Raw genomic sequence first — 114,999 nt, 5'->3', positions numbered from 1 at the left:
CTGATTTAGTAGCGACGATCGTAGCGTTATTAATTTGAGTTGTTATTACGTTACTTAACGCATTGGCGGATGCTAGAGGTAAGTTAGGATTTACGACATATTGGTACGTTGTATTACTTTGGTTCGGGATTGGATTTGGACTAGGGATGGAATTTACTATTACTTGAAATGAGATTGTTGTATTTGTATTGGGGTTTATTGGATCAATTGCTACGCCATTTGCTGGATTTACATTAGGGAGTGTAGTACCATTTACTGTTACACTATTAGGAATAAACGATGTTCCGTTGGGAATTACATCTGTAAATATTACATTTGATGCAAGTGTGTTTCCATTATTCGTTAAAGTAGTCGTGTACGTAATAATATCATTTACGTTAGCAAACTGTTTATCTGCAGATTTTGCAGCGGTAATCGAAGCGTTATTAATTGTTGTTTGTACTGTGTTAGAAGCCACCATTTGAAGTACAACTGGTTTGGATGGATCGTACGTGTACTGGAATGTTGTGCCTGATTGATTCGTAATCGGATTTGCACTAGGAATAGTTGGTACAAAAACCTGGAATGCAATGGTTCGTGATGAATTCGCTCCTATCGTACCGATAAAAATGCCGTTAGCAGGATTTGCATTGGCTATAGGGACATTGTTAATCGTTACAGTATTAGGAATGAACAGGGTACCCGCTGGAATGATATCTGTAAACGTTACATTAGAAGCAGGGATATTACCGTTATTTGTTAAAATGGTTGCATATAATATGACATCACCAACATCAGCGAAGTTTGTGCTCGTTAGCTTCGTAGCAACAATATTAGCAGTATTAATTTGTGTAGTTACTATATTGCTAGTAGCGTTTCTAACAACAGCAGGTAAACTTGGATCAGCGATAAAGCTATATTGAAGTGCAGCGCTGTTTTGAACTGGATTTGGTGAAGGTATTCCATTTGCACTAATTTGGAAGACAATTGTTGTAATTCCACCTGCTGGAATTGTACCAACTTGAAGACCGGTACTTGGATCTGCGCCTAGCTGTAAAGCACCACCTATAAAAATACTATTCGGTATGAGAGTAGTGCCAGGAGGCAGTATGTCGGTAACGACTACATTATTTGCTGGAGTATTTCCCAGGTTAGCTAAGGCAATTGTATATGTGATTGGTTGCCCGACATCGGCGATAGTTAAATCTACCTGCTTGACAATAACTACATTTGCTAAGTTAATTTGTGTACTTACAGTGTTACTTAAAGATGTTTCTATAGTTGGTGGATCGCCCGGATTTAAAATAAAGCTATACTGTGTACTAGACGAATTGATTGTTGGGTTTTGTGCTGGTAAAGAGATAACAGTTACTTGATAAGAGACGGTAAGTGAGCCGTTAGCAGGAATGGAGGGTAGCGGAACACCGATATTTGGATCTGCGTTATTTTGGAGCACACCATTAATAAGGAAAGTGTTTGGGATAAAGGTAGTGCCATCTGGATTTGTATCTACGAAAGTTGGACTATCAGCAGAAACACTTCCTGCATTCGTTAAGCTAACAGTATAAGTTAATATATCCCCAACGGTAGCGAACGCTCGATCCACTGTTTTTGTCGAAATGACATTTGCGTCATTTACTTGAGTAAATGTAGTAGTAGAAGTTGTATTTGTACTTACAGGTGAAGCGTTTGGATCAACAATAAAGTTATAGGAAATGGAAGCGCTATTTGAAATAGGGTTAGGATTTGGAATGCTAGTTATTAATACTTGGAATGAAGCTGTAATTGTTGTGCTAGCATTGATACTACCAATATTGATGCTAGTTGGTGTAACGCCCGGCTGAGTAACACCGTTAATCATAACACTGTTTGGTACAAAGGCAGTACCATTCGCAATAGAATCAGATAGTAATACATTGTTCGCAGCAACGTTTCCATCGTTTGTAAGAGCAAAGGTGTAAGTTAATACATCTCCAACTTCCGCAAACGTTTGACTTACAGATTTATTAGCATGAAGATTTGCTAGTCTAATTGTTGATGTAACAGAATTAGAATTTGCAGTTTTTGAAGTTGGTGGCAGGCTTGGATTTACAGTGTAAATATAAGAGGCGAAAGCGTTATTAATGATAGGGTTTTGTGCAGTAATATTGATGACTGTTACTTGGAAGGATAAAGTGAAAGTAGCTCCGCCAGAAATTGTGCCGATAGGTAAAGCAACGAGAGAATCTACATTTTGCAAAACTCCGTTGAGCGTTACAGAACCTAATGTTAATATCGTTCCATTTGGAAGTGGATCTGTTAGTTGAACGTTATTGGCGGCCGTATTTCCACTGTTTGTAATAAGGATTGTATAACTTATCGTTTCGCCAATTGTGGCAAATTGTTTATTTGTAGACTTTGTTAATGTTAAATTCGCATTGTTAATTTGAGTAGTAACGACGTTAGAAGAAATGTTTTTCATAATGGGTGATTGGCTAGGGTTAACGGTGTACTGATAAGAAGCGCTTGATCCGTTAGATACGGCATTTGACACGGGTATTGTGTTTACTACTACTTGAAATGAAACACTTTTGGTTGTGCCAGTTGGGATGGATCCTATGTTCACACCATTAGCGGGATTAGCGCCAACTTGTGTCGAGCCATCTATTGTTAAACTGTTTAGGACAAAAGTTGTTCCTGTAGGAATGACATCTGTAAAAATAACATTGTTCGCATTCGTATTACCTGTACCTGTAAAGGCAACAGTGTAAGTCAGTGTATCGCCAATATCTGCATAGTTTTTATCTACTGCTTTCGTCATTGTTACAGTAGCATTATTCACTTGCGTGGAGACAATATTCGTCGTGTCAGTCCCGCTTACTGCCGGCTGGTTTGGTACAGGAATGTATTGATATGTTGTTGTACCACTATTTAATATTGGATTTGTTTGTGGGATAGAAGGAACGAATACTTGAAAGGAAATAGTAGTAGTAGAATTTGCAGCAATAGATCCAATTGATATACCATTAGCGGGATTTGCTCCAGCTTGAGTAACTCCGTTAACAGTTACACTCCCTGGAATGAAAGTAGTCCCGCTAGGAATCGGATCTGTATATATAACATTAGTTGCAGCGATATTTCCTATATTAGCTAAGGCAATACTGTAAGTTAATGTTTCACCAATATCGGTAAAAAGTTTGTTAACTGATTTTGTACCATTAATATCTGCGAGGTTAATTTGTGTTCCTGCAGAGTTACTTGTTGCAAGACCGTTAAAAGTCGTTCCTCCGGCAATCGGTGTATATTGAAATGTAATATTAGCAGTGTTAGAGATAGGATTTTGACTTGGAAGAGAAACGACAGTCGCTTGGAAAGCTACTGTACGAGAAGAGCCATTATTAATTGTCCCCAGAGATATACCGGCGACCGGATTTGCGTTTGTTTGTGGTACGTTATCTATTGTTACGCTTCCAGGTATAAAGGAAGTACCGTTAGGGAGAACATCTGTAAAAGTAACGTTATTTGCAGGAAGAAGTCCGGTGTTAGGAACAGTAACTGTATAGGTTAGAATATCTCCAATTGTAGCGACACTTTTATTCACGCTTTTAGTTGCTTGTATATTAGGTGAGTTTATATTGATTTGTAAACCGACTGTATTTAACATATATGCATCCCCGTTAGTAGTTAAACGAATTGCGGCAGATACTTGGGAATTTGTTAAATAAGGAGAAATATCAATGGAAGTAATGTCCCATCCTTGTCTTCCAGCGGAGATATTTGTACTTGTAGAGGCACTCTGGTTTCGCGTTCCAAATGTACCAGTTGTATCTAAGTTCCCTGCAGCATTATTAATTTGAGAACCGAAGAAATTATTAACAGCATTATTTGGCCCAGATAATGCATTTAATGAACTGAAATTTGGTCCAAATAAAGCTTGATCCCCAGTTAAATCAGCATCCCCTTCAGTAGAACTTAAAAATAATCTCCCGCTTACAGGTCCCCCGGCAGGTGTTAAAAACCCTGAGACAGATACATCTGCACTACCGGTTTCTACAGAAACACGGTTACCAGCTACGTAAATTGTTAAATTTCTTGCGGGTAAGGAACCGTTTTGATAAGCGACAATAAGCGTCCATCCTGCAGAATTAATGGCTCCATTAGAAGCGTCTAAAGGATCTACAAGTCCAGGAACAGAACCTGTTGTATAAGATCCAGATCCAGCAGCTTGAACGAGTGACGTTACATCCGCTGATCGTGTATAAAATCCAAATGTGACAGATCCAGAAACGAATGTTTGATTTGAAGCTGTAACAGCTGAAGGGGTAATCGAGTATGTTGACACAGGTGTTGTAAAAGAAACGGGGTTTCCTAATACACTCGTAATGTTTTGATCACGAGATAAATAGTTTCCACCCCAAACGAGTTCTGCATAAAGAATAGCGCTACCAGCAGGGATATTTAAAAGAGCGGTAGAACTATTTTGTGTATAGTTTAACGTTGTACCTGCAGGAAAAGTAGTTACTTGTAAAGCAGTATTCGTAGTTACGAATGCACCAATTGCCCCGATTGTACCAGCACGATTTAGATTGCTAATTTTACTTAAACCTAGTGTGTTTCCTGTAATAGCGAGTGCGCCGTTAGTGGTGGTAGAAAATCGATTCGTAATGGGCATGTTGTCACCTCATTTACAATATAGTCTTGGTCAAAATAGGATATGTGTGTGACTGGTAAAGGGAAACATGTACAAGTTGATTCATGCAGAATGGTTCAAACGTCTAAAGAAGAGGATGGGGAATGATTGAATTGAAAATGAGAGTGGAGCGTCTGAGGAAAGAAGATACAGAGGATATTGTTACATTATCTTCATATATTGGATGGGATTATAACAGAGAAGAAGTTGAAACGATTTTTAACTCAGGTATTGTATACGGCGTATGGAATGAGAGAAAAAAACTTATTGCAAGCGCTGCAATTATACTATACGGGGAGACATTAGCTTCAATTGGAATGGTAATTGTACATCCAGATTATAAAGGAAGAGGGATTGGAAAGATAATAACGGATTCATGTGTTAAAAGCGTATCAACTCAAACCCCAATTATGCTTATTGCCACGGATGAGGGGAAAATTTTATATGAAAAACTAGGATTCAGGGCTGTTAGTTATGTTTCTAAATACATATGTAACTCGTACAATGCGAATTACCATTGTGTAGGAAATGAAGAGTATATTGTGAATTATGAAGAACGTGATTTAGAAGATATAATACAAATAGATAAAGATGCATTTGGAACAAATAGAGAAGAGTTTTTAAAGTATCGAATTATACAAAGTGAACAATGTATTGTTACAAAGGATGCACAACAGAATGTATTAGGATACGGTATAAGTATACAAACGCCAGAAAATAAAATAATAGGACCAATTGTTGCTAAAAATGATGCGATGGCAATGAGAATGGTACATTATTTAGCAAAAGGGCATAATGGGAAATTAAGAATGGATGTACCAGAAGGAAAGAAAGATTTCATGAAAGAATTAGAGATTATCGGTTCTAAAAAGGTTAATACACCACCAATTATGATGAAAAATAGCGATAAATTATTAAAAAGGAATAATGAGCTATATAGTATTGCGGCACAAATTTTTGGATAAAAAAGAATCCTTCTGAATGAAGGATTCTTTTTCGTTAATCACGATATTGGTCGTGAGTTGGCTGAAAGAGATCTTCCTCGATATCTCTCACCATAGAAAAATGATCAACATTATAATGACCGTGTAGAGTTTTATTATGATGACCAATAATTTGCTCTGCAGACAATACGTCAGAATCAGTTGTGGAATGACCATTTTTAATTAATGTAACGTCAAATCCTTGTACAGTAGCTGTTCTAACTGCGGTGTCAATGCAATGTTCTGTTTTACATCCCCCTATAACAATATGATTAATTTTTTCTTCTTTTAAAAGTTCAAGTAAAGAAGTGCCATAGAATGAGTTTGTTGCTGCTTTATTAATAAGGATTGCAGACTGAGGTACTTTAATTTGATTATGTACTTCAAATCCTTCTCCGCTACCAGAAGCAACATCGATATCTCTTACGAAAACAGTAAGGGCATTTGCATCTATTGCTTTCTGTACGGCTGTATTTAGTGTAGATAATAGCTCGGTTTTACGAAAAACTTCATTTTCTTGTTCATTTCCATCAATTAATTCTTGCTGAGCATCGATAATTAATAGTGCTTGTTTCATTCGATATCCCCTTTAATATAAAATAAATTCCACTTTACATATTCTTTTATATTGTAAGGAACTCCTTTTTTTTCTAAGAAGTAGACGATAGATTTACAAAGTTGTCAAATAAATTTCATTCTCATAGAGTATAAAAACATGTATGATAGGAAGTGGAGAATTTTTGAGTAGGTGGGAATATCATGCAAACAGTAGAAGATTATCTTTCATTCTTACATACGAAAGGATTTAAATTATCAGAGGAAGCACAAGGATTTATTATGTTCGGACAAGGATATACTGGTGCATCTGATGGGATTGTGAACGTAGCAATAGAAGCGACGATTAAACATCAATTACAGTTTGATGGGAGTTATTTTGTTGCATTATTAGAACGATTGAAAGAAGAAGAAATTACAGATAAAAAAAGCGCTAAGGCTTTTATGCGGAAGTTACAAGCGTAACTTCACGCAGCCTGCGCTTCTTTTTTTGTTTTGGAAGGTAGCTCAACAAAAACCATGCCTAGGAAAATACATAAACAACCGATAATGGCAGAAATAGAAAGTTGTTCGTTTGCAACTAGAACGCCTGTTAATGCAGCAAAAACGGGCTCCATTGCGAAAATAATTGCTACTCTTGTTGGAGAAGTATGTTTTTGTGCAGATGTTTGAATGAAAAAAGCAATGGATGTCGCAAATAGGGAAGTTAGAAATAGAGCGAATAAAAAGGATTGATTTGTCCATAGTGAAACTGAAAATAATTTTTCCCAATCTTCAAACAAAAAAGCGCAAATAGAAGAAAATATACCGACAGCTAATACTTGAGAGGTGCTTAGTAATAAAGGTGATATTTTCTTAGAAAAGAAACCGTTAACAAGAATATGGGCAGCAAAAGCAACTGCACAACCGAGAACGAGTATATCTCCAATGTTTAATTGAAAAGAATCACCAGCCGTTAATAAGTATAAACCTGCTGTTGCTACAGCAATGCCCATTACGATAAAAATGGTAGCTTTTTGTTTTAAAAAGATAAAAGACAAAATTGGTACCATAACGATACTAAGCCCTGTTAAGAAACCAGCTTTTGAAGAAGTTGTATAAAGTAAGCCGGATGTTTGTAATACATAGCCAATACATAAAAAGAATCCAACAATTAATCCAGCGAAGCTACTCTGTTTTATATCTTGTTTTGAAGCTCCTTTTGAGAAAATCATTTGAACGAATAATAAAATAATTCCAGCGAATAAAAAGCGAATACCATTAAAAGTAAATGGACCAACGAAAGACATAGCATTTTGAACGACAACAAACGTAGCTCCCCAAATAAAAGAGACAAATAATAAAGCAAGAGGAGCAATCCAATCTTTTTTCACACTCATACCCCCGTTAATTTTGTAAGATAGCTTTTCTAGCTAATTCATCAGCAACTTTATTTTGACTACTTGGAATCCACTTAATAAAAAAGAGATCGAAACTTTTTATGTACTGCAGTGCTTCCTCTAATAGTGGTGCGAATATTTTGTTTTTTGCGTATTCTTTTTCGACAGCTCGCTCGACAAGCTGCGAATCGGTACGAAAAGAGACAATGTTATAATTATGCTCTGTGCAATATTTTAATGCCGCAAGTAAAGCGTGGTATTCTGCTTCATGATTGGACATTGTCCCAAGGGGCAATGATAATTGTACAGCTGGTTGCACGCCTTTAATAAACACTCCAGCACCAGAAGGACCAGGATTTCCTTTTGATGCACCATCAATATATACTTCAATCAAAATGAGAAACCTCCAAATTATAAGATGATCCCCTACTTATATGTTTCTTTGAAGTAGGGGATAGAGTACTTTAGCCGATTGTAATACTATAACGACATGTAAATGTTTCATTCGCTTGTAAAGATTGAATTCCTTTTTTTTCCTTGAAATCTTTTGCCGGATTTACTTCATCAGCAATCCCGTACCAAGGTTCAATACATAAGAAAGGTGCGTTCTCGCCTGGTGTCCATACACCGACAAATGGGAATCCGTCAAATTCTACTTTTACAAATTTATTATGTTTATGAGAACGAATAGAGATTTCATCCGTATTCATATTTTCAAAAATAAGTGCATCATTTTTGAAAAAATCGTATGTAAGTGGTAATTCATTGGTATTTTCAGCGATTAATTGCTTTTTACTTGAAAGATAAGGTCCTTCTAATACGCTTGTTTCTAAGCGTTCAGAACCATTAAATGATAAATGATAATCTGTAAATGATTCGCCCTCTAATAAGGGGAAGTTGAAACCAGGATGTGCTCCGATTGAGAAGAACATCTCTTTTGAAGTAGGGTTATTTACTTCATATGTTACATGAACGATTTGTCCATCTAGCTCATAAGAAACGAGTAATTCGAATTCGTATGGGTATTTTTTTAATGTTTCTTCATTACTAGTAACAATATAAGTAATATTCGTTTCACTTTGTTCTTTTACAGAGAATGTAAGATCACGAGCAAAGCCGTGTTGTGTTAAAGAATATGGTTTACCATCTACGTAGTATGTATTATCTACTAATCGGCCGACAATTGGGAATAAAATTGGTGCGCGGCGCCCCCAATAAGTAGAATCGCCTTGCCATAAGTATTCAGTGTTATCTTCTTTTAAGCGAACGCTTTGTAATTCTGCACCTTTGTCAGAAATGGAAACGATCACTTTTTCATTTTGAATTGTTGCTGTCATGAAGTGAAACCTCCTAAATCTTTCATATGTTTTATTATACGTTGTCCAAAAGAAAAAAGGTAGTAAATGATAGGAATCTATTGACGAAAGAGTGCCTATTGCGTAAAATATAATCTTGTTGCTTAAAAACGAATAACGTGGTTCGAAACCATCCCACGTAAAAAAACTAAGGAGATTTTGTCATGAATATAAGAACATTAGTCGGTAATGGTATTTTAGCGGCATTATATATTGCTGTTTCTATGCTTATTCAGCCATTTGGCTTTACGAGTGTACAGTTTCGTATTTCAGAGATGTTTAATCATCTCGTTGTATTCAATAAGAAAGCAATTTACGGGATTGTATTAGGTGTATTTTTAACGAATCTCTTTTTCTCACCTATGATCGCTTATGATTTAGTATTTGGAGTAGGGCAATCCATTCTTGCATTACTTGCAACTATTATTTCTATGCGCTTCATTAAAGGTGTTTGGGCTCGTATGATTTTTAATACAGTTATTTTTACAGTCACAATGTTTATGATTGCAATTGAACTTCATCTTGCGTTTGATCTGCCATTTTTATTGACATGGCTAACTTGTGCAGTTGGTGAATTTGTTGTAATGGCAATTGGTATGCCTGTAATGTACTGGATTAATAAGCGAGTGCAATTTGAAAGATTTATGCAATAGATGAAAGAGCTGTCCTTACTTAGGATGGCTCTTTTTGTATGTGATTAAATTGTATATAATACTGTGACTCCTGATAAAATATAATAAAATAAAGTGAAACTTTAATCAGTGGGGGGACCCCACTGATTATTAGCCCACACCAATCGGGCATTTACGGACAGTTGATCTTCCGCCTAACTTCTTTGCTTTCGTTAAATTTTAAGGTGGGAGTCTTACTGACCGCAAATAGCGGGATAAATATAAGAAGTCTTATAAAAGGGGAATCTAGTATGAAATATAAAATACATTGGTTGTATAAAACGAAGCGTGGTTTACAAACTGAATTAACAACAGATTATATGAACATAGAAGAAGTGCTTCAATTTGCGGAGGATTTTGAGAAAACAGGTAGGGTGAAAGAACTTTTATTTTTCGATGAAATGGACGCGGAATGGTCATTAAAAGAAATGAAAAAACTGAGTAAGCAAGTGGAGGAAGATCCGCAAGAAATTCAAGTTTATTTTGATGGTGGTTATGATGTACAGACGAAAGAAGCTGGGGTTGGTATATGTGTATACTATAAAAAAGGAAATACAAATTACCGAATTCGTCGCAATGCATACATAGAAGGTATATATGATAATAACGAAGCGGAGTATGCAGCATTATTATACGGGATGAATACACTCGAGGAATTAGGAATTAAATATGAAGCAGTTACACTTCGTGGAGATTCTCAAGTTGTACTGCAGCAATTAGCTGGTGAATGGCCTTGCTATGATGAACATTTAAATCATTACTTAGATCAAATTGAACAAAAAGCGAAGCAAATGAAATTAAAACTTATTTGTGAACCGATATCTAGAAAACAAAATAAAGAGGCACATCAATTAGCAGCGCAAGCATTAGAAGGGACGACAATTGATAGTCATAAAGAAATAACCGAATAGAGAGGTGCACACGTGAAGAAGAAGCAACTCATTACAGAGGTAAATGACTTATTAGAAACGTATTGCGGAGGGTGTTTCCTGCAGGAACATAATCGGAAAAATCATAGTAAATACTATGCCCATTCTTTTTGTATACGGCAATGTACGGTTGGAGAGAAGTTGAAAAAGTATGGGGAGCAATTGTCATAAAAAAACATCCAGAGAATTTTCTCTGGATGTTTTTTAGTGCTTCGCTTCATGTAATTGATGCTCGCATTTACTTAATTTTTTTTCTTCATTCATTAGAAATGGCTCATCTAAATCCGTTGCAACGGATTTCATGATTTCAAGCTGAGAACGAGCCGATTCTACTGCAGTAGTGGCATGCTCTAATGTGTCTGGATCCATTGAAATTGTTGCAGAACCTACCATTTTTTGTGCAGTTTCTACACGGAATTTTACCTCTTCAAAATCATTTACATGTGACCCCATTGTTATTGCCTCCTTTGTATTTTGCGCATTTCACATAGTTTTTGCTCTGGAAAACGGAAATATACAAAGGAATAACAAAGGAGGTTACCAAGTAAGGTAACCTCCTGTCATATGTGGGATTAAAGTTTTGCTACGTTAGCAGCTTGAGGTCCACGGTTTCCTTCAGTAATGTCGAAAGATACTTCTTGACCTTCCTCTAAAGCTTTGTAGCCGTCGCTTTGAATAGCAGAGAAATGTACGAATACATCTTCAGAGCCTTCCATTTCGATAAATCCAAAACCTTTTTCATTGTTAAACCATTTTACTTTTCCTTGCATGTCACAATTCCTCCTAAAAACGATTCCTTTTTTCATTTAGTGAAATTCATTAAAAAATAATAAAAATAAAAAATGCTATATTCTCGAATATTCTGCTAAATGATTAATTTAAATATACATGAATTGGTAGAATTTAGTCAAGTAAGCGTTTTTAAAATTTTGTATTTTGAATTAATTTTTTCTCGAATTTTTAAAAAGGTATAGGACAAGCCGAGTATGTAATATTCTTAAGTGAATGCTGTACATAATGAGGTGAAAGAATGGATGAGTCTTATTTATTAGATAATGAAGGGATGAAAAATAGAGTCGACATACCGAATTGGGTTGCAAAAGAATTTCATGATTTTTCGAGTGTCGTGTTAGAACCAACCTTCCCGTGTTATTTCGGTTTAACAGCTTTGAAGAAGAATGAACTTCGTTATTCATTTCTCTCTCATAATGATTGGAGTCATTTGCCCAATACAATGTTAACTTTTTTGGAGCTAATGAAAGAGCGGCCGATTGTAAGAAGAGGATTTTTTCTTTTTGTGGAACCGGAATGTGAAGAAAAATCAATCGAATATTATCGAGATTATTTTTGGAAAGTACTACAATATTTGCATGAACAAGATAATCAATTATGGCCAAAGCAAATCCCGAAAAATCCAGACCATCATTTATGGGAATTTTCATTTGGTGGTGAACCAATATTTGCATTTGGGAATGCGCCAGCTTATAAACAGCGAAAGACTAGGCATTTAGGAAATTCTCTCGTTATTGGATTCCAGCCACGAACTATTTTCGATGGATTAGAAGGAGATCGTCCTAAAGGGGCGTATTCAAGACAAATGGTCCGTGAACGAGTTGAAAAGTGGGATCAGTTGCCGAAGCACCCTAACATTAGTCACTACGGCGATCCTAATCATCGTGAATGGAAACAATATTTCATAGGGGATGATATTGAGCCGATTAAAGGTAAATGTCCTTTTCATCATAGAGTAGAGAAATAAGAGCCATCAACTGGATGGCTCTTTTGCATATTTTGGATAAAAAAGGGTATTGTATTAGTGAATAATTTTTATGAAAGCTAGTCTATTTTCTTTATTTGCATCATTATTTAATAGTAAAAGAGGTAGAAAGGATAGAGCGATGTTTGGAGCAATTATACAACAAATAGTATTAGGTATTTCATTAGCTGCACCTGTAGGTCCGATTAATATTGAAATGTTAAAACGAGGAATTGAACGTGGATTTTGGCATGCGTGGATTGTTGGAATCGGAGGAATGACTGCTGATATTTTGTTTATGCTGCTTATTTATTTTGGTTTATCTTCTGTGTTTATGTATACATATGTACAAGCTTTTATGTATTGCGCTGGTTTTTTCTTGTTGTTTTATTTAGGGTTTCAAAGTGTAAAACAAGGAATTTCTCACTCTAATATGGAATATAAACAAGAAGAGATAGGTGGACTTAAACAATCTTTTATGGCAGGATTTCTAATTGCGATATCCAATCCATTAAATCTCGTTTTTTGGTTTGGTATATATGGAAGTACACTTAGCTCGTTGCTTACAAAGGTAACGAAACAAGAAGCTTTTTTGTACAGTCTTTGTATTATTGTTGGTATTATTTTGTGGAATTTAAATATTGCTTTTTCTGTACATTTTGGAAGAACTTTATTAAAGAAAAAAGCACTTGGCTATATTACAGCCGGAGCAGGTATTATTTTAGTAGGATATTCTATCCATTTTGCATACAAAGCTTTACAGTTGTTCATATAAGATTGAAGGGGAGATTTTTATGTATCGAACCACTATTGACGGAAAAGAAATTATCATCACTTTAGCACCAAAAATCCGAAAAGAAATTACTGATAGGAATCCACTATATGAAGCGGTATTTAAAAATGCAGCAAGGTTACTGCAAACGAAACAACCAACGTTTGCGGTAAATCATGAAGTATTTGGTCTCATTATTGGAGAAGTACAAAGAGGAGAAGTAACAGTGTTTGCAGTAGAACACATTATTCCGAAGCAAAATATATTTGGTCCGAACACTTTTTTCTCGACAATAGAACAGCAGGCAAATTTGTAAAGTGAATAGAATAAGAATGAAATAGAAAAAAATGGTCGTAACGATATGTTGCGGCTGTTTTTGTGGAAAAGGGGGAAGTAAGATGAAAAGAGTGGTGAAAGAGTTTTTTTTACAACATGATATTGTTATTATGTATAGTGTTCTATTAATTTTTATTATTATTTTAAAAATGCAATTTTTCACATGGATTGGTATGTTAGCGTGTATGTTTGGGATTGTTTTTTATACGTTTAACGAATATATGACACACCGTTTTTTATTCCATTTAAAGCCGCCTAAAAACGCATTTTTATTAAAAATGTTAAGAAGATTACATTATGATCATCACGTATATCCAGATGATTTAAAACTTTTATTTTTGCCTGTATGGTTTAGTATACCTAGCTTTACTATATATTTACTTATAACGTATGGTATTACAAAAAGTGTTACTGTTACACTTTCATTCGGAATCGGAATGATTATCATGCTCCTCGTTTATGAATGGAAACATTATATTGCACATAAACCGATTCGTCCCTTCACTAAGTTTGGAAGATGGCTAAAAAAACAGCACATATTACACCATTATAAAAATGAAAAGTTTTGGTTCGGAGTTTCAAATCCAGTATTCGATTTTATATTTAGAACACTTAAAGATGGAAAAGACGTTGAATTAAGTGAAACAGCTCGTAATTTAGAAAAGGAGACAAAGAAAGAAGTAGTGCGATAAGCACTACTTCTTTCTTCTATTTTAATGGGAATAAAAGTTTAATCGAATCAATCAAATTTTATGTTAAAAAAGTATATTGAAAATTTAGGAGAAAATGACGAAAAATGTCTATCGAAAAATCTTTGCAGGAATGTATAGATTGTCTAAAATGGAAATAAGTTTCTGAATATTTATAAAATTTAGTCTTTAGGTATGCAAGGAGGAATTGTATTTTAAGTTAAGAGAGGGGACCAGAGAATGAAACGAGATGATACGTCAGCACGTAAGTTAAAAAATGAGGTGAATTATACAGAAGTTGTTCAGTCTGAAGAGTTTCAATTGTTATTAGATACGAAAAAGAAGTTTATCATTCCGATGAGTATTTTCTTTTTAAGTTTTTTTATAGCACTACCTATTTTAACATCGTATTCAAAGGTGCTTAATACACCGGCGTTTGGTGATGTGACATGGGCATGGGTATTTGCTTTTGCGCAATTTATTATGACATGGTCATTATGTATGATTTACAGCAAGAAAGCCGAATCCTTTGATGAAATTTCGCAAAAAATTCTGCAAGATATGCAAAAAGGGAGGGGCTGAATTTGAATACTACTGCGTTTGCACTATTTTTAATTATTGTTCTTGGTACGCTCGTCATAACCTATTTTGCATCAAAAAAAACGAAAAATGCGAGTGAATTTTATACGGCTGGAGGGGGATTAACTGGCTGGCAAAATGGTCTGGCTATTGCTGGGGATTACATGTCTGCTGCGTCATTTCTTGGTATAGCCGGAGCGATAGCGTTAACTGGGTTTGATGGGTTCTTTTATAGTATCGGCTTTTTAGTTGCTTATTTAGTTGTTCTATATCTTGTCGCAGAACCGCTTAGAAATTTAGGGAAGTACACGTTAGCAGATATGATTGCGGCACGTTTTGATGCGAAAAAAGTTCGTGGTATAGCAGCGCTTAATACGATGACGATTTCAATTTTTTATATGATTGCACAATTAGTTGGTGCGGGTGCACTTATTAAACTATTATTAGGTATTGAATATACAACATCTGTATTAATCGTAGGTACACTTATGACTGTGTATGTTATTTTTGGAGGAATGACAGCTACGAGCTGGGTTCAAATTGTAAAGGCTGTACTACTTATGGCAGGGACATTTATTATTTCTGTTATCGTTTTCTCCAAATTTAATTTCAGTGTGACTGAAATGTTCGCTCACATGAAAACAGCTACTCCATTAAAAGATTCGTTTTTAAATCCAGGAGTAAAGTATAAGGATGGTCTTGATACACTTTCTTTAAATTTAGGACTAGTCCTTGGTACAGCGGGATTACCACATATTCTTGTCCGCTTTTTTACAGTACGTGATGCAAAAACTGCACGTCAATCTGTTGTATATGCGACGTGGTTAATTGGCGCGTTTTATATTATGACAATTTTCTTAGGGTTTGGAGCAGCAGCGTTTGTAGGAAATGAGGCGATTATTAAAGCAAACCCTGCTGGTAATATGGCAGCACCTTTATTAGCAAAAGCATTAGGCGGAGATTTCTTATTTGCTTTCGTATCAGCAATTGCTTTTGCAACTATTTTAGCTGTAGTAGCAGGACTTGTGTTAACAGCAGCATCAGCATTCGCGCATGATTTTTATAATGAGATTATCCGTAAAGGAAAATCAACGGAAAAAGAGCAAGTGTCAATGGCTCGTTATGCGTCTATTGGAGTAGCGATAGTATCTATTATACTTGCTTTATTTGCTCAAACATTAAACGTAGCATTTTTAGTATCACTAGCATTTGCGGTTGCAGCGAGTGCAAATTTACCGGTTATATTATTTACAATCTATTGGAAGCGTTTTAATACAACAGGAGCAATTTCTGGTATGATTGTTGGTCTTGTATCAGCGATTGTTCTTGTAGCGTTAAGTCCAAATGTTTGGAACCCAGTAGCTGGAAAAGCTATTTTTGTTGGAGAAGCGATATTCCCATATACGACACCTGGAATTATTTCGATCCCGCTCGGGTTTCTTGCAGCATATTTAGGAACTGTTTTCTCTAGTAAGAAAGAAGATGCAGCGAAATTTGATGAAATTCTTGTGAAATCTAATACTGGTCATGGTATTAGTGATGCATCTTCGCATTAAAAAAGAGGAGCTTTTCGAAATATAAGAAAAGCTCCTCTTTCTTTTGACATTTTCTTATAAATATTACTTTAATTTTGGTAGGATTTGTCTTGTGTTTGTGGAATGAAAATAGGCAGGGAGAAATTTAACTCATCATGGCACCAGCGCAGCTTTGTGAAAAATAAGTTGTTATGGAAGGTGGAAGAAATGATGAAGACAAAACAAACCGATGAATTATTAGCAAAAGATGAGCAATATGTGTGGCACGGAATGCGTCCCTTTAGTCCAAGTAGTACAATGGTAGGGGCAAAAGCAGAAGGGTGCTGGGTTGAAGATATACAAGGAAAAAGATACTTAGATGGTATGAGTGGTCTTTGGTGTGTAAATAGCGGATATGGAAGAAAAGAGCTTGCAGAGGCAGCTTATAAGCAATTGCAAACATTATCATATTTTCCGATGTCACAATCACATGAACCAGCAATTAAGCTCGCTGAAAAGTTAAACGAGTGGCTTGGTGGAGAGTATGTTATTTTCTTCTCTAATAGTGGATCAGAAGCGAATGAAACCGCTTTTAAAATAGCAAGACAATATTATGCTCAAAAAGGTGAACCGCATCGTTACAAATTTATGTCACGTTATCGTGGTTATCACGGAAACACAATGGCAACGATGGCGGCAACTGGCCAAGCACAACGTAGATATCAATATGAGCCATTTGCTTCAGGTTTTTTACACGTAACGCCTCCAGATTGTTACCGCATGCCAGAAGTGGAATCGCAAGATATTTATGATGTAGAGTGTGTGAAAGAAGTAGATCGTGTTATGACATGGGAATTAAGTGAAACGATAGCAGCATTTATTATGGAGCCAATTATTACAGGCGGAGGTATTTTAATGCCACCACAAGACTATATGAAAGCAATTCACGAAACATGTCAAAAACACGGAGCACTACTTATAAGTGATGAAGTTATTTGTGGTTTCGGGCGTACAGGAAAAGCATTTGGGTTTATGAACTATGACGTTAAGCCTGATATCGTTACGATGGCAAAAGGTATTACGAGCGCATATTTACCATTATCAGCAACAGCTGTAAAAAAAGAAATTTATGAGGCATTTAAAGGAACAGGAGAATATGAATTCTTCCGCCATATTAATACATTTGGTGGAAATCCAGCGGCTTGTGCATTAGCGCTTAAAAACTTAGAGATTATGGAAAATGAAAATTTAATTGAGCGCTCTGCACAAATGGGTTCGCTTTTATTAAATCAATTAAAAGAAGAAATCGGAGAACATCCACTTGTTGGAAATATTAGAGGGAAAGGGCTATTAGTTGGAATCGAACTAGTAAATGATAAAGCGACGAAAGAACCAATTGATAATGACAAAATTGCAAGTGTTGTAAATGCTTGTAAAGAAAAAGGGCTTATTATTGGGCGTAACGGAATGACAACGGCAGGGTATAATAACGTATTAACATTAGCGCCACCGCTTGTTATTTCAGGTGAAGAAATTGCTTTTATTGTCGGAACGTTGAAGACAGCGATGGAACGTATTTAATAAATAGAACGAGAGGAGCGAGCTGTAATATAAGGCTCGCTTTTGTTTACAAGGAGGAGATTTTAATGGAGAAATATGATCCTAACAAACATTATCACATTGGTTATTATGAAGACGGATATGATTTAGAAGTGACAGCGTACAAAAGAATAAATGAGGCAGTTTGGGATGCATATATTCCACACTATGAGGTAGATGATTTTTACAAAAAAGTGGAGGAAATGAAGCTAGGTGAATATATAGATGATTATGGCATTAAGGTGTATTCATTTAGTAATGATATCGATGATGAAGAAGCGCGAACTATGTTTGAAAACTGGTTAAAAATGAATGGAATTGTTTAAAGATAAAATGAAAAAGGAGATTGCTATCTTATAAGAGAGCAATCTCCTTTTATTATATGAAACTTATTTACTTGCTTTCATTGCTTTATCTTTTGCACCAAAAGTGTATTTTAACATTGGTGGTGTAATCATCGTTGTTAAAATAACTACGATAACGATTGCTGTAAAGTAATCTTGTGCTAATAGGCCAGAAGAAAGTCCTGTTCCTGCGATGATAAGTGCAACTTCACCACGAGAAACCATACCAGCACCGATAATTGCAGAAGACTTTGCATCAAATCCAGTGATTCGTGCACCGAATCCACAACCGATTAGTTTTGTGAATACAGCGATAACTGTTAATGCTAAGATGAACCAAATTTGATCGCCAATACCGTCAAATGTAATATTCATACCGATACTAACAAAGAATACTGGAACGAACATAGCGTAAGCAATTGGTTCTACTTTCTTTTCTACTTCATGTTTGTAGTTCGTTTGAGAAATAGCGATACCAGCTGCGAAAGCACCGATAATACCAGCAATTCCTAATAGTTCGCCGAAGTATGCGAATGAGAAACAGATGATAAGCGCAGCACTAACGATAGACTCAGATACGCGAAGCGGTGATAACCAACGCATGATTGCTGGAACACCTTTCCAACCAATTAAAATGATAGAAGCAAAGAATACTACTTTCTTCAAGATAATCATTGTTAAGTTAACGTCATCTGTGCCTAAGAAGCTCATTGCAAATGCTAATAAAATAACAACAAGAATGTCATCAAATACAGCGGCTCCAAGCATCGTCGTACTTTCACGTGTTTTCATTTTACCTAAATCACGAAGTGTTTGAACGGAAATACTAACACTTGTTGCACATAGAAGTAATCCTAAAAAGACAGCATTCCCTTGTTCCATACCGACAACAAGACCGGCAACGTAACCACCTACGAATGGAAGAACGATACCTCCAAGTGCAACAGCTAAAGAAGAATTACGATTTGCGTTTAATTCTTCTAAATCTGTTTCAAGTCCTGCCATAAACATTAAAAGAATAACTCCGACATTACTTAATTGTGTTAGAAGCTCTGAATTTTCAATCCATCCGAATATAGCTGGACCGATAACGATACCAACGATTAATTTACCGAGTACAGAAGGTTGACCTAATCTAACACTAAGGTCACCAGCGAGCTTTGTACTTAATAAAATAAGTGCAATCTGAAAGAAAAATTCGAATTCCATTTGATCCTCTCCTCATCATTTTTTATTTTTATCATACGATTTCTCGGAATTTGCCTAATGATAATATGTAAAGATCCATTAAACAAAGGGTCTATTTACGAGTTCTTTTGAACTTGTAATTTGAACCTGTAATTAATATATAATAAAATTTATTAAAAATCAATGAAAAAATAGCAGATTTTCATGAGAGGATTCGTTTTAGAAACGGGGGATATAGATATATAATAGGAAGTAATAAAGTTTACATATAATGAATGGAGAAAGAAAAATGTTATTAAATCAACGTTTTACAATTGGGGAAATGGCGAAAATGCATAATATAGCGGAATCTACATTACGTTATTATGATGAAAAAGGGATTTTTCATCCGTCAATTGTTGACCCTCAAACCAATTATCGTTATTACACAATTGATCAGTTTTCACTATTAGATACGATTAAATTTTTACGCCAATTGAACATCCCGTTAAAGGAAATAAAGAAATATATTGATGAACGAAATCCATCTTATGCGCTGAATTTACTTGAAAAACAACAAGAAATGATGCTGAAAAAACAAAGAGAAATCGAGTATGCTTTGGCAAAAATGGAACATAAAATCCATTTAATGAAGAAAGCGACGAAATCTGAAGCAAATCAAATTATTTATAAAAAGATACCGAAACGAAAAATTACAGCAATTGCAGTTGCACCAAATACAACGGATGATATGTTTGAATATTATATCCATTCGTTGCAAAAAAATATGAAGCAAATTGATAATAGTTTATTTTCAGGTGATATCGGTGTAACAGTTTCAAAAAAAGCATTAATGCAAAATGAGTTTCAAGCATATAACAGTGTGTTTATTTTATTGGATTACATGCCTTTTGAAGCGCATACTTCAGATGAAATAAAAGAAGGGATATTTGCCTGTTCTTATCACCATGGACCATATGAAGAAACAGACGCAACGTATACGGAATTATTAAAGCACATTGATAACGAAGGATATGAAGTGTGGGGAGATGCACTGGAACTTGCATTAATTGATTGGTCCGTAACAGAAAATCCGAAGGAGCAAGTAACGGAAATTCAAATACCTGTTGTTAAAAAATAGGCTTATATATTTTTCGATTCTCTATTGACCTTCAAGTAACTTGAAGGTTTAAACTGTGAACAGAGCATTGAAAAAGGAGCATTTATATGATGGAAACAACAGAAAAATTAAGAGAAAAACCAATTAAAAGTTTATTTATTACGTATTTAATACCAGCTGTTCTTGGGATGGTATTAATGTCGGTTAATATTGTGATTGATGCAGTCATGATTAGTAGAGGAGTTGGAGCGAACGGTTTAGCCGGAGTAAACGTAGCTATTCCAGCATTTTCAATTTTCTTCTCTATTTCATTATGGATTGGAATGGGCGGAGCAACGCTATATTCCATTGCACTAGGTGAAAATAAACTGGAAAGAGCAAGGTCTATCTTTACTCAATCTATGACAGTAGCAGTTGTTATCGTTGGCGTTTTAGCGGCTATTTGCTTATGGAGAATAGAAGATTTAGCATATTTATTTGGTGCGAATGAAGTGATTTTACCATACGCATTAGACTATTTACAGGTGTTATTAACATTTGGAATGATATACGTTTTAGAAAATATTTTAAGTACATTTATACGAAATGACGGAAATCCTAATTTAGCAATGGCAGGTCTTGTTGTAACGGCTGTATTAAATATAGTGTTCGACTATATTTTTATTTTCATCTTTGGATGGGGTGTAACTGGTGCTGCTTCAGCTACTATTCTTTCAGCGGCAATTGGTTTCCTTGTATTATTAACTCACTTCTTTAGAAAAAGTAGTATTTTAAAATGGACGAAATTCCATTTTGAATGGGATACGGTTAAACAAATTATGGTGATCGGTTTCCCAAGTTTTACAGCAGAAAGTACAGTTGCAATCGTAACGATCGGTTTTAACATTGCGTTCGTTCAATATGCAGGAGAACTAGGTGTAGCTTCATATGCGATGGTGAATAGTATTCATGCAATGACATTGCTATTATTCTTCGGTGTTGGTGCAGCGTTACAACCAATCGCTAGTTTCCATTACGGTGCAAACTTATCAGAAAGATTGCGTGAAGGATTGCAGTTTGCTGTAAAAATTGCGCTTGTACTCGGAGGTATTGCAATTGTTGTCGGTTTATTCTTCGGGAAATATATTATAGGTTTATTTAATGTTCAATCGCCAGAACTACTGGAGTTAACGTTAACAGGTATTAGTTTATTCTTTATTCAATATGTATTTTTAGGCTATAACATTGTATATGGAGAGTACTTCCAATCAGTGCGACAAACGAAAAAATCAGTACTTATAATAATGAGCCGAGGTTTATTATTTGTTATCCCATTGTTATGGATTATGCCAAAAGTATTTGGTATAAACGGAATTTGGCTCGTTATGCCAGTAGCGGAAGTATTGACAGCAATTATCGTATTTACGATGAATCGTATGAAACATCCTGTTCCGTTAAACATGGTGAGAGAGAAAAAAGCAATATAGTGAAGAAAATCCCCTTGAACAAGTAAGGGGATTTTTTTTCATTCTTTTAAACTAATCGCAAAAGATCCATCTGTCTCCTGCACAGAAGCGAAAGCCACATTTTTAATATTTGTAACGCCTTTCTCCATTAACTCTGCATGTAACCACTTTTCATTTTTATGGATTAATTTTAAGTTATCGTATTGAATTTGTGAATCAACGATAAGAGCAATTGGTAAGCCTGCATACTTAACATTTATATTCATATCTTTTGGAGTCAGAGGCACAAGTTCTCTTTTTGGTAAAATACTAATAGCGCCATTCGCTTCTAATATCGCATACTCGATTTCATGAACACTTGGATATCCTGCGACGCGAAGGTTAGAAAGCAATTCAGGGATCGGATATCTACTTTTTTGTAAGTTCTCAAAAATAATATCACCATGTTTAATTAAAATAATGGGGTGTCCGAGAATAAAACGATTTAGTTTGTTGAGTAGGCTTAATTTTGTAAGAAGCAAATGCAAACATGTAATAACGACCATACCGAGAAATGCTTGTAAAGCACCAGCGACTGGTATGGCTTGAAAAGCTAAATAAGATAAAAAGATAATAGCCCCAAAATCATGAGGAGTTAGTTGTGCTAATGCAGATTTACCAAGTAGCTTAAGTGATAGTAAAAATAAGATGAAAAAGAATGATACGTTACATAAAAAGAGAAGCAATAGGGACACTCCTTCGTGCGAAGTTGTACTTACTATTCCCGAAATTAATAGAAATATTACCTTTTGGAGGATAAATTAGGCTTAATTGGAATTCGTCTGTATACAAACGAATAAATGGATATTATGATAAAGGAAGTAAAGGGAATAGGGGTATATGGATATGAGAAAGAAGAAAATAATCAAGTATATTTTAGTTGTTATAATGATTTGCGCCGTATATGCGGGGTTTTTACAATATAACATTTATAAGCATGGGCATATGCATGCAATTGATGATGCGGATTATATAATTGTACTAGGATCGAAAGTAAATGGAACAAAACCTTCTTATTCATTGCAATATCGTATTGATAAAGCAGCTGAGTATTTAAAATTACATGATAAAACAATTGCTATTGTATCTGGAGGCCAAGGAAAAGGTGAAGATATTACAGAAGCATTAGCGATGAAACAAGGATTAATGAAACAAAATATTGCAGAAGACCGCATTATAATGGAAGATAAGTCGACGAGCACAGATGAAAATATTAAATTCTCAAAGCCGTTAATTCCAGCCAATATGAAAAAAGGTATGATCGTAACAAACGATTTCCATATGTTTAGAGCGAAAAAAATAGCTGCAAAACAAGGTTTGCAATTAGAAGGGCTTCCGGCCAAAACACCGAAGCCAATTATCATTCCATCGAATGTACGAGAATATTTAGCGATTACGCAATATTGGTTTATGAATCGAATATAGTTAAAGTAATCCCGCCCAAAATTTGAGGCGGGATTTATTTCGAGGAAAATCTTACAAAAATGTCATGTTCATGAAAGGTAAAGCGATAGTTTCTGGAAAGGTTTCCTGACATAATGAAGGTAATAAAAAACTTTAGAGGTGAATCGTATGAAAGGAAATAATATTTTATCCTCGCTATGTTATTTTAGTATCTTTTTTGCACCATTTTTACTACCAATTATCGTTTACTTCGTTGCGGAAGATGAAGTAAAATATCATGCGAAAAAAGCATTTTGGTCACATGTTTTCCCATATGCAATTTTATTTGGAGGGTTAGCTTTATCAGGAGTATACGGTTTAAGTTTCAATCAGTCTGAGAGCATTGGAATTGGGATGGTTATAACGTATGCAGTGTTTATTCTTGTAGGGATTTACTACTTCATTTGGAATATTGTTAAAGGTATTAAAGTATTGAAAGCAGCTTAACGTTGTCGTTATGTGTGTAAAGTCGATATAATTTCATTTACCATATTAATATGTATTTAAAAAAGAGCAACTCACAATGAACTGCACCCCAATTGTTAGACACAGTCTAACAATTGGAGGTGCAGTTCATAAAGGAGTGCTCTTTTTTTGCTTATAAGTTGTGAATAATGAAAAAGATATGTTAATTTTTTATTATGAAGAGAAAAAAGGAGTGGTTTTTATGAATGAGATGATACATAAAATGGAGCAACACGTTTCAGTTCGTAAATATAAAGAAGAACCAATTTCAAAAGAGATAGTAGAAAGAATGGTGCAAGCTGCGCAGCATGCAGCTTCCTCACATTTTGTACAGGCGTATTCTCTTATATATGTAACAGATCAGGAACTAAAGGCTAAACTAGCTGAATTATCCGGGAATCGTCATGTGAAAGACTGCGCAGCATTCTTTGTATGCTGTGCGGATTTAAAACGTCTAGAAACTGCATGTGAGAAACATGGAACAGAGATTAAACATGAGGGAGTAGAGGACTTTATTGTAGCAACAGTAGATGCCTCATTATTTGCACAAAACTTAGCACTTGCAGCTGAATCATTAGGATACGGCATTTGTTATATTGGCGGAATTCGTAATAACCCGAAAGAAGTGAGTGAATTGCTTCATTTACCGGATAAAGTATATCCGGTATTCGGAATGACAGTGGGCGTACCAAATGAAGATCATGGAGTTAAGCCACGTTTACCGGTAGCGGCCATTCTTCATGAAAATGGATACGATGAAAAGAAATATGATGAATTATTAAACGAATATGATGAAACGATGAGTGCGTATTACAAAGAAAGATCGTCAAATCAAAAAAACGTAACATGGACGGAATCAATGAGCTCATTTATGTCCAAAGAGAAAAGAATGCATATGAAAGAGTTTTTAAATGAAAAAGGATTAAATAAGAAATAAGTAAAAAGGCAAACCTGGAATGCGGGTTTGTCTTTTTTTGAGGAGAAATGTATTTTTTTGCTATCATATACATAGAAATAAAGATTAATAAATTTTTACAAAAATGATAGAAAATGAGAATAAAATGCCAATAGTAAGTAAAAGCAGCTGCTAAAGGGGAACTGAGGAAGGAAGATGTTTATGATTTTCGATTCTGAAGAGGATTTAATTATAGCTATGAAAAAACGCGATTAAGATGCTTTGAAAGAAGTAATTGATCAATATGGAAAATTAATTTTGTACATTATTCATAAATCATTAAGTACCCCTATTGAAAAACAATATGTGGATGATTGTTATAATGATGTATTTACTATCATTTGGTTTAATATCGAACAATTTGATATAGAAAAGGGAAACTTAAAATCTTGGATGATTGGTATTACTAAATTAAAGGCATTGGAATATAAAAAGAAAGTATATAAAGAGAATAAAATCGATAAAGACGTAGAAATAGATACAAGTATCCATGATAGGTATGAAATAGAACAAGAAGAAGAGATTATGGAACTCGTACAAGATTTAAATACAAAGGATCGGTATATCTTTTTAAAGAGGTATATTGATGGGTATTCCATTGACGATATTGCGAAAGAATTAAAAGTAACGGCTGACTATATATACAATCGAATTTCTCGTGGAAAGAAAAAACTTCAAAAACTATGGAAAGGGAGTGTGTAATATGGATAAAAGATTATTATCGATGTTAAATGAGCTCCAATATTCAGAAGAAGAAATTATACGTTTAGAGAAAGAAGCGAATGATTCTATAAATATAGATAAGTATTATGTAAGAAATGGAGAACTATTAAAAAAATTAACTGTACAAATGTTAGAAGAATCAATTCGCAACGAATTACAAGCTGATGAAGAAATCGAGAAGGAACTGTTAGTAGACGAAGGATGTATGGTAAATAGTAAAGTCATACCGAATATATTATAAGCAGGAGCTACCTTTTATTATTATATCGTTTTAACGAATAAAAGAGTGATAATGAAAGGGTTAGATTGCTATTTTAAAAAGACAAATGAACATAGTATGCCAATAGAGGATATACAATCCATTTCGCAACATAAAAAAATGAAAAATGTCTTTGAGATTAAATATAATAACAATTATATACAATTTGGAAGTGTTGCGTATGCACATGAAATTGCAATGATTATTATGGAGTTAAAAAAACGCGGAGTAAAAGTAGGAAAGTATACAGATTTAGAAAAAGGTTGGATGATTTTCTTTAGTGTATTTGTAATAGCAATGGGTAGCCTTCTAGCTTTACCATATTTAATATAAAAATAAAAAGCGGCATAATAGCCGCTTTTTATCGTTTAATTAGTATTAAAAGGATCTTGTAGTTTTCAAATGATCTACTTATGAAAGAATTACTAGTGGATTAGTACTTGTAAACTGAAAATAAAGTTATTTTATTTTTGGAGTGAAATACTGCACCGTACTTAAAAATACAACAATAATTTCGTTTGAACCTATCTATTATTGTGCACTATCTAAAGCATTCTCTATAACAAGTTCAAACTTTCAATAAGAAGATAAACCCCCGTACAACTTAAAAGGATGTACGTAAATATTTTAAAAATCCGTTGATTAAGCCATTTGAAAATAATTTGACCTATATACAAACCTAGAAATACGATTGGAATAGCATAAAAACTTGATTCCCAAATTGTTTTGTTTGTGCCAGTAAAGAGTATTTGAGTTAGTAGACTAATGAAATATATAAATAGATAAAAAGCTAAAGTAGTTGCTCTCAACTTCTCTTTTTTCTTATCAGTTCCTGTAAAGTAAAGTAACAGGGGTGGTCCTGGCATACCGATACTGGTCGTTAAAAGCCCTGATAATCCACCAACTATAAAATCTCTAAATGGTGTTGATTTAACCTTAAAGTTGCATATTAGCATCAATGTTAATAGTAAGAGCAGGATGCTAATTGCTAATTTAAAAGCGTTTATATTAATGGAAATGAAGAGTAAAATACCAAAAGGTACACCAACTATACTTCCAATAGTTAACCTTTTCAGTAGAATAAAATCAATGTCCATTCTTATTTTCCAAATGAGTGATATTGAAATAACTAATGATAAAATAATATTAATTTGTATAGCTTCTTGTGGTAAGAATAACATTAGTAAAAAAGGTGTTGCCATTATGGAAAAGCCAAAACCTGTACTTGTTTGCAAAACAGAAGCCACCAATATAATACATATGAAACTTAATGTAATCTCCAAAATAGCCCTCCTATTTAATCAAATACACTAAATATTTTAATACCATGAAAATCGAATTTAGCTATTTTGAGCCTTTAGCATAAGTGCAATGTTTCACAATCTTACTTTTATTTTAACATAAATACTTAGTTTCTTCTCAAATAGCATTCACGTATAGGGCCCATTAACGAATATGGTTGACATTTTCAAATAATTGTATTGTTACGCAGCGCTAATAAATGAGATCAAATAAAATTTGGTGAAGAATCTATTGATTATCAATAGATTCTTCACCAAGCTCACCGCGATAAAACAAGAAAAGCCATATAAAACTAACAAAAATACAGCATATAGCTAACAAGCTACCAATCACTTGAGGAGAAAGGATTTCTAAAAACCATCCTGTAATAAACATAGATAACTGAATAAGCGATCCGTAGATGGAATAATGAAATGAAAAAACTTTACCAATCATGTTTTCTTGCGTATACGTTTGTAGTAATGTCGTATCAAGTGGAACGATGATACCTCCTGCTATACGCATACAGAGTAATGTAATGATACCGATAATAAGTTGATCGGATAGAATAAATCCGAGAAAGAAAATTCCTTGTAGTAAATAGGCCCAACCAAATGCTCTTTTCATTTTGTCTTCATTTTTAGACATATAAAGATTAACGAGGAGACTGCCAATCATAAGTCCAGCCCCTTGAACCGCATATAAAATACCAATGTTAGTGTGGAAGATTCTTTCGGCATAGATTGTTAGAAGTAACTGATAGGCACCTCCAATAATGCCCCATGAAATGCCGACAAGAATTAATGTTAAAATAATTTTGCTTTGTAATATGTATGTATAACCATCTTTTATATCAGTGAAAAACGCTTTTTTCTTGCTAAAAGTGTCACGAGAAGGGATCTTTATTTTATAAATAATATAGGCTGAAATAAAGTATGATAGGCTATTAATAAAGAAGGCAATCTCGATACTTAAAGATTGTGCAATGAGCCCACCTAAAGAAGCTCCCATAATAGACATAAAACCATTGATTGTACTAGAAAGAGAGTTAGCGGTTACGAAATGCTTTTGATGTACGATATTTTTTAGAGTGGATTGCTTAGCAGGCTCGAATAAGCAAGAGAGTACTGATAAGCATATGTTAGAAACGAAAATAATTTCAATTTTGTAGAATGCTAATAAATAAGTGAGGACGATAATTCCTCGTAAACTATCGGTAAAAATCATAATTTTCTTTTTTGAAAAACGGTCTACAATTCCGCCTATGAATGGGCTCAGAAGAAGTTGAGGTAACCCTTTGCTCATAAAGGTGAGTGCTAACATAAATGAAGATTCTGTTATGCTATAGACGAGTGTTAATAAAGCGACAGTATGAAACCAATCCCCAAGTACACTTAATGTTTGACCATAAAATAGTTTTTTAAAGTTTTTATTTGTTCTAAGAAGTGTGGAATAAGAAACTGATTGCACTGACATAAAAATTAATCCCTATCTATTGGCGATGTTTGTACATGCTTTTTCCATTCACTTAAATACATTTTCTCTGCTTTAGGTAGTCCAACAGGTAATTGTGCAATGAATTCTAAACTATTTCCATCAGGATCGTTAAAATATACGGAGGCGTGTGCTAATTCTGGAAAAACGATTGGCTCAATTGGCTCCATTCCAAAGTCTTTTCGCGCTGGAATTCCTTTCTGTTTGAGCCAGTGTATTGCGTTTTCTAAATCGTGTAAGCTTACTTGGAAAGCGATATGTCGTAAGGATGGATGATAATTGACTTTGTATTCTTTTCCTTCCCAAAGACCAATCCAACTTTCATTTTCTACAATCCAAAAGAAGGCGATATCGTTGTCTCTTTTATATAATTTTAACCCCAGTGATTCATAAAAAGGTATCGAATTTTCTAAATTACAGACAGGTAAATGTGCTTCATAAAGACCCTTAATCATTGTAATCCTCCTTAGTAAAAATGTTTCTTATTCCATAGTAAACGATTTCTTGTTAGTTGAAATCACAAAAAAGATGGACATAAATTCATACGAAAGTATGAAAAAACAGCTCAAATATGAGCTGTTTTCGTATAGTTTTTAGTTAACCTATTTCATTCATTTAGAGTTTAGCGAAAAGGATACGTATTATATTTAAAACCCTCCGCCGCCACCCCAACAGCTACATCCGATAATGATTAGAAGGATGAATAGCACGATGAGTAAAGCAAATCCACCGCCGAAACCAGCGCAACTACCACCAAAGCTCATGTTTTTTCCTCCTTTTTAGGAAATTAATCTATATAACTAATGGATTACTTTATAAGATATGTTTTTATTTAGAAAAGGAGCAAGTCTTACTTCTAATTAGACAAGAGCCTGTGATTGGATTTAAATATGATATTTACTTTGTTTCATAGCGCTTTTTTAAAAATGGTAAAACAATATGGAAGTGTATAATAGGTGAATGTATTGCAAATGAAAGGGGTATGTAACTTACAATTACATTAAAATTTCTTTTCATAAATATAAAATTTGTAAAAAAAGCCATTTTTTTATTTTTTTATGAGTGGAAATGTACTATAATTTTACAAGTAATATTATGGGAAAAGGGAGTTTTAGTATAGAGATGGAGATGGGACAATTACACAATAAAATAGAACACAAAAAGAAAGAGTTAATTCAACTTGTTGCTAGGCATGGATTAGATCATGATAAAGTTTTGTTATTTAGTCGAGATTTAGATATACTAATTAATAAGTTTATGAATATAAAAGGCAAAGTATGTAAGTAATTAATCTTTAATTTTTTATATTAGGATTATTTACTGATAAAGGAGAGAACAGTTATTGGAACATTTACAAGAAGAGTTGTATAAACAAATAAAAGAAGAAAAAGGTGCAGTTACTATATTTTTAAAGAGCGGAGTAAGAATAGTAGGGGAAGTAGTTGGAGTAGATAGATTTACAGTATTAATATTAGTAGATGGAAAACAACAACTTATTTATAAGCAGGCAATATCAACAATTATGAAATAAGACACTCATTTTGAGTGTCTTATTTCATAATTAAATGGTTATTGTTTACATGCTTCAACGTCAATGCCAGCAGCTAGTAATTTTTTTTCTCCGTCTTGTTCAATGATTTTTTGTAATCTAGATAAGAAAGAGTCAAAATCTGTATGTTTACCAACTTGGAAAGTCATTTTATGCTCAATTGGTAGCCAAGTATCAATATCAGCTTCGTTATGCTGAATTTTTACTTCAAGTTTATCAAGTGCATTAGCAACTTTTGCTTCATACGTTTCTTTCGCTTCGAACTCCATCCATAAATCGTATAATTCCACGCCGAGAGGACCTTCTAGTGTACGTTTAATATTTAAAATGGCCTCTAGCTCATTTTTCTGTTTTTGTAATTGTAATTCACGGCTATTCATCGTATCAAAGGCAGGAATATCACCAGCTTCTGCTTCGACAAGGTCATGAATAATAACCATTTTAAGTAATTTTTCTATATTTACTTTTTGATCCAAATAAGGCTCAACTAAGATAGCCATTAGGGACATACGCCACGTATGTTCAGCAACACTTTCTTGACGTCCGTTAGAAAGCCAACTATGTCGCATTTCATATTTTAGTTTTTCTGCTAATGCAATGACTTGTAAAATGTTATGTTCCATCGTGATCCTCCTCATATTTCCATACTATAATTCTAATATAGAAATGAAATGTGTCAATTTAATGAGTATATTGAGATAAATAGATGATACGCGTATAATGATTGTTATATGTGAAAACGCATTATTAAAATAAAAAAATGTTTTACGAAAACGAAAAAGGAAGGGCAGGAATATGGGAGACGAAAATCAAGGATTAGCTAGACCACAAAGGAAAAAAAGGAAGTTTGATATTTCTAGCCCCTTTGGCATTGTAGTAGGTTTCGTTATTTTAATTGCAGCGATCATGCTTGGCGGTGGTGGAATAAAAGCTTTTAAAAATTTCTTAGATGTTTCATCTATTTTGATCGTTATAGGGGGAACAACAGCGACAATTATTGTGGCATATAGATTTGGAGAAATAAAAAAATATACGAAAAGTATTTTTACTGTTTTACATAGAAGAGAGGAAAATCTAGAACAGTTAACGGATTTGTTCGTTGATTTTTCAAAGAAGTCTAAAAAACATGGTTTACTCTCGTTAGAAGTTGATGGAGAGCAAGTAGACAATCCTTTTATTCAAAAGGGGATTCGTTTAATGTTAAGTGGATATGATGAAGCAGAATTAAAAGAAGTATTAATGAGAGATGTTGAAACAGAAGTATATGAGTTAAGAAAAGGAGCAACATTATTAGATAAGATTGGTGATTTCGCTCCAGCGTGGGGTATGATAGGAACTTTAATTGGTCTTATTATTATGCTTCAAAACTTGCAAGATACATCGCAAATTGGTACAGGAATGGCAGTTGCTATGTTGACGACATTGTATGGATCTGTTATTGCAAACATGATTGCAATACCGTTATCTGAAAAAGTGTATCGTGGCATTGAAGATTTGTATACAGAGAAGAAGTTTGTAATAGAAGCAATCACAGAGCTTTACCGAGGACAAATTCCTTCTAAGTTAAAGTTAAAACTTGATACATACGTATATGAAACGAAGATAAAAAAAGAAAAACGAGCAGCCTAATATTTCAAGGAGTGGTATGGTGATGATAAAACGACCGCAAAAAGGATCGCCTCGTTGGATGACGACTTTTACTGATTTAACGATGTTGTTATTGACTTTTTTTGTACTATTAGTTGCTACATCAAAACAAGATACAGTAAAATTATCGAAGATGCTTGAAAAGTTTAGTGATGCAGAACAAGTGGATGCGAAAGTAATGGAAGGTACAATACCAGATATTTCACATGAAAAAAATGATGAAAAAGCAGTTTCAAAAAAACGAATGGATGAATTGTATAAAAAGTTAAAAGCATATGTAGATAATAATGGTGTTAGTCAAGTGAATGTATATCGAGAAGATACAGGTGTTAGCATCGTTATAGTAGATAACTTAATATTCGATACAGGCGATGCGAATGTTAAGCCGGAAGCAAAAGAAGTAATTAGTCAATTAGTAGGGTTCTTTCAATCGGTACCAAACCCAATTGTTGTAGAAGGACATACAGATAGTAGACCGATTCATAATGAAAAATTTCCTTCCAACTGGGAATTATCTTCAGCACGAGCAGCTAATATGATTCACCACTTAATTGAAGTGTATAATGTAGATGATAAACGATTAGCAGCGGTAGGATATGCGGACACAAAACCAGTAGCATCAAATGATTCACCGCAAAATTGGGAGAAAAACCGGCGCGTTGTAATATATATTAAAGAATAATATATTTCCATTTTATTAATAAAATAATAAAAATACAGAAATTCTTTTAAAAAAATATTAAATTTTCTCGTTTTATTTTGTATAATGAGTGAGAATGATAAGGTAAAATATTAAGATATATTTATACATAGAGGGAGAGAACCAAAAAGAATGGCACATAAAATTTTAGTTGTAGACGATGCGATGTTTATGCGAACAATGATTAAAAACTTATTAAAAAGTAATTCAGAATTTGAAGTTATCGGTGAAGCAGAGAATGGGGTAGAAGCGATTCAAAAGTATAAAGAACTTCAACCTGATATTGTAACACTAGATATTACTATGCCAGAAATGGACGGACTTGAAGCATTAAAAGAAATTATGAAAATTGATTCGAGTGCAAAGGTTGTTATTTGTTCTGCAATGGGACAACAAGGTATGGTATTAGATGCAATTAAAGGCGGGGCAAAAGACTTTATTGTAAAGCCATTCCAAGCCGATCGTGTTATCGAAGCTTTAACAAAAGTAGCAAATAGCTAATATAGAAGGGGTGCCACAAAGAATCAAATCAATGATAGCGGATAGACGTGTGGCCCCTTTTTTTCTCGTTATAAAACACTAAATTGTTATACATAAATGAAATGTTTGTTAGACAGGTAGGGGATTAAAATGCAAACAGATCTATTAAATATATTTTTTGAAGAAGCAGAAGAACATTTACAGTCGCTAAATGAAAATGTGCTAAATTTAGAACAGAATCCTGCCGATATGGGTGTTGTAGGGGAAATATTCCGCTCAGCTCATACATTTAAAGGTATGTCTGCGAGTATGGAATTTGCGGAAATGGCAGATTTAACTCATAAGATGGAAAATGTTTTAGACGAAATCCGTCATGGAAATATGATGGTGAATGCTAATATTATTGATGTTATTTTTGAGTGCATTGATAATTTAGAAAAGATGGTTACAGATGTGCAGCAGGGCGGAATGGGTAATATTGATGTTGTATCTACAAAGCATAAATTAGAAGCATTATTAAATGGGAATGTAGAAGTTTCTATGGAACAAGTAGAGCAAAGTAGTATAAACAATGATGATACAGTTTCACATGAAGTATATATAACCGTCGAACAACAAGCCATTTTAAAAGCAGTACGTGCCATTATGTGTATTGAAGCATTACAAAATGTAGGGGATATACAAAAAACGGTTCCAAGCATTGAAGAAATCGAAGCGGATGCTTTTGGATTTGAGTTTACAGTATATATGGATACTGATCGTAGTGTTGAAGAATTGAAACAGGTGGTGCTTCACGTTTCTGAAATTGAGAAAGTAGAAGTGAAGCAAGGAAATATAGCTGAAGAAGGAATCGTACAATCTATTGCAGCAACGCAGCTGGATCCATCTCTAGAGGCACGAACTCCAACAGCTAGTACTACACCGGCTAAAAGTAATACAAAAACGAAAAATGCTAAAGTAGAGAATCGTTCTATTCGTGTTCAGTTAGAAAAAATCGAAAGATTAATGAATATGTTTGAAGAAAGTGTAATTGAGCGTGGACGAATTGATGAATTAGCAGAAACGATTCAAAATAAAGAGTTAATCGAGCATTTAAATAGATTAGGGGATATTTCAAAAGATATCCAAAATGTATTGTTAAATATGCGTATGGTACCGATTGAAACGGTCTTCAATCGTTTTCCGCGTATGGTACGTATGTTAGCGAAAGATTTAGGTAAAAAAATCGATTTACAAATTAAAGGTGAAGATACTGAAGTTGATAAAATTGTTATTGACGAAATTGGTGATCCACTCGTTCATTTAATTCGTAATGCAATTGATCATGGTATTGAAACTGTCGAAAACCGACGTGATGCCGGGAAAAATGAGACAGGTACTATTAAATTAGAGGCGTTTCATAGTGGAAATCATGTCGTAATTCAAATTACTGATGATGGAAATGGTATTCATAAAGGAAAAGTATTAGAAAAAGCGATAAAAAATGGTGTTGTAACGGAATCAGAGGCAAATAAATTAACGGATCGTGAAGTGTTTGATCTTATCTTCCAACCGGGATTTAGTACAGCGGAAGTTGTATCTGACCTTTCTGGACGTGGGGTTGGATTAGATGTTGTTAAACATACGATTCATAGTTTAGGTGGGCATTTAATTATTGATTCTGAAGAAGGAAAAGGAAGTACATTCAGAATTGAACTTCCTTTAACATTGTCTATTATTCAATCAATGCTTGTTCAAACAAATGATAAGCGTTATGCCTTGCCTCTTGGCAATATTGCTGAAGCCATTCGAATTAAGAAAGAAGACATACAATCGTTACAAGGGAAAGACGTTTTAAACTATCGCAATCAAATTATTGAAGTGAAACATTTAAGTACTGTATTTGGTGAAAAAACAGTAGATGAGGCGTTCGCATCATATGATAGTCAAATGGTTCCTGTGTTAATTGTTCGTAATACACATCGTAGCTATGGACTTATCGTAAACACAATTATCGGTCAAAGAGAAATAGTCTTAAAGTCATTAGGTGATTTCTTTGCAGAGAGCTCTAACTATTTCTCTGGTGCGACAATTCTCGGTGATGGACGAGTGGTCCTCATTTTAAACCCAGAAGGTTTATAATAGGAATGAAGGAAGCTCCCCACTTGTATACAATTGGGGAGCTTTTTGGGTAGAACTAATAATATAAGTATATGAAAACCGTCGTTTACACATATTGTGGAAATAAATACATGTTCACAATTCGGATGATAAGTTTGGTAAAATATAACGAGTGTAATAGAGAGTTTAAATCATTTGATAGAAAAACAAAAATGAGGAGGCAGGAAAAATGCCTGAGCAACACACAAAAGGGGATACTGGCACAATTGTGCTAGAAAAAGAATATGAACATTTAACGCCTCAAGAATGCGATATTCTTGGTGAGATTGCTAATATATCATTTGGTTCAGCTTCGACTGTATTATCAACAATTTTAAATAGGCAAGTAAGTATTACTGCTCCTCAAGTAGAATTGGTAGATTTATATGATACAAGTGATGTTGAAATTCCACATGTTGTATTAAATATCCATTTCACAAAAGGATTAGATATGGAAAATCTTCTTGTCTTAAAGCAAGATGTTGCTTTATCTATTGCTGATTTAATGATGATGGGAACAGGTGAAGTTGAAGAGGGAAAAGAGCTTGGTGAATTAGAGCTAAGTGCAGTACAAGAAGCTATGAATCAAATGATGGGATTCGCAGCAACATCTATGTCAGAATTCTTCCAAGATACGGTAGACATGTCTCCGCCAACAATTAAAGTTGTGCAACTTACAGAAGAGATGGAGAAGATTTCTGGTATTAATGGGAATAATATGGTTGTTAAAGTATCGTTTGAATTAAAAATAGATAATCTTGTGAATTCTCAGCTTGTACAGGTTGTTTCAGTTGAACATGCGAAGCGAATGATAAATAAATTGTTACAATTATCTGGTGGTGTGGAAGAAGAGATAGATGAGCCGGCGGAAGTGCAGGAAACTGAGATTTTAGAAGAGCATGTAGAAAAAGAGCAATTAACACAAGAAGAGAAAGATGTGCTTGGTGAAATTGCGAATATTTCAATCGGTTCGGCTTCAACAGTACTATCGACGCTTTTAAATCAGCCTGTCACTATTAGTACACCAAATGTAGAGGCGATTAATGTTCGTCATTATGAAGGAGTACCGGTTCCGTTTGTTATTTTAAATGTCGATTTTGTTGAAGGACTAAAAAATGAGAATGTATTCGTATTTACGAAAGATGTTGCTTTAACAATGGTAGATTTAATGATGATGGGAACGGGTGAAATTGATCCGGAGAAAGAACTAAGTGAATTAGAGTTAAGTGGCATTAAAGAAATTATGAACCAAATGATGGGGCATGCTGCAACAGCGATGTCAGAAATGTTTAAAGAAAAAATGGATATGACACCACCAGACGTTAAATTTGTTTCTTTAAAAGAAGAAATGGAATATTTGGGAGAGTCGATGGCAGTTGACGAACTCGTTCAAATTACTTTTAATCTTGAAATTGGTGATCTCCTTCAATCAAAGATGTATCAAATACTACCGATATCAGAAGCGAAAGAAATGGTTAGAAGACTTCTATATCCGATGGTGGAAGAGCAAGAAGAAATAGTTGAGGAAGTTGTTGAAGAGGAAGAAATTCCTGCACCAGTCGTACAGCCAATTGAATATAAAGAAGTCAAGCAAGTTGAGCCAGTATATATGGATACATCTATTCTACAAAATGTAGAAATGAATGTTAAATTTGTATTTGGAAGTACAGTGAGAACAATTCAAGATATTTTAAGTCTACAAGAAAATGAAGCGGTCGTACTTGATGAAGATATTGATGAACCGATTCAAATTTATGTGAACGATGTATTAGTGGCGTATGGAGAACTTGTAAATGTAGATGGGTTTTTCGGAATAAAAGTGACGAAATCGCTATAAGGCGTCAAAATAGGAGTTTGAACAAATAGATGAAAAACGTAAAGTTTTTTCTAGTTAGTTGGCTATTTTTACATATATGTATATTTTTACCAACGCAAGGACAGGCAGAAGAAAAAAGTGTACAAGATCAAAATATAAGCGAAATGAATGACCAAGAGGGAAAAAATAAAGAAGTTCAGGAACAGCCGGAACAAGTGGAAATGCCCTCGGTTGAAGATGAAAAAAAAGCAGTAGAAAATGAGCAAGGGAAAGAAAAAAAAGAAGAAAGAACGATAGAAACAGACCGAGGGGTTATTACAGTTAATAAGCAGGAGCTAAAGGTTGGCGAAGAAGTGCGGATTGCTGTAGAATCAAATGAAAAAAACATTCAAAGTGTAAAAGGCATATTACAATTACAAAAAAATGGTGAGCAGTACAGACAAGAGAGAATAATATCTTTTGAGTATGAAGAAGAAACGAAGCGATGGATCGCTAATTATAAGGCCGGAATATATGATTTACAAGGTGATTGGAACCTTAGGCTCGTTGAAAGCTATAAAGAAGATGAGAAGGAAGAAGTAATAGAGAACGAATTAAATGTCCCGCTCATTCGTATAAACAATGAAGCACCAACTATAGATAAAGAATTGCCAAAGTTAGAGAAAGTTAGTATTGATGAGGCAAAAGGGAACTTAATTGAACGGAAAAAGGGAGAATCCGTTCATATACGAGTACAAACGGTAGATATAGAATCGGTTGTTAAAGAAGTGCGCGTTATATTAAAAGGAAAAGAAGACGGTAACGATATTACTTTTTTATTAGACTATAATAAACGTGACATGGATTGGCAGAAAATATTTGAAATAACAGAAGCTTTACCTGTTGGGCCGCATCAACTTATTGTGGAAGTAACAGATGGGGCAGGTAACAAACTTGTGACAGAGAGTGAATATATCGTTTCTATCATCGAACAAAAAGTGAAAGATGATGAAAAGATAGAAGAGCAAGAGAATCAAAATGAAGTAGAAGATAAGAAAGAAATTGAGAAGAAGGAAGATCCGAAAATAGAGATGCCGCTTCCAGAAGAAAAACTTCCAGTTGTTCAAATTCGAAAGCAAGAAGAGAAAGTGAACTCTTATATAAAAGAGCCGTTGAAAGAAAAAGAGGAAATCAACTACGTTATAAAAGAGTCGTTAACAGACAACAAGGAAGTAAATAATGTGAAGGTTCATAAAGAGAAAAAAAGCGGAAATGACAATCAAGTCGTTTCTAAAAAGAAAGAGAAAATAGAAGAACAACAAGAAAAGAAAGAGGAAAAAAGTGAGCAGGGAGTACAGGCTTCTAATGTGTTTGCTGTTATGTCAGGATTATTTGTACTGTTTTTAGTTTTAAAGAGTAATAAAGAATGGGGCTAATAATTTGATAGTAGTGGAGGCGCTTAAATGGAAATTAAACGTACGACAATTCAAAATAAGACGCTACAACCATTAAAACAGCCTGCAGCTATTTCAGAACATGAAATTCAGAAAGAACGAAAGCGGAGTAACCTTGTGTTTACTGGGCAGCCCAAAATCATTTCGAAAAACAATGAAATAGGGATTTTGCTTGCAAGTTTAGGTGATGGAAAGATTGTAAAAGAAATGCTTTCTAAGGAAATGGATACGGTGTTGCAGTTGTTTTCAAAGCTACATATGTTGTCTGAGGAAGGAAAGCAATCGGAAAAAATATATGAACAAATTGTTAAAAGTTTGCAGGGGCTTATTAAACAAGCTCATATAAAGGGAGTTCCGTTATTAGACGGAACGTATGATTTCGCTGAAGTGCAGCTTTCGTTTGGAAGAAAAGTGCATATTCCGTTACTTGATGTAAGTGCGCTCATTTCTAGAGTGGAACAAGATACATCAGAAGGAAATACGAATTTAATGATAACAGTTATTACAGCTTACATGACAAAATTGTCTAACGAAACAATTTTAATTAGCGGTACGGATCGTATTTCTAAAGAACGTGATGTGAGTGTGTGGAGAGCACTTGCAGAAATGAATATGACGCAATTATCTCATGCGTTGAAACATACGATTCAAGAGCATAAATGGTCTGTTACAGCTCTATTTCTCTTTATATGGGTTATAGGTATCATATTGATTCGTATTATATAATAAAAAAAGGTCGTCATTTCAATTATGACGACCTTTTTCTATATTTTTTCGTAGAAGAATGTATCAAAACGCTGAAGGTTGTAGCGTTCGGGTGTTAAAATTTGTTCTGTGCTACCAACGAATAGTACGCCGCCTTTTCGTAAAGAACGACTAAACTTTTCATAAAGCTTTATTCTTGCTTCTTCTGTAAAGTAAATCATTACATTTCGACAAATGATTAAATCGTAGTTCGTATCAAATGTCTGCATTAATAAATCATGTTGTTTAAATGTAACTTGCTGTTTAATATTTTGATGCAATATATATGTATCATCTTCTTTTGTGAAATGACGTTGTTTTAAATCATTAGGTAATTCTTTCAAAGAGCGTTCCGTATATTGACCACGTTTCGCAGTTTCTAAAACATGAAAATCAAGATCCGTTGCTTGAATGTCATAGCGAAACGGAGCTAGATGCTTCGATAATATTAAAGAAAGTGTATATGGTTCTTCACCGGCAGCGCAAGCAGCACTCCAAATTTTTAATTTACCGTTATTTTGTTCAAGTAGCTTTGGTAGAGCTTTCGTCTCTAACGTTTGCCAGCGCTCTTTATTTCTGAAAAACTCTGATACGTTAATTGTAATATAGTCAATAAAACTTAAAAATAACGTTTGATCGGTGCGTAAATTATTTAAAAAATTTGTGTAATTTTCAAAACCTTTTCTCGAAATGAAAGCGTCGATTCTTCGGCGCATTCTATCTTGCTTATAGGAAGCGATATCCATATTAAAGTGCTGTTTAAAACTTACGACAAATTGATTATAATCTTGTTCAGTTATCATATTTACAATAGGCACAATAACGATATTGTGCCTCCCCCTTTACATCATACGAATTTTTTGTTCAAAGCTTTTTTTCAGCTGCTTTTCATGTAAGCCTGGTAAATCATAAATAACAGCATCAATTCCTGCTTCTTTTGCAACGTCAACGGGAATGACAGACGTATGTTTATCTCCGTTATAAAAACAGAGAACTAAATCGGTATCTTCGATAATTTGCTTTACAAAAAACATATAATCTGATCGATAAATGGAGTCGGAAGGATGATCAAAAGCAATATACTCTGCTCCGTGTTTTTTTAAATAATCAACGACTTCTTGAAATTCGTCTGTTAATACATGTAACGGTTGCAGTGTGTAAAGGCATAAATTTTGAGCGAGCCTTTCATTTTCAATGAAAAAACGAAGAACTTCATTTTCAATAGATTTATAACATAATATGTAAATTTTATGTTTGTGAGCATAGTCAATTAAAAATTTTTTTATTTCTTCCTGATCTAATGCTGTTAATTGATTTGAACCACAAAGAAAAATATTCATAGATTTGTGCCACCTCATGCTAAATTGTAACATATCTTCTATAAAAAATAACTGCAAAATATCATTGTACAGAGTATAATTATAAATAACTGGATTTTACGATTAAGTTTGGAAGGAAATAAAAAAATAAATAGGTGATATATATGCTGCGTTCTATCTCCCATAATCCAATTTTATCGCATATACCGCCTGCTACTCAAATGCCGAAAGAAGCAAATGTCAGGACAGGACTTGCTTTTTCGGATAATTTGCATGCAGATCCGAAAAAAGATAAATTGTTAGAACAAATGGAAGCACTTGTTGATAACATTGGAGAAATTAAAGAGAAAATCGAATTAGAGTTAACGCTCGATAATGTAATGGAATACAAAAATACTGTAAAATCATTTTTGAATTTTTACGTTGATAACGTATTGCAGTATAAAGATGTTATGTCTCGTCATCCGCGTTACGGATATTCGCAGAAAATGACGATCGTAAAACAAGCTGAAATGGGATTAACTGAGTTAGAAGATGTTATGAATTTAATTAATACGAAAACAGGGCATTTAGAAATGTTAAATCAAATTGGAGAAATTCATGGTTTGATTGTAAATTTAGTCTTGTAAAGGAAAGGAAGCTATATGTACATACAATTATATGAAAAGCTCGTTATTATTCAAAAGGCATATGAAAATATTCAAACGCTTGGGGAACAAATATATGAGAATTTAAAAAATAAAAATGTAAATGCAGTTCAAAAGTTGCAAGTAGAGCAATTGCAGTACATAGAAGGTGTTAAAGGATTATCGCGATCTTTTGAGGAAATGGTTGTTCAGCTTTGTAAAGAAAAACAAGTTGAACCGCTGCGTATGCGTTCGCTATTTTCGTATTTTTCACAGGAAGAAAATGAAAAAATGGAAGAATTACAAAAAAGTTTAAATGAATTAGAAGAAAATGTAAAAATGATTCTTTTGAAAAATCAATATTACTTAAACGTACTATTAAAAACTACAGAAAGTATTGTGGATTCCGTTTCTGAATACAATTTGGAGAAAAACAATAATTCGCAAATCTTTATGAATGAACTATTGTAAAGGAGAAGTGAAGCATTATGAGATTATCTGATTATAATACGCCGTTATCTGGTATGCTAGCGGCCCAAATGGGATTACAAACGACAAAACAAAACTTATCTAACATTCATACGCCGGGTTATGTTCGTCAAATGGTAAATTACGGATCTGTTGGAGCAAGTAACGGTCATACGCCTGAACAGAGAATCGGTTATGGTGTACAAACATTAGGAGTTGACCGTATTACAGATGAAGTGAAAACGAAGCAATTTAATGATCAGTTGTCACAGTTCTCTTACTACGCATATATGAATTCTACTTTATCACGAGTAGAGTCTATGGTAGGAACGACAGGGAAAAATTCATTATCTAGTTTAATGGATGGATTCTTCAATGCTTTTCGTGAAGTTGCAAAAAATCCAGAACAACCAAACTACTACGATACATTAGTTTCTGAAACTGGGAAGTTCACAAGTCAGATAAATCGTCTTGCGAAAAACTTAGATACAGCAGAAGCACAGACGACAGAAGATATTGAAGCACATGTGAATGAATTTAATCGTCTTGGTGCTAGTTTAGCAGAGGCGAATAAAAAAATTGGACAAGCAGGGACACAAGTACCTAATCAACTATTAGACGAACGTGATCGCATCGTTACAGAGATGTCTAAGTATGCCAATATTGAAGTATCTTATGAATCTATGAATCCTAATATCGCGAGTGTTAGAATGAATGGTGTTTTAACAGTAAATGGACAAGATACATATCCACTTCAATTAAATAAAGAAAAAGAACCAATGTCTGTTGCGATTTATGGATCGGATATTCCTTTAACAGGTGGAGCCATTCAATCAGCAATAGATACGAAAGGGAAGATTGCTAGTTATAAGAAAAACCTTGAAGAATTAATGAGTTCTGTAAAAGGTCAAGTGAATACAGTGATGGGAAAAGATTTCTTCGTTGGAGATCATGCGAAAGATATTCAGTTAAACCCTGAATTCGCAAAAGATGTTTCGAAAATGAAAATCTCTGCTGAAACAGCAAATAAACTAGCAGGAATTACAGAGGGAGATTATAAAGAAGGTCTTTCTTATAAACAAGCATTAGACCAATTTATAGTTGGTGTAGCTTCTGATAAAAGTGCAGTGAATGCTTATCAAAATATTCATAAAGATTTATTAGAAGGTATTCAACAAGAAAAAATGAGTATTGAAGGCGTAAATATGGAAGAAGAAATGGTTAATTTAATGGCTTTCCAAAAATATTTTGTCGCAAACTCTAAAGCTATTACGACGATGAATGAAGTGTTTGATAGTTTGTTTTCGATTATTAGATAATGAGTAATAAAAGCGAACCCATCTTTCTTTTATGGTTGGAGAGAGGACCCGCGAAGGGTAGAGACGGTCAGTGCCTATTAGTGGCCCAATCGATGTGAGACCAGAGATATGAGATGGTTGAAGGGTAAGTTAGCTAAGAGGAAAGCCATGTTTAGTGAATGCATCGCCCTCGTGTTAAATAAAAATGACAAAGCTCTCTTTTATGAGGAAAGAGAGTATCCGTCGTAGTGTAGAAGCAGAGAGCCGTATATAGTTGTGGTTGCTTCACCGCACTAATTCAAATATAGATAAAGGAGAAGGTAAAGATGAGAGTATCTACATTTCAAAATGCAAACTGGGCAAAGAATCAGATGATGGATTTGAATGTGCAACAGCACTATCATCGAAATCAAGTAACTTCAGGTAAGAAAAATCTTTTTATGAGCGAAGACCCACTTGCGGCAAGTAAATCATTTGCGATTCAGCATTCGTTAGCAAATATTGAACAAATGCAAAAAGATTTAGCGGATTCGAAAAATGTATTAACACAAACTGAAAATACATTACAAGGTGTTTTTAAATCTTTAACAAGAGCGGATCAATTAACAGTACAAGCGCTAAATGGGACGAATAGTGAAAAAGAATTGAAGGCAATCGGTGCAGAGATTGATCAAATTTTAAAACAAGTTGTATATTTAGCGAATACGAAAGAGCAAGGCCGTTATATTTTCGGTGGGGATAGTGCTGAACAAGCTCCATTTACAGAAGATGGTACGTATCAAGGTGGAAAAAATGATGTGAACTGGCAACTAAATGACGGTTATCAATTAAAAGCATTTCGTAACGGAGAAGAATTATTATCCCCAGTTATAAAAACGTTAAAACAGATGAGTGAAGCACTGAATAACGGTGATCAAAAAGCTTTGCAACCGTTATTAGGAGAAAATAAGAAAAACTTAGATAGCGTCATTAACCGTACAACTGAAGTGGGTTCAACTATGAACACGATGGAGACGTTTAAAACAATTTTAAGCGAGCAAAATTTAGCGCTTCAAGAAAATCGTAAAGAAATTGAAGATGTTGATTTAGCGGTAGCAATTTCTGACCTAGCTTATATTAATGCAACTTATGAAGCAACGCTTAAAGCAGTTAGTACGATGAGTAAAACGAGCATTTTAGATTACATGTAAACAATAAGGAGTGAGAAATATGGCAGGGACGTTAACAGGTATTGGTGGTAGACAACAGATTTGGAACCTCGGAAATAATATGATCGATACTTCTAACTTTGTAGAATTAGAAATGCAAGCGTTAGATATGAGAAAAACACCATATACTAATGAAAAGAACCAACTTTCACAAGATAAACTATTATACACAAGTTTAAAATCAGAATTTAGTTCTTTTACACAGACTTTTAAAAACTTAGCAGCTTTTAAAGGAAATGAGAAAAAGGTAACAACATCACAAGACGGTTATATTAATGTAAAAGCTGATGGTGGAGCGATTGCAGGAACTTTTAATATGACGATTACACAGCTTGCACAACGTCATCAAATAGCCTCTAATAAGATTGCTGATATAAATGCGAAGCTTCCTAAAGATGAAACATTACAACTAGGCGGTAAAGAACTAAAAGTAACAACTGATATGACATATAAAGATTTAATTAACAAAATTAATGACGGAGATTATGGTGTATCGGCTTATACACTTGGAGATAAAATCTTTATGTCCTCGAAAAAAGAAGGAACAGATGGAGAAATTAATTTTAAGGGGAACACATCTACACTGTTTCAAGATATTGGTTTAGCTAAGGCGGATGGGACAGCAGTCAATACAATTAATGAAGCGCAAAATGCCAAATATAGTATTAATGGTATTGAAGCTGAAAGTTTTACCAATACAATTGAAGCTCTTCCGGGCGTGAAAATTGAATTGGTAAAAGTAACTGAGCCGAAAGCAGAAGGAACACCAGATGCAGGTACAACAACAGATCCAAAAGCAAAAGGTATAGATCTGAAGTTTACAGTAAGTGACTCAAACGTAACAGACGCATCAAATATTATTAAAAAAATGGTAGCTGATTATAATAAAGCTGTTTCTACAATAGATATTTTTGCTGGAAAAGGTGGAGCCTTCCAAGGTCAAGCCATTATGCAAAGTGTACGTCAAGCGATGAATAACGTCGTAACATTTTCTCAAGACGGTAATTATTTATTCTCATTTGGTATCCAATTAAAGCAAGACGGGACGATGGAAGTTAATGATGAAAAATTAACACAAGCGTTAAAAGACAAGCCGGATGCAGCGAAGCAATTTTTCTTTGGTTCTAACGGTTTAGGGAAGATGATGGAAGAACCACTTGATAAACTATTTGGTGATAAAGGTGTAGTCGGAGAGCGTGTAAAAAACATTGATTCACGTGTAAGTGATTTAGATAAAAAGATTAAAGATATTGAAACACAAAATCTGCAAAAACAAGATGAGATTGTGAAGAAGTATCAAAAGCTAGAAAGTACATTAGCGGCGCTAGATAGCCAACTAAAAACAATTAAAGCAATGACAAAACAAAAAAGTGATGATTAATGAAAGTTGAGGAAGTGATCGTATGCAAGCATGGCAACGCTATATGCAAAATGATATTATGACAAGTAATCCAATTAAAAATACAATTTTTATTTATGAAAGATGTATCGTTGAGTTTCGTAATTTAGAAGAGCTTTTAAATACTTTTAAACTACAAGAAGGAGATGCGCTTCTTGAAAAATTAGAACGTATTTTTGAAGAGTTAAAGCTTCAATTAAATCCTGAGATTACGAAAGATTTATATGATAGTCTATTCGGTTTATACGATTGGATTAGCATTCAAATTCAGACGATGAAAGTAACGCGTGAAGCAAAAGACATGGATGCGATTGTACAAGTGTTACAAGATTTAATAGACGGTTACCGCGGAGCACTCGAAAATGAACAATGATATTTATCGAGCGTTTGTCGGCTGTTTTAATGAAATCGGTGAATTGCAAGTGTCAGATGAAGAATTTGCTGAGAAAAGTGCTATGTTAAATCGCTGGATGATGACCTTGGATGAAAAGACGCGCGCAGATGTTGCAGCGGAAGTGAGTCCATTAATAATTAAGGCAGCACAGCATATTCGAGATAAGCAAAAGATTTTGGAAGAAATGATTATGACAAATGATGGACGAATGAAAGCGAATTCGTTTTACGGTAAATTTTAATGGGGAAATATGGAAATGGATACCACTTTTAAAAGGGGATCCATTCCATTGTTTGAATAAGGCGTTCCGCTGATTGAGGTTTCACTTTATGACTGTAATAAAAAGAATGGTAATAATCCAAACAATGAAAAATAAGATGTCTTTATTTTATGGAGAGAAGTGTATGGAGGCTCTTTTTTTATTGTTTATATATCAAAATGTTACATGGATTACTACGCGTATACAGTTTTTTATATTCTTTTTTATATTTTTGTATTTTTCTAAAGACAACAATGGAAAAATGGAATAAAATATGTAAGGGTACAAAATAGATAATATTTTAATAAATAAATACATATAGGAAAATGAATAATAAAGTGAAACTTCCATCAGTGGATGATCATGCGCTAAACGAGCATGATGGAAAAGGAAGGGTGTGGAATATGCCAGATTTAGTTAGTGATGTAAGTCATTATATGAACTATTTAGTAACGAAGCGAAATACCGTTTCTAGTAATATTGCAAATGCGAATACACCTGGCTATAAAGCACAAGATGTAACATTTGCTGAGCAAATGAATATGAGCAGTGCATTATATAAAAAAAATGCTGCGGATTTAAAGAGTAATCCAGATTTATATCAAACGAATGTAATGCACTTACCGACAGCAAATACGAAAAATACATACGCAAAGATTCAAACGAAATCAATGCAAACGAATAAAGATGGAAACAGTGTTGATGTAACGACAGAAATGCTAGATTTAATGAAAACAAACCAATTATACGGTGTTTCAATTAATGCAATTAATACGCAATACGCTATTAACCAAGCAGCACGTGGACGTTAATAGTAAAAGGGGAGACAACGATGTTTCAGGCAATTAATGCAAGTGGCTCAGGGCTAACTACAGCGAGAAAATGGATGGAAGTTACTTCTAACAATATCGTAAATGCAAATACGACGGGAGCACCGGGCGCAGAGCCGTATCACCGCCGAAGTGTGGTGTTGGAATCAAATAATAGTTTTGCAAGCATGCTAGAAGGAGCTCCTACTAACGGAGTGAAAATAAAAAGTATTGAAACGGATCGAAATGAAAATCTTGTGTATGATCCGACGCATCCGCATGCAAATGAAGAAGGATATGTACGTTATCCGAACATTGATGTGACAGCTGAGATGACGAATGTAATGGTTGCTCAAAAAATGTATGAAGCAAATACAAGCGTATTAAATGCGAACAAAAAAATGCTCGATAAAGATTTAGAAATCGGCCGAGGATAAGGGGGAAGAGGGGAAATATGAAAATTCAACCAATGTTAAATACACAGCCATTTGGAGCGATTCAGCCGATTGGCACACAGAAAACTTCAGAAACATCTGTAGTTGAAGGCAAAAAGTTTATTGATTTATTGGAAGATATGAATCAAACGCAAAATAATGCCCAAACAGCAGTATATGATTTACTGACAAAAGGGGTAGGAGAAACGCATGACGTTTTAATTCAGCAGAAGAAAGCTGAATCACAAATGAAAACAGCTGCTCTCGTACGTGATAATCTTATTGAAAATTATAAGTCACTAATTAATATGCAAATTTAGGAAAATGGACGGGTGTATTTAAATGGAAAAGATAAAAAATGTTTTCCAATCGTTGAAAACGTGGCATAAGTTAGTGATTGGTGCTGCGCTTTTAGCGATTGCAACAGGAGCACTTTTATACTTCACCTTGCCAGATAAATATGTTGTTGTATATCAAAATTTAAATGATACAGATAAGCAAGAGATTACAGCAGAATTATCGAAGCTAGGTGTTGATTACCAATTAGCAGCCGATGGTTCGATTCGAGTGCAAAAGAATGATGCTCCATGGGTTCGAAAAGAAATGAATGGAATGGGCTTGCCGTTTAATTCAAAAAGCGGTGAGGAAATTCTATTAGAAAGCTCACTCGGTTCAAGTGAACAAGATAAGAAAATGAAGCAGATTGTCGGCACGAAAAAGCAATTGGAGCAAGATATTGTACGAAACTTCGCGACAGTTGAAACGGCAAATGTGCAAATTACATTACCTGAAAAAGAAACAATTTTTGATGAAGAAAAAGCAAAAGGAACAGCGGCGATTACTGTTGGTGTGAAGCGTGGACAATTATTAACAGCTGATCAAGTTGCTGGTATACAGCAAATGATTAGTGCGGCAGTTCCTGGCGTGAAAGCAGAAGAAGTAAGTGTTATTGATAGTAAAAAAGGTATCATCTCAAAAGGAGCAGATGAAGCGCATTCTAACAGTTCCTCTTCTTATGAAAAAGAAGTAGAGATGCAGCATCAAATTGAAGGTAAATTAAAGCAAGATATTGACGCAACGTTAATGACGATGTTTAAATCAAATGAATATAAAGTGAATACGAAAGTGTCTGTAAACTACGATGAAGTTACACGTCAGTCAGAAAAATATGGCGATAAAGGTGTACTTCGCAGTAAACAAGAGCAAGAGGAAAGCTCTACTGCGCAAGAAGGAGCAGATACGAAGCAAGGTGCGGGTATTACAGCGAACGGTGAAGTGCCGAACTACGGTACGAACAATAATCAAAACGGTAAAGTTGTCTACGATAATAAAAATGGTAACAAAATTGAAAACTATGAAATAGATAAAACAGTTGAAACAATTAAGAAACATCCGGAATTAACAAAAACAAATGTTGTTGTATGGGTAGATAACGATACGTTAGTAAAACGAAAAATTGATATGACAACATTTAAAGAAGCGATTGGAACAGCAGCTGGGCTTCAAGTTGATCCGAATGGAAACTTTACAAACGGTCAAGTTAACGTTGTAACTGTTCAGTTCGACCAGCCGAAAGTTGAAAAAGAGAAAGAGCCAGAAAAAGGTGGTATGAACTGGTGGTTATTCGGTGGAATTACAGCTGGCTTGCTAGCACTAATTGGCCTAGTATGGTTCTTCTTAGCAAGACGTAAGAAAAAGAAAGAAGAAGAGGAATATGAAGAATACTTAGCAGAAGAGGAAGTTGCTGCTAGTAGTGAAAGTATTTTTGAAATTCCTGAAGAAAAAATAGTACCAGAGCCAAAGCCAGAACCAGAACCGGTAGAACCATCAGAACCTACATTAGATGATCAAGTGCAGGAAGCTACGAAAGAGCATGTAGAAGGTACTGCAAAAGTAATTAAAAAATGGTTAAACGGACAGTAAGGGAGGAAAAACAATGTTAGATGAAATCTCCTCCAAAGAGAAAGCTGCCATCCTCATTCGTACATTAAACGAAGAGGTGGCAGCAAAAGTCATTGAATATATGACGGCTGAGGAAAAAGAAGTGTTACTTCGCGAAATCGCGAAGTTTCGTGTATATAAACCAGAAACGTTAGAAAATGTACTAGGGGAGTTTTTGTACGAACTAAATGTAAAAGAGTTGAATTTAGTAACTCCAGATAAAGAATACATTCGTCGTATATTTAAAAATATGCCAGAAGACGAGTTGGAAAAATTATTGGAAGACCTTTGGTATAACAAAGATAATCCATTTGAATTCTTAAATTCACTTACAGATTTAGAACCACTTCTTACAGTGCTTAATGATGAATCGCCACAAACGATAGCGATTATTGCTTCTTATATTAAGCCGCAACTTGCTTCTCAATTAATTGAGAGATTACCAGATCATAAACGTGTAGAGACGGTAATGGGTATTGCAAAGCTTGAACAAGTAGATGGTGAATTAATTAATCAAATTGGTGAGTTATTAAAAGCAAAATTAAATAATATGGCATTTAGTGCTATTAATAAAACAGATGGATTGAAAACAATAGTGAACATTTTAAATAATGTTTCACGAGGTGTTGAAAAAACAGTCTTTCAAAAGCTGGATGAAGTCGATTATGCGTTATCTGAGAAAATTAAAGAAAATATGTTTGTCTTTGAAGACTTACTTGGTCTTGAGGATCTTGCGCTTCGCCGTGTATTAGAGGAAATTACAGATAACGGTGTTATCGCGAAAGCACTTAAAATTGCAAAAGAAGAAATTAAAGAGAAACTATTTACATGTATGTCTTCAAACCGTAGAGAGATGATTCTTGAAGAGTTAGATGGCTTAGGACCGCTTAAGATGACGGATGCTGAAAAAGCACAACAAACGATTACAGGTACAGTGAAAAAGTTAGAAAAAGAAGGAAGAATTATCGTTCAAAGAGGTGAAGATGATGTCCTTATTTAAAAACAGAATTCCGAAGAATTCTGTTTCTTTTTCTGAAGAAACGTATGAATTACAATTTCCGAAACCAGTATCAGTTCACATTGAAGAAGAGATACAAGTGGATCATGCAGAACTTCTTGCACAGCAAGATGCATTACATATTGAAATGAATCAGCTAAGGCAGCAGCAGCAAATGCTAGAACGAGAGCGTCAGCAGTTGTTGCAAGATAAAGAACAGTTTCAAATGCATATTCATGAACAAATGGAACAGATGGAAGCAGCGCGTATACAGTTTCAAAAAGAACAACAAGAAACAGCATACGAATGGACAGAGTTATTATGGAATCAATCTTTTCAGTTAGCAGAAAAAGTAGTGAATCAAGCGGTAGATTCGCGCTTATTAGACGTTTTGCCGATTTTAACAGGCATCGTGCAAACATTGCCTACTTCATTTGAAAAATTAATTATAACGGTTCATCCAGAAACATTTGAACGTATACAAGAAGAGAAAGAAAATACGAAAGAGTATTGGCTACTACAATTAGTAGAATGGAAGTATGATTTTTCTTTACAGTTTGGCGAATTTGTTCTGGAAGAAGAGAAAGAGTTTTTTGAGTTTAAATTTGCGCCTATATTTGCGAAGCTTCGTCATAAGTGGGAAGAAGAGAAGTTGTTTGAGGAGCAAAATGTATGAACAACGAGCTAATGAATGAACATAATAAATGGAATACATTTATTGAAACACCGTTTTATACGAAAGTTGGCAAAGTTCATAGTGTACAAGAGCAGTTTTTTGTAGCGAAAGGTCCGAAAGCAAAGATTGGAGATGTTTGTCTCGTTGGAGAACATAGTGTCTTATGTGAAGTAATTGCGATTGAAAAAGAAAATAATATGCTACTTCCATTTGGACAGACAGAAAAAGTATGTTACGGAGATGCAGTTACATTAATTGAAGAAGATGTTGTTGTACCTCGTGGTAATCATTTACTTGGGAAAGTGTTAAGTGCGAATGGTGAAGTGTTAAATGAGAACACTGAAAACATTCCACTACAAAAAATAAAATTAGATGCACCGCCGATTCATGCATTTGAGCGTGAAGAAATTACAGATGTATTTGAAACGGGAATTAAATCGATTGATTCCATGTTAACGATTGGGATTGGTCAAAAGATTGGTATTTTCGCAGGATCGGGTGTTGGTAAATCTACCTTGCTTGGAATGATTGCGAAAAACGCAAAAGCTGATATTAACGTTATTAGTTTAGTAGGAGAACGTGGCCGAGAAGTAAAAGACTTTATTCGAAAAGAATTAGGCGAAGAAGGTATGAAAAAAAGTGTCGTTGTTGTAGCAACGTCAGATGAAAGTCACCTTATGCAACTTCGTGCGGCTAAGCTTGCAACATCTATTGCTGAATATTTCCGTGACCAAGGTAATAACGTATTACTTATGATGGATTCTGTTACTCGTTTTGCTGATGCACGCCGAAGTGTTGATATTGCGGTAAAGGAATTACCGATCGGTGGTAAAACACTGTTAATGGAAAGTTATATGAAAAAGTTATTAGAACGATCAGGAAAAACGCAAAAAGGGTCAATAACAGGTATTTATACAGTGTTAGTTGATGGTGATGATTTAAATGGTCCTGTACCAGATTTAGCTCGTGGTATTTTAGATGGACATATTGTATTAAAACGTGAGCTCGCAACTCTTAGTCATTACCCTGCCATTTCGGTATTAGATTCGGTAAGTAGGATTATGGAAGAAATCGTATCGCCGAATCATTGGCAACTTGCAAATGAAATGAGAAAAATTCTATCTATTTATAAAGAGAATGAATTGTATTTTAAACTTGGAACAATTCAAGAGAATGAAGAAAATGCTTATATTTTTGAATGTAAAAATAAAGTAGAAGCTATAAATACGTTTTTAAAACAAGGTCGAACGGATAGTTTTCAGTTTGAAGATGTTGTCCAAGCGATGCACCATATTGTATAAGATCTCGCCCTTTGAGGTCTTATTTTTTTGATTTTAATATTTCACAGATTTTTTTGTGAAAAAACTATATAATAGAAAAAGGTAACGTTATAATAGGAAGGGGCTATGAAAACGGGTGGATAAGCAGCAGTACGACACGATTAAATTGCAGATTAATCAAGAGAAAGAACATATCTTGAAAGAAGTGTACGAACTAACAGCTGAAAAAAGAAAAATAGAACAAAAAAAAGAATATGATCTATATGTTGTGAAATCACGCAATAAGGTTGTACAAACGGGACAACGTATTATGGCTGGTATGCTTTCATCACATACATTTTCACCTGAAAGAATAGAAGAATGGAATCGAAAAATTAAAAAAACAGAAGGTTTTATTCAAAAAAATGAAAGCTTTTTAGAGCAAATAAAAGAAAAAGAACGTGTCATTGATGAAATGTATGAAGAAGATTGTAAGAAGCTTGCGAAAGTAAAAGAAAAGCTGGAAGAAAAAATGCTTCTTGATTTAAAAATGTGTATGAACGGATGAGGTGGATGTAGTGATACAGTTTGTATTACCGGTGCAGCAAAGTTTACCTCCGCAAAAAGAAAAAGGGCTAGAAGTACAATCGAAAAATGAAAATTCTTCATTCGATAATACAATGAGAATTGAAAATAAAAAACAGCCGAAAACGGAGAAAACGAAACGAGAAGAAGCACCAGAAGAAGAGAAGAAAGAATATATTCTCGCAAAAAAAACGGTAACGAAAGAAGAGCCGATTGTAAAGAAAGAAGAAAAGAAAGAGACAGAACAGTTATTGTTAGCTGTATCTGAGCAGATGGTTGCAATTGAGCAATTGCGTGTGCAGCCAGAATTGTTATATCAATACATACAAAAATTACAGGCGTTATATAAAGAATACGGAAATATTAAACTGAACGAATTGCCCGCAGCTGAATTACAGCAATTACAAGAGCTTTTTTCTAACATGAATATTAAAAATGCCATATGTTTAGAAGATACAATGCAAATGGCGCTAGACAAGGTGACGATGCCAGAGCAGACGTTGCAAGTATTAAAAGTCGTAGAATCAGAAACTTGTAATATTGCAAAGAAACAAGAGGAGTCTAAGGAAATAGAACTCCCGAAAGCAGAGAGCGATGATGTGAAGGTAGAGTTACCAAAAGTCGATCAGTTAAATGACTCAAGTTCGGCCGGAGCTGAGTTATTAAATAAAGCAACGGGTACTGACCAAATAGGAAAACAAAATAGTGGAGCTGAGAAGGTTACATTACCTGACTTAGGCAAGAAAATGGAAGCACAAGTAGAGGCTCTGCAAAAGTTTGTAGTGAAACAAGAACGTGTTTTATTCCAGCTAAATCCAGAGAAACTTGGTTCATTAACTGTATTTATGAAAAAGCATGGAGATCAAATTGAAGTCCATGTAGAAATGGAAAAACACGATGCGAAAAAGCGTGTTGAAATCATTTTTGACGAATTGAAGCTGAAATTAAAAGAAAAAGAAATTAATATTCAAATAAGTTATTCAGAAAAAGATGAACAACGTAAAGAACAGCGAGAACAAGAGCAAAGGCAAAAACAAAAATTAGCAAATACGAAACATGAGAAACAACAGTCAAAAGAATTTGCGGGATTATTGGAGGAATAAAGCGTGCCAACAGTTGGATTAAATACAACGAGTACAAATCATATTCCGTTACAAGCAGGAGCGCAAAAAAGTAATGTACCTGTTAACGGTGTACAATCGCCAGTTCAACAAACAAATGGAGTTTCAGCAGGAGAGCAAAAGACTCCTGGTGTAATGGGGAAAGATGATTTTTTAAAATTATTTTTATCAAGTTTCCAGCACCAAGATCCATTTAATGCGATGGATATGAATCAAATGATGAATCAGACAGCGCAGTTATCTCTTATGGAACAAGTACAGAATATGACAAAAGCAGTTGACTCTTTAAGAACGACGATGCATTCGACAGCGCTTGATGGTGGAATGAAGTTTTTAGGGAAGTATGTAAGAGGTGTTGACGGTGACGGTAAAAAAGTAACTGGTCAAGTAGAGACAGTTCGCCTTGCAGAAAATAACGAAGTACAGCTCGTTATTGATAATAAAGTAGTGTCTCTTCGTTTCGTTGAAAGAGTGTCTGATAAACCGATTGGAGAAACGAATCCAGAAGATGCAAAGAAAGACGATCAAAAAGTAACTGAAGAAGTAAAAACTACAAATTCATAAGGAGTGTACATACGTTATGATTAAAGCGTTATATACAAGTATTACAGGGATGAATGCAACACAAAATGCATTAAGTGTAACTTCAAATAATATTGCCAATGCACAAACAGTTGGTTATAAAAAACAAAAAGCAATGTTTGATGATTTACTGTATAACAATTCAATTGGTTCAAAAGGCGACGATAAATACGCAGGGACTAACCCGAAAAGTATCGGTAACGGTGTGAAAATGAGCGGAACAGTTACGGATTATAGCGATGGTACAATTACGCTAACTGGTGGTAAAACACAAGCAGCAATGGAAGGTAATGGTTTCTTCGTGGTTGGCGATTCAAAAGGCGGCAACACGGAATTTACGCGTAAAGGTACATTTGGAATATCTTCAGATTACTATATTACGAATACAGAAGGGCAATATGTATTTGCATATCCTGCAAATGCAGCAACTGGTGAAGTTGATTTATCTGGTATTCCAGGACCGTTGCAAATTCCAATGGGATCAGCAATCGGTGGTATTCGAACGTCAAAAGGAGTCGTTGGAGGGAATATTCCAGCCGATGCAAAACAGATTACGCAAGAATTGCCTGCATACGATGATGCCGGTAATACATGGACAATGCGTGTAGAATTTACACAAACTAGTGAACATAATTATAAATATACAGTACATATGCGTAACGACTCGAAAAAAGAAACAGAGTTTAAAGAGGTTCAAGGCGCAGGCGGTGATGTAACATTCGATGCGGTAGGAAAGCCAAATCAGCAAAACCCTGGAGCGTCTATTCCATTTAATGGCGGAACAGTAAATTTAGATTTTAGTAAATTAACAAATCATCCGACAGAGAAAACATTAGCAGTAACAGACGTAGATGGTAGAGCAGCAGCGACTGTTAAAGATTGCTTTATTGCTGACGGTGGATATGTGATGGTAAAATATTCTGATGGAAGTATGAAAGCTGCGGGTCAATTAGCTGTTGCGATGTTCCCGAATGAAGGCGGCTTAATGAAAAATGGTAATGGTAACTACACAGCGACAAATACAACTGGTATTTTAGCAATGGGTGTATCTGGTCAAAATGGTGCAGGAAAAGTACGCGGTAGTGCACAAGAAGGTGCAAACGTAGATTTATCTGTAGAATTCGTTGATTTAATGTTATACCAACGCGGATTCCAAGGAAATGCGAAAGTAATCAAAATTTCAGATGAAGTATTAAATGAAGTTGTGAACTTAATTCGATAATAAATCGTAAAGAAAAATTGTAACGTAGTAGGAAGGGTTTTATATTCGTATGACAAGACAAGAGCGAATTTTACAATTGCCTTTTTTCGAAAATAAACGTGAGCTTGCTGAGCAAATGTTAAAAATAGAACGAGAAGAGCATGTATATTTACCAGATCAATTTGAAATCAAACAAGTGCCTCCATATTCGTTTGGTGAAAAACAAGCAATCATTGGCCGTATACACGAGTTTTACTTCGTAAGTATTGGTAGTAGTGGTGTTTGGAAGTATCAACTGTTTAAAGATGAGATGAAGTGCCGTGAGTTTTTCGTTATGTTGCCGGATATTACGGATCAGCAGCTTGCTTTTTGGTTCAATAACATTGAGTTGTTGAAAGGGGCTTAAAAGCTTTCTTTTAGGTTTTGAGAGAGGGCCCAGCGATGTTTAGTAGCGGTCAGTGCATATGGAGTGTCTCGCATGTTGTAATACCAGAGATATGGAGTGGTTCTAGGTTAGTTGAAGAGGCTGGGAGCCATGAATGAGATTGGTAGGCTCACCGGATTGTAGTAGCGACAGTGCTTATGAGTGGCTCGCATGTTGTAGAGATATGGAGTAGTTCTAAGGTAGTTGGAGAGGCTGTAATCCAAGTGTTTAGGTGGTGCCTCTTCACTTTTTGGAGAGAGGATTTCTCTGATTCTAGGAGCAATGATTTGAAATAGAGTTAGATTAATTTAAGATAGTTGTGCTATATTGTACAATTAGACTAAGTTTATATAAAAGGAGAGGTGAGGAGGATGGCGCAGAATAAGTATCGCGTTACATTCATTTCGCCAAGTGAGATTGAGCAACGTACTGTAATGGCGGCGAGTAGTTTACCTAATTTAATACGTCAAGTAGAGAGTATTATTGCAGATCCGAACGGTTATTTTGTAAATGATAAAAAAAATAATTGCTATTTTAAAGTTATTAAAGAAAATGTTACGTATATTCAATATGAGTTACTATTTTCTGATAAGGAAATTCACATTGAAAAGTTAAAACATATAGCACCGGCGGTATTGAAACAAGTATTTAAAAAAATAAACGATCCGGAGTTATATGCACTTGCGCTACTTGATGTTGATATAGCAACGAAAGAATACGTGCTAGAAGAAATGAATCCGGAGCTAAGAATAAGAGTGGAAACGGAACTTTCGAAAAAATGGGAAGCGATGCCGACAGAAATTGTAGGAGCACAAGAAGTGTTACTAGAGGCACTTGCTTCGTTTATACAAGATTAAGTTTTACCGGTAGTATTTCTACTTTAAAACTGTGAGAATCACTCAACTATCTATATTTTTCATATAGGTAGTTGACTTTTCGGTTTTAATAAAGCTTAATAATTAGATATACGGAATTAATGGAAGGGGAGCGACACCTTTATGTCACAAGCACAAAGTATTTTATTAGAAAGCGGAACAAACGAATTAGAAATCGTAACGTACACTGTTGGTGAAAATTTATTTAGTATTAATGTAATGAAAGTGCGTGAAATTATTAATCCATTCCCTGTTACAACTGTGCCAGAATCTCATCATGCAGTTGAAGGTGTTGTTCAAGTACGTGGTGAAATTTTACCTGTTATTAACTTAGCAACGGCTCTTAATTTAAAATCTATAAAACCACTTGATCAAACGAAATTTATCATTTCAGAATTAAACCAAATGAAAGTTATTTTCCGTGTTGATGAAGTGCATCGTATTCAACGTATTTCATGGGAACAAATTGATGAACCAGCTTCATTATCTATGGGACTAGAAGAAACGACATCTGGTATTGTAAAACTAGATGGGAAAATCATTTTACTATTAGATTATGAAAAAATTGTATGTGAAATTAGCGGTACTGGTTATGACAATAAATCACTTGCAGGATTAGAGGAAAAAACAGATCGAGCTGAAAAAGTTATTTATATTGCAGAAGATTCAGCGATGCTTCGTCAAATACTAGAAGAAACATTATCATCAGCTGGATATACGAAAATGAACTTCTTCAGCAATGGTGCAGAAGCGTTAGCTCAAATTGAAAAATTAGCAAAAGAGCAAGGTGAAAAAATGTATGAACATATTCACCTGCTTATTACAGATATTGAAATGCCGAAAATGGATGGACACCATTTAACGAAAGTAATTAAAGATAGTGAAGTAATGAATCAATTACCAGTCATTATTTTCTCTTCATTAATTACAAATGAGTTGTTCCATAAAGGTGAGGCGGTTGGAGCGAATGCTCAAGTGAGTAAGCCTGATATTCAAGAGTTAATTGGTTTAGTTGATAAGTTAGTGCTTTAAAATCTTCTATTTAGCTGGAATAGAGGAACTAGCCAAGTGAGTAAGCGGTCAGTGCCTAATAGTTCTCCATGCGATGTAAGACCAGAGATATGGAGTGGTTGTAGGTAAGTGAAAGAAGTGAGCCTCCGAGTGCGGGTTTGAAGAACCGGTTTAAAACACATTTTTTTAGTTGGAATAGAGGAACTAGCCATGTATAGTACTGGTTAGTTCCTTTTTAGTATTCTATGCTTTGTACAGGCAGAAAAATCAAACGCTTCTGGAGTGTTTATGACTGTATGTATTAATAGTCTCTTTCGTGAATTTAGCTGTTTTTATTTAAGGGTTATTGTTTGGTTTACTTAATAAGTAGTAGGCTTTTTTCATTTGAAAATATAAGAGAATGTATCTTTGGATTGTGTTAGTAATATTTCGTGATAGCGCAAAATTTTTCGGTGAAATTATATTAAAAATACCATATAATATAATTAAATACATTTTATTGATATAGCATCTTGTTAGATTTTTTTAATATTTTCTTAAAAAATATTTTCTATTATTTACATACTTTTTATACCTTTTTGTATGTTAATTATTTGACAGATAATTTTGAAATGTTATAATATGGATATGTGGAAATTTCTATTTTCTTAAAAGACATGGGAGTCAGATGAGAATTGTGAAAGGATGAGGGGCAGTGACACAGAGTATGTATCACCACACAGCAATCAACGTATTAAGTCTTTTACAAAACATGTCAAATAATAAAACGAACGATATGAAATTAGAGGCGGAATTTAAAAAAATAGAGAAACAATTCCGAATAAAGTATGAAGAGCTTATCGATTTATATAATAGAATGGTATTATTTCAAATAGATATAGAAAAAAATGGCGGTATGCGAGTATATGAAAAATCAGGAATTACATGGTTGAAGTCTGAACTAGAACTACTATATGAAGTATATCAATTTTGTCAGCGTCAAGGCTTAAATATCGCAAATATTTCAAAATATGTTAGTAAAAATGAACTGAATTTATTTCCAAAAACGGAAAGTCAATTACAGAACACGTATTATAAATTAAAAAAACAAGAAATTCCGTTTGAAAATATTGAAAAACAAAAGCCAGGCCGAAAACGCAAATATACACCAGTCAAGGATATATTTGTTGAGGCGAAACAAGAAAGAAAACAGGAAGTAAAAGAAGATTTCCGAAGTGAAGAGGACGAAAAAAATCTCGTAACAGTTATATCAGGTATCGTTGATAATTTTGAAACAATTAGTCAATCCCGTGAAAAGAAAGAGCATGAATTACATCAGTTTATGGAGGGAATCTATAAGCTTTCTAGCATGGCTGCAGAGCGTTCGAAAGAAGAAAAGAATGCTCGAGGTCTTGAAGGTGAAGTACATTCATTACGAACTGAAAATGATAGGTTAAAGCGAGAGAAGGAAGACCTTGTACATGATATTAAAGAAATGACGCATCATTTAATTCATTTCATTACGAGCTCTGATATCGATCAAATTCGTACGTTACCTTTCTTCGTAAAAGAGTGCAAACAAGATTTACATAAGCTAGGATTATATAACGCTCAAGACGGAAAAATGAAAATTATGGTTGATAGTAGCGGTCAAGTTATGACCGTACCACAATAAAAATGGGTACAAAACAAAAGGGAAATACATATACACTATGTATTTCCCTTTTGTTTTGTATGGAATCATTTCGGGCAGAGGAAAAGTTATAATTAATTTTAGTAAATCAAAAATTTGTACAAAAGGAAGGAACTAGGTCTTACTTTGTAGTATTGTGATCCGAAAAATACTGGGAATATGCGTATTGTCACTGTGAAAGGGCTTAATACATAATGATTTTAAAGATAAACCGACTCTTCCTCAATATTTAACTGATTTAATTGAGGTGAATAAGCTGTATAATCGTACAGTTGTTATTACATTTCATCAACAAACTTTTAATACGGAGAATTGAAGAGTAAAGTAGGATTCCAAAGCATAGCCAAAAAAGTGGCTGTTATAAGTTATTTGCCTACCAAAATAACCAATATTTGTTTAAAATATAAGATTATTATTTTATTATACCGAGTAATTATTCACATTATATAATAATTACTTACTACATAATTAACATGGTTATCTTACAAAAATGTAAGGTTTTTTTAATTGACACTCGTACATATAAGTAACTATACTGGTTACACGACGTTGGTGAATATATTTAATAGTTTCTATCTATAAGTGTATGTCTCAGGATTCTTTTCGGAATAATAGTTCGATTTGTATTTGACATCTTTAATATATGGATAATATGTATTTAATCTATTCTTTATTCTAGGTCGTATTATTTAAAGATTAACTATAAATGATATATTTACCAACTTGTAATAATTTTTTAGAGGTGCTAAATTTTGAAGAAAAAATTAATTGCTACAGGAATTCTTGCTGGAAGTCTACTATCCTACTCATCTAGTGCATTTGCAAATACTCATAAATTCTCAGATGTTCCTGCATGGGCTGACAAATCCGTTAATTATTTAGTTGATAAAAAAGTATTGAGTGGTTATCCAGATGGAACTTTTGGTTCAAGTGATACATTAGATAGGGCTTCTGCGGCAACAATTATGACAAAGGCCCTTGGTATACATATTGACTTAAATGCAAAACCATCTTTTACAGATTCACAAAACCACTGGGGAACGCCGTATATTGCTGCTGCTGAAAAAGCAGGAATAATTAAAGGTGAAGGAAATGGAATATTTAATCCTTCTGGAAAAGTTACTCGTGCTGCAATGGCAACAATGTTAGTAAATGCATATAAGCTACAAGGTAGAACAAATAGTAATGGGCAAAGTAAATTTGATGATTTAAAAGGACATTGGGGTGAAAAATTTGCCAATATTTTAATTGATTTAAAGATTTCTGTTGGTACTGATAATGGTTGGCAACCAAATAATTTCATAACACGTGCAGAAGCCGCACAACTTACTGCCAAAACAGATACCCTTCAATACAGTCCGAAAAACCCTTTAGAAAGTAAAACAATCATTATTGATCCTGGACATGGTGGTGCAGATCCCGGAAAGTCCACAAAAGGATTGCCTGAAAGTAAAATCGTATTAGACACTTCCTTACGCCTACAACAATTGCTCGAAAAACATACACCATTTACAGTTTTACTAACTCGTGAATCTGATACTAGACCTGGACATGACCAAAAAAGCTCTTTACAGGAACGTGTTAAATTTGCTAAGCAAAATGAGGGGGATATCTTTATAAGCATTCATGCAAATGCTTTTAATGGTAATGCAAAAGGGACAGAAACATACTACTATAAATCTTCTGAATCCGAAAAAACAAATCCTCATGTGGAAGAAAGTCATGTGTTAGCGGAAAAAATCCAAGCACGTTTAGTAGAGGCCCTTCAAACACGTGATAGAGGCGTTAAACATGGAGATCTTCATGTTATAAGAGAAAACGGCATGCCAGCTGTGTTAACGGAACTGGCTTTTATAGATAATGGTATCGATTACAGTAAACTATCTACGGCAAACGGTAGACAGATTGCAGCACAAGCCATTTATGAAGGGATTTTAGATTATTATGAATGGAAAGGAAATAATGTATCTGAATATAGGTTGAAATAAGTAAAAGGGAATTTAGTAATTCTAGGAATAAGTAATTTATAAATTGCTAAAGTATAATTTTGTTATTTGTAATGTGTTTTAGTTTTATAGTGTATACTGGCGCCGACTTATTAAGGATTATAAATAAGTCGGTGTTTAAGTTAGCGTACTTAATGAATACTATAGAAGTTATGAAGAAAAAAAGATAAATAGATAGGGGCATACACCTACATTCATTATTTTTACGTGAAATTTTAATTTAAAAATAGTTAAGTTATATGATTCAGATGGGCAGTATACAATGAGTTCAAAGAAAACATTCTTTGAACTCATTAGCTATTAAATAAACTTGTTAAATAAATAGTTCGTATAACAATAATTGATAATGTTAAGGACATAGCTGTTCATATTTTTTTGTAATTCCTGTTATGGAATTGTTAAATATTTACAGGTATAATGTAAGGCTGCTTATTTTGAAAGAAATCTTTTGAAATGGCCATAATATGAATAATAATTAGAAACAAATTTTTGAAAAAATGATGAAAGACTTAAGAAGGTGAATATATTGCTTAAACATTCACATTTGCAATTTATCTTATTAACAATAGCTCTAATATTCTATATAAGCTTTTGTTTTATATTTTTATTTGTTTTTCCGAATCATTATTTTGTATCAGATTTTAATATCCGACTATCATCCTTAGTTGTTGAAACTACTGTATTTATCTCATTACTTTATTCTATATTATCCGGAAAAATTAAGTTAGGAGTATTCTGGGTTTGCATTACTATTGCAATAGGGTGTTTCTTGATCGGGAATTTTATATCCGCTTTTCAAGTACTTAATGTAGAATTGCCGATACAAAATTTTAATATCTCTGATGTGTTTTTGTTGTTTTTCTTATTCTTCTTTCTCTTTGCATTCTTTTATAAAATCATTATGGAATGTAACAAGTGGGAAAAAGCGTATTTAATTTGTGATTTATGTATTGTTGTTACTGCCATTTTTACATTAGAGTGGTACCTGTTTAATAAACCTTCTGCAAATATCTTATTCTTATCAATTGGAGATGTTTTTCTCTCATTTATTTTTCCGATTATAGATTTATTACTTCTTTTATTAGGAGTTAGTCTAATCTTTCGACCAGCTATTTTTAATGCGAAAAGTAAATTATTTATTTTTATTCTCGTATTAACTGGATTGGCTATTACGGACTACTTGTATTTTTACTTACAAGATGATTTGTCAGATCGTTCACTTATATTATTAAGGTGTTTGTATAGAGTTTTCCTTTTATTTATCGCTATTGCTGCTTCGATCTCAAAGAATGCATCTTCTAGAAGGAATTATTTCATTATCGATCCCACATTTGGGAAGAAACTTCTTGTTATATTTCCTTATCTTGCAGTTGCGGTATTAATTGGCTTTACTTTAAAAGAGCAAACTTCCTCGGCTACACTTATTACTGGGAATTGTATTGCATTTGTATTTGTGCTGATTCGTCATACTATCGTACGAATGCAAAACAGCGATTTAACCGAAATGTTAAAAGTGTTTAATAATCAATTAGAACAAAAAGTATCTCAAAGAACAGAAGATTTAATAAACAAATCCAATGACTTGGTCAAAAATCAAGAGAGATTTAAGTCATTATATGAGTATCATCCAGATCCTATTTTAACGATTAATTCAAATGGTACTGTGTTAAATATAAACCAGGCTGGAAGTATGTTATTAGGAAAAAACAGTGATGAATTAATAGGTAAAGAGTGCTTCTCGATTTTTTTAGACGAAGATAGATCTGAATTGGAAGCAGCTCTACAGGAAGGGAAACGATGCAGTTCGGCTTCGTTACAATTACGTGTGAAAAATAATAATGAGAAGGACATTCATTTTTGGTACGTCACCATTGTTCCTATTATGATAGAAGGACAAACTTTTGGGAGTTATGTAATGGTAAAAGACATTACGAGAATGAAGAAACAAAAAGATGAGATAAACTATCTAGCATTCCATGATACAGTGACGGAGATTGGAAATCGAATATTCTTCCAAAAAGAATTAGAAAAATCCATTGAGCGTGCACGAAAAACGCAGGGTGAATTTGGACTCTTGTATATAGATTTAAATCGTTTTAAAACCATTAACGATACACTGGGACATTCAATTGGTGACAGTGTTTTAAAAGAAGTTGCTAAACGTTTTAGGACATGTCTGTCACCGGCTATTCCTCTAGCGAGAATAGGGGGAGATGAGTTTGCGATCATAGTCCATAACCACACAGAGCAACAGCTATTGGATTTGTGTGAAACTCTATTTCGTATAACTGAAGAACCATTTGTAGTTAATCAACATAGTTTTTATTTATCTCTTAGTATAGGAATAGCGGTGTATCCGTTTGGAGGAATAAATACTACTACACTTTTACAACATGCTGATATTGCTATGTATAGTGCAAAGGAAAAAGGTAATAATGCTGTTTGCATGTATGACGAGACATTATCAAAAAAAATAACAAGACGATTACGATTAGAACAGGATTTACCGAAGGCATTAGAAAATAATGAGTTGTTTTTATTATATCAACCACAAGTTGACAGTAAGACTGGTATGGTTATTGGTGCAGAGGCTTTAATTCGTTGGCAACATCCAGAACTGGGACTTATTTCTCCTTTTGAATTTATACCTATCGCGGAAGAAACGTCGCAAATTATTCCAATTGGGAAATGGACGTTACAGGAAGCGTGTCGACAACTGAAAAAGTGGCATTCTGCAGGCTATGCAAATCTAAAAATGGGGATAAATTTATCAGCTATAGAGTTTGAACAGAAAGATTTTGTTCAAGCAATCATATCTACCATAGAAGAAGTAGGGGTACCTGCTAATTCGATTGATTTAGAATTAACAGAGAGAATAGCAATGGTAGATGAAAAAGAAACCTTATCGAAGTTAAAAGTATTAAAATCATATGGTGTACATTTATCAATTGACGATTTTGGTACAGGGTATTCTTCATTAGCATATCTCCCTTTGTATCCAATTGATACCTTAAAAATTCCAAGAGAATTTGTTAATAGGATCGGAAATTCTACTGATGGAAATGAAATTATTCATACCATTATTTCACTAGCGCATACTTTAAACATGAAAGTGATCGCAGAAGGGGTGGAAACGAAGGAACAATTAACAGTGTTACAACGTAATGCATGTTATCTAATTCAGGGCTATTACTACAGTAAACCTGTCAGTGAAGATGAATTCATCAAGTTTTTAAGCACAATGTCGCGTCACCTTTTCTAAGAAAACCACAATCTAGATTTGTTTTTTGTTGAAATTATAACAAATAGAGGACAGCAAAGTAACTGTCAAAATGTTTTAGCATTTAATTTGGCTTAATAGGAAATTCTAATGAGCAAAGACCTTATCTGATTTTAGTTTTAGAAAGGAGAGAAGCGGATGGATTCAATATGGCTAGAGTATGCTTGGGCATTGTTAATTTTAATCGGATTAGAAGGATTGTTATCGGCTGACAATGCCCTTGTACTAGCAGTTATAGCCAAGCATTTACCCGAAGAAGAGAAAAAAAGAGCTATAAATTATGGAATTATTATGGCCTTTGTTTTTCGATTCGCAGCCCTTTTTGCTATATCATTTATTGCAAATGTTTGGCAAATACAGGCGATAGGAGCAGCTTATCTTCTTTACTTAGGATTAAAGCATGTCATTCAGGCGCAATTCGGAAAAAATAATCAAAATATTAACAAGGAAGATGAAAAGGAAGCAGCAGGAAAAAGCTACTGGTTCACAGTAGGAAAGATTGCATTAGCTGACCTTGCCTTTGCGATTGATTCAATATTAGCCGCAGTCGCTCTTGCCCTCGGTCTTCCGGATTCACCGCTAGAAGATTTCGGTGGTATGGATGGAGGACAGTTCATAGTTGTACTTCTCGGAGGAATTGCCGGACTTATTTTAATTAAATTTGCGGCAACTTGGTTTGTACAATTACTGGAGAAACGTCCGGCACTGGAAACAACGGCATATGCAATTGTTGCCTGGGTCGGCGTCAAACTTGCTGTAATTACACTTGCCCATGAGGATATAGGTATTTTAGATCATGATTTTCCACACAGTACAACTTGGACTTTAATCTTCTACGGAGTATTAGTTGCCATCGCACTAATTGGTTGGTTTGCACCGGGAAGTAAGTCATCTCAGAATAATCCTAAAATGTAATACAAAGGTCAGAGCATTATGTGCTTTGTCCTTTGTAATGATAATTATATTGTGTATTTTTCGATTTAACGCTATAATTACAGTGTTAAAGATGGAATCGTGATATGACCTGTTATGAATCTATCATTTTATTTATGAATAAATGGATTGGTATTTTAGCAAGATGTGCTAATAAACTACTCCACCATGATGATAACGTGCCAAAAATGTGGTGCGTATATTTTCGTGGTGGAGTTTTTTTATTCTCAAAAAGGGGGAGTAACCATGAACGACAGCATGGTTCATATTACAATTAACGGCAAAGAGTATAATGCTGAGCCTGGTTCAACTATACTGGGCATTATTAATGAGAACGGAATTGAACATCCACAAATTTGTTACGTGCCGGAAGTGGATCCTATTCAAACGTGTGATACTTGTATTGTAGAAGTTAACGGAAAGCTTGTGCGATCCTGTTCTACTGTAGTGACGAGCGGTATGAATATTGAGCTGTCCTCTACTAGTGCGAAGGCAGCACAACATGAGGCGATGGACCGTTTACTAGAAAATCATTTACTTTACTGTACGGTTTGTGACAACAATAACGGGAATTGTAAACTGCATAATACGGCAGAATTAATGGAAATTGAGCATCAAAAATATCCTTATGAGCCAAAAGTTGATGCAAGCGAAGTTGATATGTCTCATCCATTTTATCGCTATGATCCGAATCAATGTATCGCGTGCGGTCAATGTGTAGAGGTGTGTCAAAACTTACAAGTTAATGAAACGTTGTCTATTGATTGGGAGGCAGAGCGCCCACGTGTTATTTGGGATGAAGGAGTAGATATTAACGATTCTTCATGTGTAAGCTGCGGTCAATGTGTAACGATTTGTCCTTGTAATGCTTTAATGGAGAAATCGATGCTTGGTGAAGCTGGATTTATGACTGGGCTGAAGCCGGATATTCTTGAACCTATGGTCGATCTTATTAAAGAGGTTGAACCTGGATATAGCGGTATTTTCGCTGTGTCAGAAGTAGAAGCTGCGATGCGTGACACTCGTACGAAGAAGACGAAAACAGTATGTACGTTTTGTGGTGTAGGTTGTTCATTTGAAGTATGGACGAAAGGGCGCAAAATTTTAAAGGTGCAACCAACTTCTGAGGCACCAGTTAATGCAATTTCTACTTGTGTAAAAGGAAAATTCGGTTGGGATTTCGTTAATTCTGAAAAACGACTTACGAAACCTTTAATTCGTAAAAATGGAGTGTTCGTTGAATCGACTTGGGAAGAAGCGCTTCATGTAGTGGCGAATAAATTGGGCTCTATTAAAGAAGAGTACGGTAAAGGCTCTATCGGCTTTATTTCTTCTTCTAAAATTACGAATGAAGATAATTATGTTATTCAAAAATTAACGCGTCAAGTGTTCGAAACGAATAACGTTGATAACTGCTCACGTTATTGTCAATCACCAGCGACAGATGGATTGTTCCGTACAATTGGTATGGGCGGAGATGCAGGGACGATTAAAGATATCGCACAATCGGGTCTTGTTATTATCGTCGGTTGTAATCCAACAGAAGGTCACCCAGTATTAGCAACTCGTGTGAAACGTGCGCATAAACTTCACGGTCAAAAACTAATTGTTGCAGATCTTCGTAAAACTGAAATGGCAGAGCGTTCGGATATCTTTATTAGTCCAAAGCAAGGAACAGACCAAGTTTGGTTAATGGCTGTTACGAAATATATGATTGATCAAGGTTGGCACGATCAGCAGTTCATCGATGAGAATGTAAACTTCTTTGATGATTTCAAAGATAGTCTCGCGGAATATACGCTTGAATATGCAGAAGAGATTACAGGTATTTCAACAGAAACTCTCGTTACAATGGCTGAAATGATTCGTGATGCAGATGGTACGTGTATCCTTTGGGGAATGGGCGTAACGCAAAATACTGGTGGTTCAGATACTTCCGCTGCGATTTCAAACTTACTTCTTGCAACAGGAAACTATCGTCGTCCAGGTGCTGGAGCATACCCGCTTCGAGGTCATAATAACGTACAAGGTGCTTGTGATATGGGAACACTTCCAGGCTGGCTTCCAGGATATCAGCACGTTACTGACGATGTAGAACGTGCGAAATTTGAAATAGCTTACGGAGTAAAAATTGATAACAAACCAGGTCTTAATAACATTGAAATGCTTCACGCAATTGATGAAGGGAAAATGAAAGCTATGTATCTTGTTGGAGAAGATATGGCTCTTGTAGACTCTAACGCAAATCACGTACATGAAGTGTTATCAAGCCTTGAATTCTTTGTCGTTCAAGATGTGTTCCTTTCTAAAACAGCTCAATACGCTGATGTAGTATTACCAGCAGCGCCATCTCTTGAGAAAGAAGGTACTTTTACAAATACAGAGCGTCGTGTACAAAGATTATATCAAGTGCTTCCAACGCTAGGAGATGCGAAACCAGACTGGTGGATCGTGCAGGCAATTGCTAATAAGTTAGGCGCAAACTGGAATTATAATCATCCAAGTGAAATCTTTGCTGAAATGGCAAGCTTATCACCACTATTCGCACACGCAAACTATGAAGTGCTTGAAGGGTGGAACAGTTTCCACTGGGGAAGTTTTGATGGAACGAATACGCCGCTTCTATTTAAAGATGGATTTAACTTCCCGGACAAAAAAGCTCGTTTTGCGATAGCTGATTGGGTACGTCCTGCTGCATTCCCAGCAGAATACGATCTTCACATTAATAACGGCCGTATGCTTGAACATTTCCATGAAGGGAACATGACAAATAAATCAACTGGTATTCAATCGAAAGTACCAGGTGTTTTCGTCGAAGTTTCTCCAGAACTTGCAAGGGAACGCGGAGTGAAAACTGGTTCGTTAGTACGCCTTGTTTCTCCATTCGGAGCACTTAAATTACGTGCACTTGTAACGGATCGTGTAAAAGCGAATGAACTGTATTTACCGATGAACTCGACGGATAAAGAATCGGCAATTAATTTCTTAACAGGCCCTGCCGTTGACTTGCGTACAAACACGCCGGCATATAAGCAAACGAAAGTACGTATGGAAGTGTTAGAAGTTGATGGCGAAAATCCGATGCCAAAAACGAACCCGCGTAATAAAAAGCGTCATCCTCAAAACGGTATTGAGGTAAATCGTAAGTGGGCTCGTCCAGGATACGTACATTTAACGGATAACTAAGGGGGAGAAAAGAATATGGCAGCACCTATTCAAGCGATCCAGAAACAGGAGCTAACTGAGGAAGAACTTAAACAACAAAAACTCGAAGCTTTAAAAGAACTGCTAGCTAATAATGAAGATGCTTTAAATCAAATGTTTAATATAGTAGGTGAATTAAATGACATTGGGATGCTGGAAGCAGCAAATTCTATGCTGAAAGCGAAAGAACCAATCGCAAAAATCGTTCTAGGCCAAGTCACTCGTGAACCAGTTACAAATTTAATTAATAATATGATGGGCGCTGCAGGAGCTTTAACAGAACTTGATCCGGAACTTACGAAAAAGCTTATAGGTAGCGTATTGACAGGTATGGATGAAGGAAATCAGCATTTGCAAAGCAATAAAAAAGTAGGAATATTAGACCTTATGAAAGTACTGAAGGATCCAGATATTAATCGTGCTATCGGATTTGGTCTTCATTTCTTAAAAGGTATGGGTAAAGGGTTAAAAGAAGAATAGATAAGCAACAATAATAGTATTTCATATGTTGTTTGCTTACTTGAGGTAATTGTAAAAGATGATCCATTTCGTCTCATTATTAAATAGTTTAGACGAAATGATCATTTTGTTAAAATAGTTGTGATGGAATAACTAGGAAGGAATGAGAGTATGTCAAAAATGGTACATGAATTTAATGATATGATCCGAAAGCTTCGAAAAGAGTTGTTCGGGAAAGGGCCGGAAAGAATTCATACTGTATTTACCGAGAACATGGCGATTGCAACACTTTATGGGAATTTAACACCTACTGAGAAATTTATTTCGGGAACTACGGATGGGGCGGAAATGGTTCATATGGCTCGAACGAAAATGATTCAAGAAGTGTATGTGGCTAATCCTCATGAACATTTAGAAGAACTTGTTGGTGCGAAGTTAGTTCATCTGTTTTCTGATATGAAAGTAGATGAGGATATTGCAGTTTCCGTGTTTGTTTTTGATAAAAATATAACGTGAGAGAAGGATGCTCATCGTGAAATCGATTCAGGTGGAACGGAAAATTTTTAAATATGAGCAAGGGGAATTTAAACATATAGAGGACAGCATTGTAACAGAGTTTCCTGTTACGGTTAAAATTAACGGCCAGGAATTTGTTACAATGGTTAGTACTCCAGAGTATATTGAAGATATGGTAATTGGCTTTTTAGCCTCTGAAGGCATTATCCGAAAGTATGAAGATATTGATGAAATATGGATGCAAGAAAAAGAAGGCTATGTACATGTAAAAACGACGAAAATCAATCCTTATTATCGTGACATACAAAACAAACGTTATATTACTTCTTGCTGTGGAATGAGTAGGCAAGGGTTTGTTTTTGCGAACGATGCGCTGACTGCGAAAGAAATGAATGATATTCGCGTAAAGATCTCTGCCGAGGATTGTTTTCGGTTAATGAATGATATGCAGCAATCTGCGTCTACGTTTCAACATACAGGCGGCGTTCATAATGCAGCTTTATGTAATGTGAGTGGAATTGTTTTAAGCCGCATGGATATAGGAAGACATAACGCTTTAGACAAAATTTACGGCTATTGTTTAAAAAATAACATTTCGATTGGTGATAAAATTATTGTTTTTAGTGGACGTATCTCTTCTGAAATTCTATTAAAAGTTGCGAAAATTGGCTGTGAAGTAATATTGTCAAAATCAGCTCCAACTGAGTTAGCATTAGAACTAGCGGAGCAGTTAGGGATTACTACAATAGGCTTCATTCGTAGTAAATCTTTAAATGTATATACGCATCCAAAGCGGATTATGAATATAAAATAAGTAGAAACGAGGCAATAATCATGAAATCTGTTACATTAGACAAATTAGATCGTCCTTTAAAGGATTTACGTATTTCTGTTACTGATCGCTGTAATTTTCGCTGTCGATATTGTATGCCAGAAGAAATATTTGGTCGTGATTATTCTTTTTTGTCTAATGATAAAATTTTATCTTTTGATGAAATTGAAAGGATTACACGTGTTTTCGTTTCTTTAGGTGTAAGAAAGTTACGTATTACAGGAGGAGAGCCTTTACTTCGAAAAGACTTACCTGAACTCATACAGCGGTTAAACGAAATTGATGGAGTAGAGGATATTGGTTTAACGACAAATGGATCATTACTTAAAAAGTTTGCTCAAGATTTATATAAGGCGGGTTTATCTCGTGTAACAGTTAGTTTAGACTCGTTAAATGAAGAACGATTCTCTTATTTAAATGGGAATAGAAGTAAAGTAAAAACGGTTCTTGCGGGAATACAGGCTGCAGCGGAAGCCGGAATGAAAATTAAAATGAACATGGTTGTCCAAAAAGGGAAAAATGAAGAAGACATCGTTCAGATGGCAGAGTACTTTAAAGAGAATAAGCATATCCTTCGGTTCATTGAATATATGGATGTCGGAAATTTTAACGGCTGGGAATTAGGTGAAGTAGTTTCTAAGCAGGAAATAGTAGAGATGATTCATAAAGTGATGCCGCTTGAACGTATTGAGGCGAACTATCCTGGTGAAGTTGCGACACGTTATCGTTATGTTGGTAGCGAAGAAGAAATAGGAATTATTTCATCTGTAACGGATTCGTTCTGTTCATCATGTACAAGAGCGCGTATTTCTGCAGAAGGAAAATTGTATACATGTTTGTTTGCGTCTAAAGGAAACAATCTTAAAGAATTACTTCGCTTTGGATATACGGATGAGGAGATTACTAATGTTATTCGTGACATTTGGAATAATCGTTCAGACCGTTATTCAGATGAACGGTTAAGCAATACGAATAAAAAAGCAATGCCGAAAATTGAAATGTCGCATATCGGTGGCTGAGACGCTACTAAGAATGTAGATTCTCTTTGTTAACGTAAATAGTGGGAAATGTGCAAGTTTTGTACACTTTCTATGAGTATAGTAAAAATGATGATTGATATTTCTGTAAGAGATATGCAGAGAGATTAAGCAGCATTCAAAAATCCTTACGATGTTAAGGGTTTTTGGTGCTGCTTTTTTTAGATGAGAAAAATGGAGGAATTGGTTATGGCATTTCATAAACCGGAACAAATTGCTGCGCTTGTGATTGAATCCGGTGTTCAAAAGGTGGGGCAACCGCTATCAGCGATGCTTATTCTTGGTTTTTTAGGAGGAGCATTCATTTCATTAGGATTTTTACTTAATATTCGTGTTCTAGGTAATGTACCGGAGCAGTGGGGAAGTTTAGTCAATTTTATAGGAGGAGCGGTTTTTCCTATTGGACTTATGCTCGTTGTTTTAGCAGGAGGAGAATTAATTACGGGAAATATGATGTCGATGGCCATGGCACTGTATGCACGGAAAATTTCATTGAAACATGTGTTAAACAATTGGGCGTGGATCACTTTAACGAACTTCGCAGGTGCACTTTTCGTAGCGTATTGTTTCGGTCACCTTGGCGGATTAACTGAAGGTGCGTATTTAAATAAGACGATAGCGATAGCTCAAGATAAGTTACATGAATCTTTCGGAAGAACGTTAATTTTAGCGATTGGCTGTAACTGGCTCGTTTGCCTTGCGATTTGGTTAGCGTACGGAACGAACGATTTAATTGGGAAGATTGTTGGAATTTGGATTCCGATTATGGCATTTGTCGTAATTGGGTTTCAGCAAGTAGTAGCAAATATGTTTGTCATTTCAGCAGTTATTTTTGCGGGTCACCTTACGTGGATGGATCTTGCGAAAAACTTTGTGCCAGTCTTTATCGGAAATGTAATTGGCGGAGCTGGATTTGTTGGATTCGCTTATTTTTCTTGTTATCAGAAACAAAGTGCTACCGAAGAAGATGTATTGAAAAAATAACAGTATTTGAAAGGAAGGCACCTCATGATAGAGCGGTATTCACGACAACAGTTGTTCACTCCTATTGGAAAAGAAGGGCAAGAGAAAATTAGAAATAAGCATGTATTAATAATAGGGGCAGGTGCATTAGGAAGTGCAAGTGCAGAAAGCTTTGTACGTGCAGGTATCGGGAAATTAACGATTATTGATCGCGATTACGTAGAATGGAGCAATTTACAGCGGCAACAACTTTACGCTGAACAAGATGCGATAGAAAAGTTGCCAAAAGCAATCGCAGCGCAGAATCGTCTCAAACAAATTAATTCAGACGTGCAAATTCAGGCTCTTGTCATGGATGCAAGAGTAGATAATATGGAAGCTTTACTAGGTGGTGTCGATGTCATTATTGATGCAACAGATAATTTCGATATTCGGTTCGTGATTAATGATACATCACAAAAATACAATATCCCTTGGATTTACGGTTCTTGTGTCGGAAGTTATGGCATGAGCTATACAATTATTCCGAAGAAAACACCGTGCTTACATTGTGTACTGAAAAGTGTTCCTGTTACAGGGGCGACGTGTGACACAGTTGGAATTATTAGTCCAGCTGTTCAAATCGTTGCAGCGTACCAAGTGGCAGAAGCATTCAAAATTTTAGTAGAAGACTATGAAGCAGTTCGGAAAACTTTTTTAATGTTTGATATATGGAGTAATCAATATCATTCTATCAAACTAGGGAAAATCAAAACGGAAGACTGTCCTTCGTGCGGAACAAATAGAACTTATCCTTATTTATCATACGAAAATCAAACGAAGACAGCTGTTTTATGCGGAAGAAATACAGTTCAAATTAGACCGGCTCATAATAGACATTACAACTTTGATGAGTTAGAAAAAGTATTAAAGAACCACGGGAAAGTTGATTGGAATCCGTATTTGCTCTCTTGCCAATTAGAAGAGTATCGCATCGTCATTTTTCATGATGGTCGTGTATTTATTCATGGCACGAATGAAATTCAAAAAGCGAAACAACTATACTATCGGTTATTAGGATAATAGAGAGGGATTGGTAATGATGGAAAGAAGAGTGCCAATTACAGTTGAAGAGGCTGTTCGTAAAGTGATGGCATTTGCTAATTGTGGTGTAAAAGAACTAGTACCACTGGAATTAGCATACGGACGTACGTTAGCAGACGATATAGTAGCGGATCACGATGTTCCTTCCTTCGATCGCTCGCCATATGATGGATTTGCTATTAGGGCAGAAGATACTTTACGAGCAAGTCGTGAGAATCCAATCGTATTTGAAGTAATTGGTGAAATTGGAGCAGGTTCCGTATTTCCTAAAGAAGTAGGAGCGTTTCAAGCAGTTCGAATTATGACAGGGGCACAAATTCCGAAAGGATGTAACGCGGTCGTCATGCTAGAACTGACTCGTCATCGTCAATATGAGAATATCGGAAAAAGCTATATGGAAGTGAGGCGCTCATTTAAAGAAGGGGACAATATATCCTTTCAAGGTGAAGACGCACGTAAAGGAACCGTTCTCGCAAAAAGGGGTTGCTACATTAATCCAGGTATTTCTGCTCTTCTTGCTACATTCGGTTATAGTGAAGTGCCAGTAGCGAAAAAGCCCATAATTGGACTATTAGCGACTGGGAGTGAACTTCTCGATGTAAATGAAGAACTACAACCTGGGAAAATCCGAAATAGTAATACGTATATGATATCGTCTCAAATTCGAAGAGCAGGTGGAAGAGTAAAATACTTTGGGAAGTTTAGTGACGATTTGAATACGTGCTACGAGGCAGTGAAAAAAGCGTTAAGCGAAGTGGATATGTTAATTACAACTGGTGGTGTTTCGGTAGGCGACTATGACTATTTGCCAGCTATATACGAACAGTTAGGTGCGTCGGTTCTTTTTAATAAAGTAGCCATGCGGCCGGGAAGTGTCACGACTGTAGCGCGATTAAACGGAAAATTATTATTCGGATTATCAGGTAATCCATCTGCTTGTTACGTAGGCTTTGAATTATTCGTAAGATCTAGCATTCGTGCGTATATGTTTAGCGAAACACCACATGTAAAACGAGAAAAAGCAATGCTCGGAGAAGACTTTCTAAAACCTAATCCATTTACAAGATTTGTACGAGGTAAGCTTCAGTATAACGAAGGACAACTAATCGCTTATCCATCAGGATTTGATAAATCTAGTTCCGTTTCTTCATTAGCAGAATCAAACATTTTTATCGTCCTACAGGGTGGAACGAGAGGATATAAGAAAGGGATGTTTGTAGACATTCTTTTATTAGAAGATAACGAAGGTAGTGAATGGCCTTGGACATTCCGTAAAGTGGGGAGAGGTTTTGATGGGACAAGCACGATTTGAAATTGTCGATATTCCGATTGTAGTTGAAGAAGTAACGAATAAAGTAGCAAGGCGAGAAGCAGGGGCAATTACAACTTTTATTGGAACAGTAAGAGAATTAACGAAAGGAAAACGAACGTTACATCTTGAGTATGAAGCATATAAACCGATGGCAGTAAAAAAGCTTACTGAAATTGGAGAGGAAATTAAGAAAAAATGGCCGGATGCGAAAATAGCAATCTCGCACCGAGTAGGCCGACTAGAAATAATGGATATCGCCGTTGTCATTGTAGTATCGTCGCCACATCGTAAAGTGGCATATGAAGCGAATGAATACGCAATTGAACGTATAAAGAAAATCGTCCCAATTTGGAAAAAAGAATTTTGGGAAGATGGAACGGAGTGGATTGGAGATCAACTCGAAAGCACTCCATATCCAGAAGGAAAACCAAAGAAAGAAGAATGAGAAGATGATAACAATTTTACTGTTCGCCAATTTACGAGAAGAAGTAGGCTCAGAGAGATTAGTAATAATAGAAAAGCGAGAGATGAATGTTCATCAATTGAAAAAATGCCTGAAAGATAACTATCAATTACAGACGCTAGATAAAGCTATGGTAGCAATTAATGAAGAATTTGTAACGGACGAAGATATTGTAAGAGTTGGAGATACTGTCGCGTTTATCCCACCTGTAAGTGGAGGTTAATTCTTTCTATTAGAGTATCAATTTTTTCATATGTCAAGGAGGATCATTATGAGTGAATTTTCGCATTGGAATGAAGAGGGAAGAGCAAAAATGGTTGATATTTCTCAAAAAGACATTTCAACACGCACAGCTATTGCGCAAAGTACAATTTCTTTATCAAATGAACTATTTGAAGCAATTCAAAGTGGCGGATTGAAAAAAGGAGATCCGCTCCAAGTAGCGCAAGTTGCTGGCATAATCGGTGCTAAAAAAACAGCGGATATAATCCCGATGTGTCACCCGATATTAATCCAAGGAACAGACTTTACGTTCCGTTATGAAAAGAAAACCGATGGCTATGAATTAATCATACGAGCGACAGTAAAATGCAGCGGAAAAACAGGAGTAGAAATGGAAGCATTAACGGCCGTATCAATCGCCGCCCTTACTTTTTACGATATGTGTAAAGCTGTTGATAAAACGATGGTCATGAAAGAAACGTATTTAGTTCAAAAAACGGGTGGGAAAAGCGGAGATTTTTTTCACAAGGTAAAATAATTACAATGGAAGGAATGTGTATGATGATTACTCACGAACAGATTATGAACGCGTTAAGCCATGTAGAAGATCCAGAGTTACACAAAAGTATTGTGGAACTAAATATGGTTAGAAATATAAAAATAGATGGTACAGAAGTTGGGCTAGAAGTTGTTTTAACAATTCAAGGTTGTCCGTTGAAAGCAAAAATTCAACAAGATATTGAAGACTCCCTTCGAAACATTGGTGCGTCGAAAGTTTCCTTAACATTCGGTTCTATGACACCAGAAGAACGCGCGGCATTAACAGCGTCTTTAAAGAAAGAAACTAGAACGGAAACTGGAATGCCTAGTATGCTTCGACCTGATTCGGGTGTGCGTTTTATTACTATAACAAGCGGAAAAGGAGGAGTTGGAAAATCAACTGTGACGATTAACCTTGCTACTGCGTTAGCTCGTATGGGGAAAAGGGTTGGAATTTTAGATGCAGATATATACGGATTCAGTATCCCAGCTATGATGGAAACGAATGAAAAACCAACAATGATTGATCAAACCGCAATTCCAGTCGTTAGTCACGGTGTTAAAATTATGTCGATGGGATTCTTCACAGAAGGGAATAACCCCGTTATGTGGCGCGGACCGATGTTAAATAAATGGATTCAAAACTTCCTTGCGAACACGCACTGGGGAGAATTAGACTACCTTCTTCTAGATTTACCACCTGGAACAGGAGATGTTGCGATTGATGTTGCTGCGATGATTCCGCAAGCTAAGGAAATTATCATCACAACGCCTCATAACGTAGCATCATTTGTCGCGTCTAGAGTAGGAGTAATGGCAAAACATACGAAACACGATATTTTAGGTATCGTTGAAAACATGGCATATTACGAAGAACAAGATGGTTCAAGAAACTATCTCTTCGGAAAAGGCGGCGGTGAAATGTTAGCAGAACAACTGCAAACAGAAGTGATAGCCCAAATACCGTTTGCGAAGCGTGAAGAGAATAATGGTTCATGTGTATATGACGAAGACTCGCTTGTTGGGGAGATGTTTGTGTCTTTAGCTGAGGATCTAATTTATAACGGATAGGTTGATAGAAAAGTGGGATGCATAGCACGTATGTATCCCACTTTTTATTTTATGTAGAGTTATTTCAATGGTTTTAAAGGTTATATTTAAGATTGTAATAACTTAGAGACCATTTGTGGAATTTGATTAGCCTGCGAAACTGTATTAAGTGCAACTAAATGCTCCATCGCAGCATACATCCTATATAAAGACTGCCTAGCATTCATACTCAAAACATTCGTACCAATACGCATAATCACTTCTTATAGATTTATATAGTCGGTGTTCTAGAGATAATAAACGGCTATGAAGGGAGAAAAGGGCTTATGCTCATTTTCTGTTTGTATTTTAACATAAGAGGGGATCCAGATAGGAGCTGACCGCTTCTGCACACCGTGGATGCTCTCTTCCACCTAAAAAAAGAAAGGTTTTACAAAAAATTCATCTATATAGAAAAAATGAACCACTCCGCAAGCAGAGTGGTTCATTCATGAAACTAAATCAAATGGCTTATTGTAATAATTTTGAAACCATTTGTGGAGTTTGGTTTGCTTGAGAAAGCATGCTGATACCAGCTTCGTTCAAGATTTTGAACTTAGTCATTTCAGACATTTCTTTCGCCATGTCAGCGTCTTCGATTTGAGAAGCAGCTGAAGCCATAGAAGAAGATTGGCTCTTCAGGTTATTTACGTTAAAGTCAAGACGGTTTAATGTAGCACCTAGAGTTGCACGGTTAGATGCAATTGTATCTAATGCATCATCGATTGATTTAATTGCATCAGAAGCGTTTGATGAAGATTTTGTAATATTACCTGCTGCAGGTGCAGTATAAGCAGTTCCGATTGCTTTAGCTTTTGTAAGGTCTGGAGTAGCATCAGCTTCGAAAGCTGTAATTGCATCTGTAACAGCTTTAATTTGAGTATCGCTCATTAAAGCTTTGTCAGCTTTAGCAAATGCTGTTTTAAAGTTATCAACTGCTGTATTAATCGCTGCTGCAGTTGGAGTACCAGTTAGCGCACCTAATGCTGTTTTAGCAACACCTACAGCATCAATGTTTGCTTGATCTTTAGCAATATCTCCTGCTGTAATTGCGATTGTTTTAGAACCAGTTCCCTCAATAGATAATGTGTCAATCTTTAAAGATGTAGTAGATGAATCAGCTAGATTAATATTGATTTGTTTCGTTGTATCAGCGTTATCTAGAGTTTGGATAGCAATAGATTTGTTATCGCCATTTAATAATTTCTTATCGTTAAACTCTGTGTTTTTAGAAATGTAATCGATTTGTTCTTTTAATGCAGAAAATTCTTTATCTAATGCTTTTTGGTTATCACCAGTGTTCGTACCGTTCGCAGATTGATTAGCGATGTCACGCATACGAAGTAAGATGTTAGATACAGAGTTTAAAGCTGAGTCAGCTGTACGGATTAATGACATACCGTCTTGAGTGTTGTTAGCAGCTACTCCTAATCCGCTTTCACGAGCACGCATACGAGTTGCGATTGCAAGACCTGCTGCATCGTCAGAAGCGTTGTTGATACGTTTACCGCTTGATAAACGGTCCATAGCGTTGCTCATTTTTGCTTGGTTTTGGCGCATGTACTCTTGCGTACGCATGCTATTAATGTTTGTATTGATTCTCATGTTAAGAACCCCCATTTTTTTATATTGACTTTTCTGCAAATTGAAAAACGGTAATATGCGAAAAAATCGATTTCGAGATTTATTGTAATCCTTGCTACAACGGGTGTCAACTAAAAATTCGAATTAATGAATATAAAAAAATAACAGTTTAACAATCTATTCATTTTTTTATTACAATATTATTAAAAGGATTATTGCAAACTTTTTAAAAAAACTCTAATATTAGATTATCTTTGTTTACCGAAAAGGTGATATTATGGTAGTTGGAAATATAGTAAAAGAAGTTCTTGCATATAAAAAAGGACAAATGCAGCAAAAGTTAAGTAGTCCGCAGGCGTTCGTTAGTAGTCGTTTTCAAGATCAATTGCAGAGTGAACCTGCGAAGGAGACGAAGGTTACTCCGCAAATGGCAAAAGTAGAAGATATGAGTCATCCGGTACAATCTACGAAAATAGAAACGGTTGTTAACAAACCGGAAGAACCTATTAATAAAGTAGAGGAAACGAGTAAGCCTGAGGAGAAAGCTGAAACGAAGAAAGTGGATGAAGTGCAAGTTGCACAAAAAGAGTTTGAGCGACGTTTCTCAGAAACGAAAAATGAGCCTGCTGATACGTGGGGATTAACGAATAAATATAATATTCAGAAAATACGTTCTTCAAATGAAGGTAAGTATGAGGATATTATTGATCGCGTAAGTAATACATATGGAATTCCGAAAACGTTAATTCAAAAAATGATTGAAGTAGAGTCTAATTTTAATCCGAAAACGGTGTCACATGCAGGGGCGATGGGGCTGATGCAGCTTATGCCAGCGAATGTGAAAGAGATGGGCATAAAAAATCCATTCTCACCAGCTGAAAGTATTGAAGGCGGTGTGAAAGAGTTAAGCGGTTATTTAAAGAAAAATAACGGTGATCTCGTATTGGCGCTTGCTTCTTATAATGCTGGTCCTGGTAATGTGAGAAAGTACGGAGGCGTACCACCATTTAAAGAAACGCAAGGATATATTAAAAAAATATTAAATATCGACGTTTCGAAATAGAAAATTTCATTATATAAATAGAGAACATGAAATTTTTGTGAACATGATATGGGAGTTGGCTAGATTTGAAATTACAAGATGATATTCCGTTAACAATTTATTTTGAAATCGGAAATACGAAAAAGAAAATTGAAGATCTGCTTCATATTACGAAAGGTACATTGTATCGTCTTGAAAATTCAACGAAAAATACGGTGCGTCTTATGCTTGAGAATGAAGAGATTGGAACCGGAAAGATTTTGACGAAGAATGGGAAAATGTATGTTGAAATCGTTGAATTGAAAAGGTAGGGAAGGGGATTGTCATGAGTGGCGAAAAATTAAGCCAAGAGCAAATTGATGCCCTGCTGAAGGCGGTGAATGAAGGCGAGGAAATGCCAGCTTTCGCACAAGAAGCAGGGAAGCAAGATAAATTTCAAGAGTATGATTTTAATAGACCAGAGAAGTTTGGTGTTGAACATTTACGTAGTTTGCAGGCGATTGCGTCTACATTTGGAAAGCAGACGTCACAGACGTTGTCAGCTCGTATGCGTATTCCAATTGAACTAGAGCCTTCAACGGTTGAGCAAGTTCCATTTACGAGTGAGTATGTGGAGAAAATGCCGAAAGATTATTATTTATATTGCGTTATTGATCTCGGTTTACCAGAGCTTGGAGAAATTGTTATTGAGATTGATTTAGCGTTCGTCATTTATATTCATGAATGCTGGCTTGGCGGAGATAGTAAGCGCAACTTTACGATGCGCAGACCGCTAACGGCGTTTGAGTTTTTAACGCTTGATAATATATTCTTGCTTCTTTGTAAAAATTTAGAGCAATCATTTGAAAGCGTTGTTGCGATTGAACCGAAGTTTGTAACGACGGAGACAGATCCGAATGCGCTGAAGATTACGACGGCGAGCGATATTATTTCATTATTGAACGTAAATATGAAAACAGAGTTTTGGAATACGACAGTTCGTATTGGTATTCCGTTCTTATCTGTTGAAGAAATTATGGATAAGTTAACGTCTGAAAATATTGTCGAACATTCTTCGGATAAGCGTAAAAAGTATACGTCTGAAGTAGAAGTGAAAGTAAATCAAGTGTACAAGCCTGTTCACGTTGCGGTTGGTGAGCAGAAGATGACAATGGGCGAGATTGAGCAAATTGAAGAAGGCGATATTATTCCGCTTCATACAAAGGTTTCAGACCAACTACGTGGTTATGTAGATGGAAAGCATAAATTTAATTGTTTTATCGGGAAAGATGGAACGCGTAAGGCGCTCCTATTTAAAAGTTTTATAGAGTAGGAGGATCCATATGAAGCATGAAGTATCTCCTGTGTCATTAATGGGATTAGAAGAATTTGCAGGGAAGCGAAATGAAGCGGGGAAGGCACATATTGATACCGTTTCAGACATTTCGATTGAACTTGGAGTAAAGCTTGGGAAGTCATCTATTACGCTTGGTGATGTGAAGCAGTTAAAAGTTGGCGATGTTCTTGAAGTAGAGAAAAATTTAGGACATAAAGTAGATGTATATTTAAGTGATATGAAAGTCGGTATTGGTGAGGCAATCGTAATGGACGAGAAGTTTGGCATTATTATTTCTGAAATTGAAGCTGATAAGAAACATGCAGCGCTTATGAAGGCACAAAATCAAATGCAGGATAAAGAGTAGAGGAGGAGTCATATGTCGTATATGACGACCTTATTTCAAGTCGTTTTACTGTTTGGTGCGCTCGGCTATGGTGCATATTATATGACGAAAAAGACGCGCAAACAGCAGTTTTTTAAGCAAGGTGAAAATGGACACATTCAAGTGAAAGACGGCGTGTATTTAAATCATCAAACGAGCGCCTTTTTATTTGAAGTGGACGGAAAGCAAGTGTTCACTGTTATTAGTAATAACGGTGTACAATCTGTGCAGTTAACAGGAACAGGAAATCAGTTTCAACAAGCGTTAGAAGACGCGGTGAAGAGTGAAACGAAAAAAGTAGAGGATCCATCATGAGAATAAAGAAACAGTTATCGTTATTTGCCGTTATTTTCGCATTTTCTATTATTTTTTCATTTGTTTTTGTAAATCCAGCGTATGCAGCCCCGAACGGCTTTATTAATTTCGAAAATGGAAAAGAGTTTACGAGTAATTCAAGTGTACAACTATTCGCGCTCGTTACCCTTCTATCATTATCTTCTTCTATCGTTCTTTTATTTACGCATTTTACTTATTTTATGATTGTTCTTGGGATTACTCGTCAAGGGCTTGGGGTTATGAATTTACCACCGAACCAAGTGCTTGTTGGACTCGCATTATTTTTATCACTATTTACGATGCAGCCAGTGCTTGGTCAATTAAAGAGTGATGTGTGGGACCCGATGACGAAAGAAAAAATAACAGTAAGTCAAGCTGCGGAGACGACAGCTCCGATTATGAAAGATTATATGTCGAAGCATACGTATAAGCATGATTTGAAAATGATGCTGAAAGTGCGCGGAGAAGAGTTGCCGAAAGATTTAAAGGATCTTTCACTGTTTACGCTTGTGCCATCCTTTACGTTAACGCAAATTCAAAAAGGGTTACTTACAGGGATGTTCATTTATCTAGCGTTTGTCTTTATTGATTTAATTATTAGTACACTTTTAATGTACCTTGGGATGATGATGGTACCGCCGATGATTTTAAGTTTACCATTTAAAATACTCGTTTTCGTATATTTAGGTGGATATACAAAAATCGTCGATATTATGTTTAAGACGGTCGCCTGAAGCGTTTGATGCTATGTGATAGGAGTCATATAAATGAATACGTCACCAATTATAGATATTTTCCAAACCTTTTTTTATAAAGGGGTTATGATTTTAATGCCGATTGCCGTTGTAAGTATGATTGTCGTTATTATTATCGCGGTTATTATGGCGATGATGCAAATTCAAGAGCAAACGCTGACGTTTTTACCGAAAATGGCGAGTATTGTGCTCGTTATTATCATTTTAGGTCCGTGGATGTTTCAAGAGTTAACGATGCTTATTTTAGATTTATTTGATAAAATCCCATCGCTATTGCGTTCGTACTAAGATAGGTGAACTGAAATGAATATGGAATTATGGGCGGCGACGTTTTTTGCGTTTTGTCGCATTACTTCATTTTTATATTTTCTACCGTTTTTCTCAGGTAGATCAATTCCGGCGATGGCAAAGGTTACATTTGGACTCGCTCTTTCGATTACAGTGGCAGATCAAGTGGATGTCTCTCACATAAAGACAGTTTGGGATGTAGCAGCTTATGCAGGAACGCAAATTGTAATTGGATTATCACTTTCAAAAATTGTAGAGATGCTGTGGAACATTCCGAAAATGGCAGGGCATATTTTAGACTTTGATATCGGTTTATCGCAGGCGAGTTTATTTGATGTAAATGCAGGGTCACAGTCCACTTTGCTATCAACAATTTTTGATATATTTTTTCTTATTATTTTTATTTCACTGGGCGGCATTAACTATTTCGTTGCCACGATTTTAAAGTCGTTTCAATATACAGAGGCGATTTCAAAATTGTTGACGACTAGTTTTTTAGATAGTCTACTCGCAACGTTATTATTTGCAATTACATCAGCGGTTGAAATTGCTTTGCCACTTATGGGCAGTCTATTCATTATTAATTTCGTCCTTATTTTAATCGCAAAAAATGCACCGCAATTAAACGTTTTTATGAATGCGTACGTAATTAAAATAACGTGTGGTATTTTGTTTATTGCGATGAGTGTACCGATGCTCGGTTATGTGTTTAAAAATATGACAGACGTATTACTGGAAGAGTATACGAAACTATTTAACTTTTTCTTAACGAAGTAGGGGGACGCGCATGGCAAAGGATAATAAAACAGAAAAGGCCACCCCGCAGAAGCGTAAAAAATCGCGTGAAGAAGGAAATATCGCCCGGAGTAAAGATTTAAATAATTTATTTTCCATTCTCGTATTAGCAGTTGTCGTTTACTTTTTCGGAGATTGGCTCGGCTATGAGATTGCACATTCCGTAGCGGTACTGTTTGATCAAATTGGAAAAAATACAGATTCGACCGAGTATTTTTATTTAATGGGTATATTACTTCTGAAAGTATCGGCTCCTATATTAATACTTGTATATGCTTTTCATTTGTTCAATTATATGATTCAAGTTGGTTTCTTATTTTCTTCTAAAGTACTTAAGCCGAAAGCATCACGTATTAATCCGAAAAACTATTTTACGAGATTGTTTAGTCGTAAAAGTTTAGTAGATATTTTGAAATCACTATTTTATATGGGATTAATCGGTTACGTTTCGTACGTTCTCTTTAAAAAGAATTTAGAGAAAATCGTTAGTATGATTGGATTTAACTGGACAGCGTCACTTACTGAAATTATTAGCCAAATTAAATTTATCTTTCTAGCCATTTTAATTATTTTAATCGTTCTTTCTATTATTGATTTCATTTATCAAAAATGGGAGTACGAACAAGATATTAAGATGAAAAAAGAAGAAGTGAAAAGGGAGCATAAAGATAATGAAGGGGACCCGCAAGTAAAGGGGAAACGAAAAAACTTTATGCATGCCATCTTGCAAGGGACAATTGCGAAGAAGATGGATGGTGCAACGTTTATTGTGAACAACCCGACGCATATTTCGGTTGTACTTCGTTACAATAAACAAGTTGATGCAGCGCCTATTGTCGTTGCAAAAGGGGAAGACGAGCTCGCATTATATATACGAACGCTTGCCCGTGAACAAGAAATACCAATGGTGGAAAACCGTCCGCTTGCTCGTTCTTTATATTATCAAGTTGAGGAAGACGAGACGATTCCAGAAGATTTATACGTAGCTGTAATTGAAGTTATGCGCTATTTAATTCAAACGAACGAACTTGAAGTATAATAGCGCGTTTGGAGGGGATCTCTTTGTTTAAGATGGATTCTGCAAGAACCTATTTTTCTATCTTTTTAGCAGCGTCATTCGTTGTGGCGCTCTTAATTCCACTTCCACCATTTATACTTGATATCGTTATCGTTTTTCTACTAAGTATGTCAGTGCTTATTTATATGCGAGCTACAAGTATTAACGAGTGGGATGAATTAAAGTCATTTCCGACGATGTTGTTATTAATCGGGATTTTCCGCGTATCGATTAACGTTTCGACGACGCGAGCGATTTTAACAGACGGAAATGCGGGTCATGTTATTGAAGAGTTCGGCCAGTTCGTAATTGGCGGAAACTTATTAATTGGTATCGTTATTTTTATAGTTTTAATCATATTCCAGTTTATCGTTGCAAACGGTGCGTCTCGTACAGCTGAAGTAGCAGCTCGTTTTACACTTGATTCTTTACCAGGGAAACAAATGTCTATCGATGCTGACTTGAATCAGCGTCTTATTACAGAAAAAGATGCACAGGCGAAACGAAAAAAATTAAATATGGAAACAGAGTTTTACGGAGCGATGGATGGTGCCGGAAAGTTCATTAAAGGGGACGTTATTTTCGGGATTGTCATTTTATTCGTAAACATTATTTTCGGCTTAATTGTTGGTATGATGCAGCAAGGAATGAGCTTTGCAGATGCGGCTATTCACTATACACAGTTAACTGTCGGTGACGGAATTGTAAACCAAATCGGTTCGTTAATGCTTGCGATTTCAACAGGTATTATCGTAACGCGTGTATTTGACGGTTCAGCTGATACAGTAACTGAAGGAATCTTTAAAGAGTTATTAGCGCATGAAGTTGTTGTATATGCACTCGGTGGTTTATTTATCGCAATGGGTGTTTTTACACCGCTACCATTTTTACCATTTGCTCTCGTTGGAGGCACGATTATTTTCTTAGGAGTTCGTAATAAAAAGCGAATAAAGAAAGAAAAAGAAGACGAGCTTCAAAAAGAATTAGAAATGATTCAAGGCGATGAAGAGCAACTGCAACAAGTGGAAGATTCATTCGGCGTCTTTACGGATAAATATCCAATTATTGTAGAGCTCGGTTTAGATTTAGCGGCACTTGTAAAGCAGAAGATTAACGGGGAAACAGCTCGAGATAAAGTTGTTCTTATGAGGAAGTCAATTATTACCGACCTTGGAATTAACGTTCCGGGAATTAACTTTAAAGATAATACGAGCTTTAGACCACGCGGACGTTACATTATTCGTATTAAAGGTGCGAAGGCGGCTGAAGGTGTTTTAAAATCAGGTTATTTATTAGCACTGAAAACACCGAATGTAATGGCTGATTTAGATGCAGAGCCGGCGAAAGATCCAATTTTTGGTGAAGATGGATATTGGATTTTGGAGCATATGGTACAAGATGCACAAATGAAAGGCTATCAGGTGTTAGAGCCGCTCAGCATATTAATTACGCATTTAGATGTTGTCGTTAGACGTAATCTTCATGAGTTAATTCAGCGTCAACATGTGAAAGACTTGATTCACTCGCTTGAAACTGATAATGGCGTTTTATTAGAAGAAATTAAGAAGAAAGAAATCGATTTATCACTCGTGCAAAATGTTATTAAACAACTTCTGAAAGAAGGAATTTCAATTCGTGATTTACCAACAATTATTGAAGGTATTATTGACGGGAAAGAAATTTATCAAAACCATGTTGATGGTGTCACTGCATTTGTTCGTGAATGTATTTCAAAAGTTATTTGTGAGAGTGCGAAAAATCCTGATGGAAAAATTTATGCAGCGCTTTTCGCTGATTCAATCGAGTTAGATGCGGATGTTGTTAATAATTCATACCAAGGTTATTTATTAAACTGGGATTTAGATTTAGAAACGCGAGTAGTAGAGCAAGTACAGCGCGTTTTCAAACAAGCTCGTTTAATGGGAAGAGAGCCAGTATTATTAACACGCAGAAAAGATTTCAGGTTTGCGATTGTGAGACTTCTTGAACGTTATCAAATAGAAGCTAAAGTATTATGTATTAGTGAATTAGCACCAGAAATTGTTGTAGATCAAATTGCTTATATTGAATAGTAGGGGGTGAAGTAATGGAAAGTACAGAAAAAAAAGAAGCGTTAATGCGAATAAAAGCAGCTTCGAAAAATGAATTGTATCGAAAGTTATTTGACCAATATGGTACAGATTATTACTACGTTGTCGATGAAAGTGTAAAACGAAACATCCCGTTTTTTTGGAAGAAGAATTATGAGATGTTAGTCGCTTTTCCTGAAGATAAACAGGAAGAAAGTAACGAAGGCGTAACTCAATTTCATGAACAATTAATGGATGTTGTAAATGAACCTTCAGAAGAAATTGTGAAGGCAAATGGAATTCAATCGGTACTGCACAATTTAGAAAACGTAACGACTTCTATGTCGTACGCAGCGATGCAAACAGGAAATAGTGAAGAATGGGCAAGAAAAAAAGAGAAACTATTACAACTGTTTGAAAAGGGTATTGTCGTTGTGAAACATACAGAAGAGACGAAAGTAGCTAAAAAACAGCCTGTTGTGAAACAAGCTATTTCTGTAAAGAAAGAAGAAGTAGTTATAAAAAAAGAAAACCAGGAATCTGTACCATTTATTATTCAAAAAGTAATTCGGATGTTAGAACAAAACGATGTGGAACAATATTTCATTCATGCATATGCTGAAAAATTAAAAGTGAAGTTTGAGAATGCAACGATGATTACAGAAGAAGAAGTCATCGGATACATATTGGAAGATATGAGATCTCATTTTAATACTGAAAACGTATTTGAGAAAGAGGTACAAACAATTGCATTAATCGGTCCAACTGGCGTTGGAAAAACGACGACACTTGCGAAAATGGCATGGCAGTTTCACGGTAAGAAAAAAACGGTTGGTTTTATTACGACAGATCACTCTCGCATCGGGACAGTGCAGCAACTGCAAGATTACGTAAAAACAATTGGAGCAGAAGTTATCGCTGTGCGAGATGAACCCGCAATGGCAAGGGCACTTACTTATTTTAAAGAAGAAGCTCGCGTCGATTATATTTTAATAGATACAGCCGGTAAAAATTATCGTACGTCAGATACAGTTGAAGAAATGATTGAGACGATGGGGCAAGTAGAGCCAGATTATATTTGTTTAACGTTATCTGCTTCTATGAAAAGTAAAGATATGATTGAAATCATTACGAATTTTAAAGATATTCATATTGATGGAATCGTATTTACGAAATTTGATGAAACAGCGAGTAGTGGTGAATTGTTAAAAATTCCAGCAGTATCATCAGCACCAATTGTATTAATGACAGACGGACAAGACGTGAAGCAACATATACATATCGCTACAGCTGAACATTTAGCAAAACAAATGTTACAAACATCGTAAGAAAAGAGGTGAAGAATAAGGCGCTTGCCTTATTCAAACAAGTATGAACGGTCTTTATATAGGTTCTATGGGTATGATGAATTACATGCAGCATATTAATGTTCATTCGAATAACGTTGCAAATGCCCAAACGACAGGATTTAAAGCAGAAAATATGACTTCTAAAGTATTTGATGTGCAAGACACATACCGCCGCGGAGACGGAGCTACGACAAATATCGGTTCGGTCGATTACGCTGTCGTACCAGCTGCGACGCATGTGAACTTAGTACAAGGAAATATACAAATGACAAATAGTGCTACAGATTTCTTTTTAGATGACGGTGCGGCCGGAACATCATCATTTTTCGTTACATCTAAAAATGATGAAACATTTTTAACGAGAGACGGTAGTTTTACATTAAATAGTGATCGTTATTTACAAACAGCATCTGGTGCTTTCGTAATGGGTGAGAATAATGAACGTATTCGTATTCCAGAAGGAGCAAAGGTAGCTGTACAAGCAGACGGTACATTATACGATGAAGTAACACAAAATAATATTGGCCGCTTGCAAACGAAAACAGTAGATGCAGAAACGAATGCTCGCCTTGTGCAACGAGAAAATAAAAGTTTTACACTAGCAGAAGGTAACCTCGCTGATTTACCGAACGGAACAGGAATAGTAAAAAATCATATGCTAGAAAATTCAAATGTGGATATGACGAAAGAAATGGCTGACCTTATGTCGAGTCAAAAAATGATTCAAGCATCGCAACGTATTATGACTTCATTTGATAAAATTTATGAAAAAGAAGCAAATGAAATATTGAGATAAAGGACTCCTATTAGCGGGAGTCTTTTTTGTTATTGCATTTATTTCCGTAACATCATAAAATGATATTGATAATCATTATCATTTTATGTGTTGTAAAAAATACAAGATGTGAGGGTCGTATCATTTGTTTAACTAGGTAAATTAAAAATAAGGGGAAGGTGTGTACATATGTCTACAAAAAAACAGCTTTGCATTGGACTATGCTTGATTTCTAGAAAGAAAGAACAAGAGAGTATGTTTAACTCAGGGATAGATGAACAAGTAGAGTTGGCACTACAGGCAGAAAAGGCTAAGTTAGATTTTGTTTTTAAAGCTGACTATTTAGTAGCGCATCCCGATTTAATTGCTCGTAATAAGGGGAATGTAATTTTAGATCCGACATTATTGTTTACTGCTATTGCTTATGCAACAGAAAAAATTGGAGTCGTTACGACCGCTTCAACATCATTTTATCCACCATATATACTAGCGAGGCAACTACAATCTTTAAATTGGATTAGTAACGGCCGAGTAGGATGGAACATTGTCACATCAATTGATGGTGCTGAAAACTTTGGTGAGGCAGGGATGCCACCATCTGAGGAACGATACGCGAAAGCGGCAGAATGTACAGAGTTAGTAAGAAAACTTTGGAGGAGTCATCCTTATGAAGTTTTGAAAGAAGACAACGCAGAGGTAATTAGAGAGATGGTACAGCCAATTGAGCATCGTGGTGAGCATTTTGAGGTGAAAGGTCCACTTAATATCCCGCAACATATTTCTGGGGAAATGCCTTTATTTCAAGCGGGTGCTTCAGAGTCTGGCCGGAATTTCGCTGCTTCTGTTGCGGATGCGATTTTTGCCGCAATGCCAGATGTAGAATCAGGAATCGAACTTCGTCAAGATTTAAGAAGAAGAGCAGAAAAGCATGGCCGAAAGCAAGATGATATACGTGTATTGCCAGGTTTATATTTCTTTATTGGTGATTCATATGAAGAAGCACTAGAAATGCACAGGCAAGCTCATCAACACCTTACAAAAGAGAAGAGGTACGCTTTACTCGAAATGGTTCTTGGATTAGACGTTAGAGGGCTTCCATTAGAAAGTAAGGTTACTGAACATATGCTACCAAGTAGAAATCAAACTGTACGCAGTAAAACACATGCCGAATTATTACGGAATTTCATCATAAAAAATGAACCAACTGTTGAGCAAATACTAGAACGACCAGAAGTTGTTGGTTCTGCTCATTGGGTCGCTATTGGCACACCACAAGATGTTTGTAAGCAAATTATGGAAAGATTTGAAGCAGGGGCACTAGATGGATTTATTGCAATTCCAGGCGGTTCTCCAAAATCATTGGATTTATTCTTTAGTGAAGTCATTCCTTTATTCGTGAGAGCAGGTGTATTTAGAGAAGAGTATACAGGTTCAACTTTACGTGAGCATTTGGAGGGGAATATATCAAATGCTCTACAGCTGAAATAATTCATTATGCACAAAAAGCCTTTCAAAAGAAGGCTTTTTATTTCGAATAAAAATTCGGAATTATCAGTTGACTTGTAGAGGCTTCTTTTTTATATTAGTAGGTATAGCAATAACTACTAATGGAAAGTGAAATCGTAGTTTTGAAATTAGAGCTATATAAATTGTGAGGGGTTACCGATGGATGAAATAATAAAGGAGTTACAAAAGTTAGGTTTTTCCCAGTACGAATGTAAAGCGTATATTGGACTATTAAAACATTATCCAGTAACAGGTTATGAAGTGAGTAAACAAACAGGCGTACCCCGTTCAATGATTTATGAAGTACTTGGCAAGTTGATGGATAAAGGAGCGGTGCATATCGTTCCTTCTGAACCAGTGAAATATGTACCAGTGCCAGCTACGGAATTAATGGATCGAATGCGAAAAGATTTTGAAAAGTCCTTTGAATTTTTAGACCGAAAATTAAATTGTTTAGAACAAGAGCGACAAATTGATGTAATTTCGCATATTCGCTCAAATGATCGTGTTTTGAAAGAAATATGCAATATAATTAATAGAGCAAAAGAAGAGTTATGGATTTCTGTATGGGAGGATCAAGTGCACGAGATTGAGCCATTCATTCATCAAAAGGAAGCGGAAGGCGTACATATTTTTTCAATTTTATTTGGTGCTCCAGAAACAAAAATAGGAGCGACATTTCACCATAATTATATGACACCTCACGTCGTTGAAAAGAGAATGGGTGGTCATTTAACTGTTATCGCGCGTGATGGGGAAGAAGTATTAATTGCTAACTTTTCAAATGATAGCACTTCATGGGCCGTTACAACGTATGATCCAGCTTTAGTTCTCGTCGCTACAGAATATGTTCGGCACGACATTATGGTGGAAGAGATTACGAAGGAGTTTGGAGCTGATAAATTAGATACATTATGGCGTGAAAACATAGATTTAGTTCATGTCGTAACAGGAAAACGTACTATAGAAGAAATGGAGGGAGATAATGGTGAATAAAGCTCAAGCACATATGACACTGCAGAGCGATGATTCATTTCAGCAAGGTGTAAAGGATTGTTTACCAACTGTATTTGGATATTTGAGCATCGGTATAGCGGCTGGTGTTATTGCGAAAACAGCAGGTTTCTCGATCATAGAAATTGCTTTTATGTCCACATTAATTTACGCAGGTTCTGCTCAGTTTATATTAGCGGGTATGTATGCAGCGGGTGCCCCAGCTTCGGCAATTATTTTTACTGTGTTCTTTGTTAATTTACGTCACTTATTAATGAGTGCTGCACTCGCACCTTACTTCACCAAGATACCTCTTTTTAAAAATTTAATAATTGGTTCGCAAATTACAGATGAAACTTTCGGCGTTGCAGTGCAACAAGCAGCACAAAAAGGCCATTTAGGCGAGAAATGGATGATGGGACTTAATGTAACAGCATATTTAAATTGGATTTTAGCTACAGTTCTCGGAGGGCTTTTTGGAGAGTGGATACCAGATCCTCATACGTACGGAATGGATTATGCGTTACCAGCGATGTTTATCGGATTATTTGTACTTCAGCTAATAAGTAGTAAACCGAAACTAGCCATTCATCTAAGTGTAGCAATTGTAGCAATTATTATCGCATACGTTTCACACTTATTTATGCCAGATAGTATAGCAGTTATTATCGCAACACTTTTAGCTGCGACAATCGGGGTGGTGATTGAAAAATGGAAGTAAGAGTGGACGTATTATTACTTTTACTAGCAGCCGGAGCTGTCACACTCGTACCACGTATTTTACCTCTTCTCGTATTTAGTAAACTACAAATTCCAGACTGGGGTTTAAAATGGTTAAATTACATACCAATTGCGATATTAGCAGCACTTTTAGCACAAGTATTATTTATGCATGAGACAGTGCAGTGGGATTATATCATTGCGGCAATTCCTACATTTTTCGTAGCGATATATACTCGTAGTTTATTAGGAACAGTATTAACAGGAGTCATTGTAATTATTTTGTTACGTTTATTTTTCTAAAAAGGATTCAGCTCATATAATAGCGAAAGGTGTAATAACATGAAATATATAGGGGTGGTGTTATGATACTTTTAACGATAGGAGCAATATTGTTAACGTTGTTTATTTTTTTTATTATCGGCTTTATTACGTTTATGATGTTTGTTGATAAGGCGACACCTCAAATTTATTACACACCTTGTGAAACTATGACAATAAAATCTAAAGGTAAAAATAGAAGGAAGAAAAGTTGATGTTGGGCTTTTCTTCCTTTTATTTTTACATTCCTGAAAGAACTAACAACAATAATCCAAATAGAAAACTAATAGAAGAAAGGAAACCGATAGATATGGAAAAAATACGATTGTTCTTCCATTCGCGTGCGAAAACGATAAATCCTAAAACGCAAAGGAAAAACCAAATAGGTAGAAATATAAATCGACTAACTTTCTCAGGTAGTAATGAATAAAAATTTGTTAAATATAATATCCAATTCGTAAAAAATAGAGCACATACGATGAATGATTGTAAGTATGGTCGGTTTAGAAAATTTCCTTTTTTAACCGTCATAAAAATGAGAGCTAATGCTGAAATGAAGGGAATTATTAGGAATATGAGTAAAAGTAATGTAAGTGACATATAAAACTCCTTTATCATATTGTTTGCGTAAGAAACGAATCTATTAGGTTGTATGCTTGCTTTGTAGAGTGCTCGTTATATTTTTCAGTGTACGGATTTAAAAATCCATGTTCACCGTGTAGTTGATTTATTTCTAATAAAGGATTATTTTGTTGCTGCAATGTTTGGATTAAAGAGGATACTGAAAAACTAGCTTCTTGTTTAGGGAAAATAAGTAATGTAGCACATGTAGGTTTAATGTGAACATAGTCACGTATACGGGAACCGTAACATCCAATGATAAAATCTATTTTTGGATTGTTACTACAGAGCCAAGCGATGGTAGCCCCAACACTAAAGCCGATAAGTCCTATATGCGTGTAATCATTTGAAAGGGTAGAAATTACCTCATTAATTTGTTCTTTCCCATAATCAAATCCAATATGATTCATAAAATATTGATATGCTTTTTCTTCATCACTATAATGAAATGAATTTTGTAATTGTAGAAGGTTAGGACAGAATACATCTAATATAGATGTAGTGAAGTGATCTATAACATGATGCATATGATCATTCACACCGTATATTTCATGAACAACAACGAGAGCTAGTTTTTTCTTCATAGTTACAATGTACCTCTCTGAAACTTATATTCTTTCTCAACAAGGCAGATGCGCAGGTGGAAATTTTCATACCATTGCTCACGGCCTCTTTTTTTCGCTTCTTTATGTAAGGCGTTCCTTTTCCAATTTTCAATTGCTTCAAGTGACTCCCAATAAGAAATTGTAATTCCGAGTCCCGAATTATCACGTGCACTTTCGACACCTAAAAATCCAGGTTGCTGTTTCGCAAGTTCCTCCATTTTTTCGGCAACGGTACTATAGTCTGTTGTATCATTCGATAGATTAGAAGTGAATATAACCGCGTAATAAGGGCTAGTTTTTTGTGGATTAGTTCCCATTATCTTTCCTCCTTAACATATATGGTACGAATGTTCAGTTCATAGTTTGTATTGTAGCACGTAATAACAAGAACAGAAGCAGGAAGCTTCTGTTCTTGTTCAGGTGCTGAAAAACAGGGGTGAGAAGGAATATACAAATTAAGTGATACAAAGTAAGAAAAATGCCACTTCAAAAAAAAGAAGTGGCATTTTTTATATTTCCTCTAAGCTATTAACTGGAACCGTTAATTCGCGTTTTGGATTTGTTACTTCATATATGCGGGCGGTTTCGTTGCTTTCATCGACGTGTTGAATCATAACAGGCATGCCTTGAAAACTGACATTGGCTTCTTCAGATGACTCGGAAAGCTCTTTTGCGCGTTGTATATTCATTTATATTCCTCCCATCATTATTATCTTTGCAAAAAAGGAGGAATAATATACCATTTCGAGACATTTTTAAAGTTTTTGTATTATTTGTAATGTTTCTTTAATAAAAGAAGAAAAGATGGAATCAGGGTAGGATTGTATCTTTTGAGCGGCTTCTGTAGCTTCCTTCAGAGCCCTTTTTTTATCGTTAAGTTTTACATAACAAAGGGCACGATATGCACCTGCTGTTGTAAGCCACGCTTGATCAAGTGGATGGTTCATATAATCCGGCATGATATCACGTTGCAATGCTTGTAAAGCTTCCTCGTAACGTTTCAATCCGTATAAAGCTTTTCCTTTTTCAAGATAATACAATCCGTCGTCTTGAAAAAGTGGCTCATCTTTTAGTTTCTCTCGAAATTGTTCTAGATGTTTTAATGCGATTGTATATTCATTAGTAATCGTGTTGTAGTAGTAAGCTTTTAAAATATCAATAATCGCAATGGATAGAGTATCTTCTGTAAAAATGGCAAATTGCTCAGATTTTTTTATGTAATATAAATATTGTTCTTTATCAGCTGTAATGACTTTTTGGTAAGATAAAATCCGATAAAATTCGTCTGTTTTAAAATATACTTGATGCTTTTTTGAAAACTCGAGTGCCTCTAATATTGTTTTTTCACATGTTTCATAATCGCCGCATGCTAGTAAAATGATGGCTTCATATAAACATAACTCGATATGTATAATGAGATCCATTTCTAAATGTTTCTCCTCATAATCATTTCTAATACTAGCTATAAGTTGTAAACATTCACCATACTTTTTACGTGTGAATATCGTAAAGGATAATTTTAATTTTGTTTCCGTACTGTCCCGGTATAACGTATATTTTTCAAAAATAGAAGTAGCCTTTTCAACGTAATATTCAATGTTGTAATCTTTCATAATCGCCGCAGCTGTTACAAATTGTTTATATAAACGAGCGGTATTTAAAGTAGAAGGTAGCTCTTTTTGAACGATAGGTAGTAAAGTCTCATATACTTCATCACATTTATTTGCCTTTATTAGTTGTTCCATTTGTTGAATGATTTCTACAATTTCTACATCATCTTCTTCTAGTAAAAAACTCGTTTCGCATCCAAGTTTTTCAGCGATGTATTGTAATGTTTTCATGGAAGGTGTAGCTTTTCCATTTTCAATTTGACTTAACATACTTTTTGTCAGTTCTGAACCTGCTAATTCAGTTTGAGTAAGCTTTTTTTCTTTTCGTAACGTTTTAATTTTCTCGCCGAGAGTAGCCATCATATGCTCCTTTATAATCAAAAAGTTAAATATAATTAAACTTTTCGTTGTAAAAATTGGAAAGTTTTATATATAATAAGTTTAACACAATTTAACTTTTAAAGGGAGAGTGTCATAATGGGGGATGTAAGTATAGGTCAAAATGATTGGAAAATGAAGATTGCAACGAGAAATATTATTTTAATGATGATTGGAAAAATGACGTCCTTGTTAGGGGCGGGTATTTATACGTTTGCAATGGGATTATACGTATTAAAGACAACTGGTTCAGGAATGGGGTTTGCAACTACTCTTATTTGCGGATCAATACCAAGAATGATCTGTGGCCCAATTGCAGGTGCTGTAGCTGACCGTGTGAACCGAAGATGGCTTGTAATTGGCACTGATTTATTAAGTAGCTTAACAATGCTTATCATGTTTATTCTTGCTACTATATTTGGACCATCACTTCTGTTTATTTATGTATCAGCGGCATTATTATCAATTTGTGCAAGTTTTTATTCTGTTTCATTAACTTCGTCTATTCCTAATTTAGTAGATGAGGAGCGTATTCAAAAAGCGAGTGCTTTAAATCAGACGGCATCATCTTTATCGAATATTTTAGCGCCGATTATTGGAGGAGTTGTATTTGGTTTCTTTTCAATCAAAACATTTTTCCTGTTAAATAGTATTACATTCTTTTTAGCAGTTATTGTACAATTATTCATCGTATTTGATTTATATAAAAAAGAATTGGCCGAAAGTAAAGAGCATTTCTTGACGAGTATAAAAGAAGGTTTTTCATATGTGAAACGACAGCATGAAATATATGGTTTAATGAAAATTGCAGTAGGGGTAAACTTTTTTGCGAGTGCACTTTTCGTTTCGCTTCCATATATTATTATTAAAAATTTGCATTTATCCTCGAAGCAACTCGGTGTTGTAGAGGGAATGTTAGCAGTCGGGATGCTAATTGGTGCAATTGTTTTATCAGTACGTAAAGAAGTGAATAATCCGTTTCGCTCTGTTTATATTGGACTGTTTTTATTTGCGGGCTTGAGTTTATGCACAGTCTTTCCGTTGTTAGTTATCATTCCGAAAGTAGCAAGTTTTATTTACTATATCACTTTTATGATTTTAACCGGTATATCAATGATGGTTGTAAATATCCCGATGCAAGTACATATGCAAAAGACGACAGATCCAAACTATTTAGGACGTGTATTCGGTCTACTTGAAACAATTTCTACTGCAATCGCACCGCTTGGAATGATTGTATATGGATTATTATTAGATATGTTACCGACTAGCATTGTTATGATGACATTAGGTGGAGGATTATTGTTAGTTGTATTAGTTGGAGTAAAGCAGCATATGGCGAAAAAACAAGTGGATGTATCGGTTTAAAAGAAAATTTTAACAATATAAAAATGACCATATTAGTATTTTAGTTTTTGAAACTCCTTTTCATGTATGTTACAGTAAAGTGAGCAGGCAAAGAAAAGGAGAAAACATCATGAGAAAATTAAGTTTTGTAATGCTTTTTCTGTTAGTCGTAATGACTGGATGTAGTAATTATGACACGTATATTGAAACAGGTATGCAATCATTGAAAAATGAAAAATATAGTGATGCGATTATGTGGTTTGAAAAAGCGGAAAAAGAGAAATCAGGAAATGAAGCGAAGGCATATAAAGAAGTCGCTCAGTTACTAGATCGCGGTGCGACAGCATTAAAAGACGGTAAGTATTTAGAAACGAAAGATATTGCAAATGAAGTGTTACAAAAGAAAAAAGATGATGCACTTGAAAAAGCTGTGACATCAAATGCAGAGAATATGCTTCAAAAAGCAAAAGATGTGGAAGAGAAAGTAAATGAAAGAGTAGCGAAACGAAAAAAGGTAAATGAAGAAGGAATCGATAAATTAATTAAAGCTGTTGATAGTATAGATGATGTAAAAGAAAAAGAGAAAAAAGTTTCAGAAGCATTAGATAAGGCTGAAGAGGCACAAGCAAAAATTGAGGATAAGAAAAACAAATAGAGTTATAGTTTAAAAGGCTGTCGTGTATAACGACAGCCTTTTAATTTTTTTCTGCAAAAGAAGTAATACTATGTAGTAAAAAAGAAATTATTTTAGAATTCCATCTGTCCTCATGATGAATGGTATAAATATTACGCTGAAATTCAAAATCAGGGATCGGTATATAGCATAGCTCATTTCGTTGTACTTCTTGCTCAATAGCAAGTTTTGAAATAAAGGCAACCCCATTACCATATTTTAAAATTTGTTTCATCGTTTCTAATGAATCTAGTTCAATTTCTGATTGGAATGTAATGTTATGTGCTAACGTCCATTGTGTAAGTAAATCTCTCGTTGTAGATGGGTTACGATGCAATAATATACGTTCTTTTTCGATATCTTGTAATGATACATTTGTTCTTTTAGAAAGATGATGTTCTTTGGAAAAGGCAAGAACAAGTGTATCAGGCATTACATTCATTTGTTTTAGAAGTGGTTCGTCAAACGGTGCCGCAGAAATTACCCCGAGATCAATTTCATGATTTTGTAGCATCGTTCGAATTTCAGGAGCTGTTTTTACTATGAGTGTTATTTTTATATTTGGAAATTCGCATTGAAATTGGTGAACAACTTCTGGTAAAAGATAAGTCGCGGGTACATAACTAGCACCAATTGTTATAGCGCCTTTATTAAAATCTTTAAACTCTTGTGTGACCCGCCTAGCTTCTTTCATAAGTGCATCTATTTTACAAGCATAATGATGCAATGCCTCGCCAGCTTCTGTTAAGAAATACCTTCCGGAACGTAATTCAAATAAAGGCACACCAAGTTCCTCTTCTAAGCTTTTTATGTGAAACGTAATAGTAGGTTGTTTAACGCCAAGTTTTTCTGCAACAATAGTAAGCTTTTTGTATTTCTTAATAAGCACTACAATTTCTAATTTTAAGAGATTCATGATAAGTTGGCCCCTTTTTCTTCTAACTATAGAAAAAATCTATAGAAATAAATAGTTTATTAGAGATTTTTTAATTTAATCTTTACAGTACATTAACATTCAGTATAAAACTTCCAGATAGAATGAAAGCAGGTTAAGAATGAGGGGAGAGAGGTGAAACGATGGATATTAAAATTCATGGATTAGAAAAGGCATTTGGGAAAACACAGGCGTTAAAGCCGTTACAGATTGTAATGAAAAAAGGGGAATTCACCACACTTTTAGGACCTTCAGGATGCGGGAAAACGACTTTACTTAGAATGATTGCAGGGCTTGAGGAACCGGATAAAGGTGAAATATATTTTGGAGATAAGTGCATGTATTCTTCTGCTAAAAAGATAAAAACATCTCCTCATGAGCGGAATATCGGCATGGTATTTCAAGATTTTGCTTTATGGCCGCACATGACTGTATTTGAAAATGTTGCATTTGGTTTAAGGGCTACAAAGCAAACGAATCACTTAAGAGAAAAGGTAGAAGATGCGATAAAGCGAGTTCGTTTGCAAGGTATGGAGAAAAGATATCCGCATGAACTCTCAGGTGGACAGCAGCAACGTGTCGCATTTGCTAGAGCAATTGTAACGAAACCTCATTTTATTTTGTTCGATGAACCGTTAAGTGCACTCGATGCAATTTTGCGAGAAGAAATGCGATTAGAACTTATGGACATCGTTCATTCAATTGGTTTAACGGCATTGTATGTAACACATGATCAAACAGAAGCTATGTCAATGTCAGACCAAATTATTGTCATGAAGCAGGGTGAAGTATTACAAAAAGGAACACCAGAAGACATTTATGTGAAACCGTCTCATGAATTTGTTGCAAAATTTGTTGGTAAGGCAAATTGGCTTGTAGAGGGGAAAAAAATGATTCGTCCAGAGCATGTGAGCTGGACAAAAAATGACTTGTGCGAAATGTATACAGGTGAAGTTCAGCACGTTACATATGTAGGAGAACGTTATGAAGTGAAAGTAAACATGGGGACACTCGGTGTATGGACAGCTTATCACAATAGTAAGCTAAGCGTTGGTAAACCGGTATCGTTATATGTACCAAAAAAATGTATTCATCATATAGGGGGAGAATCGTATGAAGAAATTCAGTTCGCTTAAGTCTTTATTTGTATGTACTTTACTATTTTCTGCTGTAGTAACAGGTTGTAGCTCAAAGACAGGCAGTGTAGATGCAAAAAATAAAAACGCTAATGAAAAGAAAATTGTTGTATATAGTGCAGGACCAAAAGGATTAGCAGAAAAAATTCAAAAGGACTTTGAAAAGAAAACAGGGATAAAAGTAGAAATGTTTCAAGGAACAACAGGTAAGATTTTAGCAAGAATGGAGGCTGAAAAGAAAAATCCAGTCGTTGACGTTGTCGTACTTGCTTCTTTACCAGCGATGGAAGGATTAAAAAAAGATGGGCAAACGTTAGCTTATAAAGGAGCAAAACAAGCTGATAAGCTTCGTTCTGAATGGTCGGATGATAAAGGACATTATTTTGGATATAGTGCTTCAGCATTAGGAATTGTGTATAACACAAAAAATGTGAAGACAGCACCTGAAGATTGGAGCGATATAACGAAAGGAGAATGGAAAGGGAAAGTGAATCTTCCAGATCCAGCACTTTCAGGTTCAGCTTTAGACTTTGTAACAGGATATGTGAAAAAGAATGGACAAGATGGATGGAATTTATTTGAACAGCTTAAGAAAAATGAAGTTACAGTAGCTGGGGCAAACCAAGAAGCGTTAGACCCAGTTGTAACAGGTGCGAAAGATATGGTAATTGCGGGTGTTGACTATATGACGTACAGTGCAAAAGCAAAGGGTGAACCGGTTGATATCGTATATCCAAAAAGCGGAACAGTCATTAGTCCACGTGCAGCAGGCATTATGAAGGATAGTAAAAATGTAGAAGGTGCAAAAGAGTTTATTGATTATTTATTATCAGATGATGTGCAAAAACAAGTTTCTAAAGCGTATTTGTTGCCCGGTAGAAAAGATATAAAAGCTGAAAATAGACCGAATGTAGAAGAGATTCCAGTATTAAATATTGATTGGAAAACAGTTGAGAAAGAACAAGATGAAATAGCAAAACAATTTAAGAAAGTATTTCAATAAGATGGTGATTACATGGTAAATCGATTCGTAACAGTAAGACAAGTTGGAATGACAGTAGCGTTGTTACTTGTGGCGATGTTAATCGTCATTCCGATTTTTCTCATTTTATTTTCTAGTGTATATGAAAATAGCAGTTGGAATTTTTTAAAGCCTTTTGAAGTCATGCAGAGTGGTGGATTAGCTGGAATTTTTCTAAATTCGATGCTTCTAGGTGTACTCGTTGTAATAGGAGCTACAATATTTGCGTTTCCATTGGCGTTCATTATGAGCAAAACAGATGTAGGAAAGTATAGTAAGTTAGATATTGTTTTTATGATCCCATTTATGATCCCGCCCTATATCGGATCGATGGGCTGGATTTTGTTCATGCAACCTAACGGTTATTTTGAACAATTTTTTCCGGCTTTAAAGCCGATTTCATCATCGTTTTTTAGTTTAGGCGGTATGGTTTTAATTATGAGTCTGCATTTATTCCCATTCCTTTACTTCATGTTGAAAAACACGTTACTTCAGATTGGGAGTAGTAAAGAAGAAGCTGCAGCAGTTCATGGTGGAAGTTTTTTCTATCGTTTAAGAAAAATAATACTACCGTTATTGTTATCAAGTTATGTAATGGGCGCTTTACTCATTTTCGTAAAGACGATTGCTGAATTTGGAACACCAGCTACATTCGGACGTAGAATAGGATTCCATGTGTTAACATCTGAGATTCATAAATTTATCTCTAGTTGGCCGATTGATTTTGGCAGTGCCACAGCATTATCTTCTTTATTACTTAGTTCGTGTATGCTCATTTGGTATATGCAAAATGTATTGAATCGAAAGTATACATATGCAATGGTTAGTGGAAAAGGTGTGAAATCTAAAAGGTATACTTTGTCTATATTTGCGCGCGTTATAGCATGGGTTTATGTAATTGGCTTACTAATAGTAGCAATTGGAATCCCATACTTTTCTATACTTATTGCTTCTTTGTCGAAGTTAAGAGGCGGTGGCTTACATTTTAATAACTTTACAACAAGCCATTATGAAGCATTATTTACAATTGGTTCTCCGGGATTAGAAGCTTTATGGAACAGTTTTCTTTTTTCACTCGTAACGGCGATTGTTGCTGTAATTATTGGCGTATTTTTGGCGCTTATGATTCGAAAGGGGAAAAAGTCCTCTGAAAAATGGCTTGATATGTGCGGCATGTTACCGAATATGGTACCAGGAATAGTGATGGTTGTAGGGCTTATTTTATTTTGGAATTCACCCTATATGCCTATGTCAATTTACAATACACCAGTCATGGTTATCGTAACGTATGTTGTTCTCTTTTTACCTTATACGGTGCAGTATGTAAAAGCATCGCTCGGACAAATTGATGATTCTCTTGTACAGGCAGGAAGTATTTTTTCCGGGAATTATATTTATATTTTTAGAAAAATAATATTGCCGCTTATTATTCCAGGAATTCTTGCTGGATGGGCGATGACATTTACGATTTCGATAAGAGAGTTAGTAGCATCGCTTCTCGTACTACCTCCATCAGTAGAAACGTCAGCAACGTTTATTTTTGCTCAATTTGAACAAGGAGAAGTATCTATAGGAATGGCAATGGCTGTTGTTTCTGTTGGGCTTACAACAATGTGCTTATTACTTCTGCAACATATGGAGCAAAAACGAAAAGGGGTAGCATGATGAGGATGGAAGTATGGGGAGGAGCGGGAGAATACGGTCGTTCCTGCTATTTTGTGAAAAATAAAGAGACAAAAATAGTATTTGATTGTGGTATTAATCGATCATATGAGGATAGTTATCCCAAAATAGAAAGAGAAGTTGTTCCGTTTTTGGATGCAGTATTTTTATCACATATTCATGAAGACCATACGATGGGTTTACCTTTATTGACGAAGTATGGATATAAGAAAAAAATTTGGACGACTCGTTATACGAAGGAGCGACTTCCAGCTTATTTTGAAAAATGGGGAAACTACAATCTTTCAAAAGGGTGGAATTTACCTTATAACGATCAAAATATTAAAGATTTAAATTATGTATGTATTGATGAGATTAGTAATCCAAATGAATGGATACAGATTACACCGACGTTGAGGTTTCAATGGGGGTATAGTGGGCATGTATTAGGAGCTGTTTGGTTTTTAGTGGATATGTGTAATACATACGTATTTTATTCTGGTGATTATTCAGCAGAATCTAATATACTACGAGCTAATTTACCTGAAAATTTGCGAAGCGATATAAAAATTGCAATTGTAGATGCCGCTTATCACACTGATGATGTTTCACAAAAGGAACGAGTAGACGAATTATGTGCAGAAATTGAACGAGTTGCTCAAAATAAAGGAACAGTATTACTACCACTGCCCTCACTTGGTAGGGCGCAAGATATAGTATTTTATTTATATGAACGATATAAAGAACTTCCAATTATAGTAGATAAAGAAATTTTGGCTGGATTTGAAGAGATGTTCATATATAAAGATTGGTTAAAAAATAAAGAAAAACTTGAACGGGTTGTGGAGGTTTTAAAAAGAAACATAATAGTTATGGATAATGACATTTGTATGCAAAATAGTTACGGAATAGTTGTAATGAGTGATGCGAATATGCAAACGAAACGAGCACAGTTGTATTATGAACAACTTCGGCATGAAGAACGAAATTCGATTATCTTTACTGGACATATTGCTAAAGGAAGTTTTGCAGAAAAAGTTTTGAAGGAACGTGTAGGTAAAGAATGTAGGGTGAAGCGAGTTCCATATAAAGTTCATCAAAGTATAAGTGACGTTAAGGAAATGTTAAATACATTATTACCAGAACATACGGTGTTAGTACATGCTTTGAAAGAGGATACGGATCGATTACAACAAAAGCTAAGCACAGCAGGATATGAAAATGTGTATTCACTTGCAATGGAATGTGTAGAAGTCATATAAAATGTAAAGGAGATTGGTATATGAAAAAAGTATTTGTATTCGTAAGTATTTTCTTTTGTTGTTTCCTTTATAACGTTAAGGAAGGTTTTGCTGCTAGTTCAATGAAACCTAGCTTTGAAGTGAAGTTATTATTAAAGCCAGAACAAGTATTAGGTTATAACAAAGAGATGAAGCAAGAGGTACTAGAATATTTTCAGGCTGGTACAAATTATGAAAGAATACAGGTGCAATTTTTAGATACGGCAAATAAAAATTTAAGTAATGAAGGTTGGTTTGCGAGAATTCGAAAGAAAGAATTTAGTAAAGATTTTGAGCTAACATATAAAAAAAGATATCCTACTCAAAATGGTGTAATTCAAGAAGCACTAGAAGTGGCTAAAAAGGATGGATTTGATAGTAAAACTGATAATTATGAGGCGGAAATAGATTGGGGATTTGAGAAGAAAACGTTAAGTATTTCAAATAAGAAAAGTTACAGTGCTAAAGGATATGGAGTACTTGATTTACCAAACGAACGAGTTGCTCAAAACATGTTAATAGAAAAGTTGCTAGGGAAAATGAACAAATGGTTGTATACGAATTGGGGAGAAGAAATGCTCAAGAATTCTCGTATTTATGGTCCTGTATTAATGAAACGGTATACAGGTGAATTTGAAAATATAAAAACGAATATTGAAATTTGGCCATTAAGTAATACCGGGAAGATAGAAGATGACTTCGTAATAGAAGTGTCGTTTAAAACAAATGAGGAAAGTATCGCGACAAAACAAAGAGAATTATTAATGGCGAGTATAGAGAAAAAAGGATGGTTGTTACCGAAAGATAGTTTGAAGACAGAGCTTATTTTTCAGTAAATAGGAAAGAAGGAATCTATGTGCCATGGATTCCTTCTTCTAATATATGAGCATTAAGCTAAATCAGCTGACACGAACATATCATTATTTTGAAGGTTTTTAGAGCGTAAACTATAAGCAACTACCTTCTTTTTATGTTGTTTTACTACATCAACATGCTCTTCATGACTATAAATATAAAATGTAAAATCTTTTTTGCCACGTTTTGCATTGATAATTAAAGGAGTGCCTTCATTGTGTGGTGGTGCATAATAGCGATCTAAAAATAATCCTTCGTTAAAATCATGAATAATTTTGGATTTCTTTTCGCCTTCTAAGTTATTTCCATTGATTGTAACAGTCACATTCTCTTCTTCAAGTTGTGGATGTGTTTCGTACTTGCTAATAATGGATTCAATAGCAGAGTTAGGAAGGCTAGAAACAATAATTTTAAATGCTCCAAATACAACTAACATTACAATAAACCAAGTCGTCATAGTATTTCATCCCCTTTATCCCACAGTAACGGTCCGTAAAATCCTGGTTGGTGCGGGCTAATAATCAGTGTGGGATAGATACCCCGTACTGACTAAAATTTCACTTTATCCTATTTAACAATATAACTCATGTGGCAATAGTACATATGGTGAAGTTTTGTATAATTTGTGAAAAATATTCCATTTTTATGAACGAAATATTAGAAAAATCAATTTTGTTACAAAAAGTTGAAATCGAAGTATTTTAAAAGAAAAAGGTTTATAATAAAAATATAACTAATAATAACATTACTAATTATAAGGAAGTGTAACTATGAGTACTGTAACAATCGTATATGGTATTATTCTTTCTACAATTATTGTTTTATTTATTGTCGGGGTATCGCGTTATATTCATAAGTGGAAAGAAGGAGTTGCGAAATTAAATCACATTGAAGAAGAACTTAGTGATTTAATGTTACATCATGGTAAGTAAAAAGTTTATTTTTTAACTAAATAATGTGAAAAAAATCACAAAACATGCTCTCATCATGAAGGCATGTTTTTTTGTTATGTTGTTAATAGGCACATTTATAAAATTTCCCCATACGATACAGTGTAAAATCAGAAATGTTCGGAGCGGGAAAGAGGGATTGAATGAGTAATTCAGGTTATGTTACAGATAATAAAAATTTAAAGAAAAGCTCAGGAACGCCAAATCTTTTCTTTGATTCGAGAAAAAATGTCTTTTTTAAAAGAGATGAGAAAAACGTTGCATATGAAGTTACCTCAACGCAGTTACCTGCGATGATAGGAGGGGCGTTTGTTGATTTGTTTATGACGAAAGGGCATATACGGGAACCACATTGGCATCCGAATGCGTGGGAATTAGATGTTGTTGTATCAGGAGAAGCAGTTACATCCATTTTAAATCCCGAAACGAATCAATTGCAAAATTATCATGTGAAAGCGGGGCAAACTGTCTTTATTCCAATGGGATGGTGGCATTGGATTACAGCGGTAACAGAGGAAGTACAATTACATTTGTTCTTTAATAACGATCAGTTTGAAACAGCGGAGGGATCAGACATACTTAGATTAACACCGCCAGAAGTATTTCAAGCTGCATACGGTGTAAGTGCAGAAAAATTAGGAAAGGACCTTTCGCCAATTAAGGAGTCAGTTGTAATTGGTCCTCCTAACTCAAATCGACTAAATAGAGTTAAAGAAAGTGACGACTCAAATATAGTTGTTACGTTAAATGGACAAATAACATCATGTGAAATAGAGTAACTCTTTCTTTTTTTAGGAAGAGTTACTCTGTTTTGTATAATTTTGTATTTTTATTCGTTATAATTATTATATAGAAGGGAATTTATAGAGGGGGCATATTGTGAACATATTAAAGATTATAGGAATTGTTGCAGGAGTCATTGTAGTAGCTGTTATAGCTTTCTTTGTTATTATGAAGTACTATTTGTCAAAAGAAGATCCTGATTACGTATTAAACTACATAAAAGAACATAAAGGTGATGAAACATGTTCATTACTTATTAGAAAAAACGGTGAAGTAGTAACATCTGTAAATGAAAATAAAAAATTACCATTAGCAAGTACGGCAAAAATCGTAATAGCAGTTGAATTTGCTAAGCAAGTGTCAGAAGGAAAAATAAGTCGAGATGAACAAATTTCATTGCAGGATTTAGAAAAATATTATGTTAAAAACACTGATGGTGGAGCGCATCCTGACTGGTTAGAAGATTCAAAAGTGAGAGAGTTAGTGCAAAATGGACAGATTGCTTTAGAAGAAGTGGCTAAAGGGATGATTCATTATAGTTCTAATGCGAATACAACATATTTGTTAGATAAGCTTGGAATAGAAAGAGTAAATGATAGTTTAAAAGAGTTAGAACTTACTAGTCATGACAAGTTCTCTTCGTATACTGCTTCATTATATATGAGAGGGTATGTAGAAAAAGAGCTTAATGAGCCAGAAAATCAATCGTTAGAAATGATACGTAACATGTCTAATGATGAATATAATAAACACGTGTTACAAATACATGAATGGATGAAAGATGAAAGTGAATGGAAGAAACGTGATATACCATTAAAAATAGATATGGAATTCCAGCGTATTTGGTCAGATCGATTAGTGAGTGCAAATGCTAAAGATTATTTGAGTTTAATGGAAAAGATAAATAGTAGAAATTATTTTCCAAAATCAATGCAAGATGAAATTGATAATGTTTTTAAAGGAACAGTTGAAAATAGTAAGTTGGAATATGCTGGTCAAAAAGGTGGTTCTACCGCATTCGTATTGACAAAAAGTTTGTATACTACAGATAAGAAATGGAATAAGGTAGAAGTTGTAATTATGTTTAACGATATAGAAGATCAAGTTGCATATCAAAAGCTGAGAAATAATATAGATTATTTTATTCAAGATGCTATAACAGATGAAGAATTCAGAAGAAAGTTATAATGGAATAATTTTATTATGTAAACAAAAGAGCGCTTTTTAAAAGGCGCTCTTTTCTATTCATGATACAGGATTTCCTATTTACTGCATGGAATATAGATTGAAACTAAGAAAGGAAGTTGAATAATGACTACAGTATATTTCGTTCGCCACGCTCACTCTACATATACAAAGGAAGAAAGGGAACGTCCCTTATCTGAAGAAGGAGAGATTGATGCAGGTAATGTAACAAGTTTGTTAAAGGATAAAAACATTGATGTTGTTATTTCTAGCCCGTATAAAAGGGCGATTCAAACCGTGCAAGGAATTGCGAATACATATAATTTATCAATACAACTGGAAGAAGATTTACGGGAAAGGTTATTAAGTAAAGAGCCAGTAACAGATTTTAATGATGCTATTCAGAAGGTATGGGAAGACTGGACTTTTGCATACGAAGGCGGAGAATCAAATGATGTAGCGCAAAGACGCGCTGTAATATGCATGCAAAGTATATTAAAAAAATATAAAGGTAAGAATATTGTAATAGGTACTCATGGGAATATTATGGTATTACTAATGAATTATTTTGATTCGAAATATGGTTTTCAGTTTTGGAAAACCCTTCATATGCCAGATGTGTATAAATTAACTTTTGATAATAATTGTTTCAGTTCTGCTGAAAGAATACAGTCTACAGATTATCAGATAAATAATTTGTAAAAGTTTATCAAAAAAAGAGGAAAGGGAGAAGGTATTGTAGAAGTATGACTTTGTAACATAAAAAATATTGGTTAAAGGAGGCTGTTTACATGTTTGAGAAAGAGAAAGAAGGGCTTATTGAAGTTCACAACGTATATGAAATCGCACCAGCAGATGGAGCAATTATAGGTATGGCAACGGAAGAAGAAATGGAGATTGCTGCTGAACTAGAGTTACAGTACTATGCCCATTCTCGTTTATTAGAAGCAAATATTCAGTTAGACGGTTCCTCCTATAAAGAGTTACTTCAGGAGTTCCAGGAGTACGAAAGAAAATCAATGAACTTTTGGAGAGCAATACATAAACGTTTAGCTGTGCCATGGGCATGGGTACTACGTATTGATGTTGCGAACGGTCCTATATATGTAAGCAATGGGAGTTCGTATTATGAAGAAGTCGATGATGAAGAAGACTATGAATAGATAAGTAAGGAAGCAGCTTTAGTTGCTTCCTTTTTTTATTTACAATAAGTGAATGGCTTCAATGATAGCATCTGGACGATCGTTTTCTATCCCGTGACTAGCATGTTCAGCCAAAATGTATTGGCTGTTTATTGAGAGATTTAATTGTTCACGAATAAGTTCTTGCCACATATCTTCAAGTTGTGTAGCTTCTTCTTTTGGCATACCGCCCTCAATTAATTGAGCAATAGAATATTGAGGATCTCTACCGATAACAATTAATGGTATTTCTAATGTTTTATGTTGTTTTTTTATTGAGCGAGCACAATTTTTCCACTCGGACAGTTCAGAAGCTGTCGCTTTATATAATGAAGGAGAGGTAGAAAATTTGATATGCTGTTTTGTTGTATTGACGAGCATAGATTTTAGTTCATTATAAAGTGCGTCTGCATCCATGTTGGAGTAAGTATAATATTTTTGTAGCCACATATCATCAGAATCAGTTTGATCAGAAACTGGTAAATGAAGCTCATCTAATCGGTGTAAGTTCATGGAAGTAGAATCAACTAAAAGAAGTGCTTGCAGCCTATCTTCATGTAACATTGCAAAATGTTGTGCACATAACCCTCCATAGGAATGGCCGATTAGAATGATTGGCTTGTGAATATGGAGTTTGTTTAGTAACATATGTAGTTCCTTTGTAACTTGCCTTGCTGTACGTGGAGTATTTCCTAGCTCACTTTTTCCGTAACCTGGGCGATGGTATGAAACAACTGTAAAGTGTTGTGAAAGCTCTTCTATAATAGGGAGCCAATCATAAAATGAGCAAGTCATTCCTGTTTGAATGACTACAGTTTGTTTACTGTTACCTCTTATATATACTTCTACAGTTTGTCCAAATATCTCTATTGATCTATTAATAGTAATTCCCCCTAAGCTTGAAATACTTTTTGGCAAGTAAAGACGATACACCAGGCACATATGCCGAAGAGTATAGATGTACTAAGTGAAAAGGAGTTCTTTAAACCGATATAAACAATAAATAATAGTAGTGCGGATGCAGGAAATCCATATAATACGCCTAAAGCGAATTGACTTAATTCTTGTTTACTCCCACCTTCGAAAGAAATCCAAAATAGGCTTAGTAAACTAACGAGTGGAAGGGCAGCGATAAAGCCGCCTATCGTACTATAATGTTTAGCGACTTCAGTAATAACGCCGATAATAAGTGCCGAAACGATTACTTTAACGAGGAAATGCATATTTTGCCTCCTTCGCTAATAACGAAAAGGCTTTTTCAATTAATTGTTGTTCTTCTTTTGATAACTGTGATTCTAATATTTTTATCTTTTCTTTATCTAGTAAAGTATGCTTTTCTAATACTTCAATGCCTTCTTTCGTTAAAGTAAGGTTTACAACCCTTTCATCGTGTTTGTTTCTTTCTTTTATAATAAATCCTTTTTGAATAAGGCGCTTTACGTGTTCAGATGCTGTGTTATGAGAGAGACTAAGCTCAGTAGCAACTTTTCCAATTGTTATATCTTTCTCACGAGAAACGATTTGTAAAATACGAATAGCTTGGTGAGAAAGGTTGTCTTCATATTCATATCGTAAGTGATAATAAATACTTTCCCAATGTTGATTAATGTCTTTCATAATGATAAATCCTCCTATTTTTATATCGTATAGTAAGATATATTCGTTGATTAAGAAGTGAAATCCTTTTATTTTCATTAAAAATGTTGAAAAAGTTTATTTTTATTGAAATATAAGGTAATCTATGTGTAAAGGTATACATTTAGCAAGAGAGAGGATGATAGCTGTGAATACATTTAAATGGATTAGTCATGAAAAGATGTATGTAGATCAAATACATGTTGAAAAATGTGGTCCTCTTTCAGTCGGCGTATATGGAGGAAATCAAGAGAGTGATGCATATGAAAGAGGAGATGCAGTGCTAGCTTGGTGGGATCCGAAATTAGAATTTGAATTTGTTATGATTTTTGATACACATCATAAAACGAAAAATATACATTATATAATAGAAGCGATTTCAGAAAGAGAAGAAAAACTAAAAGAGTTATTTTCATACCCAATCCATTTAGCATTTCATCATACACATATGTATTTATTAGCGTTATTTACAGATGAGCTCTTTATCGAGAAATGTGACCAAGATGATGAGGAACTTGCATGTTTAATTTGTTTACGAAAAGGTGAGTTCTTATATTGGCTATCAGTTGGTGATTGCTTCGCGTATTTATTCCATTCAGAGCAAACGAAAAATGGAAAAGGTAGGCTAAATAAGCGTAAGAACTATGAGTATATAGGAAGAAAAAATGTTTTTGCAGCGAATACACCTTGTTTTACATCAGGGGTAAGGGGATTAGAAAAAGGTCAGAATCACATTGTAATGGCAACGGATGGTATTTTAGAGTGTGATAAACTAAAGTTTGATGATGATCAATCTTTAGTAGAAATATTACACGACGGATCTTGTTTACAGATTGAGCCTGTATTAACAAATGTACTTCAGTGGAAAGGTAGAGATTGTGCCACTATTATTGGATGGTCCATCGATACTGAAAATAGACAATGTGCCAATTAATAAATGAAAGAGAGTTCAAGGGTTTTTGTCCTTGAACTCTTTTTTGTTAAGCAATATGAATATGATACGTTTTTAACCATTCATTTACTTGTAGCATATACTCCATAGCACTTCTTGCTTCAAAATTGGTAATCTCTTTGTTACTTTGATCAGCAATTGCAAGTAATATGGAATGGTTAATGAGTGAGAAAACAGGATTGTTTTTATTACTGCACATATCAAGCGTTAAATTGCGGATTGTTTGTAAATAGTGTGGATCCTGTGAAGTAGGGTAAGCGCTTTTTCTTCTATTTCGCACATCATCAGGTAAAGCTGGTTTCAGCGCTCTACGTAAAATTCCCTTTTCGATATTATCAATACTTTTAATATTGAAAGGAACGTTCCATAAATATTCAACTAATCTATAATCGCAAAACGGTACACGAACTTCAAATCCTACAGCCATACTCATACGGTCTTTACGGTCGAGTAAGAACGGAAGGAATCGTGTTAAAAATAAATAAAACATTTGACGCTGTTTCGCTTCTTTTTTACTTTCACCTTCAAGAGTAGGTACTTCAAGAGCAGCCTCATGGAATCGTTTATTAATGTACTGCTCAGGATTACATTGAGTTGTTACGTCGTTTAATAATAGAGAAGATGTGTTTTTCCAGTTTGTTAACCACGGAAACTTATCTACATATAATAGTTCTTCTTGATGAAACCAAGGATATCCCCCGAATACTTCATCAGCAGATTCTCCAGATAAAGCTACGGTTGCATCTTTTTTCATTTCGCAAAATAGTAAATAAAGTGAAGTTTCCATTTCGCCAGCACTTGGTAAATCTTTTGCATGGAGGGGAACGAATAAGTGATTTGCTAATTCTTCAGCATTCACAATAATATCATGATGCGATGTCCCTACATGTTCAGAAACACGTTTTACCCAAGGAGCGTCTAAACCAGTGCGAGCAAATGTCAGTTCGAAATCTTTCGCGCTATTTAAAAAGTCGATTGAATATGTGTGAAGTGTTTTGTGTTCCTCTCTAAATTCTTTACCTGCCAGTGCAGTAATACCACTAGAATCTAATCCGCCTGATAACATACAAACGAGGGGAACATCAGCAATTAATTGTCTTTTTACTGTATCTTGTAAAATAGATAAAATATGAGAAGATGTGTCTTGGGTAGAGTCTGTATGGATCTTACTTTCTAAATTCCAATACTTCTTAACTACTTTTTTATCACGTGTGAATGTTATAGAATGTCCAGCACGAACTTCTTGAATATGTTTAAAGACGCCACATCCTGGAGTTCGAAATAAGCCTAATCCAAATATTTCATTTATTCCATCCGCATCAATTTCAGCAGGAACAGATGGATGAGCTAATAACGCTTTTATTTCAGATCCGAAAATAATACTGTCATTTCTTTCTGTATAAAAGAGTGGCTTTACGCCTAAATGATCACGTGCTAAAAACAGTTGTTGCTTCTGATCATCCCATAAGGCGAAAGCGAAAATTCCGTTTAAATGTTGTACGCAGTCTTCTTTCCATTCTAAATAAGCATGTAGTAACACTTCTGTATCTGAATGAGTTTCAAATGCATGACCACATTTTTGAAGCTGCTCTCTCAGCTCACGAAAATTATAAATTTCTCCATTATAAGTAAGAGCATACGTATAATCACCGGCACGGAATGTTTTTGGCTGCGTCCCACCTTCTGGGTCAATAACAATTAAACGTCGGTGTGCAAAGGCCGCACGAGGAGAAAACCAAAATCCTTCAGCATCAGGACCGCGATGCTGAATACTATTCGCCATCTTTTCTAAAATAACATGTTCATTTGAAAGATCTTTCTTCCAATCTACCCAACCTGTAATTCCACACATACAAATTTCATCTCCTAATTTAAAATTATAAAAGTAGATTAATTAAATGAAATGTACACTAGGTTAAAGAGTGTCTGCATAAATAGTGTACTACACTAATTGAATTACAGACTTGAGAAAATTTTCTTCAAGCTTATATTTATATGAGACAATGGCTAAGGAAAAGTATTCCATTACATACAAAAAATAAAAAAGATGAGAGAAAAAAATTTCCAAAACGTTATATAGGGTGTAAAAGCTTTTACAAAAAAATAAGGGGAATCGCTACATGAAATCAAATGAGAAAAATTTTATAAAAAGATTACAGCGGCAGAAGGAAGATGCGCTAGAATTTGTTGTCGATACATACTTACCGCTCATAAAGGGGATAACGCACAAAGTTCTTCTTCCGGTTCAAAATGATGGACTCATAGAGGAATGTGTAAACGATATATTTCTTTCCATTTGGAATAATGCAAATAAATTTCATGGAGAGCCGAATGATTTTAAAAAATGGATTGCAGCGATTGCAAAGTTTAAGGCGATTGATTATTACCGGAAAGCGACTAGAACAGTAGAAATTATTTCAGATGAGTTTCATATTAGTACAGAAAAATCGGCAGAAGATGAATTAATCGTTATGGAAGATAGGGAAGAGTTATTGAAGCTTATTAATCAATTAGAACCGTTAGATCAAAAGGTGTTCATTATGAAATATCTTCTCGGTATGAAGACAGAGGAAATCGGTGACAAGTTAGGATTAACCAGGGCGGCGATCGATAATCGTGTGTACCGGGGAAAAAAGAAACTACAACAAAATGCTACGAATATTAGTTTTGGAGGTAGTGCAATATGAAAGACATTTATGAACTATTAAATGACATTGATATAGATGAAAAAGAACTTGAGGAAATTGAGGCTTCTGAAATTGAAAAAGAAAAAGTAAAACGTAATGTAAAACAATCGATACGTATGAAGAAAAAGATGAAAAGTTGGAAAAAGGGTGTCGCTGCTGCATCTATTTTAGTAGGATTATCAGTTGCAACGCTTGGTATCGGGTTTCCTACATATGCAGGGGGATTGCCAATTGTAGGTGACATATTCCGATTTTTAGATAATGGTAGAACAGGGTTATATGAAAATTATAAAGAGTTTTCGACTGAATTGAATATGACGAGGGAGAGTAATGGGGTTAAGGTTACAATTAATGATGCTGTGTTCGATGGTAGAACAATTACAATCACATATTCTATTGAAAGCGAAAAAGATTTAGGAGAGAAACCGTTCCCATTTGGAAGTCCGCAAGTGATGGGCTTTAATGGTGGAGGAGGTAGTTCGGACGTGACAAAAGTTGGAGAGGGAAAATATGTAGGTATGACTACGATGAGTGGTCATGGTAGTGAAAGGTTAGATGTTGCAAATGTTTGGTGGGACATAGAGGCAATAAATATGTATGAGGAAAAGAAATCTATAAAAGGGAATTGGAATTTTGCCCTTACTGTTAAGGGAATGGATAGTAAAGAAATTAAGCTTCAAGGAATTTCTGAAAAAGAAGGAATAAAAGT

The 114,999-nt window shown here is 35.0% G+C and carries 127 protein-coding genes, 3 pseudogenes and 1 riboswitch (2 of these 131 only partly in view); of the genes and pseudogenes, 101 read left to right on the top strand and 29 right to left on the bottom strand.

Going from position 1 to position 114,999, the window contains the following annotated elements:
• Positions 1–4,630, bottom strand: the start of a protein-coding gene (locus tag SB773_RS01775) for a DUF7507 domain-containing protein (protein ID WP_410588297.1). The gene continues 10,403 nt to the left of window position 1, outside the view; only the first 4,630 of its 15,033 coding nucleotides appear in the window; it begins with the start codon at positions 4,628–4,630; its stop codon lies beyond the left edge, outside the window.
• 122 nt (positions 4,631–4,752) lie between these two features.
• On the opposite strand from SB773_RS01775, the gene SB773_RS01770 reads away from it, so the two are divergent.
• Positions 4,753–5,613, top strand: a complete 861-nt coding sequence (locus tag SB773_RS01770; RefSeq protein ID WP_410588295.1) for a GNAT family N-acetyltransferase — start codon at positions 4,753–4,755, stop codon at positions 5,611–5,613.
• Positions 5,614–5,647: 34 nt separating this feature from the next.
• Here SB773_RS01770 and SB773_RS01765 read toward each other — a convergent pair whose 3' ends face one another.
• A complete protein-coding gene (locus SB773_RS01765; protein ID WP_410588293.1) occupies positions 5,648–6,208 on the bottom strand; it encodes a cysteine hydrolase family protein in 561 nt (186 codons plus the stop codon).
• A 182-nt stretch (positions 6,209–6,390) separates the two neighbouring features.
• On the opposite strand from SB773_RS01765, the gene SB773_RS01760 reads away from it, so the two are divergent.
• Entirely contained in the window at positions 6,391–6,651 is a 261-nt protein-coding gene (locus SB773_RS01760) for a DUF6123 family protein (RefSeq protein ID WP_001195213.1), read from the top strand.
• A 2-nt stretch (positions 6,652–6,653) separates the two neighbouring features.
• On the opposite strand, the gene SB773_RS01755 is transcribed toward SB773_RS01760, so the two are convergent.
• From SB773_RS01755 to SB773_RS01745, 3 genes are all read right to left on the bottom strand, one after another.
• On the bottom strand, positions 6,654–7,559 hold the full coding sequence (locus SB773_RS01755) for a DMT family transporter (RefSeq protein WP_410588290.1): 906 nt from the start codon (positions 7,557–7,559) through the stop codon (positions 6,654–6,656).
• A gap of 13 nt (positions 7,560–7,572) precedes the next feature.
• Positions 7,573–7,959, bottom strand: a complete 387-nt coding sequence (locus SB773_RS01750; RefSeq protein ID WP_002011911.1) for a reverse transcriptase-like protein — start codon at positions 7,957–7,959, stop codon at positions 7,573–7,575.
• Positions 7,960–8,029: 70 nt separating this feature from the next.
• Positions 8,030–8,902 carry an aldose 1-epimerase family protein gene (locus tag SB773_RS01745; protein ID WP_410588288.1) on the bottom strand — a complete coding sequence of 291 codons (873 nt, stop codon included), beginning with the start codon at positions 8,900–8,902 and terminating at the stop codon, positions 8,030–8,032.
• 131 nt (positions 8,903–9,033) lie between these two features.
• Positions 9,034–9,078, top strand: a riboswitch (PreQ1 riboswitch).
• Between the two features lie 6 nt (positions 9,079–9,084).
• On the opposite strand from SB773_RS01745, the gene SB773_RS01740 reads away from it, so the two are divergent.
• From SB773_RS01740 to SB773_RS01730, 3 genes are all read left to right on the top strand, one after another.
• Positions 9,085–9,573 (top strand): QueT transporter family protein, encoded by a 489-nt coding sequence (locus tag SB773_RS01740; protein ID WP_002011909.1) that lies wholly within the window; start codon positions 9,085–9,087, stop codon positions 9,571–9,573.
• Positions 9,574–9,842: 269 nt separating this feature from the next.
• Positions 9,843–10,502 (top strand): ribonuclease H family protein, encoded by a 660-nt coding sequence (locus SB773_RS01735; protein WP_002126525.1) that lies wholly within the window; start codon positions 9,843–9,845, stop codon positions 10,500–10,502.
• Between the two features lie 12 nt (positions 10,503–10,514).
• Entirely contained in the window at positions 10,515–10,691 is a 177-nt protein-coding gene (locus SB773_RS01730) for a zinc-finger domain-containing protein (protein ID WP_002011906.1), read from the top strand.
• A 33-nt stretch (positions 10,692–10,724) separates the two neighbouring features.
• Here SB773_RS01730 and SB773_RS01725 read toward each other — a convergent pair whose 3' ends face one another.
• Positions 10,725–10,973 carry a DUF2564 family protein gene (locus SB773_RS01725; RefSeq protein WP_002011905.1) on the bottom strand — a complete coding sequence of 83 codons (249 nt, stop codon included), beginning with the start codon at positions 10,971–10,973 and terminating at the stop codon, positions 10,725–10,727.
• Positions 10,974–11,092: 119 nt separating this feature from the next.
• Positions 11,093–11,290, bottom strand: a complete 198-nt coding sequence (gene cspB, locus SB773_RS01720) for a cold shock-like protein CspB (protein ID WP_002011904.1) — start codon at positions 11,288–11,290, stop codon at positions 11,093–11,095.
• 260 nt (positions 11,291–11,550) lie between these two features.
• Between cspB and SB773_RS01715 the strand changes: the two genes are divergently transcribed.
• The 8 genes from SB773_RS01715 (at position 11,551) to SB773_RS01680 (ending at position 18,091) form a co-directional block, all read left to right on the top strand.
• On the top strand, positions 11,551–12,279 hold the full coding sequence (locus tag SB773_RS01715) for a YqcI/YcgG family protein (protein ID WP_144512513.1): 729 nt from the start codon (positions 11,551–11,553) through the stop codon (positions 12,277–12,279).
• A gap of 139 nt (positions 12,280–12,418) precedes the next feature.
• Positions 12,419–13,051 (top strand): LysE family transporter, encoded by a 633-nt coding sequence (locus SB773_RS01710; RefSeq protein WP_002030886.1) that lies wholly within the window; start codon positions 12,419–12,421, stop codon positions 13,049–13,051.
• A gap of 19 nt (positions 13,052–13,070) precedes the next feature.
• Positions 13,071–13,364 carry a hypothetical protein gene (locus tag SB773_RS01705; RefSeq protein WP_002011898.1) on the top strand — a complete coding sequence of 98 codons (294 nt, stop codon included), beginning with the start codon at positions 13,071–13,073 and terminating at the stop codon, positions 13,362–13,364.
• 82 nt (positions 13,365–13,446) lie between these two features.
• Positions 13,447–14,076: a sterol desaturase family protein gene (locus SB773_RS01700; RefSeq protein ID WP_002126527.1), complete on the top strand. Its 630-nt coding sequence runs from the start codon at positions 13,447–13,449 to the stop codon at positions 14,074–14,076.
• A gap of 237 nt (positions 14,077–14,313) precedes the next feature.
• Positions 14,314–14,655: a DUF485 domain-containing protein gene (locus SB773_RS01695; protein ID WP_060751451.1), complete on the top strand. Its 342-nt coding sequence runs from the start codon at positions 14,314–14,316 to the stop codon at positions 14,653–14,655.
• Positions 14,656–14,657: 2 nt separating this feature from the next.
• Complete coding sequence (locus SB773_RS01690; RefSeq protein ID WP_002011892.1) at positions 14,658–16,208, top strand: solute symporter family protein; 1,551 nt, start codon at positions 14,658–14,660, stop codon at positions 16,206–16,208.
• A gap of 189 nt (positions 16,209–16,397) precedes the next feature.
• On the top strand, positions 16,398–17,747 hold the full coding sequence (locus tag SB773_RS01685; RefSeq protein ID WP_410588282.1) for an aspartate aminotransferase family protein: 1,350 nt from the start codon (positions 16,398–16,400) through the stop codon (positions 17,745–17,747).
• 65 nt (positions 17,748–17,812) lie between these two features.
• The gene (locus SB773_RS01680; protein ID WP_044438089.1) at positions 17,813–18,091 is read left to right on the top strand and encodes a DUF3986 family protein; all 279 of its coding nucleotides are present in this window, start codon (positions 17,813–17,815) and stop codon (positions 18,089–18,091) included.
• Between the two features lie 63 nt (positions 18,092–18,154).
• Here SB773_RS01680 and SB773_RS01675 read toward each other — a convergent pair whose 3' ends face one another.
• Complete coding sequence (locus SB773_RS01675) at positions 18,155–19,318, bottom strand: cation:proton antiporter (protein ID WP_002011888.1); 1,164 nt, start codon at positions 19,316–19,318, stop codon at positions 18,155–18,157.
• A 268-nt stretch (positions 19,319–19,586) separates the two neighbouring features.
• On the opposite strand from SB773_RS01675, the gene SB773_RS01670 reads away from it, so the two are divergent.
• Entirely contained in the window at positions 19,587–20,417 is an 831-nt protein-coding gene (locus SB773_RS01670) for a MerR family transcriptional regulator (RefSeq protein ID WP_088030914.1), read from the top strand.
• An 89-nt stretch (positions 20,418–20,506) separates the two neighbouring features.
• The gene (locus SB773_RS01665) at positions 20,507–21,862 is read left to right on the top strand and encodes an MATE family efflux transporter (RefSeq protein WP_131246032.1); all 1,356 of its coding nucleotides are present in this window, start codon (positions 20,507–20,509) and stop codon (positions 21,860–21,862) included.
• 38 nt (positions 21,863–21,900) lie between these two features.
• On the opposite strand, the gene SB773_RS01660 is transcribed toward SB773_RS01665, so the two are convergent.
• The gene (locus tag SB773_RS01660) at positions 21,901–22,566 is read right to left on the bottom strand and encodes a DUF421 domain-containing protein (RefSeq protein ID WP_002011883.1); all 666 of its coding nucleotides are present in this window, start codon (positions 22,564–22,566) and stop codon (positions 21,901–21,903) included.
• Positions 22,567–22,768: 202 nt separating this feature from the next.
• Here SB773_RS01660 and SB773_RS01655 point away from each other — a divergent pair, with 202 nt between their 5' ends.
• From SB773_RS01655 to SB773_RS01635, 5 genes and pseudogenes are all read left to right on the top strand, one after another.
• Positions 22,769–23,305 (top strand): YdcF family protein, encoded by a 537-nt coding sequence (locus SB773_RS01655; RefSeq protein ID WP_410588279.1) that lies wholly within the window; start codon positions 22,769–22,771, stop codon positions 23,303–23,305.
• A 147-nt stretch (positions 23,306–23,452) separates the two neighbouring features.
• Positions 23,453–23,770 (top strand): magnetosome magnetite crystal formation protein family, encoded by a 318-nt coding sequence (locus SB773_RS01650; RefSeq protein WP_060751446.1) that lies wholly within the window; start codon positions 23,453–23,455, stop codon positions 23,768–23,770.
• A 220-nt stretch (positions 23,771–23,990) separates the two neighbouring features.
• The gene (nfsA, locus tag SB773_RS01645; protein WP_113735616.1) at positions 23,991–24,725 is read left to right on the top strand and encodes an oxygen-insensitive NADPH nitroreductase; all 735 of its coding nucleotides are present in this window, start codon (positions 23,991–23,993) and stop codon (positions 24,723–24,725) included.
• Positions 24,726–24,965: 240 nt separating this feature from the next.
• Complete coding sequence (locus tag SB773_RS01640) at positions 24,966–25,445, top strand: sigma-70 family RNA polymerase sigma factor (protein WP_078178009.1); 480 nt, start codon at positions 24,966–24,968, stop codon at positions 25,443–25,445.
• Between the two features lies 1 nt (position 25,446).
• Positions 25,447–26,058 (top strand): annotated as a pseudogene (locus tag SB773_RS01635) (PH domain-containing protein).
• A 224-nt stretch (positions 26,059–26,282) separates the two neighbouring features.
• On the opposite strand, the gene SB773_RS01630 reads toward SB773_RS01635, so the two are convergent.
• From SB773_RS01630 to SB773_RS01615, 4 genes are all read right to left on the bottom strand, one after another.
• Positions 26,283–27,008: a sulfite exporter TauE/SafE family protein gene (locus SB773_RS01630; RefSeq protein ID WP_410588276.1), complete on the bottom strand. Its 726-nt coding sequence runs from the start codon at positions 27,006–27,008 to the stop codon at positions 26,283–26,285.
• Positions 27,009–27,255: 247 nt separating this feature from the next.
• Positions 27,256–28,482, bottom strand: a complete 1,227-nt coding sequence (locus SB773_RS01625) for an MFS transporter (RefSeq protein WP_002126548.1) — start codon at positions 28,480–28,482, stop codon at positions 27,256–27,258.
• A gap of 5 nt (positions 28,483–28,487) precedes the next feature.
• Positions 28,488–28,955 carry a VOC family protein gene (locus SB773_RS01620; protein ID WP_002126550.1) on the bottom strand — a complete coding sequence of 156 codons (468 nt, stop codon included), beginning with the start codon at positions 28,953–28,955 and terminating at the stop codon, positions 28,488–28,490.
• A 192-nt stretch (positions 28,956–29,147) separates the two neighbouring features.
• Positions 29,148–29,264 carry a YjcZ family sporulation protein gene (locus SB773_RS01615; protein WP_000007805.1) on the bottom strand — a complete coding sequence of 39 codons (117 nt, stop codon included), beginning with the start codon at positions 29,262–29,264 and terminating at the stop codon, positions 29,148–29,150.
• A gap of 304 nt (positions 29,265–29,568) precedes the next feature.
• Between SB773_RS01615 and SB773_RS01610 the strand changes: the two genes are divergently transcribed.
• Both SB773_RS01610 and hfq read left to right on the top strand, forming a co-directional pair.
• Entirely contained in the window at positions 29,569–29,787 is a 219-nt protein-coding gene (locus SB773_RS01610) for an aspartyl-phosphate phosphatase Spo0E family protein (protein ID WP_002141097.1), read from the top strand.
• A gap of 55 nt (positions 29,788–29,842) precedes the next feature.
• Positions 29,843–30,031: an RNA chaperone Hfq gene (hfq, locus tag SB773_RS01605; protein WP_002012071.1), complete on the top strand. Its 189-nt coding sequence runs from the start codon at positions 29,843–29,845 to the stop codon at positions 30,029–30,031.
• 38 nt (positions 30,032–30,069) lie between these two features.
• On the opposite strand, the gene SB773_RS01600 is transcribed toward hfq, so the two are convergent.
• Positions 30,070–30,672, bottom strand: coding sequence for an HD domain-containing protein (locus SB773_RS01600; protein WP_002030912.1), 603 nt, complete (start codon positions 30,670–30,672; stop codon positions 30,070–30,072).
• Between the two features lie 172 nt (positions 30,673–30,844).
• Here SB773_RS01600 and SB773_RS01595 point away from each other — a divergent pair, with 172 nt between their 5' ends.
• From SB773_RS01595 to SB773_RS01565, 7 genes are all read left to right on the top strand, one after another.
• Entirely contained in the window at positions 30,845–31,678 is an 834-nt protein-coding gene (locus tag SB773_RS01595; RefSeq protein ID WP_002012069.1) for a flagellar motor protein MotP, read from the top strand.
• Between the two features lie 22 nt (positions 31,679–31,700).
• Positions 31,701–32,378 (top strand): OmpA family protein, encoded by a 678-nt coding sequence (locus SB773_RS01590; RefSeq protein WP_002012067.1) that lies wholly within the window; start codon positions 31,701–31,703, stop codon positions 32,376–32,378.
• Positions 32,379–32,528: 150 nt separating this feature from the next.
• The gene (locus SB773_RS01585; RefSeq protein WP_000940577.1) at positions 32,529–32,897 is read left to right on the top strand and encodes a response regulator; all 369 of its coding nucleotides are present in this window, start codon (positions 32,529–32,531) and stop codon (positions 32,895–32,897) included.
• Positions 32,898–33,026: 129 nt separating this feature from the next.
• The gene (locus tag SB773_RS01580; RefSeq protein WP_002126563.1) at positions 33,027–34,997 is read left to right on the top strand and encodes a chemotaxis protein CheA; all 1,971 of its coding nucleotides are present in this window, start codon (positions 33,027–33,029) and stop codon (positions 34,995–34,997) included.
• A 208-nt stretch (positions 34,998–35,205) separates the two neighbouring features.
• Positions 35,206–36,852, top strand: coding sequence for a flagellar motor switch protein (locus SB773_RS01575; protein WP_002126565.1), 1,647 nt, complete (start codon positions 35,206–35,208; stop codon positions 36,850–36,852).
• Between the two features lie 29 nt (positions 36,853–36,881).
• Complete coding sequence (locus SB773_RS01570) at positions 36,882–38,246, top strand: hypothetical protein (protein ID WP_033730489.1); 1,365 nt, start codon at positions 36,882–36,884, stop codon at positions 38,244–38,246.
• Between the two features lie 27 nt (positions 38,247–38,273).
• Positions 38,274–38,990: a hypothetical protein gene (locus SB773_RS01565; protein ID WP_033730487.1), complete on the top strand. Its 717-nt coding sequence runs from the start codon at positions 38,274–38,276 to the stop codon at positions 38,988–38,990.
• 38 nt (positions 38,991–39,028) lie between these two features.
• Here SB773_RS01565 and SB773_RS01560 read toward each other — a convergent pair whose 3' ends face one another.
• Positions 39,029–39,811, bottom strand: a complete 783-nt coding sequence (locus SB773_RS01560) for a CheR family methyltransferase (RefSeq protein ID WP_002166047.1) — start codon at positions 39,809–39,811, stop codon at positions 39,029–39,031.
• A gap of 39 nt (positions 39,812–39,850) precedes the next feature.
• Entirely contained in the window at positions 39,851–40,348 is a 498-nt protein-coding gene (locus SB773_RS01555; RefSeq protein ID WP_002086503.1) for a flagellar motor switch protein FliG, read from the bottom strand.
• 143 nt (positions 40,349–40,491) lie between these two features.
• Here SB773_RS01555 and SB773_RS01550 point away from each other — a divergent pair, with 143 nt between their 5' ends.
• The 39 genes and pseudogenes from SB773_RS01550 (at position 40,492) to SB773_RS01360 (ending at position 77,487) form a co-directional block, all read left to right on the top strand.
• The gene (locus tag SB773_RS01550) at positions 40,492–40,956 is read left to right on the top strand and encodes a YaaR family protein (protein ID WP_002086502.1); all 465 of its coding nucleotides are present in this window, start codon (positions 40,492–40,494) and stop codon (positions 40,954–40,956) included.
• Between the two features lie 15 nt (positions 40,957–40,971).
• On the top strand, positions 40,972–41,424 hold the full coding sequence (locus SB773_RS01545; protein ID WP_002064619.1) for a flagellar export chaperone FlgN: 453 nt from the start codon (positions 40,972–40,974) through the stop codon (positions 41,422–41,424).
• Between the two features lie 17 nt (positions 41,425–41,441).
• Positions 41,442–42,740: a flagellar hook-associated protein FlgK gene (gene flgK, locus SB773_RS01540; protein WP_002126575.1), complete on the top strand. Its 1,299-nt coding sequence runs from the start codon at positions 41,442–41,444 to the stop codon at positions 42,738–42,740.
• A 305-nt stretch (positions 42,741–43,045) separates the two neighbouring features.
• A complete protein-coding gene (locus tag SB773_RS01535; protein ID WP_410588268.1) occupies positions 43,046–43,909 on the top strand; it encodes a flagellar hook-associated protein 3 in 864 nt (287 codons plus the stop codon).
• Positions 43,910–43,928: 19 nt separating this feature from the next.
• Complete coding sequence (locus SB773_RS01530) at positions 43,929–45,308, top strand: flagellar hook-associated protein 2 (RefSeq protein ID WP_002030929.1); 1,380 nt, start codon at positions 43,929–43,931, stop codon at positions 45,306–45,308.
• A 22-nt stretch (positions 45,309–45,330) separates the two neighbouring features.
• A complete protein-coding gene (locus tag SB773_RS01525) occupies positions 45,331–45,699 on the top strand; it encodes a flagellar export chaperone FliS (protein WP_002012050.1) in 369 nt (122 codons plus the stop codon).
• Positions 45,689–45,961 (top strand): hypothetical protein, encoded by a 273-nt coding sequence (locus SB773_RS01520; protein WP_002126578.1) that lies wholly within the window; start codon positions 45,689–45,691, stop codon positions 45,959–45,961. The genes SB773_RS01525 and SB773_RS01520 overlap by 11 nt, the downstream gene beginning before the upstream one ends.
• A 344-nt stretch (positions 45,962–46,305) precedes the next feature.
• Positions 46,306–46,791 carry a flagellar basal body rod protein FlgB gene (gene flgB, locus SB773_RS01515; protein ID WP_002012047.1) on the top strand — a complete coding sequence of 162 codons (486 nt, stop codon included), beginning with the start codon at positions 46,306–46,308 and terminating at the stop codon, positions 46,789–46,791.
• Between the two features lie 20 nt (positions 46,792–46,811).
• Positions 46,812–47,225, top strand: a complete 414-nt coding sequence (gene flgC, locus SB773_RS01510) for a flagellar basal body rod protein FlgC (RefSeq protein WP_410588264.1) — start codon at positions 46,812–46,814, stop codon at positions 47,223–47,225.
• Positions 47,226–47,242: 17 nt separating this feature from the next.
• Complete coding sequence (gene fliE, locus SB773_RS01505; protein ID WP_002064631.1) at positions 47,243–47,542, top strand: flagellar hook-basal body complex protein FliE; 300 nt, start codon at positions 47,243–47,245, stop codon at positions 47,540–47,542.
• A 22-nt stretch (positions 47,543–47,564) separates the two neighbouring features.
• Complete coding sequence (gene fliF / locus SB773_RS01500) at positions 47,565–49,145, top strand: flagellar basal-body MS-ring/collar protein FliF (RefSeq protein ID WP_088292844.1); 1,581 nt, start codon at positions 47,565–47,567, stop codon at positions 49,143–49,145.
• A gap of 13 nt (positions 49,146–49,158) precedes the next feature.
• Positions 49,159–50,163: a flagellar motor switch protein FliG gene (gene fliG, locus SB773_RS01495; RefSeq protein WP_002030936.1), complete on the top strand. Its 1,005-nt coding sequence runs from the start codon at positions 49,159–49,161 to the stop codon at positions 50,161–50,163.
• Entirely contained in the window at positions 50,150–50,836 is a 687-nt protein-coding gene (locus SB773_RS01490; RefSeq protein WP_033706611.1) for a FliH/SctL family protein, read from the top strand. Before fliG ends, SB773_RS01490 begins: the two co-directional genes overlap by 14 nt.
• The gene (fliI, locus tag SB773_RS01485; RefSeq protein ID WP_002126588.1) at positions 50,833–52,137 is read left to right on the top strand and encodes a flagellar protein export ATPase FliI; all 1,305 of its coding nucleotides are present in this window, start codon (positions 50,833–50,835) and stop codon (positions 52,135–52,137) included. Before SB773_RS01490 ends, fliI begins: the two co-directional genes overlap by 4 nt.
• Positions 52,138–52,252: 115 nt before the next feature.
• Entirely contained in the window at positions 52,253–52,663 is a 411-nt protein-coding gene (locus SB773_RS01480; protein WP_002012036.1) for a hypothetical protein, read from the top strand.
• Between the two features lie 10 nt (positions 52,664–52,673).
• Positions 52,674–53,783: a flagellar hook-length control protein FliK gene (locus SB773_RS01475; protein ID WP_410588260.1), complete on the top strand. Its 1,110-nt coding sequence runs from the start codon at positions 52,674–52,676 to the stop codon at positions 53,781–53,783.
• Positions 53,784–53,786: 3 nt separating this feature from the next.
• On the top strand, positions 53,787–54,365 hold the full coding sequence (locus SB773_RS01470; protein ID WP_215576935.1) for a flagellar hook assembly protein FlgD: 579 nt from the start codon (positions 53,787–53,789) through the stop codon (positions 54,363–54,365).
• Positions 54,366–54,381: 16 nt separating this feature from the next.
• On the top strand, positions 54,382–55,605 hold the full coding sequence (locus tag SB773_RS01465; RefSeq protein ID WP_002126594.1) for a flagellar hook protein FlgE: 1,224 nt from the start codon (positions 54,382–54,384) through the stop codon (positions 55,603–55,605).
• A 49-nt stretch (positions 55,606–55,654) separates the two neighbouring features.
• Entirely contained in the window at positions 55,655–55,990 is a 336-nt protein-coding gene (locus SB773_RS01460) for a DUF3964 family protein (RefSeq protein ID WP_002030948.1), read from the top strand.
• A 389-nt stretch (positions 55,991–56,379) separates the two neighbouring features.
• Entirely contained in the window at positions 56,380–56,865 is a 486-nt protein-coding gene (locus SB773_RS01455) for a hypothetical protein (protein WP_002012030.1), read from the top strand.
• A gap of 141 nt (positions 56,866–57,006) precedes the next feature.
• A complete protein-coding gene (locus SB773_RS01450) occupies positions 57,007–57,915 on the top strand; it encodes a chemotaxis protein (protein ID WP_410588257.1) in 909 nt (302 codons plus the stop codon).
• A 685-nt stretch (positions 57,916–58,600) separates the two neighbouring features.
• Positions 58,601–59,548 (top strand): DNA-binding domain-containing protein, encoded by a 948-nt coding sequence (locus SB773_RS01445; protein WP_061688890.1) that lies wholly within the window; start codon positions 58,601–58,603, stop codon positions 59,546–59,548.
• 92 nt (positions 59,549–59,640) lie between these two features.
• A pseudogene (locus tag SB773_RS01440) lies at positions 59,641–59,870 on the top strand (Ger(x)C family spore germination protein); the annotation flags it as partial.
• A 448-nt stretch (positions 59,871–60,318) separates the two neighbouring features.
• Positions 60,319–61,554 (top strand): N-acetylmuramoyl-L-alanine amidase, encoded by a 1,236-nt coding sequence (locus tag SB773_RS01435; protein WP_410588255.1) that lies wholly within the window; start codon positions 60,319–60,321, stop codon positions 61,552–61,554.
• 544 nt (positions 61,555–62,098) lie between these two features.
• Positions 62,099–64,834, top strand: coding sequence for an EAL domain-containing protein (locus tag SB773_RS01430; RefSeq protein WP_410588253.1), 2,736 nt, complete (start codon positions 62,099–62,101; stop codon positions 64,832–64,834).
• Positions 64,835–64,990: 156 nt separating this feature from the next.
• The gene (locus tag SB773_RS01425) at positions 64,991–65,767 is read left to right on the top strand and encodes a TerC family protein (RefSeq protein WP_410588251.1); all 777 of its coding nucleotides are present in this window, start codon (positions 64,991–64,993) and stop codon (positions 65,765–65,767) included.
• A 104-nt stretch (positions 65,768–65,871) separates the two neighbouring features.
• A complete protein-coding gene (locus SB773_RS01420; protein WP_002158491.1) occupies positions 65,872–66,063 on the top strand; it encodes a hypothetical protein in 192 nt (63 codons plus the stop codon).
• Positions 66,032–68,971 (top strand): formate dehydrogenase subunit alpha, encoded by a 2,940-nt coding sequence (gene fdhF / locus SB773_RS01415; RefSeq protein ID WP_410588249.1) that lies wholly within the window; start codon positions 66,032–66,034, stop codon positions 68,969–68,971. The genes SB773_RS01420 and fdhF overlap by 32 nt, the downstream gene beginning before the upstream one ends.
• A gap of 15 nt (positions 68,972–68,986) precedes the next feature.
• The gene (locus SB773_RS01410) at positions 68,987–69,469 is read left to right on the top strand and encodes a helical membrane plugin domain-containing protein (protein WP_002012016.1); all 483 of its coding nucleotides are present in this window, start codon (positions 68,987–68,989) and stop codon (positions 69,467–69,469) included.
• Between the two features lie 150 nt (positions 69,470–69,619).
• The gene (locus tag SB773_RS01405; protein WP_002012015.1) at positions 69,620–69,964 is read left to right on the top strand and encodes a Na-translocating system protein MpsC family protein; all 345 of its coding nucleotides are present in this window, start codon (positions 69,620–69,622) and stop codon (positions 69,962–69,964) included.
• A gap of 16 nt (positions 69,965–69,980) precedes the next feature.
• Positions 69,981–70,778 (top strand): formate dehydrogenase accessory sulfurtransferase FdhD, encoded by a 798-nt coding sequence (gene fdhD / locus SB773_RS01400; RefSeq protein ID WP_410588246.1) that lies wholly within the window; start codon positions 69,981–69,983, stop codon positions 70,776–70,778.
• A 20-nt stretch (positions 70,779–70,798) separates the two neighbouring features.
• On the top strand, positions 70,799–71,815 hold the full coding sequence (moaA, locus tag SB773_RS01395; protein WP_410588244.1) for a GTP 3',8-cyclase MoaA: 1,017 nt from the start codon (positions 70,799–70,801) through the stop codon (positions 71,813–71,815).
• A gap of 207 nt (positions 71,816–72,022) precedes the next feature.
• The gene (locus tag SB773_RS01390; protein ID WP_016094387.1) at positions 72,023–72,817 is read left to right on the top strand and encodes a formate channel; all 795 of its coding nucleotides are present in this window, start codon (positions 72,023–72,025) and stop codon (positions 72,815–72,817) included.
• A 24-nt stretch (positions 72,818–72,841) separates the two neighbouring features.
• A complete protein-coding gene (locus SB773_RS01385; RefSeq protein ID WP_410588241.1) occupies positions 72,842–73,858 on the top strand; it encodes a molybdopterin-synthase adenylyltransferase MoeB in 1,017 nt (338 codons plus the stop codon).
• Between the two features lie 19 nt (positions 73,859–73,877).
• On the top strand, positions 73,878–75,191 hold the full coding sequence (locus SB773_RS01380; protein WP_410588383.1) for a molybdopterin molybdotransferase MoeA: 1,314 nt from the start codon (positions 73,878–73,880) through the stop codon (positions 75,189–75,191).
• Positions 75,172–75,636, top strand: coding sequence for a molybdenum cofactor biosynthesis protein MoaE (locus tag SB773_RS01375; protein ID WP_410588239.1), 465 nt, complete (start codon positions 75,172–75,174; stop codon positions 75,634–75,636). Before SB773_RS01380 ends, SB773_RS01375 begins: the two co-directional genes overlap by 20 nt.
• Before the next feature lie 4 nt (positions 75,637–75,640).
• Entirely contained in the window at positions 75,641–75,877 is a 237-nt protein-coding gene (gene moaD / locus SB773_RS01370; protein ID WP_341023977.1) for a molybdopterin converting factor subunit 1, read from the top strand.
• Positions 75,878–75,925: 48 nt separating this feature from the next.
• Entirely contained in the window at positions 75,926–76,414 is a 489-nt protein-coding gene (gene moaC, locus SB773_RS01365) for a cyclic pyranopterin monophosphate synthase MoaC (protein WP_410588237.1), read from the top strand.
• 20 nt (positions 76,415–76,434) lie between these two features.
• On the top strand, positions 76,435–77,487 hold the full coding sequence (locus SB773_RS01360; protein ID WP_410588235.1) for a P-loop NTPase: 1,053 nt from the start codon (positions 76,435–76,437) through the stop codon (positions 77,485–77,487).
• Positions 77,488–77,638: 151 nt separating this feature from the next.
• On the opposite strand, the pseudogene SB773_RS01355 reads toward SB773_RS01360, so the two are convergent.
• Together SB773_RS01355 and SB773_RS01350 are read right to left on the bottom strand one after the other, a co-directional pair.
• Positions 77,639–77,720: pseudogene (locus tag SB773_RS01355) on the bottom strand (flagellin); the annotation flags it as partial.
• A gap of 256 nt (positions 77,721–77,976) precedes the next feature.
• The gene (locus SB773_RS01350; protein ID WP_410588233.1) at positions 77,977–79,110 is read right to left on the bottom strand and encodes a flagellin N-terminal helical domain-containing protein; all 1,134 of its coding nucleotides are present in this window, start codon (positions 79,108–79,110) and stop codon (positions 77,977–77,979) included.
• A gap of 256 nt (positions 79,111–79,366) precedes the next feature.
• Here SB773_RS01350 and SB773_RS01345 point away from each other — a divergent pair, with 256 nt between their 5' ends.
• The 17 genes from SB773_RS01345 to SB773_RS01265 all read left to right on the top strand — a co-directional run bounded on the left by SB773_RS01345 (position 79,367) and on the right by SB773_RS01265 (position 93,010).
• Entirely contained in the window at positions 79,367–80,152 is a 786-nt protein-coding gene (locus SB773_RS01345; protein WP_410588231.1) for a lytic transglycosylase domain-containing protein, read from the top strand.
• Positions 80,153–80,217: 65 nt separating this feature from the next.
• A complete protein-coding gene (locus SB773_RS01340; protein WP_000775712.1) occupies positions 80,218–80,442 on the top strand; it encodes a flagellar motor switch protein FliN in 225 nt (74 codons plus the stop codon).
• A gap of 14 nt (positions 80,443–80,456) precedes the next feature.
• A complete protein-coding gene (gene fliM, locus SB773_RS01335) occupies positions 80,457–81,443 on the top strand; it encodes a flagellar motor switch protein FliM (RefSeq protein WP_002011997.1) in 987 nt (328 codons plus the stop codon).
• Positions 81,444–81,453: 10 nt separating this feature from the next.
• Positions 81,454–81,813 carry a flagellar motor switch protein FliN gene (fliN, locus tag SB773_RS01330; protein ID WP_002011996.1) on the top strand — a complete coding sequence of 120 codons (360 nt, stop codon included), beginning with the start codon at positions 81,454–81,456 and terminating at the stop codon, positions 81,811–81,813.
• A gap of 12 nt (positions 81,814–81,825) precedes the next feature.
• Entirely contained in the window at positions 81,826–82,146 is a 321-nt protein-coding gene (locus SB773_RS01325; RefSeq protein ID WP_000121176.1) for a hypothetical protein, read from the top strand.
• A complete protein-coding gene (locus tag SB773_RS01320; protein ID WP_002126633.1) occupies positions 82,143–82,901 on the top strand; it encodes a flagellar type III secretion system pore protein FliP in 759 nt (252 codons plus the stop codon). The genes SB773_RS01325 and SB773_RS01320 overlap by 4 nt, the downstream gene beginning before the upstream one ends.
• Positions 82,902–82,934: 33 nt before the next feature.
• A complete protein-coding gene (locus SB773_RS01315; RefSeq protein WP_002011993.1) occupies positions 82,935–83,210 on the top strand; it encodes a flagellar biosynthetic protein FliQ in 276 nt (91 codons plus the stop codon).
• Between the two features lie 15 nt (positions 83,211–83,225).
• Positions 83,226–83,987: a flagellar biosynthetic protein FliR gene (locus SB773_RS01310; protein WP_001055697.1), complete on the top strand. Its 762-nt coding sequence runs from the start codon at positions 83,226–83,228 to the stop codon at positions 83,985–83,987.
• 10 nt (positions 83,988–83,997) lie between these two features.
• Complete coding sequence (gene flhB / locus SB773_RS01305; RefSeq protein ID WP_088292866.1) at positions 83,998–85,044, top strand: flagellar type III secretion system protein FlhB; 1,047 nt, start codon at positions 83,998–84,000, stop codon at positions 85,042–85,044.
• Between the two features lie 23 nt (positions 85,045–85,067).
• Positions 85,068–87,134, top strand: coding sequence for a flagellar biosynthesis protein FlhA (flhA, locus tag SB773_RS01300; protein ID WP_002168717.1), 2,067 nt, complete (start codon positions 85,068–85,070; stop codon positions 87,132–87,134).
• Positions 87,135–87,148: 14 nt separating this feature from the next.
• Entirely contained in the window at positions 87,149–88,459 is a 1,311-nt protein-coding gene (gene flhF / locus SB773_RS01295) for a flagellar biosynthesis GTPase FlhF (RefSeq protein WP_002168716.1), read from the top strand.
• A 43-nt stretch (positions 88,460–88,502) separates the two neighbouring features.
• The gene (locus SB773_RS01290) at positions 88,503–89,276 is read left to right on the top strand and encodes a flagellar basal-body rod protein FlgG (RefSeq protein ID WP_033713348.1); all 774 of its coding nucleotides are present in this window, start codon (positions 88,503–88,505) and stop codon (positions 89,274–89,276) included.
• A 168-nt stretch (positions 89,277–89,444) separates the two neighbouring features.
• Positions 89,445–90,743, top strand: a complete 1,299-nt coding sequence (locus tag SB773_RS01285) for an NtaA/DmoA family FMN-dependent monooxygenase (RefSeq protein ID WP_410588224.1) — start codon at positions 89,445–89,447, stop codon at positions 90,741–90,743.
• Positions 90,744–90,920: 177 nt separating this feature from the next.
• Positions 90,921–91,757: a TrmB family transcriptional regulator gene (locus SB773_RS01280; RefSeq protein ID WP_002168713.1), complete on the top strand. Its 837-nt coding sequence runs from the start codon at positions 90,921–90,923 to the stop codon at positions 91,755–91,757.
• Positions 91,747–92,475, top strand: a complete 729-nt coding sequence (locus SB773_RS01275) for an AzlC family ABC transporter permease (RefSeq protein ID WP_002126646.1) — start codon at positions 91,747–91,749, stop codon at positions 92,473–92,475. The genes SB773_RS01280 and SB773_RS01275 overlap by 11 nt, the downstream gene beginning before the upstream one ends.
• On the top strand, positions 92,466–92,777 hold the full coding sequence (locus SB773_RS01270) for an AzlD domain-containing protein (protein WP_002168712.1): 312 nt from the start codon (positions 92,466–92,468) through the stop codon (positions 92,775–92,777). Before SB773_RS01275 ends, SB773_RS01270 begins: the two co-directional genes overlap by 10 nt.
• A 62-nt stretch (positions 92,778–92,839) precedes the next feature.
• Positions 92,840–93,010 carry a DUF3951 domain-containing protein gene (locus SB773_RS01265; protein ID WP_002011981.1) on the top strand — a complete coding sequence of 57 codons (171 nt, stop codon included), beginning with the start codon at positions 92,840–92,842 and terminating at the stop codon, positions 93,008–93,010.
• A gap of 25 nt (positions 93,011–93,035) precedes the next feature.
• On the opposite strand, the gene SB773_RS01260 is transcribed toward SB773_RS01265, so the two are convergent.
• From SB773_RS01260 to SB773_RS01240, 5 genes are all read right to left on the bottom strand, one after another.
• Positions 93,036–93,395 carry a hypothetical protein gene (locus tag SB773_RS01260; protein ID WP_002126648.1) on the bottom strand — a complete coding sequence of 120 codons (360 nt, stop codon included), beginning with the start codon at positions 93,393–93,395 and terminating at the stop codon, positions 93,036–93,038.
• 14 nt (positions 93,396–93,409) lie between these two features.
• A complete protein-coding gene (locus SB773_RS01255) occupies positions 93,410–94,000 on the bottom strand; it encodes a dienelactone hydrolase family protein (protein ID WP_002168711.1) in 591 nt (196 codons plus the stop codon).
• Between the two features lie 2 nt (positions 94,001–94,002).
• Positions 94,003–94,338: an antibiotic biosynthesis monooxygenase family protein gene (locus SB773_RS01250; protein WP_002126653.1), complete on the bottom strand. Its 336-nt coding sequence runs from the start codon at positions 94,336–94,338 to the stop codon at positions 94,003–94,005.
• Positions 94,339–94,530: 192 nt separating this feature from the next.
• Positions 94,531–94,710, bottom strand: coding sequence for an H-type small acid-soluble spore protein (locus SB773_RS01245; RefSeq protein ID WP_001025736.1), 180 nt, complete (start codon positions 94,708–94,710; stop codon positions 94,531–94,533).
• A gap of 66 nt (positions 94,711–94,776) precedes the next feature.
• Positions 94,777–95,991 (bottom strand): helix-turn-helix domain-containing protein, encoded by a 1,215-nt coding sequence (locus SB773_RS01240; protein WP_002126655.1) that lies wholly within the window; start codon positions 95,989–95,991, stop codon positions 94,777–94,779.
• A gap of 117 nt (positions 95,992–96,108) precedes the next feature.
• Between SB773_RS01240 and SB773_RS01235 the strand changes: the two genes are divergently transcribed.
• Positions 96,109–97,377: an MFS transporter gene (locus SB773_RS01235; RefSeq protein ID WP_002031019.1), complete on the top strand. Its 1,269-nt coding sequence runs from the start codon at positions 96,109–96,111 to the stop codon at positions 97,375–97,377.
• Positions 97,378–97,486: 109 nt separating this feature from the next.
• A complete protein-coding gene (locus SB773_RS01230; RefSeq protein WP_002086429.1) occupies positions 97,487–98,011 on the top strand; it encodes an outer membrane protein assembly factor BamD in 525 nt (174 codons plus the stop codon).
• A 40-nt stretch (positions 98,012–98,051) separates the two neighbouring features.
• Here the strand turns inward: SB773_RS01230 and SB773_RS01225 are convergent, their stop codons facing one another.
• Complete coding sequence (locus SB773_RS01225) at positions 98,052–98,945, bottom strand: LysR family transcriptional regulator (protein WP_002126660.1); 894 nt, start codon at positions 98,943–98,945, stop codon at positions 98,052–98,054.
• A gap of 161 nt (positions 98,946–99,106) precedes the next feature.
• On the opposite strand from SB773_RS01225, the gene SB773_RS01220 reads away from it, so the two are divergent.
• Genes SB773_RS01220 through SB773_RS01200 form a run of 5 tightly spaced genes read left to right on the top strand, consistent with a single transcriptional unit; the run spans position 99,107 to position 104,898 of the window.
• Positions 99,107–100,099 (top strand): ABC transporter ATP-binding protein, encoded by a 993-nt coding sequence (locus tag SB773_RS01220; protein WP_002141170.1) that lies wholly within the window; start codon positions 99,107–99,109, stop codon positions 100,097–100,099.
• Positions 100,077–101,102, top strand: coding sequence for an ABC transporter substrate-binding protein (locus tag SB773_RS01215; protein WP_002126664.1), 1,026 nt, complete (start codon positions 100,077–100,079; stop codon positions 101,100–101,102). The genes SB773_RS01220 and SB773_RS01215 overlap by 23 nt, the downstream gene beginning before the upstream one ends.
• Positions 101,103–101,114: 12 nt before the next feature.
• Complete coding sequence (locus tag SB773_RS01210; RefSeq protein WP_410588216.1) at positions 101,115–102,785, top strand: ABC transporter permease; 1,671 nt, start codon at positions 101,115–101,117, stop codon at positions 102,783–102,785.
• Positions 102,782–104,044, top strand: coding sequence for an MBL fold metallo-hydrolase (locus SB773_RS01205; RefSeq protein WP_410588214.1), 1,263 nt, complete (start codon positions 102,782–102,784; stop codon positions 104,042–104,044). The genes SB773_RS01210 and SB773_RS01205 overlap by 4 nt, the downstream gene beginning before the upstream one ends.
• A 20-nt stretch (positions 104,045–104,064) precedes the next feature.
• The gene (locus SB773_RS01200) at positions 104,065–104,898 is read left to right on the top strand and encodes a hypothetical protein (RefSeq protein WP_410588212.1); all 834 of its coding nucleotides are present in this window, start codon (positions 104,065–104,067) and stop codon (positions 104,896–104,898) included.
• Positions 104,899–104,951: 53 nt separating this feature from the next.
• Here the strand turns inward: SB773_RS01200 and SB773_RS01195 are convergent, their stop codons facing one another.
• Positions 104,952–105,374 (bottom strand): YfmQ family protein, encoded by a 423-nt coding sequence (locus SB773_RS01195; RefSeq protein ID WP_002011948.1) that lies wholly within the window; start codon positions 105,372–105,374, stop codon positions 104,952–104,954.
• Between the two features lie 131 nt (positions 105,375–105,505).
• Here SB773_RS01195 and SB773_RS01190 point away from each other — a divergent pair, with 131 nt between their 5' ends.
• The 6 genes from SB773_RS01190 to SB773_RS01165 all read left to right on the top strand — a co-directional run bounded on the left by SB773_RS01190 (position 105,506) and on the right by SB773_RS01165 (position 108,998).
• The gene (locus tag SB773_RS01190; protein ID WP_002031004.1) at positions 105,506–105,622 is read left to right on the top strand and encodes a hypothetical protein; all 117 of its coding nucleotides are present in this window, start codon (positions 105,506–105,508) and stop codon (positions 105,620–105,622) included.
• Between the two features lie 65 nt (positions 105,623–105,687).
• Entirely contained in the window at positions 105,688–105,849 is a 162-nt protein-coding gene (locus SB773_RS01185; protein WP_000109008.1) for a hypothetical protein, read from the top strand.
• A gap of 161 nt (positions 105,850–106,010) precedes the next feature.
• On the top strand, positions 106,011–106,646 hold the full coding sequence (locus tag SB773_RS01180) for a cupin domain-containing protein (protein WP_410588209.1): 636 nt from the start codon (positions 106,011–106,013) through the stop codon (positions 106,644–106,646).
• Between the two features lie 100 nt (positions 106,647–106,746).
• Entirely contained in the window at positions 106,747–107,838 is a 1,092-nt protein-coding gene (locus tag SB773_RS01175; RefSeq protein WP_410588207.1) for a serine hydrolase, read from the top strand.
• Between the two features lie 123 nt (positions 107,839–107,961).
• Positions 107,962–108,537, top strand: coding sequence for a histidine phosphatase family protein (locus SB773_RS01170; RefSeq protein ID WP_002030998.1), 576 nt, complete (start codon positions 107,962–107,964; stop codon positions 108,535–108,537).
• Between the two features lie 89 nt (positions 108,538–108,626).
• Positions 108,627–108,998 carry a hypothetical protein gene (locus tag SB773_RS01165; protein ID WP_000461762.1) on the top strand — a complete coding sequence of 124 codons (372 nt, stop codon included), beginning with the start codon at positions 108,627–108,629 and terminating at the stop codon, positions 108,996–108,998.
• A 39-nt stretch (positions 108,999–109,037) separates the two neighbouring features.
• On the opposite strand, the gene SB773_RS01160 is transcribed toward SB773_RS01165, so the two are convergent.
• The 3 genes from SB773_RS01160 to SB773_RS01150 are packed head-to-tail and all read right to left on the bottom strand — an operon-like array spanning position 109,038 to position 110,633.
• Positions 109,038–109,958: an alpha/beta fold hydrolase gene (locus tag SB773_RS01160; RefSeq protein WP_002186201.1), complete on the bottom strand. Its 921-nt coding sequence runs from the start codon at positions 109,956–109,958 to the stop codon at positions 109,038–109,040.
• Positions 109,910–110,239: a DUF3147 family protein gene (locus SB773_RS01155; protein WP_002086410.1), complete on the bottom strand. Its 330-nt coding sequence runs from the start codon at positions 110,237–110,239 to the stop codon at positions 109,910–109,912. Before SB773_RS01155 ends, SB773_RS01160 begins: the two co-directional genes overlap by 49 nt.
• Positions 110,223–110,633 carry a MarR family winged helix-turn-helix transcriptional regulator gene (locus tag SB773_RS01150; protein ID WP_002030991.1) on the bottom strand — a complete coding sequence of 137 codons (411 nt, stop codon included), beginning with the start codon at positions 110,631–110,633 and terminating at the stop codon, positions 110,223–110,225. The genes SB773_RS01155 and SB773_RS01150 overlap by 17 nt, the downstream gene beginning before the upstream one ends.
• A gap of 124 nt (positions 110,634–110,757) precedes the next feature.
• On the opposite strand from SB773_RS01150, the gene SB773_RS01145 reads away from it, so the two are divergent.
• Entirely contained in the window at positions 110,758–111,585 is an 828-nt protein-coding gene (locus SB773_RS01145) for a PP2C family serine/threonine-protein phosphatase (protein WP_002012083.1), read from the top strand.
• A 46-nt stretch (positions 111,586–111,631) separates the two neighbouring features.
• Here SB773_RS01145 and asnB read toward each other — a convergent pair whose 3' ends face one another.
• Positions 111,632–113,455 carry an asparagine synthase (glutamine-hydrolyzing) gene (asnB, locus tag SB773_RS01140; RefSeq protein WP_002186199.1) on the bottom strand — a complete coding sequence of 608 codons (1,824 nt, stop codon included), beginning with the start codon at positions 113,453–113,455 and terminating at the stop codon, positions 111,632–111,634.
• Between the two features lie 268 nt (positions 113,456–113,723).
• Between asnB and SB773_RS01135 the strand changes: the two genes are divergently transcribed.
• Positions 113,724–114,290, top strand: coding sequence for a sigma-70 family RNA polymerase sigma factor (locus SB773_RS01135; RefSeq protein WP_002012086.1), 567 nt, complete (start codon positions 113,724–113,726; stop codon positions 114,288–114,290).
• On the top strand, positions 114,287–114,999 hold the 5' portion of the coding sequence (locus SB773_RS01130) for a DUF4179 domain-containing protein (protein WP_410588202.1). 394 nt of this gene lie beyond the right edge of the window; 713 of the gene's 1,107 nt are visible here — the first part of the coding sequence; the start codon lies at positions 114,287–114,289; its stop codon lies off the right edge, out of view. Before SB773_RS01135 ends, SB773_RS01130 begins: the two co-directional genes overlap by 4 nt.

Origin of the sequence: Bacillus sp. SIMBA_074 (genome assembly GCF_046534555.1) — a bacterium.
GTDB lineage: Bacteria > Bacillota > Bacilli > Bacillales > Bacillaceae_G > Bacillus_A > Bacillus_A mycoides.
The sequence above is the reverse complement of the archived record's forward strand: the minus strand, read 5'-3'. Positions and strand labels throughout refer to the sequence as shown.

Excerpts from the sequence above, each read along its gene's own strand:
- flhB (WP_088292866.1), top strand. The coding sequence starts at position 83,998 with ATGGCAAAGGATAATAAAACAGAAAAGGCCACCCCGCAGAAGCGTAAA.
- SB773_RS01280 (WP_002168713.1), top strand. The coding sequence starts at position 90,921 with ATGGATGAAATAATAAAGGAGTTACAAAAGTTAGGTTTTTCCCAGTAC.
- SB773_RS01530 (WP_002030929.1), top strand. The coding sequence starts at position 43,929 with ATGGCAGGGACGTTAACAGGTATTGGTGGTAGACAACAGATTTGGAAC.
- SB773_RS01620 (WP_002126550.1), bottom strand. The coding sequence starts at position 28,955 with ATGATTAAGGGTCTTTATGAAGCACATTTACCTGTCTGTAATTTAGAA.
- SB773_RS01710 (WP_002030886.1), top strand. The coding sequence starts at position 12,419 with ATGTTTGGAGCAATTATACAACAAATAGTATTAGGTATTTCATTAGCT.
- SB773_RS01160 (WP_002186201.1), bottom strand. The coding sequence starts at position 109,958 with ATGTGCCTGGTGTATCGTCTTTACTTGCCAAAAAGTATTTCAAGCTTA.
- SB773_RS01135 (WP_002012086.1), top strand. The coding sequence starts at position 113,724 with ATGAAATCAAATGAGAAAAATTTTATAAAAAGATTACAGCGGCAGAAG.
- fliN (WP_002011996.1), top strand. The coding sequence starts at position 81,454 with ATGAAGCATGAAGTATCTCCTGTGTCATTAATGGGATTAGAAGAATTT.
- SB773_RS01455 (WP_002012030.1), top strand. The coding sequence starts at position 56,380 with ATGGCGCAGAATAAGTATCGCGTTACATTCATTTCGCCAAGTGAGATT.
- SB773_RS01375 (WP_410588239.1), top strand. The coding sequence starts at position 75,172 with ATGGGACAAGCACGATTTGAAATTGTCGATATTCCGATTGTAGTTGAA.
- SB773_RS01260 (WP_002126648.1), bottom strand. The coding sequence starts at position 93,395 with ATGTCACTTACATTACTTTTACTCATATTCCTAATAATTCCCTTCATT.
- SB773_RS01250 (WP_002126653.1), bottom strand. The coding sequence starts at position 94,338 with ATGGGAACTAATCCACAAAAAACTAGCCCTTATTACGCGGTTATATTC.
- moaA (WP_410588244.1), top strand. The coding sequence starts at position 70,799 with ATGAAATCTGTTACATTAGACAAATTAGATCGTCCTTTAAAGGATTTA.
- SB773_RS01680 (WP_044438089.1), top strand. The coding sequence starts at position 17,813 with ATGGAGAAATATGATCCTAACAAACATTATCACATTGGTTATTATGAA.
- SB773_RS01320 (WP_002126633.1), top strand. The coding sequence starts at position 82,143 with ATGAGAATAAAGAAACAGTTATCGTTATTTGCCGTTATTTTCGCATTT.
- SB773_RS01255 (WP_002168711.1), bottom strand. The coding sequence starts at position 94,000 with ATGAAGAAAAAACTAGCTCTCGTTGTTGTTCATGAAATATACGGTGTG.
- SB773_RS01195 (WP_002011948.1), bottom strand. The coding sequence starts at position 105,374 with ATGACGACTTGGTTTATTGTAATGTTAGTTGTATTTGGAGCATTTAAA.
- SB773_RS01555 (WP_002086503.1), bottom strand. The coding sequence starts at position 40,348 with ATGAATATTTTTCTTTGTGGTTCAAATCAATTAACAGCATTAGATCAG.
- cspB (WP_002011904.1), bottom strand. The coding sequence starts at position 11,290 with ATGCAAGGAAAAGTAAAATGGTTTAACAATGAAAAAGGTTTTGGATTT.
- SB773_RS01315 (WP_002011993.1), top strand. The coding sequence starts at position 82,935 with ATGAATACGTCACCAATTATAGATATTTTCCAAACCTTTTTTTATAAA.
- SB773_RS01520 (WP_002126578.1), top strand. The coding sequence starts at position 45,689 with ATGAACAATGATATTTATCGAGCGTTTGTCGGCTGTTTTAATGAAATC.
- SB773_RS01385 (WP_410588241.1), top strand. The coding sequence starts at position 72,842 with ATGATAGAGCGGTATTCACGACAACAGTTGTTCACTCCTATTGGAAAA.
- SB773_RS01155 (WP_002086410.1), bottom strand. The coding sequence starts at position 110,239 with ATGCATTTCCTCGTTAAAGTAATCGTTTCGGCACTTATTATCGGCGTT.
- SB773_RS01610 (WP_002141097.1), top strand. The coding sequence starts at position 29,569 with ATGTACTATAATTTTACAAGTAATATTATGGGAAAAGGGAGTTTTAGT.
- SB773_RS01465 (WP_002126594.1), top strand. The coding sequence starts at position 54,382 with ATGATTAAAGCGTTATATACAAGTATTACAGGGATGAATGCAACACAA.
- SB773_RS01650 (WP_060751446.1), top strand. The coding sequence starts at position 23,453 with ATGAAAGGAAATAATATTTTATCCTCGCTATGTTATTTTAGTATCTTT.
- SB773_RS01215 (WP_002126664.1), top strand. The coding sequence starts at position 100,077 with ATGAAGAAATTCAGTTCGCTTAAGTCTTTATTTGTATGTACTTTACTA.
- SB773_RS01595 (WP_002012069.1), top strand. The coding sequence starts at position 30,845 with ATGGGAGACGAAAATCAAGGATTAGCTAGACCACAAAGGAAAAAAAGG.
- SB773_RS01565 (WP_033730487.1), top strand. The coding sequence starts at position 38,274 with ATGGAAATTAAACGTACGACAATTCAAAATAAGACGCTACAACCATTA.
- SB773_RS01270 (WP_002168712.1), top strand. The coding sequence starts at position 92,466 with ATGGAAGTAAGAGTGGACGTATTATTACTTTTACTAGCAGCCGGAGCT.
- SB773_RS01570 (WP_033730489.1), top strand. The coding sequence starts at position 36,882 with ATGAAAAACGTAAAGTTTTTTCTAGTTAGTTGGCTATTTTTACATATA.
- SB773_RS01235 (WP_002031019.1), top strand. The coding sequence starts at position 96,109 with ATGGGGGATGTAAGTATAGGTCAAAATGATTGGAAAATGAAGATTGCA.
- SB773_RS01700 (WP_002126527.1), top strand. The coding sequence starts at position 13,447 with ATGAAAAGAGTGGTGAAAGAGTTTTTTTTACAACATGATATTGTTATT.
- SB773_RS01325 (WP_000121176.1), top strand. The coding sequence starts at position 81,826 with ATGTCGTATATGACGACCTTATTTCAAGTCGTTTTACTGTTTGGTGCG.
- nfsA (WP_113735616.1), top strand. The coding sequence starts at position 23,991 with ATGAATGAGATGATACATAAAATGGAGCAACACGTTTCAGTTCGTAAA.
- SB773_RS01670 (WP_088030914.1), top strand. The coding sequence starts at position 19,587 with ATGTTATTAAATCAACGTTTTACAATTGGGGAAATGGCGAAAATGCAT.
- SB773_RS01390 (WP_016094387.1), top strand. The coding sequence starts at position 72,023 with ATGGCATTTCATAAACCGGAACAAATTGCTGCGCTTGTGATTGAATCC.
- SB773_RS01225 (WP_002126660.1), bottom strand. The coding sequence starts at position 98,945 with ATGAATCTCTTAAAATTAGAAATTGTAGTGCTTATTAAGAAATACAAA.
- SB773_RS01575 (WP_002126565.1), top strand. The coding sequence starts at position 35,206 with ATGCCTGAGCAACACACAAAAGGGGATACTGGCACAATTGTGCTAGAA.
- SB773_RS01360 (WP_410588235.1), top strand. The coding sequence starts at position 76,435 with ATGATGATTACTCACGAACAGATTATGAACGCGTTAAGCCATGTAGAA.
- SB773_RS01220 (WP_002141170.1), top strand. The coding sequence starts at position 99,107 with ATGGATATTAAAATTCATGGATTAGAAAAGGCATTTGGGAAAACACAG.
- SB773_RS01165 (WP_000461762.1), top strand. The coding sequence starts at position 108,627 with ATGTTTGAGAAAGAGAAAGAAGGGCTTATTGAAGTTCACAACGTATAT.
- SB773_RS01410 (WP_002012016.1), top strand. The coding sequence starts at position 68,987 with ATGGCAGCACCTATTCAAGCGATCCAGAAACAGGAGCTAACTGAGGAA.
- SB773_RS01770 (WP_410588295.1), top strand. The coding sequence starts at position 4,753 with ATGATTGAATTGAAAATGAGAGTGGAGCGTCTGAGGAAAGAAGATACA.
- SB773_RS01405 (WP_002012015.1), top strand. The coding sequence starts at position 69,620 with ATGTCAAAAATGGTACATGAATTTAATGATATGATCCGAAAGCTTCGA.
- SB773_RS01745 (WP_410588288.1), bottom strand. The coding sequence starts at position 8,902 with ATGACAGCAACAATTCAAAATGAAAAAGTGATCGTTTCCATTTCTGAC.
- flgB (WP_002012047.1), top strand. The coding sequence starts at position 46,306 with ATGAATAATAAAGTGAAACTTCCATCAGTGGATGATCATGCGCTAAAC.
- SB773_RS01170 (WP_002030998.1), top strand. The coding sequence starts at position 107,962 with ATGACTACAGTATATTTCGTTCGCCACGCTCACTCTACATATACAAAG.
- SB773_RS01665 (WP_131246032.1), top strand. The coding sequence starts at position 20,507 with ATGGAAACAACAGAAAAATTAAGAGAAAAACCAATTAAAAGTTTATTT.
- SB773_RS01525 (WP_002012050.1), top strand. The coding sequence starts at position 45,331 with ATGCAAGCATGGCAACGCTATATGCAAAATGATATTATGACAAGTAAT.
- SB773_RS01740 (WP_002011909.1), top strand. The coding sequence starts at position 9,085 with ATGAATATAAGAACATTAGTCGGTAATGGTATTTTAGCGGCATTATAT.
- SB773_RS01655 (WP_410588279.1), top strand. The coding sequence starts at position 22,769 with ATGATTTGCGCCGTATATGCGGGGTTTTTACAATATAACATTTATAAG.
- fliM (WP_002011997.1), top strand. The coding sequence starts at position 80,457 with ATGAGTGGCGAAAAATTAAGCCAAGAGCAAATTGATGCCCTGCTGAAG.
- flhF (WP_002168716.1), top strand. The coding sequence starts at position 87,149 with ATGGAAAGTACAGAAAAAAAAGAAGCGTTAATGCGAATAAAAGCAGCT.
- SB773_RS01200 (WP_410588212.1), top strand. The coding sequence starts at position 104,065 with ATGAAAAAAGTATTTGTATTCGTAAGTATTTTCTTTTGTTGTTTCCTT.
- SB773_RS01275 (WP_002126646.1), top strand. The coding sequence starts at position 91,747 with ATGGTGAATAAAGCTCAAGCACATATGACACTGCAGAGCGATGATTCA.
- SB773_RS01230 (WP_002086429.1), top strand. The coding sequence starts at position 97,487 with ATGAGAAAATTAAGTTTTGTAATGCTTTTTCTGTTAGTCGTAATGACT.
- SB773_RS01675 (WP_002011888.1), bottom strand. The coding sequence starts at position 19,318 with ATGGAATTCGAATTTTTCTTTCAGATTGCACTTATTTTATTAAGTACA.
- SB773_RS01245 (WP_001025736.1), bottom strand. The coding sequence starts at position 94,710 with ATGAATATACAACGCGCAAAAGAGCTTTCCGAGTCATCTGAAGAAGCC.
- SB773_RS01600 (WP_002030912.1), bottom strand. The coding sequence starts at position 30,672 with ATGGAACATAACATTTTACAAGTCATTGCATTAGCAGAAAAACTAAAA.
- SB773_RS01725 (WP_002011905.1), bottom strand. The coding sequence starts at position 10,973 with ATGGGGTCACATGTAAATGATTTTGAAGAGGTAAAATTCCGTGTAGAA.
- SB773_RS01380 (WP_410588383.1), top strand. The coding sequence starts at position 73,878 with ATGGAAAGAAGAGTGCCAATTACAGTTGAAGAGGCTGTTCGTAAAGTG.
- SB773_RS01545 (WP_002064619.1), top strand. The coding sequence starts at position 40,972 with ATGTACATACAATTATATGAAAAGCTCGTTATTATTCAAAAGGCATAT.
- SB773_RS01765 (WP_410588293.1), bottom strand. The coding sequence starts at position 6,208 with ATGAAACAAGCACTATTAATTATCGATGCTCAGCAAGAATTAATTGAT.
- SB773_RS01210 (WP_410588216.1), top strand. The coding sequence starts at position 101,115 with ATGGTAAATCGATTCGTAACAGTAAGACAAGTTGGAATGACAGTAGCG.
- SB773_RS01425 (WP_410588251.1), top strand. The coding sequence starts at position 64,991 with ATGGATTCAATATGGCTAGAGTATGCTTGGGCATTGTTAATTTTAATC.
- SB773_RS01615 (WP_000007805.1), bottom strand. The coding sequence starts at position 29,264 with ATGAGCTTTGGTGGTAGTTGCGCTGGTTTCGGCGGTGGATTTGCTTTA.
- SB773_RS01450 (WP_410588257.1), top strand. The coding sequence starts at position 57,007 with ATGTCACAAGCACAAAGTATTTTATTAGAAAGCGGAACAAACGAATTA.
- SB773_RS01715 (WP_144512513.1), top strand. The coding sequence starts at position 11,551 with ATGGATGAGTCTTATTTATTAGATAATGAAGGGATGAAAAATAGAGTC.
- SB773_RS01145 (WP_002012083.1), top strand. The coding sequence starts at position 110,758 with ATGTGTAAAGGTATACATTTAGCAAGAGAGAGGATGATAGCTGTGAAT.
- moaC (WP_410588237.1), top strand. The coding sequence starts at position 75,926 with ATGAGTGAATTTTCGCATTGGAATGAAGAGGGAAGAGCAAAAATGGTT.
- SB773_RS01695 (WP_060751451.1), top strand. The coding sequence starts at position 14,314 with ATGAAACGAGATGATACGTCAGCACGTAAGTTAAAAAATGAGGTGAAT.
- SB773_RS01535 (WP_410588268.1), top strand. The coding sequence starts at position 43,046 with ATGAGAGTATCTACATTTCAAAATGCAAACTGGGCAAAGAATCAGATG.
- SB773_RS01580 (WP_002126563.1), top strand. The coding sequence starts at position 33,027 with ATGCAAACAGATCTATTAAATATATTTTTTGAAGAAGCAGAAGAACAT.
- SB773_RS01285 (WP_410588224.1), top strand. The coding sequence starts at position 89,445 with ATGTCTACAAAAAAACAGCTTTGCATTGGACTATGCTTGATTTCTAGA.
- flgK (WP_002126575.1), top strand. The coding sequence starts at position 41,442 with ATGAGATTATCTGATTATAATACGCCGTTATCTGGTATGCTAGCGGCC.
- fdhF (WP_410588249.1), top strand. The coding sequence starts at position 66,032 with ATGAACGACAGCATGGTTCATATTACAATTAACGGCAAAGAGTATAAT.
- SB773_RS01705 (WP_002011898.1), top strand. The coding sequence starts at position 13,071 with ATGTATCGAACCACTATTGACGGAAAAGAAATTATCATCACTTTAGCA.
- SB773_RS01760 (WP_001195213.1), top strand. The coding sequence starts at position 6,391 with ATGCAAACAGTAGAAGATTATCTTTCATTCTTACATACGAAAGGATTT.
- fliE (WP_002064631.1), top strand. The coding sequence starts at position 47,243 with ATGAAAATTCAACCAATGTTAAATACACAGCCATTTGGAGCGATTCAG.
- fliI (WP_002126588.1), top strand. The coding sequence starts at position 50,833 with ATGAACAACGAGCTAATGAATGAACATAATAAATGGAATACATTTATT.
- SB773_RS01420 (WP_002158491.1), top strand. The coding sequence starts at position 65,872 with ATGACCTGTTATGAATCTATCATTTTATTTATGAATAAATGGATTGGT.
- SB773_RS01625 (WP_002126548.1), bottom strand. The coding sequence starts at position 28,482 with ATGTCAGTGCAATCAGTTTCTTATTCCACACTTCTTAGAACAAATAAA.
- SB773_RS01560 (WP_002166047.1), bottom strand. The coding sequence starts at position 39,811 with ATGATAACTGAACAAGATTATAATCAATTTGTCGTAAGTTTTAAACAG.
- SB773_RS01150 (WP_002030991.1), bottom strand. The coding sequence starts at position 110,633 with ATGAAAGACATTAATCAACATTGGGAAAGTATTTATTATCACTTACGA.
- SB773_RS01185 (WP_000109008.1), top strand. The coding sequence starts at position 105,688 with ATGAGTACTGTAACAATCGTATATGGTATTATTCTTTCTACAATTATT.
- moaD (WP_341023977.1), top strand. The coding sequence starts at position 75,641 with ATGATAACAATTTTACTGTTCGCCAATTTACGAGAAGAAGTAGGCTCA.
- SB773_RS01735 (WP_002126525.1), top strand. The coding sequence starts at position 9,843 with ATGAAATATAAAATACATTGGTTGTATAAAACGAAGCGTGGTTTACAA.
- SB773_RS01240 (WP_002126655.1), bottom strand. The coding sequence starts at position 95,991 with ATGGCTACTCTCGGCGAGAAAATTAAAACGTTACGAAAAGAAAAAAAG.
- fliG (WP_002030936.1), top strand. The coding sequence starts at position 49,159 with ATGTTAGATGAAATCTCCTCCAAAGAGAAAGCTGCCATCCTCATTCGT.
- SB773_RS01490 (WP_033706611.1), top strand. The coding sequence starts at position 50,150 with ATGTCCTTATTTAAAAACAGAATTCCGAAGAATTCTGTTTCTTTTTCT.
- SB773_RS01590 (WP_002012067.1), top strand. The coding sequence starts at position 31,701 with ATGATAAAACGACCGCAAAAAGGATCGCCTCGTTGGATGACGACTTTT.
- SB773_RS01310 (WP_001055697.1), top strand. The coding sequence starts at position 83,226 with ATGAATATGGAATTATGGGCGGCGACGTTTTTTGCGTTTTGTCGCATT.
- flgC (WP_410588264.1), top strand. The coding sequence starts at position 46,812 with ATGTTTCAGGCAATTAATGCAAGTGGCTCAGGGCTAACTACAGCGAGA.
- SB773_RS01180 (WP_410588209.1), top strand. The coding sequence starts at position 106,011 with ATGAGTAATTCAGGTTATGTTACAGATAATAAAAATTTAAAGAAAAGC.
- SB773_RS01350 (WP_410588233.1), bottom strand. The coding sequence starts at position 79,110 with ATGAGAATCAATACAAACATTAATAGCATGCGTACGCAAGAGTACATG.
- SB773_RS01585 (WP_000940577.1), top strand. The coding sequence starts at position 32,529 with ATGGCACATAAAATTTTAGTTGTAGACGATGCGATGTTTATGCGAACA.
- SB773_RS01290 (WP_033713348.1), top strand. The coding sequence starts at position 88,503 with ATGAACGGTCTTTATATAGGTTCTATGGGTATGATGAATTACATGCAG.
- fliF (WP_088292844.1), top strand. The coding sequence starts at position 47,565 with ATGGAAAAGATAAAAAATGTTTTCCAATCGTTGAAAACGTGGCATAAG.
- SB773_RS01205 (WP_410588214.1), top strand. The coding sequence starts at position 102,782 with ATGATGAGGATGGAAGTATGGGGAGGAGCGGGAGAATACGGTCGTTCC.
- asnB (WP_002186199.1), bottom strand. The coding sequence starts at position 113,455 with ATGTGTGGAATTACAGGTTGGGTAGATTGGAAGAAAGATCTTTCAAAT.
- SB773_RS01265 (WP_002011981.1), top strand. The coding sequence starts at position 92,840 with ATGATACTTTTAACGATAGGAGCAATATTGTTAACGTTGTTTATTTTT.
- SB773_RS01685 (WP_410588282.1), top strand. The coding sequence starts at position 16,398 with ATGAAGACAAAACAAACCGATGAATTATTAGCAAAAGATGAGCAATAT.
- SB773_RS01460 (WP_002030948.1), top strand. The coding sequence starts at position 55,655 with ATGACAAGACAAGAGCGAATTTTACAATTGCCTTTTTTCGAAAATAAA.
- SB773_RS01550 (WP_002086502.1), top strand. The coding sequence starts at position 40,492 with ATGCTGCGTTCTATCTCCCATAATCCAATTTTATCGCATATACCGCCT.
- SB773_RS01445 (WP_061688890.1), top strand. The coding sequence starts at position 58,601 with ATGTATCACCACACAGCAATCAACGTATTAAGTCTTTTACAAAACATG.
- SB773_RS01345 (WP_410588231.1), top strand. The coding sequence starts at position 79,367 with ATGGTAGTTGGAAATATAGTAAAAGAAGTTCTTGCATATAAAAAAGGA.